General features: G+C 46.8%; 111 protein-coding genes (2 of these 111 cut by a window edge). 84 read left to right on the top strand and 27 right to left on the bottom strand.

The window, feature by feature from the left end:
- The 5 genes in view from A28LD_RS08935 to A28LD_RS08920 are tightly spaced (at most 58 nt apart) and all read left to right on the top strand, a layout consistent with a single transcriptional unit that may run on beyond the window.
- Nucleotides 1-266: the final stretch of an HlyD family secretion protein gene (locus A28LD_RS08935; RefSeq protein ID WP_007420758.1), read on the top strand. 985 nt of this gene lie to the left of the window's left edge; only the last 266 of its 1,251 coding nucleotides appear in the window; the start codon falls outside the window, past its left edge; the stop codon is at nucleotides 264-266.
- Nucleotides 267-313: 47 nt separating this feature from the next.
- Entirely contained in the window at nucleotides 314-490 is a 177-nt protein-coding gene (locus A28LD_RS12290) for a hypothetical protein (RefSeq protein ID WP_007420757.1), read from the top strand.
- 58 nt (nucleotides 491-548) lie between these two features.
- Complete coding sequence (locus tag A28LD_RS08930; RefSeq protein WP_007420756.1) at nucleotides 549-1,055, top strand: hypothetical protein; 507 nt, start codon at nucleotides 549-551, stop codon at nucleotides 1,053-1,055.
- Complete coding sequence (locus A28LD_RS08925) at nucleotides 1,052-3,130, top strand: peptidase domain-containing ABC transporter (protein WP_007420755.1); 2,079 nt, start codon at nucleotides 1,052-1,054, stop codon at nucleotides 3,128-3,130. The genes A28LD_RS08930 and A28LD_RS08925 overlap by 4 nt, the downstream gene beginning before the upstream one ends.
- 42 nt (nucleotides 3,131-3,172) lie before the next feature.
- Entirely contained in the window at nucleotides 3,173-3,637 is a 465-nt protein-coding gene (locus tag A28LD_RS08920; protein WP_007420754.1) for a hypothetical protein, read from the top strand.
- 210 nt (nucleotides 3,638-3,847) lie between these two features.
- On the opposite strand, the gene ispB is transcribed toward A28LD_RS08920, so the two are convergent.
- Nucleotides 3,848-4,819, bottom strand: coding sequence for an octaprenyl diphosphate synthase (gene ispB / locus A28LD_RS08915; protein WP_007420753.1), 972 nt, complete (start codon nucleotides 4,817-4,819; stop codon nucleotides 3,848-3,850).
- A 173-nt stretch (nucleotides 4,820-4,992) separates the two neighbouring features.
- Between ispB and rplU the strand changes: the two genes are divergently transcribed.
- The 8 genes from rplU (at nucleotide 4,993) to A28LD_RS08875 (ending at nucleotide 12,313) form a co-directional block, all read left to right on the top strand.
- Nucleotides 4,993-5,304 (top strand): 50S ribosomal protein L21, encoded by a 312-nt coding sequence (gene rplU, locus A28LD_RS08910; protein ID WP_007420752.1) that lies wholly within the window; start codon nucleotides 4,993-4,995, stop codon nucleotides 5,302-5,304.
- A 15-nt stretch (nucleotides 5,305-5,319) separates the two neighbouring features.
- Entirely contained in the window at nucleotides 5,320-5,577 is a 258-nt protein-coding gene (gene rpmA, locus A28LD_RS08905) for a 50S ribosomal protein L27 (RefSeq protein WP_007420751.1), read from the top strand.
- A gap of 122 nt (nucleotides 5,578-5,699) precedes the next feature.
- On the top strand, nucleotides 5,700-6,890 hold the full coding sequence (gene cgtA, locus A28LD_RS08900; RefSeq protein WP_007420750.1) for an Obg family GTPase CgtA: 1,191 nt from the start codon (nucleotides 5,700-5,702) through the stop codon (nucleotides 6,888-6,890).
- A gap of 42 nt (nucleotides 6,891-6,932) precedes the next feature.
- Nucleotides 6,933-7,442 carry a type 3 dihydrofolate reductase gene (gene folA, locus A28LD_RS08895; RefSeq protein ID WP_007420749.1) on the top strand — a complete coding sequence of 170 codons (510 nt, stop codon included), beginning with the start codon at nucleotides 6,933-6,935 and terminating at the stop codon, nucleotides 7,440-7,442.
- Nucleotides 7,443-7,607: 165 nt separating this feature from the next.
- The gene (locus A28LD_RS08890; protein WP_007420748.1) at nucleotides 7,608-9,104 is read left to right on the top strand and encodes an alpha/beta hydrolase; all 1,497 of its coding nucleotides are present in this window, start codon (nucleotides 7,608-7,610) and stop codon (nucleotides 9,102-9,104) included.
- Between the two features lie 3 nt (nucleotides 9,105-9,107).
- Complete coding sequence (locus A28LD_RS08885) at nucleotides 9,108-9,842, top strand: ABC transporter ATP-binding protein (protein WP_007420747.1); 735 nt, start codon at nucleotides 9,108-9,110, stop codon at nucleotides 9,840-9,842.
- On the top strand, nucleotides 9,839-10,981 hold the full coding sequence (locus A28LD_RS08880; protein ID WP_007420746.1) for an ABC transporter permease: 1,143 nt from the start codon (nucleotides 9,839-9,841) through the stop codon (nucleotides 10,979-10,981). The genes A28LD_RS08885 and A28LD_RS08880 overlap by 4 nt, the downstream gene beginning before the upstream one ends.
- Before the next feature lie 9 nt (nucleotides 10,982-10,990).
- Complete coding sequence (locus A28LD_RS08875; RefSeq protein ID WP_007420745.1) at nucleotides 10,991-12,313, top strand: NAD(P)/FAD-dependent oxidoreductase; 1,323 nt, start codon at nucleotides 10,991-10,993, stop codon at nucleotides 12,311-12,313.
- 18 nt (nucleotides 12,314-12,331) lie between these two features.
- Here A28LD_RS08875 and A28LD_RS08870 read toward each other — a convergent pair whose 3' ends face one another.
- The 4 genes from A28LD_RS08870 to folE2 all read right to left on the bottom strand — a co-directional run bounded on the left by A28LD_RS08870 (nucleotide 12,332) and on the right by folE2 (nucleotide 16,431).
- Complete coding sequence (locus A28LD_RS08870; protein WP_007420744.1) at nucleotides 12,332-12,910, bottom strand: GNAT family N-acetyltransferase; 579 nt, start codon at nucleotides 12,908-12,910, stop codon at nucleotides 12,332-12,334.
- Nucleotides 12,911-13,032: 122 nt separating this feature from the next.
- A complete protein-coding gene (gene ahcY, locus A28LD_RS08865; protein WP_007420743.1) occupies nucleotides 13,033-14,406 on the bottom strand; it encodes an adenosylhomocysteinase in 1,374 nt (457 codons plus the stop codon).
- 29 nt (nucleotides 14,407-14,435) lie between these two features.
- On the bottom strand, nucleotides 14,436-15,461 hold the full coding sequence (locus A28LD_RS08860; RefSeq protein ID WP_237704258.1) for an adenosine kinase: 1,026 nt from the start codon (nucleotides 15,459-15,461) through the stop codon (nucleotides 14,436-14,438).
- 46 nt (nucleotides 15,462-15,507) lie between these two features.
- Nucleotides 15,508-16,431: a GTP cyclohydrolase FolE2 gene (folE2, locus tag A28LD_RS08855; RefSeq protein WP_007420741.1), complete on the bottom strand. Its 924-nt coding sequence runs from the start codon at nucleotides 16,429-16,431 to the stop codon at nucleotides 15,508-15,510.
- Nucleotides 16,432-16,702: 271 nt separating this feature from the next.
- Here folE2 and A28LD_RS08850 point away from each other — a divergent pair, with 271 nt between their 5' ends.
- Nucleotides 16,703-17,059 (top strand): Hpt domain-containing protein, encoded by a 357-nt coding sequence (locus A28LD_RS08850; RefSeq protein ID WP_007420740.1) that lies wholly within the window; start codon nucleotides 16,703-16,705, stop codon nucleotides 17,057-17,059.
- 13 nt (nucleotides 17,060-17,072) lie between these two features.
- Here the strand turns inward: A28LD_RS08850 and arcA are convergent, their stop codons facing one another.
- The 7 genes from arcA to mutH all read right to left on the bottom strand — a co-directional run bounded on the left by arcA (nucleotide 17,073) and on the right by mutH (nucleotide 23,992).
- Entirely contained in the window at nucleotides 17,073-17,813 is a 741-nt protein-coding gene (gene arcA / locus A28LD_RS08845; RefSeq protein WP_007420739.1) for a two-component system response regulator ArcA, read from the bottom strand.
- Nucleotides 17,814-17,955: 142 nt separating this feature from the next.
- Nucleotides 17,956-19,611 (bottom strand): sensor histidine kinase, encoded by a 1,656-nt coding sequence (locus A28LD_RS08840; RefSeq protein ID WP_007420738.1) that lies wholly within the window; start codon nucleotides 19,609-19,611, stop codon nucleotides 17,956-17,958.
- Between the two features lie 35 nt (nucleotides 19,612-19,646).
- Nucleotides 19,647-20,723, bottom strand: a complete 1,077-nt coding sequence (locus A28LD_RS08835; protein WP_007420737.1) for a methyltransferase — start codon at nucleotides 20,721-20,723, stop codon at nucleotides 19,647-19,649.
- Between the two features lie 78 nt (nucleotides 20,724-20,801).
- Nucleotides 20,802-21,833 carry a succinylglutamate desuccinylase/aspartoacylase family protein gene (locus tag A28LD_RS08830; protein ID WP_007420736.1) on the bottom strand — a complete coding sequence of 344 codons (1,032 nt, stop codon included), beginning with the start codon at nucleotides 21,831-21,833 and terminating at the stop codon, nucleotides 20,802-20,804.
- Between the two features lie 30 nt (nucleotides 21,834-21,863).
- Complete coding sequence (gene rimK, locus A28LD_RS08825) at nucleotides 21,864-22,769, bottom strand: 30S ribosomal protein S6--L-glutamate ligase (RefSeq protein WP_007420735.1); 906 nt, start codon at nucleotides 22,767-22,769, stop codon at nucleotides 21,864-21,866.
- Nucleotides 22,766-23,218, bottom strand: a complete 453-nt coding sequence (locus A28LD_RS08820; RefSeq protein WP_007420734.1) for an ATP-dependent zinc protease family protein — start codon at nucleotides 23,216-23,218, stop codon at nucleotides 22,766-22,768. The genes rimK and A28LD_RS08820 overlap by 4 nt, the downstream gene beginning before the upstream one ends.
- Before the next feature lie 111 nt (nucleotides 23,219-23,329).
- Entirely contained in the window at nucleotides 23,330-23,992 is a 663-nt protein-coding gene (gene mutH / locus A28LD_RS08815; protein WP_040487267.1) for a DNA mismatch repair endonuclease MutH, read from the bottom strand.
- Between the two features lie 176 nt (nucleotides 23,993-24,168).
- On the opposite strand from mutH, the gene rppH reads away from it, so the two are divergent.
- The 6 genes from rppH to tcdA are packed head-to-tail and all read left to right on the top strand — an operon-like array spanning nucleotide 24,169 to nucleotide 30,434.
- The gene (rppH, locus tag A28LD_RS08810) at nucleotides 24,169-24,684 is read left to right on the top strand and encodes an RNA pyrophosphohydrolase (protein ID WP_007420732.1); all 516 of its coding nucleotides are present in this window, start codon (nucleotides 24,169-24,171) and stop codon (nucleotides 24,682-24,684) included.
- Nucleotides 24,685-24,687: 3 nt separating this feature from the next.
- Nucleotides 24,688-26,961: a phosphoenolpyruvate--protein phosphotransferase gene (ptsP, locus tag A28LD_RS08805; RefSeq protein ID WP_007420731.1), complete on the top strand. Its 2,274-nt coding sequence runs from the start codon at nucleotides 24,688-24,690 to the stop codon at nucleotides 26,959-26,961.
- Entirely contained in the window at nucleotides 26,961-27,758 is a 798-nt protein-coding gene (locus A28LD_RS08800) for a sulfite exporter TauE/SafE family protein (RefSeq protein WP_007420730.1), read from the top strand. The genes ptsP and A28LD_RS08800 overlap by 1 nt, the downstream gene beginning before the upstream one ends.
- A gap of 55 nt (nucleotides 27,759-27,813) precedes the next feature.
- Nucleotides 27,814-28,710, top strand: coding sequence for a prolipoprotein diacylglyceryl transferase (gene lgt / locus A28LD_RS08795; protein ID WP_007420729.1), 897 nt, complete (start codon nucleotides 27,814-27,816; stop codon nucleotides 28,708-28,710).
- 60 nt (nucleotides 28,711-28,770) lie between these two features.
- Nucleotides 28,771-29,604: a thymidylate synthase gene (locus tag A28LD_RS08790; RefSeq protein ID WP_007420728.1), complete on the top strand. Its 834-nt coding sequence runs from the start codon at nucleotides 28,771-28,773 to the stop codon at nucleotides 29,602-29,604.
- Nucleotides 29,605-29,645: 41 nt separating this feature from the next.
- Nucleotides 29,646-30,434 (top strand): tRNA cyclic N6-threonylcarbamoyladenosine(37) synthase TcdA, encoded by a 789-nt coding sequence (tcdA, locus tag A28LD_RS08785; RefSeq protein ID WP_040487265.1) that lies wholly within the window; start codon nucleotides 29,646-29,648, stop codon nucleotides 30,432-30,434.
- Nucleotides 30,435-30,491: 57 nt separating this feature from the next.
- Here tcdA and A28LD_RS08780 read toward each other — a convergent pair whose 3' ends face one another.
- Entirely contained in the window at nucleotides 30,492-30,980 is a 489-nt protein-coding gene (locus tag A28LD_RS08780; RefSeq protein WP_007420726.1) for a SufE family protein, read from the bottom strand.
- Nucleotides 30,981-31,226: 246 nt separating this feature from the next.
- On the opposite strand from A28LD_RS08780, the gene A28LD_RS08775 reads away from it, so the two are divergent.
- The 5 genes from A28LD_RS08775 to A28LD_RS12170 all read left to right on the top strand — a co-directional run bounded on the left by A28LD_RS08775 (nucleotide 31,227) and on the right by A28LD_RS12170 (nucleotide 36,004).
- Entirely contained in the window at nucleotides 31,227-31,976 is a 750-nt protein-coding gene (locus tag A28LD_RS08775; RefSeq protein WP_007420725.1) for an electron transfer flavoprotein subunit beta/FixA family protein, read from the top strand.
- Complete coding sequence (locus A28LD_RS08770; protein ID WP_007420724.1) at nucleotides 31,973-32,905, top strand: electron transfer flavoprotein subunit alpha/FixB family protein; 933 nt, start codon at nucleotides 31,973-31,975, stop codon at nucleotides 32,903-32,905. The genes A28LD_RS08775 and A28LD_RS08770 overlap by 4 nt, the downstream gene beginning before the upstream one ends.
- A gap of 192 nt (nucleotides 32,906-33,097) precedes the next feature.
- Nucleotides 33,098-34,900, top strand: a complete 1,803-nt coding sequence (locus A28LD_RS08765; protein WP_040487206.1) for a DUF1302 domain-containing protein — start codon at nucleotides 33,098-33,100, stop codon at nucleotides 34,898-34,900.
- Nucleotides 34,901-35,044: 144 nt separating this feature from the next.
- A complete protein-coding gene (ung, locus tag A28LD_RS08760; RefSeq protein WP_007420722.1) occupies nucleotides 35,045-35,752 on the top strand; it encodes a uracil-DNA glycosylase in 708 nt (235 codons plus the stop codon).
- A gap of 90 nt (nucleotides 35,753-35,842) precedes the next feature.
- A complete protein-coding gene (locus tag A28LD_RS12170) occupies nucleotides 35,843-36,004 on the top strand; it encodes a DUF3545 family protein (RefSeq protein WP_007420721.1) in 162 nt (53 codons plus the stop codon).
- Nucleotides 36,005-36,081: 77 nt separating this feature from the next.
- Here A28LD_RS12170 and suhB read toward each other — a convergent pair whose 3' ends face one another.
- Nucleotides 36,082-36,882 (bottom strand): inositol-1-monophosphatase, encoded by an 801-nt coding sequence (gene suhB, locus A28LD_RS08755; protein ID WP_007420720.1) that lies wholly within the window; start codon nucleotides 36,880-36,882, stop codon nucleotides 36,082-36,084.
- 187 nt (nucleotides 36,883-37,069) lie between these two features.
- On the opposite strand from suhB, the gene trmJ reads away from it, so the two are divergent.
- The 3 genes from trmJ (at nucleotide 37,070) to A28LD_RS08740 (ending at nucleotide 39,666) form a co-directional block, all read left to right on the top strand.
- Nucleotides 37,070-37,795, top strand: coding sequence for a tRNA (cytosine(32)/uridine(32)-2'-O)-methyltransferase TrmJ (gene trmJ / locus A28LD_RS08750; protein WP_007420719.1), 726 nt, complete (start codon nucleotides 37,070-37,072; stop codon nucleotides 37,793-37,795).
- A gap of 188 nt (nucleotides 37,796-37,983) precedes the next feature.
- Nucleotides 37,984-38,466: a Fe-S cluster assembly transcriptional regulator IscR gene (iscR, locus tag A28LD_RS08745; RefSeq protein WP_007420718.1), complete on the top strand. Its 483-nt coding sequence runs from the start codon at nucleotides 37,984-37,986 to the stop codon at nucleotides 38,464-38,466.
- Nucleotides 38,467-38,511: 45 nt separating this feature from the next.
- Nucleotides 38,512-39,666 carry an IscS subfamily cysteine desulfurase gene (locus A28LD_RS08740; protein ID WP_007420717.1) on the top strand — a complete coding sequence of 385 codons (1,155 nt, stop codon included), beginning with the start codon at nucleotides 38,512-38,514 and terminating at the stop codon, nucleotides 39,664-39,666.
- Between the two features lie 42 nt (nucleotides 39,667-39,708).
- Here A28LD_RS08740 and msrA read toward each other — a convergent pair whose 3' ends face one another.
- Nucleotides 39,709-40,272 carry a peptide-methionine (S)-S-oxide reductase MsrA gene (gene msrA / locus A28LD_RS08735; protein WP_007420716.1) on the bottom strand — a complete coding sequence of 188 codons (564 nt, stop codon included), beginning with the start codon at nucleotides 40,270-40,272 and terminating at the stop codon, nucleotides 39,709-39,711.
- A 247-nt stretch (nucleotides 40,273-40,519) separates the two neighbouring features.
- On the opposite strand from msrA, the gene ndk reads away from it, so the two are divergent.
- From ndk to der, 8 genes are all read left to right on the top strand, one after another.
- Nucleotides 40,520-40,951 carry a nucleoside-diphosphate kinase gene (ndk, locus tag A28LD_RS08730; protein WP_007420715.1) on the top strand — a complete coding sequence of 144 codons (432 nt, stop codon included), beginning with the start codon at nucleotides 40,520-40,522 and terminating at the stop codon, nucleotides 40,949-40,951.
- A gap of 85 nt (nucleotides 40,952-41,036) precedes the next feature.
- Complete coding sequence (locus A28LD_RS08725) at nucleotides 41,037-42,173, top strand: bifunctional tRNA (adenosine(37)-C2)-methyltransferase TrmG/ribosomal RNA large subunit methyltransferase RlmN (protein ID WP_007420714.1); 1,137 nt, start codon at nucleotides 41,037-41,039, stop codon at nucleotides 42,171-42,173.
- A gap of 56 nt (nucleotides 42,174-42,229) precedes the next feature.
- On the top strand, nucleotides 42,230-43,369 hold the full coding sequence (locus A28LD_RS08720) for a RodZ domain-containing protein (RefSeq protein WP_007420713.1): 1,140 nt from the start codon (nucleotides 42,230-42,232) through the stop codon (nucleotides 43,367-43,369).
- A gap of 111 nt (nucleotides 43,370-43,480) precedes the next feature.
- The gene (gene ispG / locus A28LD_RS08715) at nucleotides 43,481-44,596 is read left to right on the top strand and encodes a flavodoxin-dependent (E)-4-hydroxy-3-methylbut-2-enyl-diphosphate synthase (RefSeq protein WP_007420712.1); all 1,116 of its coding nucleotides are present in this window, start codon (nucleotides 43,481-43,483) and stop codon (nucleotides 44,594-44,596) included.
- Nucleotides 44,597-44,733: 137 nt separating this feature from the next.
- The gene (hisS, locus tag A28LD_RS08710) at nucleotides 44,734-46,011 is read left to right on the top strand and encodes a histidine--tRNA ligase (protein ID WP_007420711.1); all 1,278 of its coding nucleotides are present in this window, start codon (nucleotides 44,734-44,736) and stop codon (nucleotides 46,009-46,011) included.
- Between the two features lie 12 nt (nucleotides 46,012-46,023).
- Nucleotides 46,024-46,644, top strand: coding sequence for a YfgM family protein (locus A28LD_RS08705; protein ID WP_007420710.1), 621 nt, complete (start codon nucleotides 46,024-46,026; stop codon nucleotides 46,642-46,644).
- Nucleotides 46,641-47,828 (top strand): outer membrane protein assembly factor BamB, encoded by a 1,188-nt coding sequence (gene bamB, locus A28LD_RS08700; protein WP_007420709.1) that lies wholly within the window; start codon nucleotides 46,641-46,643, stop codon nucleotides 47,826-47,828. The genes A28LD_RS08705 and bamB overlap by 4 nt, the downstream gene beginning before the upstream one ends.
- A gap of 130 nt (nucleotides 47,829-47,958) precedes the next feature.
- The gene (gene der, locus A28LD_RS08695; protein ID WP_007420708.1) at nucleotides 47,959-49,410 is read left to right on the top strand and encodes a ribosome biogenesis GTPase Der; all 1,452 of its coding nucleotides are present in this window, start codon (nucleotides 47,959-47,961) and stop codon (nucleotides 49,408-49,410) included.
- A gap of 81 nt (nucleotides 49,411-49,491) precedes the next feature.
- Here der and hslO read toward each other — a convergent pair whose 3' ends face one another.
- Together hslO and hslR are read right to left on the bottom strand one after the other, a co-directional pair.
- Nucleotides 49,492-50,361: an Hsp33 family molecular chaperone HslO gene (gene hslO / locus A28LD_RS08690; protein WP_007420707.1), complete on the bottom strand. Its 870-nt coding sequence runs from the start codon at nucleotides 50,359-50,361 to the stop codon at nucleotides 49,492-49,494.
- Between the two features lie 20 nt (nucleotides 50,362-50,381).
- On the bottom strand, nucleotides 50,382-50,768 hold the full coding sequence (hslR, locus tag A28LD_RS08685; protein WP_007420706.1) for a ribosome-associated heat shock protein Hsp15: 387 nt from the start codon (nucleotides 50,766-50,768) through the stop codon (nucleotides 50,382-50,384).
- A 157-nt stretch (nucleotides 50,769-50,925) separates the two neighbouring features.
- On the opposite strand from hslR, the gene gspC reads away from it, so the two are divergent.
- From gspC to A28LD_RS08620, 13 genes are all read left to right on the top strand, one after another.
- On the top strand, nucleotides 50,926-51,792 hold the full coding sequence (gene gspC, locus A28LD_RS08680) for a type II secretion system protein GspC (protein WP_007420705.1): 867 nt from the start codon (nucleotides 50,926-50,928) through the stop codon (nucleotides 51,790-51,792).
- Nucleotides 51,793-51,802: 10 nt separating this feature from the next.
- A complete protein-coding gene (gene gspD, locus A28LD_RS08675) occupies nucleotides 51,803-53,893 on the top strand; it encodes a type II secretion system secretin GspD (protein ID WP_007420704.1) in 2,091 nt (696 codons plus the stop codon).
- Nucleotides 53,890-55,470 carry a type II secretion system ATPase GspE gene (gene gspE / locus A28LD_RS08670; RefSeq protein ID WP_007420703.1) on the top strand — a complete coding sequence of 527 codons (1,581 nt, stop codon included), beginning with the start codon at nucleotides 53,890-53,892 and terminating at the stop codon, nucleotides 55,468-55,470. Before gspD ends, gspE begins: the two co-directional genes overlap by 4 nt.
- A 3-nt stretch (nucleotides 55,471-55,473) precedes the next feature.
- Nucleotides 55,474-56,694, top strand: coding sequence for a type II secretion system inner membrane protein GspF (gene gspF, locus A28LD_RS08665; RefSeq protein ID WP_007420702.1), 1,221 nt, complete (start codon nucleotides 55,474-55,476; stop codon nucleotides 56,692-56,694).
- 2 nt (nucleotides 56,695-56,696) lie between these two features.
- Nucleotides 56,697-57,134 carry a type II secretion system major pseudopilin GspG gene (gene gspG / locus A28LD_RS08660; protein WP_007420701.1) on the top strand — a complete coding sequence of 146 codons (438 nt, stop codon included), beginning with the start codon at nucleotides 56,697-56,699 and terminating at the stop codon, nucleotides 57,132-57,134.
- A gap of 8 nt (nucleotides 57,135-57,142) precedes the next feature.
- Nucleotides 57,143-57,700, top strand: a complete 558-nt coding sequence (locus A28LD_RS08655) for a type II secretion system protein (RefSeq protein ID WP_007420700.1) — start codon at nucleotides 57,143-57,145, stop codon at nucleotides 57,698-57,700.
- On the top strand, nucleotides 57,694-58,068 hold the full coding sequence (gspI, locus tag A28LD_RS08650) for a type II secretion system minor pseudopilin GspI (protein ID WP_007420699.1): 375 nt from the start codon (nucleotides 57,694-57,696) through the stop codon (nucleotides 58,066-58,068). Before A28LD_RS08655 ends, gspI begins: the two co-directional genes overlap by 7 nt.
- Complete coding sequence (gspJ, locus tag A28LD_RS08645) at nucleotides 58,068-58,682, top strand: type II secretion system minor pseudopilin GspJ (protein WP_007420698.1); 615 nt, start codon at nucleotides 58,068-58,070, stop codon at nucleotides 58,680-58,682. The genes gspI and gspJ overlap by 1 nt, the downstream gene beginning before the upstream one ends.
- The gene (gspK, locus tag A28LD_RS08640; protein ID WP_007420697.1) at nucleotides 58,679-59,683 is read left to right on the top strand and encodes a type II secretion system minor pseudopilin GspK; all 1,005 of its coding nucleotides are present in this window, start codon (nucleotides 58,679-58,681) and stop codon (nucleotides 59,681-59,683) included. Before gspJ ends, gspK begins: the two co-directional genes overlap by 4 nt.
- A complete protein-coding gene (gene gspL, locus A28LD_RS08635; RefSeq protein ID WP_007420696.1) occupies nucleotides 59,676-60,878 on the top strand; it encodes a type II secretion system protein GspL in 1,203 nt (400 codons plus the stop codon). The genes gspK and gspL overlap by 8 nt, the downstream gene beginning before the upstream one ends.
- A complete protein-coding gene (gene gspM / locus A28LD_RS08630) occupies nucleotides 60,875-61,435 on the top strand; it encodes a type II secretion system protein GspM (RefSeq protein ID WP_007420695.1) in 561 nt (186 codons plus the stop codon). The genes gspL and gspM overlap by 4 nt, the downstream gene beginning before the upstream one ends.
- A 75-nt stretch (nucleotides 61,436-61,510) precedes the next feature.
- Nucleotides 61,511-62,257 (top strand): type II secretion system protein N, encoded by a 747-nt coding sequence (locus A28LD_RS08625; protein ID WP_007420694.1) that lies wholly within the window; start codon nucleotides 61,511-61,513, stop codon nucleotides 62,255-62,257.
- 34 nt (nucleotides 62,258-62,291) lie between these two features.
- Complete coding sequence (locus tag A28LD_RS08620; RefSeq protein WP_007420693.1) at nucleotides 62,292-63,161, top strand: mechanosensitive ion channel domain-containing protein; 870 nt, start codon at nucleotides 62,292-62,294, stop codon at nucleotides 63,159-63,161.
- A 326-nt stretch (nucleotides 63,162-63,487) separates the two neighbouring features.
- Here the strand turns inward: A28LD_RS08620 and xseA are convergent, their stop codons facing one another.
- Complete coding sequence (gene xseA / locus A28LD_RS08615) at nucleotides 63,488-64,849, bottom strand: exodeoxyribonuclease VII large subunit (RefSeq protein WP_007420692.1); 1,362 nt, start codon at nucleotides 64,847-64,849, stop codon at nucleotides 63,488-63,490.
- A 321-nt stretch (nucleotides 64,850-65,170) separates the two neighbouring features.
- Here xseA and guaB point away from each other — a divergent pair, with 321 nt between their 5' ends.
- The 4 genes from guaB to tadA all read left to right on the top strand — a co-directional run bounded on the left by guaB (nucleotide 65,171) and on the right by tadA (nucleotide 70,713).
- A complete protein-coding gene (gene guaB, locus A28LD_RS08610; protein ID WP_007420691.1) occupies nucleotides 65,171-66,637 on the top strand; it encodes an IMP dehydrogenase in 1,467 nt (488 codons plus the stop codon).
- 520 nt (nucleotides 66,638-67,157) lie between these two features.
- On the top strand, nucleotides 67,158-68,735 hold the full coding sequence (gene guaA, locus A28LD_RS08600) for a glutamine-hydrolyzing GMP synthase (protein WP_007420690.1): 1,578 nt from the start codon (nucleotides 67,158-67,160) through the stop codon (nucleotides 68,733-68,735).
- 37 nt (nucleotides 68,736-68,772) lie between these two features.
- A complete protein-coding gene (locus A28LD_RS08595; RefSeq protein WP_007420689.1) occupies nucleotides 68,773-70,167 on the top strand; it encodes a Na+/H+ antiporter NhaC family protein in 1,395 nt (464 codons plus the stop codon).
- A 24-nt stretch (nucleotides 70,168-70,191) separates the two neighbouring features.
- Nucleotides 70,192-70,713 (top strand): tRNA adenosine(34) deaminase TadA, encoded by a 522-nt coding sequence (tadA, locus tag A28LD_RS08590; RefSeq protein ID WP_007420688.1) that lies wholly within the window; start codon nucleotides 70,192-70,194, stop codon nucleotides 70,711-70,713.
- Here the strand turns inward: tadA and A28LD_RS08585 are convergent.
- The gene (locus tag A28LD_RS08585) at nucleotides 70,703-70,885 is read right to left on the bottom strand and encodes a hypothetical protein (RefSeq protein ID WP_007420687.1); all 183 of its coding nucleotides are present in this window, start codon (nucleotides 70,883-70,885) and stop codon (nucleotides 70,703-70,705) included. The genes tadA and A28LD_RS08585 overlap by 11 nt on opposite strands.
- On the bottom strand, nucleotides 70,882-72,330 hold the full coding sequence (mltF, locus tag A28LD_RS08580) for a membrane-bound lytic murein transglycosylase MltF (protein WP_007420686.1): 1,449 nt from the start codon (nucleotides 72,328-72,330) through the stop codon (nucleotides 70,882-70,884). Before mltF ends, A28LD_RS08585 begins: the two co-directional genes overlap by 4 nt.
- 151 nt (nucleotides 72,331-72,481) lie before the next feature.
- On the opposite strand from mltF, the gene purL reads away from it, so the two are divergent.
- The 3 genes from purL to A28LD_RS08565 all read left to right on the top strand — a co-directional run bounded on the left by purL (nucleotide 72,482) and on the right by A28LD_RS08565 (nucleotide 77,604).
- On the top strand, nucleotides 72,482-76,417 hold the full coding sequence (gene purL, locus A28LD_RS08575) for a phosphoribosylformylglycinamidine synthase (protein WP_007420685.1): 3,936 nt from the start codon (nucleotides 72,482-72,484) through the stop codon (nucleotides 76,415-76,417).
- A gap of 453 nt (nucleotides 76,418-76,870) precedes the next feature.
- Entirely contained in the window at nucleotides 76,871-77,173 is a 303-nt protein-coding gene (locus tag A28LD_RS08570; protein WP_007420684.1) for a type II toxin-antitoxin system HigB family toxin, read from the top strand.
- Nucleotides 77,174-77,184: 11 nt separating this feature from the next.
- Nucleotides 77,185-77,604, top strand: coding sequence for a helix-turn-helix domain-containing protein (locus A28LD_RS08565; RefSeq protein WP_007420683.1), 420 nt, complete (start codon nucleotides 77,185-77,187; stop codon nucleotides 77,602-77,604).
- A gap of 448 nt (nucleotides 77,605-78,052) precedes the next feature.
- Here the strand turns inward: A28LD_RS08565 and A28LD_RS08560 are convergent, their stop codons facing one another.
- From A28LD_RS08560 to A28LD_RS08550, 3 genes are all read right to left on the bottom strand, one after another.
- The gene (locus tag A28LD_RS08560) at nucleotides 78,053-79,423 is read right to left on the bottom strand and encodes an alkaline phosphatase (RefSeq protein ID WP_007420682.1); all 1,371 of its coding nucleotides are present in this window, start codon (nucleotides 79,421-79,423) and stop codon (nucleotides 78,053-78,055) included.
- A 26-nt stretch (nucleotides 79,424-79,449) separates the two neighbouring features.
- Nucleotides 79,450-80,046 (bottom strand): DNA endonuclease SmrA, encoded by a 597-nt coding sequence (gene smrA / locus A28LD_RS08555; protein WP_007420681.1) that lies wholly within the window; start codon nucleotides 80,044-80,046, stop codon nucleotides 79,450-79,452.
- A gap of 120 nt (nucleotides 80,047-80,166) precedes the next feature.
- Nucleotides 80,167-81,321, bottom strand: coding sequence for a DcaP family trimeric outer membrane transporter (locus tag A28LD_RS08550; RefSeq protein WP_007420680.1), 1,155 nt, complete (start codon nucleotides 81,319-81,321; stop codon nucleotides 80,167-80,169).
- Nucleotides 81,322-81,508: 187 nt separating this feature from the next.
- Between A28LD_RS08550 and acs the strand changes: the two genes are divergently transcribed.
- Both acs and A28LD_RS08540 read left to right on the top strand, forming a co-directional pair.
- Nucleotides 81,509-83,452: an acetate--CoA ligase gene (gene acs, locus A28LD_RS08545; RefSeq protein WP_007420679.1), complete on the top strand. Its 1,944-nt coding sequence runs from the start codon at nucleotides 81,509-81,511 to the stop codon at nucleotides 83,450-83,452.
- A 40-nt stretch (nucleotides 83,453-83,492) separates the two neighbouring features.
- Nucleotides 83,493-84,158, top strand: coding sequence for a response regulator transcription factor (locus A28LD_RS08540; RefSeq protein WP_007420678.1), 666 nt, complete (start codon nucleotides 83,493-83,495; stop codon nucleotides 84,156-84,158).
- Between the two features lie 53 nt (nucleotides 84,159-84,211).
- Here the strand turns inward: A28LD_RS08540 and A28LD_RS08535 are convergent, their stop codons facing one another.
- Together A28LD_RS08535 and A28LD_RS08530 are read right to left on the bottom strand one after the other, a co-directional pair.
- Complete coding sequence (locus A28LD_RS08535) at nucleotides 84,212-85,768, bottom strand: protein adenylyltransferase SelO (RefSeq protein ID WP_007420677.1); 1,557 nt, start codon at nucleotides 85,766-85,768, stop codon at nucleotides 84,212-84,214.
- Nucleotides 85,768-89,232 (bottom strand): PAS domain-containing hybrid sensor histidine kinase/response regulator, encoded by a 3,465-nt coding sequence (locus A28LD_RS08530; protein WP_007420676.1) that lies wholly within the window; start codon nucleotides 89,230-89,232, stop codon nucleotides 85,768-85,770. The genes A28LD_RS08535 and A28LD_RS08530 overlap by 1 nt, the downstream gene beginning before the upstream one ends.
- Nucleotides 89,233-89,489: 257 nt before the next feature.
- On the opposite strand from A28LD_RS08530, the gene A28LD_RS08525 reads away from it, so the two are divergent.
- The 5 genes from A28LD_RS08525 (at nucleotide 89,490) to A28LD_RS08505 (ending at nucleotide 94,901) form a co-directional block, all read left to right on the top strand.
- Entirely contained in the window at nucleotides 89,490-89,756 is a 267-nt protein-coding gene (locus A28LD_RS08525; protein ID WP_007420675.1) for a DUF4212 domain-containing protein, read from the top strand.
- Nucleotides 89,757-89,759: 3 nt separating this feature from the next.
- Entirely contained in the window at nucleotides 89,760-91,466 is a 1,707-nt protein-coding gene (locus A28LD_RS08520; protein ID WP_007420674.1) for a sodium:solute symporter family protein, read from the top strand.
- Between the two features lie 191 nt (nucleotides 91,467-91,657).
- The gene (locus A28LD_RS08515; protein WP_007420673.1) at nucleotides 91,658-93,499 is read left to right on the top strand and encodes a DUF294 nucleotidyltransferase-like domain-containing protein; all 1,842 of its coding nucleotides are present in this window, start codon (nucleotides 91,658-91,660) and stop codon (nucleotides 93,497-93,499) included.
- Nucleotides 93,499-94,119 carry a 3'-5' exonuclease gene (locus A28LD_RS08510; protein ID WP_007420672.1) on the top strand — a complete coding sequence of 207 codons (621 nt, stop codon included), beginning with the start codon at nucleotides 93,499-93,501 and terminating at the stop codon, nucleotides 94,117-94,119. The genes A28LD_RS08515 and A28LD_RS08510 overlap by 1 nt, the downstream gene beginning before the upstream one ends.
- Before the next feature lie 521 nt (nucleotides 94,120-94,640).
- Nucleotides 94,641-94,901: a phosphopantetheine-binding protein gene (locus tag A28LD_RS08505; RefSeq protein ID WP_007420671.1), complete on the top strand. Its 261-nt coding sequence runs from the start codon at nucleotides 94,641-94,643 to the stop codon at nucleotides 94,899-94,901.
- 87 nt (nucleotides 94,902-94,988) lie between these two features.
- Here A28LD_RS08505 and rpsT read toward each other — a convergent pair whose 3' ends face one another.
- Complete coding sequence (gene rpsT, locus A28LD_RS08500; RefSeq protein WP_007420670.1) at nucleotides 94,989-95,255, bottom strand: 30S ribosomal protein S20; 267 nt, start codon at nucleotides 95,253-95,255, stop codon at nucleotides 94,989-94,991.
- A gap of 344 nt (nucleotides 95,256-95,599) precedes the next feature.
- Between rpsT and murJ the strand changes: the two genes are divergently transcribed.
- From murJ to A28LD_RS08395, 21 genes are all read left to right on the top strand, one after another.
- Nucleotides 95,600-97,165, top strand: coding sequence for a murein biosynthesis integral membrane protein MurJ (gene murJ, locus A28LD_RS08495; RefSeq protein WP_272941160.1), 1,566 nt, complete (start codon nucleotides 95,600-95,602; stop codon nucleotides 97,163-97,165).
- 78 nt (nucleotides 97,166-97,243) lie between these two features.
- Complete coding sequence (ribF, locus tag A28LD_RS08490) at nucleotides 97,244-98,227, top strand: bifunctional riboflavin kinase/FAD synthetase (RefSeq protein WP_007420668.1); 984 nt, start codon at nucleotides 97,244-97,246, stop codon at nucleotides 98,225-98,227.
- A 4-nt stretch (nucleotides 98,228-98,231) separates the two neighbouring features.
- Complete coding sequence (ileS, locus tag A28LD_RS08485; RefSeq protein WP_007420667.1) at nucleotides 98,232-101,063, top strand: isoleucine--tRNA ligase; 2,832 nt, start codon at nucleotides 98,232-98,234, stop codon at nucleotides 101,061-101,063.
- Between the two features lie 26 nt (nucleotides 101,064-101,089).
- Complete coding sequence (lspA, locus tag A28LD_RS08480) at nucleotides 101,090-101,581, top strand: signal peptidase II (protein ID WP_040487250.1); 492 nt, start codon at nucleotides 101,090-101,092, stop codon at nucleotides 101,579-101,581.
- A 64-nt stretch (nucleotides 101,582-101,645) separates the two neighbouring features.
- Complete coding sequence (fkpB, locus tag A28LD_RS08475; protein ID WP_007420665.1) at nucleotides 101,646-102,095, top strand: FKBP-type peptidyl-prolyl cis-trans isomerase; 450 nt, start codon at nucleotides 101,646-101,648, stop codon at nucleotides 102,093-102,095.
- A complete protein-coding gene (ispH, locus tag A28LD_RS08470; RefSeq protein WP_007420664.1) occupies nucleotides 102,092-103,048 on the top strand; it encodes a 4-hydroxy-3-methylbut-2-enyl diphosphate reductase in 957 nt (318 codons plus the stop codon). The genes fkpB and ispH overlap by 4 nt, the downstream gene beginning before the upstream one ends.
- A gap of 146 nt (nucleotides 103,049-103,194) precedes the next feature.
- The gene (locus A28LD_RS08465) at nucleotides 103,195-103,737 is read left to right on the top strand and encodes a GspH/FimT family pseudopilin (protein ID WP_007420663.1); all 543 of its coding nucleotides are present in this window, start codon (nucleotides 103,195-103,197) and stop codon (nucleotides 103,735-103,737) included.
- Between the two features lie 11 nt (nucleotides 103,738-103,748).
- Nucleotides 103,749-104,351, top strand: coding sequence for a prepilin-type N-terminal cleavage/methylation domain-containing protein (locus A28LD_RS08460; RefSeq protein ID WP_158091791.1), 603 nt, complete (start codon nucleotides 103,749-103,751; stop codon nucleotides 104,349-104,351).
- Nucleotides 104,351-104,812, top strand: a complete 462-nt coding sequence (locus A28LD_RS08455; RefSeq protein WP_007420661.1) for a hypothetical protein — start codon at nucleotides 104,351-104,353, stop codon at nucleotides 104,810-104,812. Before A28LD_RS08460 ends, A28LD_RS08455 begins: the two co-directional genes overlap by 1 nt.
- Nucleotides 104,813-104,868: 56 nt before the next feature.
- Nucleotides 104,869-105,201, top strand: a complete 333-nt coding sequence (locus A28LD_RS08450; RefSeq protein WP_040487201.1) for a prepilin-type N-terminal cleavage/methylation domain-containing protein — start codon at nucleotides 104,869-104,871, stop codon at nucleotides 105,199-105,201.
- Nucleotides 105,202-105,318: 117 nt separating this feature from the next.
- A complete protein-coding gene (ccmA, locus tag A28LD_RS08445) occupies nucleotides 105,319-105,966 on the top strand; it encodes a cytochrome c biogenesis heme-transporting ATPase CcmA (RefSeq protein ID WP_007420659.1) in 648 nt (215 codons plus the stop codon).
- Nucleotides 105,966-106,658, top strand: coding sequence for a heme exporter protein CcmB (gene ccmB / locus A28LD_RS08440; protein ID WP_007420658.1), 693 nt, complete (start codon nucleotides 105,966-105,968; stop codon nucleotides 106,656-106,658). Before ccmA ends, ccmB begins: the two co-directional genes overlap by 1 nt.
- A gap of 1 nt (nucleotide 106,659) precedes the next feature.
- Nucleotides 106,660-107,484, top strand: a complete 825-nt coding sequence (locus A28LD_RS08435) for a heme ABC transporter permease (RefSeq protein ID WP_007420657.1) — start codon at nucleotides 106,660-106,662, stop codon at nucleotides 107,482-107,484.
- Nucleotides 107,474-107,692, top strand: coding sequence for a heme exporter protein CcmD (gene ccmD / locus A28LD_RS08430; protein ID WP_007420656.1), 219 nt, complete (start codon nucleotides 107,474-107,476; stop codon nucleotides 107,690-107,692). The genes A28LD_RS08435 and ccmD overlap by 11 nt, the downstream gene beginning before the upstream one ends.
- 26 nt (nucleotides 107,693-107,718) lie before the next feature.
- Complete coding sequence (gene ccmE / locus A28LD_RS08425; RefSeq protein WP_007420655.1) at nucleotides 107,719-108,252, top strand: cytochrome c maturation protein CcmE; 534 nt, start codon at nucleotides 107,719-107,721, stop codon at nucleotides 108,250-108,252.
- Nucleotides 108,242-110,224 (top strand): heme lyase CcmF/NrfE family subunit, encoded by a 1,983-nt coding sequence (locus A28LD_RS08420; RefSeq protein ID WP_007420654.1) that lies wholly within the window; start codon nucleotides 108,242-108,244, stop codon nucleotides 110,222-110,224. Before ccmE ends, A28LD_RS08420 begins: the two co-directional genes overlap by 11 nt.
- On the top strand, nucleotides 110,221-110,811 hold the full coding sequence (locus A28LD_RS08415) for a DsbE family thiol:disulfide interchange protein (RefSeq protein WP_007420653.1): 591 nt from the start codon (nucleotides 110,221-110,223) through the stop codon (nucleotides 110,809-110,811). Before A28LD_RS08420 ends, A28LD_RS08415 begins: the two co-directional genes overlap by 4 nt.
- Nucleotides 110,808-111,299, top strand: coding sequence for a cytochrome c-type biogenesis protein (locus tag A28LD_RS08410; RefSeq protein ID WP_007420652.1), 492 nt, complete (start codon nucleotides 110,808-110,810; stop codon nucleotides 111,297-111,299). The genes A28LD_RS08415 and A28LD_RS08410 overlap by 4 nt, the downstream gene beginning before the upstream one ends.
- Complete coding sequence (ccmI, locus tag A28LD_RS08405; protein ID WP_007420651.1) at nucleotides 111,299-112,501, top strand: c-type cytochrome biogenesis protein CcmI; 1,203 nt, start codon at nucleotides 111,299-111,301, stop codon at nucleotides 112,499-112,501. Before A28LD_RS08410 ends, ccmI begins: the two co-directional genes overlap by 1 nt.
- Nucleotides 112,498-113,349, top strand: coding sequence for an MlaA family lipoprotein (locus tag A28LD_RS08400; protein WP_007420650.1), 852 nt, complete (start codon nucleotides 112,498-112,500; stop codon nucleotides 113,347-113,349). The genes ccmI and A28LD_RS08400 overlap by 4 nt, the downstream gene beginning before the upstream one ends.
- 64 nt (nucleotides 113,350-113,413) lie before the next feature.
- Nucleotides 113,414-114,391 carry a response regulator gene (locus A28LD_RS08395; protein ID WP_007420649.1) on the top strand — a complete coding sequence of 326 codons (978 nt, stop codon included), beginning with the start codon at nucleotides 113,414-113,416 and terminating at the stop codon, nucleotides 114,389-114,391.
- 379 nt (nucleotides 114,392-114,770) lie between these two features.
- Here A28LD_RS08395 and galU read toward each other — a convergent pair whose 3' ends face one another.
- A protein-coding gene (gene galU, locus A28LD_RS08390) for a UTP--glucose-1-phosphate uridylyltransferase GalU (RefSeq protein ID WP_007420648.1) crosses the window boundary here: on the bottom strand, nucleotides 114,771-115,343 show its 3' portion. Its footprint extends 333 nt past the window's final position; 573 of the gene's 906 nt are visible here — the last part of the coding sequence; the start codon falls outside the window, past its right edge; its stop codon occupies nucleotides 114,771-114,773.

Here is a 115,343-nt window from a genome sequence, read left to right as displayed (position 1 = left end):
CATATCAGCGCTTTGGGCTATATGAAGGGGAAGTAATTCGCGCCGCACAGGCAATCGTGCTTCCAGGAGAAGTAGATATGCCCGTGGCAATACAGGAGCCCGTATATCGGGTAGAGGTAGCACTAGCGGCGCAAGACATCCGCGCTTACGGCAACAACGTCCCGCTGCAATCGGGAATGCTGTTAAGCGCAGATATCGTGCTTGAACAACGTAGTTTAATAAACTGGTTGTTTGAGCCGATTTTAAGCCTGCGAGGACAGTTATGACCCCGCAGGCCTTACTCAAAACTTAAATCGTCTCGAGGAGAGATACTATGCAGGAATTAACATTTGATCAAGCGAAAGAAGTAAGTGGTGGTTTGCCTATAATACCTGTAGCTATGGGTGCGTATAAATTAGTAAAGTGGGGATCTGCAGCTTATGCTGCCGGATATTTGGCTCAGAAAGGGGCTAATCGAGCGAATGCTGAAGACAGCGCAAGCGAAGAATAATATTTCCTATTTTCAATCCTAAAGGGCTGCTTGCAGCCCTTTTATTAAGGCTTTCATTATGAGTATTCGTATACTTATGTGGTTAATAATGGCATTTGTAGTTTTTCGTTTGCTTGATTCCATCACGACAGTCTATGGAATTAGCATTGGTTCGGATGTTTTTGAGCTAAATCCATTTATAGAAGCAAATTCCATTACCCATGTTTTATTATCCCCAGTTCACTTTTGGGCTAGTATCATCGGAATTCTTGCGATTATTCTTTTTTATATGATAAGGAATAATTATATTTTGGCCGAAAGACCAAATAAAGGTTGGAAAAATAGGTTGCTATATGTCCTTATCGATATCTTTTTTACTCTAATGATATTAACTTTAATTGCGGTGGTGAATAACCTAGTAATATTGTTTTTAGGCTGGGACAACGTGCTAGCATTTAGAAATCTTTTTCAGATTCATTGGTTACTCCCGCTGGGAAGCTTGTTTTTATTCGCGATGGTAATATATGAATGCTTTCTAAAGAAAAGATTGCAAATATTTTGTGGCTTAGATGAAATAAGAAAATGATCTACCAATCCGAAGCCGCTGAATGCGGCCTCGCCTGCATGGCAATCGTTGCTAACCATTATGGCCATAAAATAGATCTAACTACTTTACGTAATCGCTACAGCGTTTCTTTTAAAGGCGCTAATTTACAGCAACTAATGTTACTTGCTAATCAATTAGAGTTGGTTGGCCGAGCTCTTAAGCTAGATTTAAGGGATTTAAAAAAGCTAAAAACGCCCTGTATTCTGCACTGGGAAATGAACCATTTTGTGGTTCTAAAGAAAATACATCGTAATAGCATTACAATTCTCGATCCTGCGGTGGGTGAACGCCGAGTTCACATGCGTGACGTTGATAAAGCTTTTACTGGTATAGCGTTGGAGCTTAGCCCTACTCAAGAGTTTAAGAAAATCGATGAGCGAGTACAGCTCGGATTTACCGCTTTTTGGACTAAAGTTGAAGGCTTGATGCCCTCGCTGGGTAAATTATTCCTTTTATCTCTGTTACTCCAACTGTTTTTGCTCGCGAGCCCTTATTACACACAATTAGTGGTGGATGAAGTGCTCATTAGCCACGATAAGCCTCTATTGCTTGTGCTCGCTCTAGGTTTTGGTTTGCTGGTTTTGTTTCAGGTGGTTACGCAAACCCTACGCGGTTGGGTGGTATTGCACTTAGGCTCGGTTATGAGCGTGCAAATGGCTACTAACTTAATGCGCCACTTATTGCATTTACCGCTGAGTTACTTTGATAAACGCCATATGGGCGATGTGGTATCGCGCTTCGGGTCATTAAACGCTGTGCGTGAGTTACTTACGAATAGCTTAGTAGAGGGCATTATTGATGGTCTAATGGCGGTTACTGTATTGGTAATGATGTTTTTGTATAGCCCTAAATTGGCAGTGGTCGTTTTATTAACGGTGCTTCTATACGCTGCGATTCGCTTTATTTTATACCGCCCTCTACATCAACTAACTGAAGCTAGCATCATGGCGGGCGCTAAAGAGCAAAGCAATTTTATGGAATCGGTACGCGGCATGCAAAGCATTAAACTGTTTGGACAACAAACAGAACGCTTAAGCCAATGGCAAAACCGCTATGCTGATGCCATTAACCAGCAATACCGATTAGGTAAATGGCAAATTTCGTACCAAACCATTAATCAGTTACTTTTTGGTTTAGAAAACGTTTTAGTGGTGTATTTAGCTGCCCTTGCGGTAATGAGTGGCGATATTACCGTGGGTATGTTGTTCGCCTTCATGGCATACAAAACGCAATTTACTAATCGTATGGCAGCACTTATTGAAAAGCTCATAGAAATAAAAATGACAAGGCTGCACCTTGACCGCCTTGCCGATATAGCCCTCACCGATAAGGAAGATGAAGGTTTAAGCGCTCCCGATAGAGAAATAAGCGGTCAGCTTAGTCTAAACAATATAAGCTTTCGTTACGCTGATACTGAACCGATGTTGTTTAATGAGCTTTCAATAGATATTCCAAAAGGGGCTAAGATAGCGATTATTGGGCCCTCTGGCATGGGTAAAACAACGTTAATGAAGATTATGTTGGGGCTATTGTTGCCGGAGCAAGGGAAGGTGCTAGTCGATGGTATTGATGTAAAGCACGTGGGTTTACGCAATTACCGCAGGCAAGTTGCAGCGGTAATGCAAGATGATCAGTTAATGTCGGGCACGTTGGCAGAAAATATTAGCTTTTTTGATCCGGATTTTAATATGGAACGGGTTTTGTCAGTGGCTAACTTAGCGGGCATTCATCAGGATATAAGCGCAATGCCAATGGGTTACAATTCTCTGGTGGGGGATATGGGCAGTGCGCTATCGGGCGGCCAGAAACAACGTCTATTGCTTGCGCGAGCCCTTTACCGAAAGCCAAAAATATTGTTGATGGATGAAGCAACTAGCCATTTAGATGTGAGCTTAGAGCAATACGTAAACCAGGCAATACAAAAGTTGAGCATGACACAAATTGTAATTGCTCACCGACCTGAAACGATTATGAATGCCGAGCGTATATATGAACTCAACGCAGGACAGCTGCGAGAGGTGACAAACGCTTATAGAGAAAACTTCAAAAAATGAAACGTGAACTGGGATTGAAAACACAGTAATCAAGGAATGATAATGAATTTTCTGCAAAAAGAGACTAGGGTTTCGATTTACATAATAAAGGCATCGGCTTTTGTTATCTTAACCTCTTTCAGCCTTATCTTTTTATATAGTTTCTTTTTTGAGTTACCCGATGAAGGCCCGAGCATCAGTTTAACCGGAACCGATTTCTTTGGAGTGGTTGTTTTTGCACCCTTTGTTGAAACTGTATTAATGATATTGTCGCTTCGAGTGTTCCTTTTCATCTCTCGCCGTTCCACACCGGCATGCATATTGAATGCTTTTCTGTGGTCGGCTATGCACTCTATGATTTTCCTTTTATGGGGATTTTTCACACTTATTCCATTTTTCGTTTTCAGCATGGCCTATCTAACATGGCGAACTAAATCGAAGAAAATGGCCTTCTTTGTTGCTTTTGCTATTCATGCACTGCTGAACCTATCGCCCTTTGTAGTTATGTGGGTAGATGAACTTAATTAAAGTCCAGTTTGCAACTGGAGCGAGTGAGAGTGTTGAGCATAGTGTGGGGTGAGGCAGCCTCGTGGCGGGTGTCCGAGGCATGGATGCCGAGGCCAAGCCCCCATGGATGGGTTCACGGCGTCCCGCCACGGGGCAGCCTCACCCCGCACTAAAAGCTCAACCCCTCACCCCACACTTGAACACTCAGCGCCCTCACTTGAGAGCTGTGATTTAGGTAACGCGCTCTACTGCGAGGTTGGCGAGTGCCTCTAGTGCTTCTTTGTGGTCGTTTTCGGGGAAAGGAGCGAGTGCTGCGATGGCTAAATCGCGTTGCTCTAGGGCTTTGTTGCGGGTGTATTCTAAGGCTCCGGTGCTGTGCATCACGTTTAGAATTGTTTCTAGCGAATCACGTTTGCCACCTTCTTCAATAGCGCTGCGAATTAGAGCCGCGTGTTCTTCATCGCAGTTCCACATGGCATAAAGTAATGGCAGTGTGGGTTTGCCTTCGGCTAAATCATCGCCGGCATCTTTGCCCATGGTTGCGGCATCAGAGGTGTAATCGAGTAAATCATCTACTAATTGAAAAGCGTTGCCCAAATAGCGGCCATAATCAGCGGCGGCCTGTTCGAGTTCGGCGCTTTCACCTGCGAGCACGGCACCGAGTTGGGTTGCCGCTTCAAAAAGTTTTGCGGTTTTACTGTAGATAACTTGAAAGTAAGATTCTTCGGTAGTGGTGGGATCGTTGCAGTTCATCAGCTGCAACACTTCGCCTTCAGCAATAATGTTCGTGGCATCGGCGAGCACTTCGAGAACGCGCATACTTTCGGTTTTTACCATTAACTGGAATGCACGGGTGTAAAGAAAATCACCTACTAATACGCTCGCTTCGTTACCAAATAGGGCATTTGCTGTTTCTTGGCCGCGGCGGGTGAGTGATTCATCTACAACGTCATCGTGCAACAAAGTAGCGGTATGAATAAATTCAACAATAGCTGCTAGCAGGTGATGTTTATCGCCTTTGTACCCCAAGGCCCGGGCTGCAATAACGGCCAGCTGGGGGCGTAAGCGCTTACCACCGCTGTTGATAATGTAGAAAGCTAATTGATTAATCAACGCGACATCTGAACGTAATTGTGCTGTAATAATCTCATTCACAGCATGCATATCGTTTTCGCTAAGCGTGCGTACGGCAGATAAATCCATGGTAAAGCAGCTCTTTGTTTGCATAAAATTTGCGGTTGATTTTACCTGAATTACAAATTTCTGCCAGTTTGATGATTTTTATATTTTTCGCTTGCGCTGCGGGATGTTTTTACGTAAAATCCGCGGCCTGAATTAAAGTTTGTAGCGCCTGAAAAAGGCAATTGGAGAAGAATATGTACGCGGTTTTTCAAAGTGGCGGTAAACAACACCGTGTCACCGAGGGCCAGACCGTTCGCCTGGAAAAGCTCGAAGCAGCTACCGGTGATACCGTTGAGTTTGAGCAAGTGCTCATGCTCTCCGATGGTGAAAACGTGACAATTGGTGCACCTTTCGTCGAAGGTGGCAAGATTAAAGCAGAAGTAGTGACCCATGGTCGTGGCGATAAAATTACTATCGTTAAATTCCGTCGTCGGAAGCACTCACGCAAGCAACAGGGTCATCGTCAGTGGTTCACGGAAGTGAAAATCACTGGTATTGGCGCTTAAGAGGAGTAGAGACACATGGCACACAAAAAAGCAGGTGGTTCAACACGTAACGGTCGCGATTCAGAGAGCAAACGTCTCGGTGTTAAGCGTTACGGCGGTGAAACTGTACTAGCCGGAAATATTCTGGTTCGTCAACGGGGAACCAAGTTCCATGCAGGCAGTAACGTAGGTGTAGGTCGTGACCACACGTTATTCGCTAAAGTAGATGGTAAAGTTACCTTCGAACAGCGTGGACCGCAAAATCGGAAGTTCATCAGCGTAAACGCTGATTAATACGAACTCCGAATCCGGAAAACCCCGCCTTAGTGCGGGGTTTTTTGTATCTTTACCTTACCCTCGGGTGAGTATATTCTTGAAATATTGACGTGTGAGCGTCGGGCAAAACAGGCAAAACCATGAAATTCGTTGATGAAATTGATATTCGCGTAGAAGCAGGCGATGGCGGCAATGGCTGCATCGGCTTTCGGCGCGAGAAATACATACCGAAAGGCGGCCCTGATGGCGGCGACGGCGGCGATGGTGGTGATGTTTGGTTGGAAGCCGATGAGAACCTCAATACCCTTATCGATTATCGTTTTGAACGCACCCATCGTGCGCAACGTGGCGAAAACGGTAAGAGTAGTAACTGTACCGGCCGCCGGGGTGAAGATAAAACTCTGAAGGTTCCTGTAGGTACGCGCGTTAAGGATATGGATACAGGCGAGATCATTGGCGATTTAACCCGCCATGGCCAGCGCCAACTTGTGGCTAAAGGCGGTTTCCACGGTTTAGGAAATACTCGCTTTAAAAGCAGCACCAACCGTGCGCCTCGGCAAAAAACCGATGGCACCAAAGGTGAGCACCGTATTTTATTACTCGAATTATTGTTGTTAGCTGATGTTGGCCTACTTGGTATGCCAAACGCCGGTAAATCAACATTGATTCGTTCAGTTTCCGCAGCGAAGCCAAAAGTGGCTGATTATCCGTTTACTACCATTACGCCGAATTTAGGTGTAGTGCGTTTGAACGCGAGCCAAAGCTTTGTTATAGCCGATATCCCCGGTTTGATTGAAGGTGCAGCTGATGGCGCTGGCTTGGGAATTCAGTTTCTGAAGCACCTTGAGCGTTGTGGCTTGTTGTTGCATTTGGTAGATATTGCTCCATTCGATGAGAGCAGCCCAGCGGAAACAGCGGAAACAATTATTCAAGAACTTGCGCAATATAGCCCGGCACTTGCGGCTAAACCGCGTTGGCTAGTGTTGAACAAAACAGATTTAGTAGATGAAGAAACACTGGCTGAACGCCGTGCTGAAATCGTTGAACGTTTGGATTGGCAAGGCCCAGTATTTGAGCTCTCGGCGATAACGGGTAAAGCTTGTAACGAACTGATGCGCGAAATCATGCAATATCTGGAAGCGTTACCAAAAGCCGATCCAGAAGCTGAAGGCAATGATGAGCCGGTTGAATTTAAATGGACAAGCTACCACGATGAACAGATGCAAAAAGCTGAAGAAGAGTGGGGCGATGATCTAGAAGATGATTTAGATGACGAAGACGATGATTGGGAAGAAGAACCTGATGATGGTCATGTGATCTACAAACCATAATTTAGAAACCATAATGATTAAATAAAAAAGGTATTTAGCCCTATGGAAATCTCCCTTATTGCCGCAATGGCTGATAACCGTGTTATTGGTAATGAAGGAGATATGCCGTGGCATTTACCCGGTGAGTTGCAGTATTTCAAAGAGCTCACTATGGGTAAGCCGATTATCATGGGCCGCAATACTTTTGCTTCGATTGGCCGGCCACTCCCAGGCCGGCACAATATTGTAATCACCAGCAAACCTGAACTACTCCCCGAAGGTGTAACTACCGCAAATAACCCAGAACAAGCGATTGCTGCTGCCGAGGCTATGGCCGCGGCGAACGGCACTGAATTGCACGAAATAATGATTATCGGTGGTGGCCAGGTTTATGAGGCATTTCTACCTCGCGCTACGCGGTTATACCTCACCCATATCGACCTGAACGTTGAAGGCGATACCTACTTCCCAGAATTTCATGCCGATGAATGGCAGCAAACCTTACTGCGCGAACATAAAGCAGATGAGAAAAACCCACTTTCGTTTCGTGGCTATATGTACGAAAGAGATTAATGTTTACATCCATTATCTAAATCCCCCTCAGAGTAAACAGCCCGCTTCTTGAATCTGTTTGAAAATTTTCAGTTTTTTGTTACCGAATGTAAACAGCTATTGCAGTAGTTCTGCAAAATCGGTAAAACACCTTGTAGCGCTAGCGCATAAAAAGAGAGAATAAAAATGAAAACGCTTACCCCGGTAAAACTGGTGTTTGCTTTTGCTGCGTGCCTTACTTTAAGTGCACATCCGGTAAATGCGCAAACAACCGAAACACAATCTTCAGAAACACGCACTACGAGCAATAACTCATTGCAACTTGAAGCCTGCCACATACGTGGGTTATCGGAGCAAGTTGAATGTGGTGTTCTTTCTGTTCCAGAAAATCATGATGCGCCAAATGGCAAACAAATCGAACTTAATATCGTTCGGCTGCCAGCTGTAAGCTCTGGTGCGGCTAACGACCCGTTGTTTTTTCTTGCCGGTGGCCCTGGGCAAGCGGCAACAGAACTTTCAGGTTTGATCGACCGAATATTCCAAGATGTACGCCAACGCCGCGATGTAGTGTTAGTTGATCAACGTGGAACCGGCAAATCAGGCCCACTGCAATGCGAAATTTCTGCTCTGGAAGAATTGTTGTTGCCCGATGACCAAATTGATTTAGTGGCGAACATGGCGAAATGTGCTGAAGAATTTGATGTTGATTTTCAGCAATACAGTACCGTAAATGCGATTCGTGATTTTGAAATGGTGCGCAAAGCGCTAGGTTATCAGCAAATTAATCTATATGGCGGCTCTTATGGTACTCGTGCCGCGCTAGTGTGGATGCGTGAAGCGCCTGCCGCACTGCGCAGTGTAGTGCTTGATGGTGTGGCACCTACGCAAGTGGTGGTAGGCCCGTTTGGTTCCTATAGCCAGCGCGCTTTCGATTTAATGGTAAGCGATTGCAACAACGATAGCGCTTGTGTTGAGCGTTTCGGTGCTATTGATGAAAAATATTATGCGTTGCGTGAGCGTTTGCTAGCTGAGCCAGAGTTTATGACGATGCAAGATGCCCGCAGCGATGAAACTCGCGAAGTATTGATGACAGCGAAACGATTAGCTGGGATTTTAAGAACCGCTCTATATTCGCCGCGCACTCGCCAGTTAATTCCGATTGTGATTAGTGAAGCCAATGATGGTAATTGGCGTCCGCTTGCGGGGCTTATTGGTGCTTTTGATGCGGATTCGCCACTGTACACCGGTTTGTTAGTGTCGGTATTGTGCCAGGAAGATATGCCACGAGTTGATGCCGAGCTACTCGCACGTGATGGTGATAACCGCTTCATTGGCGGCAGTACAGGCGAAGATTTTGTAAGTATGTGTGCCGGCTGGCCAGTGCAGCCATTGCCTGATAACCGCCATGCAGAACCGGTAGTAAGTGATATTCCTGCTTTACTACTTTCGGGTGAACAAGATCCGGTAACGCCACCTGAATGGGCAGAAATTGCCGCGGAAACCTTATCTAACTCGCAACACCTTGTTGCTGAATTCGGTGGCCACACTATTATGAGCCACACCTGCGCTAACCGTTTGATTGCTCAGTTTTTAGAAGACCCGAGTAAAGCGGTTGATGCTTCTTGTTTGGCACGCACGCGTATGTTGCCATTCTTACGTAACGTTAATGCGGCGGGGATGTAAGCCATGATAGTAACGAGCGGATTAGAAAAAGCATATAAAGATGTAAAGGCGCTGAAAGGGCTTTCATTTCAAGCCAATGATGGCGAGATAACTGGTTTACTTGGGCCTAATGGTGCCGGTAAAACTACTTGTTTACGCAGCATTTATGGCTTAATTCACCCCGATGTTGGCAGTGCTCAAGTAGATAATATTGATGCATCGAAAGCGCCGATTGCTGTGCGCAAACGCATTGGTATCTTCCCGGATAAATTCGGCTTGCAAGAACGTTTAAGTGCCCGTGAACATATCGCTTATTTTGCTGGCTTACACGGTTTGCATGGTGAAGAGCGCAAAGTAGCGGTGCAGCGAGTAATTGATGATTTGGATATGAACGATATTGCCGATCGCCGCACCGGTGGTTTTTCTCAGGGGCAACGAATGAAGGTTGCGCTTGGGCAAGCGATTGTTCATCAGCCGCAAAACTTAATTTTAGATGAGCCAAGCCGCGGCTTAGATGTAATGAGCACGCGTATTTTGCGTGAGTTATTATTCCGGCTTAAGGCACAAGGGCGCTGTATTTTATTTTCTAGCCATGTAATGCAAGAAGTAGCCGCACTTTGTGATCGGGTAGTGATTATGGTGGCAGGGCAAGTGGTGGCTGAAGGTAGCCCAGCTGAACTATGTGCAAGAACAGGGCAAGAGAGCTTTGAAGAAGCCTTCGTGCAGTTAATCGGAACTGAAGAGGGCATTATGCTATGAAATCAGTATTTATGACGGTTTGGCTAAAAGAAATGACGGACGCCTTGCGTGATAAGCGTTCACTAATGGCAGCAATGAGCTATGCGCTCTTTGGACCTATTATGATGGCTGTAGCCTTCATGATGGTAATTAAAGATGCCGTTTCTGAGCGTGATGTGTATGTGCATATTGATGGCGCGCAATATGCTCCGGCGTTGGTGGATTTTCTTGGTGATCGAAGAATTTTTGCGGGTGATGAAGAAAATACTGCTCGTGAAATTTACTTAGAGATCCCAGAGAATTACGAAGAAAACATCGCCAGTGCAAAACCTATTTATATCACGGTGCGTTCAGATTATTCAGAACGTAGCGATGGCAGCCATCGCAGCCGCTTAGAGAGTGCGTTACGCGAATACAACAATACTATTGCTAGCCATAGATTAACCTTGCGCGGGATTAGCGCGGATGTAATTTCGCCTATCCGCATTGATAAGCAAGATACCGCTACAAAAGAAGCGCGTGCCGCGATGATTTTAGGCACGGTGATGGTGTTTGTGTTGATGGCTATTTTCTTTTCGGGAATGAATGTGGCTATTGATGGCAGCGCCGGCGAACGCGAGAGAAACTCGCTTGAGTTTCTATTAGCGCAACCCGTAGCCACGCATTGGTTAGTGATGGCGAAGGCGGCAGCGGCAGGAACCTTTGCTCTGTTCGGGGGAGTATTAAGTATCTTGTTAATTCCGCTAGTGTTTGTGTTTGTGCCGCTAGAAAAGCTCGGTATAGATTTCGGTATGAGTTGGTTGGATCAAGCAGGCATGATATTGGTGCTTATTCCGCTTGCAGCGTTTGCGAGTATCTTGCAGTTGTTTGTAAGTTTTCGCGCAAAATCATTCAAAGAAGCCCAAACTTATATCTCGTTGGTGATGTTTATTCCAGTAGCGGTAATATTCGCCGTTGAATTTACCCGCTTTGAGCACCCTGCGTTGGCAATGTTGCCGGTAACTTCGCAACATCAGGTTTTGCTTGCTACCATTGGTGGACAAGACATTAACTGGCTAATGGTACTTGGCGGCGCCGGCGTTACCTTGGCAGTAACCGCAGTGTTGGTAGCGGTGGTAACAAAAATGCTGCGCAGCGAAAAAGTGGTTTTTGGCCTCTAGGAGGCAGTTGTGTATGATCCGTTAAAAAGCCGGGATATCCCGGCTTTTCACGAATTTGGTATTGCTTCATATTGGGCTGCAGTAACGCCTTTCCCAGATACGAATGCGGTGGCGTTACCAAGCGATGCCGACGTTGTAGTTATCGGCGCTGGGTACACAGGGCTTAATGCTGCGATTGAAATTGCACAGCAACAGCAACGCAGTGTTGTGTTGCTTGATGCCGGTGGCGTGGGTGCTGGAGCGAGCAGCCGCAATGCCGGCTTTTTGTTGCCTGGTACTGGCAGGTTGGGGTACAGCGACTATGCAAGTAAATATGGCGATGAGGTTGCCCGCGCGGTGCAAAACGAATTTGCTGCAAGCATTGAGCATGTGAAGGCTTCGGTAGCCGATTCAGATTGGCCTTGCGAATTAATCGATGCGCGATACTTACGCCTCGGCCATAACGCCAAAGCAGCCGCAATGCTTCAGCGCCAACAACCCGCGTATGCCAATACACTATTAAACGCTGAATGGTTAAGCCCAGAACAGCAACATGAACAACTACCAGGCCTTAAATGGAAACATGGTGGGTTGGCCCTTACCCCAGCCGCTGCGGTTAACCCACGAGCGTTAACGGGTGCTTATTTGCGCCTAGCACAGCGAGCAGGCGTAACGATTGTTACGGGCCACCCTGTAACGAAGTGGATACCCAGCATGGGTAAACACAGGCTTATTGCTGGCGGCCATGAAATCAAATGTGATCAGGTATTAGTGTGCAGCAACGGCTACTTACCTCAGCAGCCTTTTCCTGATTTGAGTAGGCGTCAATTCCCTGTCCTGTCTAGCATTTTGGTATCGCGGCCACTAAATGCTGCCGAGCAGCAATATTGTGGCTTAAAAGTTAATGATTTGGTGATGGATACGCGCACACTAAAATACTATTACCGGTTGCTACCGGATGGCCGAATTCTTTTCGGTGGCCGCGGCGCAGTAGAAGGTAGGCATGCCGACGATGCTGGACAAAAGCTACGTATGGAAAAAGCGTTGGCCGCTACTTTTCCGGAACTTACCGATTTACATGCAGATTATTTTTGGAGTGGTTGGATAAGTGTGGCGCTTGATTCTATGCCGCGCGTATTTTCTCCGGCGATAGGCGTTTACACCAGCGCCGGATATTGTGGCGCTGGCGTTGCTTTTGCGAGTTTGGCGGGAAAACGCCTAGCGCAATATTGCAATGGCGAGGGGGTGCCTGATTTACCGTTCTACCAATCAGGATTACCTCGCTATCCGTTCGCGTCAGCCCGGCGTTTAGCACTGCGCGCGATGTACAGCTTTGATAAGTTTAAGAAGTAAACTGGGGCGGAAATGCTACTAAAAGCGCAATAGCATTTCTGCTGCTGTGCAGTAGCAATCACCATCACACACAGGGCAGTAATAGCCCTCTTCGAGAGATGATTGCAGCCACCGCTTGCCATGATCGGCTATTAATTCGCCGCCGCAGCGTGAGAAATATTCGAACGCGCTATTGTTTGGGCTTTGTCGCCAAATATGGGCAAGCCCACCTTTGCAGCCCGCACCTTGCGCTTCTACAATTGAATGCATGAGCAACGATTTGCCGATGCCACCACCTTGTACTTCATGATCAACCGCTGAACATTTAAAGTAGCAGAGCTCTTCTGCCGCGAATGGCCATGCGCTAGGTGTGCAATATTTATCAATATCCCATTTCCCGGGTGCAAACGTGAGCCGAATACCGGCCAACTTGTCATCGCTAAACGCTAACCAATGCAGGTTACGGCCATTTTCAGTTTGCCCACGTAGAAAATAATCTTCCAAATTCTCAGGGGTTAGGTAATTGTCGCCGTGCACTTTATTGCCAAGCTCAATAACATCAGCAAAATCAGCTTCGGTGAGCGGACGAAAAGAAAGGCGAGGGGAATCGGTTGTCATAGCAAACTTCCTTGAAAATGGGCGAGCATTATACCGCGCATAAAAAAAGGTGAGCAACCAAGTGCTCACCTTTTCGTACAATAGTTTACTTTCGTTCTCGAAGCTAAACCTTGCGCTAAATTTTAGTAGCGGTATTCATCAGGCTTGAACGGGCCTTCAACCGGCACGCCGATATATTCTGATTGTTGTGACGTCATTTTAGTAATCACACCACCAAAACCTTCAACCATGTAACGCGCTACTTCTTCATCAAGCTGCTTCGGCAATACTTCTACCGTTAAGTTTTGCTTCTTATCAGCAGCCGACATGGCAGCATACTTCTTCTCAAATAAATGAATTTGCGCTAATACTTGGTTAGCAAAAGAGCCATCCATGATGCGGCTTGGGTGGCCAGTAGCATTACCCAAGTTCACCAAACGGCCTTCTGATAGCAGAATTAAATAATCATCTGTTGAATCAGAACGGAACACGGTGTGTACCTGTGCTTTCACTTCTTCCCAGCGCCAGTTTTTACGCATGAACGCGGTATCGATTTCGTTATCGAAGTGGCCAATGTTGGAAACTACAGCACCGTTTTTCAGTGCCGCAAGAATATATTGATCACACACGTTCACGTTACCTGTGGTGGTAACGATTAAATCGGTGTTACCCAACAATTCTTTATTAATAGTTGAGCCATCGCCAGCGTTTACGCCATTGATGTATGGAGAAACTACTTCGTAGCCATCCATACATGCTTGCATTGCGCAAATTGGGTCGATTTCAGTTACTTTAACAATCATGCCTTCTTGGCGTAGTGATGCAGCAGAACCCTTACCAACATCGCCATAGCCGATTACTAAAGCTTTCTTACCTGATAATAAGTGATCGGTAGCGCGCTTAATCGCATCGTTTAGCGAGTGGCGGCAACCGTATTTATTATCATTTTTTGATTTCGTTACAGAATCATTCACGTTAATGGCAGGAACTTTCAAAGTGCCTTTCTTCAACATTTCTAATAAACGGTGAACACCTGTAGTGGTTTCTTCGGTAATACCATGAATGTTATTGAGCATTTCTGGGAACTGTTCGTGGATGAGTAGGGTTAAATCACCGCCATCATCAAGAATCATGTTGGCATTCCAAAGCTCGCCATCTTTCTTACAGGTTTGCTCTAGGCACCATTCGTATTCTTCTTCAGTTTCGCCTTTCCAAGCAAAAACTGGAACACCAGCTGCGGCCATAGCTGCGGCGGCATGATCTTGTGTTGAGAAGATATTACACGAAGACCAACGAACTTCCGCGCCCAACTCAATAAGAGTTTCAATGAGCACTGCCGTTTGGATCGTCATGTGGATGCAGCCGATTATGCGTGCATCTTTTAATGGCTTGGCTGCTGAATATTTACGGCGAATAGCCATTAATGCTGGCATTTCTGATTCTGCAATTCGAATCTCTTTGCGGCCATAATCCGCAAGGTTAATATCAGCTACTTTATAATCTTGAAAAGAAGTCATTATACTCTCTCGTATCTACAAATTTGAATTTATGCTGAAACTTGTTCAGCAAGATTTAATTCTTCCAGAATTTGTTGCTGCGTGTCGGTACTCAAACGAGGCCCGTAGTTACTCACAACTTCTGCTGCCGAGCGGCTAGCAAGTGTGCCAGCTTGTGCAGGTGTTAACCCCTGCGTAATGCCAAATAAATATGCGCCTGCGAACATATCGCCGGCACCATTGGTATCAATGGCTTTCACTTTAAAACCAGGTACTTGAATACGATGCTCGTGGGTGCCAATAATAGCGCCTTCTTTACCGCGCGTGATAACAACCTGCTTCGCTACGTCAAGTAACGCACTCATAGCTGGCTCTAACCCTTCAACGCCAGTGTAGATTTCGGCTTCTTCTTGATTACAAAAAAGGATATCAACACCTTGCGTAAGGAATTCATCTAAGCCTTCTTTGAAATACTTCACCATGGAGGAATCAGAGAAGGTAAGCGCTATTTTGGTACCATTCTTTTCAGCTACTTCACGAGCCTCACGAACTGCGCTGCGAGCGATCTCTGAGGTAGCCAAATAACCTTCAATGTACAGATACTGAGAATCGGCAACTACCGCAGGCTCAAGCTCTTCGTTAGAGAAATCAATGGTAATACCCAAAAAAGTGCACATGGTGCGTTCCGCATCTGGGGTAACCATCACTACACATTTTCCTGTGTGGCCATCGTTGTCTTGTTTCACCAAATGCGTGTTTACGCCAGCACGCTCAAGGTCGGCCTGATAAAAGTTACCATCGTCGTCATTTGCTACTTTGCAGCAATAGAAGGCCTTGCCACCAAACTGGCTAAAGGCTACTAGGCTATTTGCTGCAGAACCACCGCCAACCCGTTTTTCAAGTTTGAACTCTTTGTGTAGTTCACTCAGAAGCAACTGTTGTTGTGGTTCGTCAAGCAACGTCATGATGCTTTTTTCAATTTTATGGCGCGCCAAAAATTCATCAGTTACTTTAAATTCTTGGTCTACCAAGGCGTTCCCGACGCCAATTACATCGTAAGATTTCATTACGCTCATTTCACGCTAGCTTAGTTAAAAAATAGACGCCGAATTATACAGGAAATTACGCGCGATATCCGCCAGTAATTCCTTTTGTTGTAATACTTACTGCGTCGTGTGCGTGCAAGGATTCGTAATGATTCACTCGAATCCAAAAATCTAAAATTGTCGAGTTTTTATTCAGCTCGTATTGTAACAGGCGTGCCGAATCTTCGCAGAACATTAAGTTCTGGCCGTTTAGGCGCGCAAATTCTTGCTCATCTTCACGTTTCACAGCAGCTTGCACTGGGGTTTTCAGCGCGGCTTCAACGCGATCGATCATCGCTACGATAGGGAAGATATCAGTACTCTCACTGAGCTTCACTTTTATATCGGCTAACGAGCGTTGGCTGTGTGGAGTAGCCACGATACCATCGGTAGTACCGAGCCATGCCACTACATCATCAAGATTTAAATCATCGTGGCCGAACTGTTTTTTAAACGCTTGTTGAATAAGTTGCCTTGCTAAGGCCGCCGAACATGGGCAAGTAGAGGAATAGGTAATACCTACCTGCATTTCAAGTTCAGTTTTATCGCCGTTGCGAACCGCGCTTATCGTTACTGGGTAGCCTTTCCAGCCTTGCTTGCCACTCACCAACGATTTGCGGCGCAGCAGGTATTCGAATGAAAAGGAAACGCGTGCTTGCTTGCTAATATCATTATGGCTTTCGATAAAATAATCGAGTAGCTTACGAATGCTGCTACCACTGAGTACATCATCATTGGCAAGCTCATCGACAGCTAAGTATAGCCGCGACATATGGATACCTTTTGCTTTGGCATCGTCGAGGCTTACGAATGCTTCTACGCGCGCTCCCACTTGTTGTGGTAACCCGCTTTCGCTCGCAACCATGAATGGCATTTCAATATTACTCATACCTACCCAATCGAGGGTTCCTTCGATATGAGCTTGTGCTTGATTTGCGATATCTGGCATCGATGTTGGCATTCAAACTACTCCGCTTAATAATAACCTTCGAGCCAAAACTTACAGCCAAGGTTATGCGAGTCAATTGTAAAATCAAAAAAGTGACCGCGAATTATACAACAAGGCACCTAAAAACGGCACCCCAGAAATAAAAACAGTTGCGCTCTCACGGAGGCACTGAGGATAGGCAACAAAAGCTGCCTGTAGTAAAGTGAGATATACCATGTATCAGTATGGTACTTGGCTTTACTAATTGTTGCTTAATACGTAACGGCATGAGGATTTGGATTGCATGAGTACAGGAAATTCCAACGATATTGATTGGGCGCTGTTAAAGCAGTATCAAGGCATTTTGGGAATGCAGGGTATAGCCGATAGTTTTCAGATGTTTCTTGAGGTGCTGCCTGATTATGAAGCTGAGCTTATGAAGCTATTGGCTAGCAAAAACGAGGCAGGCCTTCGTTCGCAAGCGCACAAGATAAAAGGCAGTTGCCGTTCACTCGGTTTTCAACGTTTGGGTGAAGTAATGCAATTTATCGAAAAAGAAAGTTGGCAATGGCCAGAAGTGGAAGCGCAGATAGCAAAATGGCCGCTCTACTATGCAGAAGATACGGCCATTGTTGCAGAATGGTTGGCCGCTAATCGCTAGCGGCAATCTGCAATTACGAAGCTACTTTAATTTCTACATCACCCACGAAGCGATAACCTTCACCATGTATGGTGGTAATTAGGTTTGGTGTTTCTGGGTGTGCTTCAAAATGCCGGCGAATACGGCGAATTGCTACATCAACCGTACGATCATTTGGGCGCAACTCACGATCAAGCATTTTCCGCACCAAAGTATCGCGATCGTGAATTTTACCTGGCTGGGTTAAAAATAACTCAAGCGCGCGGTATTCACTTTTCGGTAAGCGAAACATTTTATTATCAGGTGCGAACAAACACCGGCTATCACAATCTAAAATCCAATTGCTAAAGTGGTATTGCTTACTACCTTCAACTTGGTTTTCCCGTGGCTCATTAATTTGCTCGATGCGGCGTGCAAGATTGCGCACACGAACCGTAAGCTCACGAGGGTTGTAAGGTTTGATTAGGTAATCATCAGCACCCAGCTCGAGTGCCAATAGGCGATCTTCATCGCTATCACGGCCAGTAAGGAATACTAACCCAATATTATTTTGTTCACGTAATGATTCGGCCAGCTCTAATCCACTTTGGCCCGGCAAATTAACATCCATAATAATGATATCAATTTGTTGTTGCGCCATGATGTGTTCCATCTGGCGGCCATCTGCAGCATCAAATACTTCATAGCCTTCTTGCTGAAATAAGCGCGTTAGTGTTTGGCGGGTAACCACCTCATCTTCCACAATCAGAAGTTTCACGTTCGTTGTTTGTTCCATGTTGTTTTCTGATCTCCGCGTTCAATTGCTAATGAAATAGAACTGCTGATGAATTATATTGCAGCCTATAAGAATAAGTTTTCTTAGCGAATAAATGCAAGCAAGTTCGTATGTTTTTAACAAATCTTATACTAATTGTATATTATTTATTCAATATAGGGATTTTAATTGAAAAAGTAGTGCCGTGTGGGCTTTCTTCTTCACCGCGAACGTAGGGAATACTTTCGCATTCAATCTCGCCATTCAATAGTTGTGTTACCCAGTTAAACACTTGATATAGCCCAAGCCCGGTATCACCTTGTGCCCGCCGTGTAGTGATGAATGGTTGGAATATTTTTTGTTTCAACTCAGGTGCAATGCCGGAGCCATTATCTTTTATTTCGATATTTAGAAACGCTTTATCAAGGTGAACAGAAACCAAAATAAGCAAAGGCTGAGCAATATTGGCTTCATTCTTTATACTCGCATGCACGGCTGCGTTATCAATAATTTCCAACAGCACCTGTTCTAAAATGAGTACTCGCAAATTCACCACGTTTTGCCCACATGAGCAATCGAACTTTATATCAATGTGGGCTGGTAATCCGCGTTCATTTATAACTGAACGTTGTAACCGCTGTAAAAACACAGAAAGCGCAATTTGCTTTGGGGTATCGGTGCGATTCATCATAGCCATTTCTTGGAAATGCCGAATCAAATCAGAACAGCGGCGTAGGTTGCGCATAACAACTTCGAGGCTTTGTTCCGATTGTTCAAGGTAATCGGCTAATTGCGCTTCTGTTATTTGTTTTTTATTAAGGGCTCGCAGTATTTGCTGTTGTTGCTCTTGAGCAAAACTGGTTGCGGTAATGCTCGACCCTATTGGAGTATTTAGTTCATGGGAAAGCCCGGCAATTAAATCGCCGAGCGATGCCATTTTATCTTGCTCTAAATGTTTACGTTGATGGCTATGTAGCGTTTCTAGTGCATTGGTAAGCTTTCTATTTACTTCAGATAAGCTTTGCGTGCGTTCAGCTACTTCAGCTTCTAATTCTTCGTTAGCACGTTGAGCCTGCAACGCGCTATGTTCGGCATAGCGTTTTTCATGTCGATATTTTTCTACCAGCCGCTTAATTTGCAAACGAACATCGAAGAGTTCTTCTGGTATTTCACGTTCGCTTTCAATATCGAAACTATGGTCTTGGCTTGCGTTGGCAATAGTTCTGCTGAATCGCAAAAGCGTAGATTCGAGTGTGCGTACAAAAAACCGCACGCTTAAAGAAACACTAAGTAAAACGATAAGAAACGCTGCAATACTGATTAACATGTGCCGGCGATGTGCACTCTGAATCTGGGCGAGCGAAGCTCTTACATAGATATAGCCGGAAAGCTCATTTTCATTAAATATTGGCTGCGCAATTTCTAAGAAATCGAGGGCGAATTGATATGAGGGTAAGTTTTCAATGCGTTCAGATTGCGGCGCCAAAACAGAGCGGCCAGCAGCCATATAACTTTTTGCGAGCACTGGGTAGCGCTCTTCTTCGTGAACGGTATAGAGATGCACATACTCAAGAGAATCATACGCTGAAAGGCCACTGAACAAGAGTTCAGTGTACTGATTAGTTAACGGGTGATTGCTCGCCTGTATGGCTAGCTGTTGCGCTAATGCTTCGGTTTTATTAACGAGCGAACGGCGTTCAGAATCAGAAACTAACAAGGTGGAAAGCGCAGTAAATAGCAACATTGCCAAAGCCACAATACCGGCAATGATAATGTTGAGGCGGCTGCTTAGCGACCAATTCTGCGTGCTTTCCGCCATGTTAATTTGCTCTTTTCGCTGATTTAAAGTGCATGCTAATTATGTTCTGCCTGCGTTATTTTTTTTGGGTGCGTAGCTAACCATACTGTGAATTTTGGTGTTTCCGCCAAAATGTTTACCTGCTTAAAATTGCTACTCAGTGTTTCGCGGTAAGGCAAAAAAGTATTCGCAACAATCAGCAGTGAACCATTCGCTTGTAGCTTTTGGCTACTTTCATGAATGAAATTCTGAGTAATTTGATAATCAGTTTGTTTGCCGGAATGGAACGGTGGGTTACTGATAATCCATTCATACTTCCCGGATACTTTAGCTAAACCATCGCTGGCAAATACGTTAGCTTCAACACCTGCGTTTGCTAATGTGGCTTTAGTAGCTTCAAGGGCTAGCACGCTAATATCTACCGCACTGAGCTTAATATTTGGGTTCTGGAGGGCTACCCAAGCGCTGATAATGCCAGCGCCACAACCAAAATCGAGCACGCTGCCACTAATTTTGCTGGGTAAGTTTTCCAACAACAATTGAGTGCCGGTATCTATGTGGCCGCTACTAAATACCCCTGGCAAATTGGCAACCTTAAGTGTTATTGGCTCTTTATTATTGGCTAGTTCAACATTATATTCGCTAATGAAAGCTTCTTTTTGGAACGCTTCTTGCGCTTGCAAACTTCCACTTAGTAATTGGCAGTGGTTACCACTGGCGAGCTTGTTAAACGTTTGCCACCCAGCATGTTCTTGCTTCAAATATGAACGAATACCGGTATCGTTATGCCCCACTAACCAAATGGGTGTTGCTGCCGCAACTACAGCACGCAAGTTTGCTAGAAGCATGCGAGTAAGTTGCTTTTCCTTGGGTATATTCAAAATTATTCCGGCAACCTTAAGTGGTTCACTTAGGTGTGCTTGAAACAATTCTAAATCATTTGCTTGAGCAGAAAGCGCCTGCGCATTCAAAACCCAACTGATACAAGAAAAGCCAGCGTGGCCAAGCTCTTGTGCCATGCCTGCACTCGGGTTCACCAGCAGCACCAAACGCTCACCCGTATCGGTTTGCGAGAGGTGGGCTTGTATAAGGTTCGCTTGGCGAACGAGTAACTTAGTTGCTGCTACAGACATTGGGAGCCTTTTGCTGATTTTTGCTACGGTGTTGCTATGCTGATGCTTACCTTGGGTATTGCTAACTAGATCGGGCTATTAGCTTGGCCGATCTGGATAAGCTTCTACAAACATATCAACCATTTCTGTGGCATTCGGAATTTCATTGGCATCGAAACAGGCAATGTGAAACAGAGCCTCGCCCTCGTTGCTTACTGGAATATTGCTTATACCAATAACAATGCCGCTTACTATTGAATAAATCGATGTATGTTCGCCACCATGTGGAGGTGCAACGTGGGCTAATAGTTGGCCACGATGAACAGTTTGGCCAAGTTCAACTTTAGCAAGCACTAAGCCATCGCCCTCACTGCGCACCCAAACTGAGCGCTGTGCGAATACCGGGGTTACTTTTTTACGAGTTCGCCGGCCTTTCATCATTTTCAGCATTTTCATAACGTTGGTAACGCCGTTAACACCCGCGCGTATTGCTGAATAATCGAAGCGCAACGCTTCACCGGCTTCATATAAAATCAATGGAATATTAAGTTCTGATGCTTGTGAGCGTAACGAACCGTCGCGATCTTTGGAGTTCATAATAACTGGGCTGTTAAAGGCTTCGGCCATTTCAACCGCTGTTTCATTATCCATGTTTACGCGAATTTGCGGCAGGTTACTGCGATGAATAGCTCCGGTGTGCAAATCGATAATATAATTTGCCCGTTCCACCAACTGGGTGCGGAACAAATAGGCTAAGCGGCTGCCAAGAGCGCCGCGTTCAGAGCCAGGAAAACACCGATTGAGATCACGGCGATCCGGTAAATAGCGGGTTTGCTGAATAAACCCAAACATATTTACTACCGGCACTAACAATAGGGTACCCGTAAGGTTCACTGGATCGATATCTTGAATCAAACGCCGGCATATTTCGATTCCATTCAGCTCATCGCCATGGATTGCTGCACACACTAGCAGCACAGGGCCGGGCTTACTGCCATGCAATACTTCAACGTGTAAATCGAGTGGTGTATCAGAATATAGGCGTGCTGCGGGAAGAAGAACCCGTTCTTGAGTTCCAGGGGCAACCGATATTTCGCCCAACAAAAACGGCTTACTAAGTTTACGTGCCATGAAGGTTAGACCTTAAAAGAAGATCGCGGGTTAGCCGCGACCTTTAGTTCGAGTTTTATGAAGCTGTGCGGTTTTTTCAATAAAGCTAATAATTTGCGCGGCAACATCTTTTTCAGTTGCGGTTTCAATACCTTCAAGCCCTGGTGACGAATTCACTTCCATTACTAATGGGCCGTGGTTTGAGCGCAGTAAATCAACACCGGCTACGTTTAAGCCCATTGTTTTTGCCGCTTTAACTGCGGTAGAACGCTCTGCAGGGCTCAATTTTACCAAGGTAGCGCTACCGCCACGGTGTAAATTTGAACGGAATTCGCCGGGTTTAGCTTGGCGTTTCATCGCAGCAATCACTTTATCGCCGATTACGAAGCAACGAAGATCAGCGCCACCAGCTTCTTTGATATATTCCTGCACCATAAAGTGTGCGTTCAAGCCCATGAAAGCTTCGATAACGCTCTCGGCAGCTTTGCGCGTTTCAGCAAGCACTACACCTATACCTTGGGTGCCTTCCAATAGTTTAATAACTAAAGGCGCACCGCCAACCATATCAATTAAATCTGGAATATCGTTTGGCTTACTGGCAAAACCGGTTACTGGCAAGCCAATACCTTTACGCGATAGTAGTTGCAGCGAACGTAATTTATCGCGGCTGCGGCTGATGGCTACCGATTCGTTGAGTGGGTAGGTGCCCATCATTTCGAATTGGCGTAATACAGCTGCACCATAAAACGTAATTGAAGCGCCGATACGTGGAATAACAGCATCGAACTGTGGTAATTCTTTGCCACGCATATGAATTTCTGGCTCTTTGGCGTTGATATTCATATAGCAGCGTAGTGGATCGAGCACATGCATTTCATGCCCTTTAGCTTCACCAGCTTCAATCAATCGACGAGTTGAGTACAAATTCTTGTTCCGCGATATAATAGCGATTCTCATGCTGGTTTCCCTTGTAAGTAAGAAGCTTCGGGGTTCACTAAATAGCGGCCATTCAAAGCTTGGCGGCCAAGTAGCATTCTGAACTTCATTGTATCACGATTCGTTAAGGTAAATTCAGCATAAAATTCTTCGGCCCGAGGCCCAAAGCCAACGCGTACTCGCGTGCGAATTACATAACGAATCTCGGTGTGGCCGCCAGAATCGGTAACTGCACGTTGTTCCAGTATTGGCGCCTCGACAACTTGTTCAGTTAAATCATCTTGAATGGGGTGAACCCAAATGCGTAACCACTCTTCGCCGTTCTTATCAAAAGGCTCAATACGGAAAGCATGCAGGCAAGAGGTGCGAGCACCAGTATCTACTTTGGCTTTAATGGCTGAAATGCCTAAATCAGGTAGCGATAACCACTCTCGCCATCCAGTTACTTTCTGTTGCTGTTCGTTTATCACCGATTAATTATTCCCGAAAATGTAAGTACTGTTGAATTTAGCGCAATTTCCCGCGGAGTTAAACTAGTGAAGTGAAACAAAATGCGGCTTTGGCGTTTAGTTAGCATCAGTTTAAGAAAGCTGTAAACCAAGGCCTTCGGCTAGAACTTGTTGAGTAAATTGCTTTTTTAGGTAATAACCTCGGGGAAGCGTTTGTATGGGCTGGCCATGGCGGCCAACAGCGCCGGTTAATGCTTTACTATTCGCTGCTTTAGGGCGCAGTTGCAGAGCGGTCCCTGTTCTTGCGGTAATGCTTTCTACTTGGCCCAACATAATGGCCTCGGTGATTTCCTCCCAATCCGTTCGTAACAAACGCTCTTGTGCCGCTGTAGGTTGCCACAGTAGAGGCAAGCCCACTGTGCGTTCAGCAACAGGGATTTCGCGGCGGCCATCAATAGGAACCCAAAGCACTTTACTAAGTTTGTTGCGAACATTGCTTTGTTCCCAAGTTACCCCAGTTAATCCCAGTAGTGGCGCAATGCATACGTAGGTTGTTTCTAGTGGCATGGCATTTAGATTCACTGGAATAGTTTTTAATTCAATACCAAGAGCGGGGAAATCTTGCTCCGCTCGCGAACCAGCGCTAGCACCCAAAAACAGTTCAAGTAATTGGCCTGTCCAGCCTTTTGCATTGCGAAGGCTATTCGGCACGGCAACGCCGGCAATATCGGCGAGCTCTTGAAATGAGCGTCCAATTAACTGCTCAGCACGCGCCATAAGCTCTTGTTGATTCATTGGAGGGGCATTAGCGGGTATAATGCCATGGTTTTCGAATTGATTTGGCAACCTGAATTTGCTCCTTAGATGCAAACGTTTTTTAAATATAGTGGATATAGTAAAAGCGTAAGATATTTGCTGCAAGCGAGGGTTTGTGGAAGAATCAAGAAAAGCTTTATTAAGAGGATGCTCGCGTGATTGATGCCGAGGGATATAGATCGAATGTCGGCATAGTGATATGTAACGAGCAGGGACAAGTATTTTGGGCACGGCGCTTTGGTCAGCAAAGCTGGCAATTTCCTCAGGGTGGTATTGACGATGGTGAAACCCCTGAACAAGCAATGTTCCGTGAGTTATATGAAGAAGTGGGCTTAACGCCTGATCAAGTCGAGATCGTGTATACCAGTAGAACTTGGTATCGCTATCGGCTCCCAAAACGTCTCGTGCGTAAAGGTTCAAAGCCGGTGTGCATAGGCCAAAAGCAAAAATGGTTTTTGTTGAAGCTTACTTGTGCGGAATCGGAAGTGGATGTGTTGCAATCAGGCCACCCGGAGTTCGATGGTTGGCGCTGGGTTTCATATTGGTACCCAGTGCGCCAAGTTGTTGCTTTTAAACGGGATGTATATCGGCGTGTAATGAAAGAATTTTCTTCTGTGGTGATGCCATTTCGCCATAAAGCGCGCCCTAAACGATTCAAACGTAAGCGGTAACCCATGCTAACCGTATTGCAACGCATAGTAGAGGCAGTAAACCAAGCGCCCGATTTAGATTCGGCGCTGGCGCTTATTGTGCAAAAAGCTCGGGCGGCACTAGGCAGTGATGTGTGTAGTGTTTACCTAGCTGATCACGATGCTCAGCAATTTATTTTGATGGCCACCGAGGGCCTTAATTTAGATGAAAATGACCGCGTAACCTTAGCCTTTGGCGAGGGCTTGATCAGCTTAGCGGCGCAGCGTGAAGAGCCGCTGAATATCGCGAATGCCAGCGAACACCCGAATTTTAAATTAATTGAATCGGTGGGGGAAGAAGCCTACCGAGCTATGCTCGTTGCACCCATTATTCATCAACGCAAAGTGCTTGGTGTGTTGGCAGCGCAACAGCGCAACGCACGGGCTTTTTCTGCCGAAGAGGAAGCCTTTGTAGTTACCTTAGCGGCTCAGTTAGCCACCGTAATTGCGCATGCAGAAGCACGTGGGTTAGTAAGTGGCCACTACTCGCCTTGGCTTCGTAACTTAACAGGTTTGCCGGGTGCGCCGGGTGTGGCTATTGGTGAAGCTTTTATTGGTAAACCTGCCGCCACATTGAGTTCAGTGGTGCCGAGGCGCACTGAATTTCCGTGGCGAGAAATTCACAAATTCCGTAAAGCGGTGTTGCAAACTCGCATGGAGTTACGCACTTTAGCCGACCAAGTGGCTGAGCATGTTGCTGAGGATACCCTAGCGATATTTGATGTTTATCAAAGCTTGCTTGATGCCTCAAGCTTGGGCGATGCCGTTGAGAACAAAATAAAAGACGGCTGGATGGCACAAACAGCAGTTAAAATGGCTGTTGAAGATTTCGTTTCTAAATTTGAAGACCTTGATGATTCCTACCTGCGCGAACGCGCGGTAGATGTTCGCGATTTAGGCCAACGCATTTTATCCTTTTTGCAGGATAAAAATGGCAATAAACCAAACTTTCCCGATTCTTGTATTTTAATTGCTGAAGAAGTTACCGCGAGCATGCTTGCTGGCGTGCCTAGAAATAAACTGCAAGGCCTAGTATCTCTGCAGGGGTCTGCAAACTCCCATGCTGCGATCATGGCAAGGAGTATGGGTATTCCTGCTGTATTTGGTGTTAGCCAAGTGCCGCTCGGTTATTTGGCTGATCAGCATTTAATTGTTGATGGCTACAGCGGTGAAATATTCGTAAACCCACCACAGCAATTGATGCATGAATATGAAATTCTTCGCAGTGAGGAATTTGAACTTGCGGAAATGGTTGCTGATCACCGTGAAGATGAAGCCTGTACTCTCGATGGTATAGCGGTTTCGTTGCAAATTAACGCGGGTATGAACGTTGAACATGATCAGCAGCGGCTTGGGCATTATGAGGGCATAGGCCTTTATCGCACCGAAATACCCTTTATGATGCGCGAGCGCTTTCCTACCGAAGCAGAGCAATACGATCTTTATCGGCCGGTATTAGAAAGCACTGGGCAGCTGCCGGTAGTTATGCGTACATTGGATGTGGGCGGTGATAAACCGTTACCGTACTTTCCAATTCATGAAGATAATCCGTTTTTAGGCTGGCGCGGCATTCGTATGACACTCGATCACCCAGAAATCTTTCTGGTGCAAGTGCGAGCGATGCTGCGGGCAAATATTGGCCTCGATAATCTACAAATTTTACTACCGATGATTACTACGCTAGATGAGGTAGATGAATCGATACGTTTAATTAACCAAGCCTATTTTGAAGTGCGCAATGAATTGTTACAAAGCCAACCAGGTGCGGTAGTAAGCCGGCCAAAAATTGGAGTAATGATTGAGGTGCCCGCATTACTTTATCAGCTTGAAGCCGTTGCAAAAAAAGTTGATTTCTTTTCAGTAGGAACGAACGATCTTACTCAATATTTGTTAGCGGTAGATCGCAATAATTCTCGGGTTGCGGGCTTGTATGATTCATTTCATCCAGCGATGTTACATGCGCTGCAATTTATTGTTGATCGCTGCCGAGAATTAAATAAGCCGGTGAGTATTTGCGGTGAAATGGCGGGTGATCCGGGTGGTGCTTTGATCCTTGTGGCTATGGGCTACAGGAGCCTATCCATGAGCACTCACAACCTCGATAAAACCCGGTGGATTTTGCGCCATTTAGATAGTGAAATTATGCAAACTTTGCTGAGCAAGGTGATGCAGTGTACGCACCCAGATCAAGTGCGCCGAATTGTGCGGTTGAAACTGGAAGCGTTGGGCCTTGGTGGTTTTGTTCGGGCGGGTAAATAGTGTTACTCAGTTTACTTATTTGCTTAGCAGGCGGTGTTGCTGCGGGCTTGCTCTCAGGTATGTTAGGCATTGGTGGCGGCATCTTAATTGTGCCGCTGCTAATTTATTTGTTGCCAATAATGGGGCTGCCCCCTGAAATAATTGTACCTACGGCTATCGGTACAAGCTTGGCAACGATCATGCTCACCACTTTATCAAGCGCTCGTGCGCATGCTAAGCGCGGCTATGTGTTGTGGCATTGGGTAAAACTTATTTCGCCCACGTTGATCGCTGGTGGCCTAATTGGAGCTTTTTTAGGCACACGGCTGCCGCCGGAATTATTGCAGCGCATATTTGCAATTATGCTGATGTTTTTAGCCGTTCATATGGTTTGGAAGCATCGGCCAAGATCTGAAGATCGGCGAATAAACCCACTAGGCGTGCAATCGTTTGGTGGCGCTATAGGTATTATTTCTGCGTTGGTAGGTATCGGTGGTGGTGCGCTAATCGTGCCCTTACTACATTTCTACCAAGTAGCAATGCGCAATGCGGTAGCTGTGGCGGCTGTGTGTAGCGTGCTGTTATCGGGTTTTGGCATGTTAACTTATATGTTTGCCGGGCCTCCAATTGGGGTAACCGCAATTTCTGGTTTAATTGGTTACGTGTATCTTCCAGCTTGGCTGGCAATTTCGGCTACATCAATGATTTTTGCACGAGTGGGCGCTGCTGTGGCACATAAATTGCCGGTACGATATTTGCAACGTGGTTTCGCGGTATTACTAATAAGCGTGGCACTTCATTTGTTTTTTGGTGGTTAATTTGAAGGCTTAAGAGCCTTGCATTGGCTGCGTTTGAATTAATTTAAGGATTTTCATGAACGGTGATTTTCTGCAATTTCCAAACTGGGACCCAGTAGCGGTTTCAATCGGCCCATTAGCGGTGCATTGGTATGGATTAATGTACCTCGTAGGTGCGGCATTTGCGTATTGGTGGGGTAACAAACGCGCTGAAGGAACGCCTGGCTGGCGGGCAGAAGAGTGGCAAGATATTTTATTTTGGGGCTTTTTGGCGCTAATTCTCGGTGGCCGTTTAGGCTATTTCTTGTTCTACCAGACATCTAGCTTTTTTGGCGATCCGCTCATGTTTTTCCGCTTTAGCCAAGGAGGAATGTCTTTTCACGGCGGGCTTCTTGGCGTAATCAGCGCGATGCTTATCTACGCAATAAAGAAAAATCGAGCTTTTTTACGGGTTAGTGATTTTGTTGCACCTTTGGTGCCTGTGGGTTTGGGTGCTGGGCGAATTGGTAATTTTATAAACGGTGAGCTTTGGGGCCGGGTAACCGATGTACCTTGGGCTATGGTATTTCCAAATCCAGCTGCTGGTTTGTTGCCGCGCCATCCTTCGCAGCTCTATCAGGCAGCCACTGAAGGGCTGTTATTGTTTTTGTTACTTTGGGCCTTTAGCCGAAAGCCACGGCCAGTAGGCGCTGTTTCGGGGCTATTTTTAGTGGGTTATGGTAGTGCACGAATAACAACTGAGTTTTTCCGTGAGCCTGATGCCCATTTGGGTATTTTGGGCATCATGAGCATGGGCCAGTGGCTTTCACTGCCGATGATTATTGGCGGCATTATCTTAATGGTGCTGGCGTACCAAGGTAAGTTTGGTGGCATGAAGCCGCTCGCTGAACATAGTGCAGAAGTAGCGGGTAAAAACGTTTCTAAGGCTAAAGCGGCGAACAAGAAAGCCGGTGTAGCGAAGAGAAAGAAATAACGTAAGCTGATCAGTAAACGAATTGATAACCAGTTAAATGAATTAATGAGGCCGTGATTTATGCGTCAGTATTTAGATTTAATGCGCCATGTAATGGAAAATGGAACCTTTAAAGAAGATCGCACCGGCACTGGCACACGAAGTGTTTTCGGTTATCAAATGCGTTTCGATTTAAGTGCTGGTTTTCCTCTGGTAACTACTAAAAAGTGCCATTTGCGCTCCATTATTCACGAGCTGTTATGGTTTTTGCAGGGCGATACCAATATTGCTTATTTAAAAGAAAATGGCGTGAGTATTTGGGATGAATGGGCAACCGCAAGTGGAGAGCTAGGCCCAGTTTACGGAGCAATGTGGCGAAATTGGCCAGCCGCTAATGGCGAAAGTATTGATCAAATAAGCGATTTAATTGCGCAAATTAAAAACAACCCAGATTCACGGCGGTTGTTAGTGAGTGCGTGGAACCCGGCATTGTTGCCTGATACAAAAAATTCACCGAAAGAAAATGCGGCAGCTGGCCTTCAAGCTTTACCGCCATGCCATACCTTATTTCAGTTTTACGTAGCTGATGGCAAACTCAGCTGCCAACTTTATCAACGCAGTGCCGATATTTTTCTGGGTGTGCCTTTCAACATTGCGAGTTATGCTTTGTTTACGCTTATGGTGGCGCAAGTGTGTGGTTTAGAACCAGGTGATTTTATTCATACCCTAGGTGATGCGCACTTATATTCAAACCACATGGAGCAAGCGGAGTTGCAATTGAGCCGAGAGCCTCGGCCGCTGCCGAAAATGACATTGAATCCAGAAGTTAACGATATTTTTGCCTTCAGCTTTGATGATTTTGAATTAAGCGGGTACGAGCCACACGCCCACATTAAAGCGCCTGTTGCGATATAATACGTGCACGTTTTTTGTAGATAGGAACATAAATGAGCTCGATGACAGAGTGGCAGCGGCGTTTTAGTGGTATTGAGCGGCTTTACGGTGCTACCCAAGCAGGGCAAATTGCGAAGCTGCATATTGCGGTTATTGGCCTTGGTGGTGTTGGCTCGTGGGCTGCTGAAGCGCTTGCGCGCAGCGGTGTTGGTAACATTACTTTAATTGATCTCGATGAAGTATGCCTGAGTAATACCAACCGGCAATCACACGCACTAACGCATACTGTGGGGCAGTTGAAAACGGAAGTATTGGCCGAGCGAATTCGCGCGATTAATCCCGATATCAAGCTGCATATCGTTGATGATTTTATTACCAAAGATAATATTTCTGAGTGCTTAACGCCGATGCCTGATGGTGTACTCGATGCCATTGATAGTTTGCAAGCGAAAGTAGCCTTATTGGCTTGGTGTAAGCGGCAAAAATTGCCGGTGATAACCACCGGTGGAGCTGGTGGGCAAATAGATCCAACAAAAATTGCTATCGCTGATATTGCCAAAGTAACGCAAGATCCGCTGATGGCGAAAGTGCGCAATCAGTTGCGCCGAGATTATGGTTTTAGCCGCAATCCTAAACGTAAATTTGCCATAGATTGTGTGTATTCTACCGAGCAGCTGCGCTACCCAGATGCAGAAGGTTGTGTTTCTTATGCAAAACCAGGGGAAAATAACCAACGAATTGATTGTAGTACTGGTTTTGGTGCCAGCATGATGGTTACTGCTAGTTTTGGTTTGTTTGCTGCTGCGCGCTTATTAGAGAAGGTATTACCGAAAGTAACACCAAGCTCTTAATAGTATCCTAAGCGCTATAGCGCCGATAGAGCTTTTTTGGCGGTAGTAAAGCCTTAGTTAAATAAAAGTTTTTGCAACAGCTTTTGCATGTTGGCAAATATGAAATAACCCATTACTGCGCGAAGGCGTAAGTTGTTGCTGTAAACCACAGCACTGCAGCCAATCATTAAAAGAAAATGATAAGATATAAGCTGCGGGTTGGTTTTGAACAGGCGCTAAGAGAATCACCAGTAGGCCGCGAATTAAACGTGAACTACTATCGGCATGAAAACGTAGTGTATTATCAGCCGTTTGTTCGATTTTCAGCCATACCGGCGCTTCGCAGCCACTTACAGCAAATGCTTGGGTATGCTCAACAGAGCCCGATGGCAAGCCTTTGGCGAGTTCCAATACATAACGGTAACGTTGTTCCCAATGCGGGCTTTGCTGTAGCTTTTTAAGTATTTCGGCCGCCGCTGGGTTAATTTCAACGGCTAGGCCAGTAGCTGAACCATTAGCTGAACCATTCGTGATGGCATTCATGTTTTGCGTGTTCGAGTTCGGCATTTTAGGGCTTCACGGTTTAAGTTTATGTTCTTGCTCAGGAATGGCGTTTGCATCAGTACTTGCGTGCATAGTGCCATTTTTTACAGGTTTATTGTGCTGTTTTGAACAGGGTGCCAGTTTCAGTTGACACCTCAACGCCAGCAAATTTTTATCATTATAGCGAGAACACTTGTTTCATGCAGGCTGCTTTTACATAATGCAGCCTGAAATCGGTTTCGATACAGAAATTATCAGAAGGAAGATGTTATGAAAATCTTGGTCGCGGTTAAGCGCGTGATTGACTACAACGTCAAAGTACGTGTGAAAGCTGATCAATCGGATGTTGATTTGAGCAACGTTAAAATGGCGTTGAACCCATTCTGTGAAATCGCGGTAGAAGAAGCCGTGCGTTTGAAAGAAAAGGGCGTAGCGGAAGAAGTTGTGGTGGTATCTATTGGCCCGAAAGCTTGCCAAGAACAGATTCGCACGGCTTTGGCATTAGGTGCTGATCGTGGCATTCACGTTGAATCAGAGGTTGCCCCAGATTCTTTAGCCGTTGCTAAAATCTTGAACAAAATCGTAGCTGAAGAAGCACCACAGTTGGTGATTCTAGGTAAGCAATCAATTGATTCTGATAACAACCAAACTGGGCAGATGCTTGCAGCTCTGGCTGATATGCCGCAAGGCACATTTGCATCAGAAGTTGTGGTTGACGGTGATAAGGTTCAGGTTACTCGTGAAGTTGATGGCGGCTTACAAACTGTTGAACTTACATTACCTGCCATTGTAACCACCGATTTACGCCTGAACGAACCGCGTTATGCATCGTTACCTAATATTATGAAAGCGAAACGCAAGCCACTCGATGTGAAAACTCCAGAAGAGTTAGGTGTAAGTATCGAAAGTAAGGTTTCTGTGTTGAAAGTTGAAGCACCTGCAGAGCGCAGTGCCGGTGTGAAGGTAGCCGATATCGCAGAATTAGTAGAGAAATTGAAAAACGAGGCAAAAGTATTATGAGCATTTTAGTTGTCGCCGAACACGATAATAAAGCCCTTAACCCAGCCACGTTAAAAACGCTTACTGCTGCACAGGCAATGGGCGATGATATTCACGTTTTAGTTGCCGGTGAAGGCAGTGCAGATGTTGCGGCAGAGGCAGCAAAAGTAGCTGGCGTAGCGAAAGTATTGCATGCTGATAATGCCGCGTATGGCCATCAGTTAGCTGAAAACGTGAGCGCTCTGGTAGTTAGCATTGCAAAAAACTACAGCCATATCGTAGCGCCTGCTACTACTACCGGTAAGAACTTCATGCCTCGCGTGGCTGTGCTTCTCGATGTTGCACAAATTTCCGATATTATTGGTGTTGAATCGGCAGATACATTCCGCCGCCCAATTTATGCCGGTAATGCTATTGCCACCGTGCAATGCGCCGAAGAAATAAAAGTAGTAACCGTTCGTGCTACCGCATTTGATGCAGTTGCAGCGGAAGGCGGCAGTGCTTCAGTTGAAACGTTAGATGAAGTGTTTTCTTCTAATAAAGTAAGCTTTATCGGTGAGCAAGTTGCAGCTTCTGAGCGGCCTGATTTATCAGCCGCTCGGGTAGTGATATCTGGCGGCCGTGGTATGCAAAATGGTGAGAATTTTGTATTGCTCGAAAAAGTTGCAGATAAACTTGGTGCTGCCATTGGTGCTTCACGTGCTGCTGTAGATGCGGGTTTTGTGCCTAACGATATGCAAGTAGGCCAAACCGGTAAAATTGTAGCGCCAGATTTATATATTGCTGTAGGTATTAGCGGTGCTATTCAACACCTAGCTGGCATGAAAGATTCGAAAGTAATTGTTGCGATTAACAAAGATGAAGAAGCCCCTATTTTCCAAGTGGCGGATTATGGTTTAGTGGCTGATTTATTTGATGCATTACCAGAACTTGAAAGCGCATTATCTTAACTGCGTGACAAGCAGGTTAGAGGTCTGCTAACCTGCTTGTTAAGAATATATTATAAAAAAGTTGGAAAAATGATATGAAACACTTGCTTAAATGCGAGTAATCATACATGATTTTTCCAAAGTCATTAGCCAGGGACTCCCGATTCGGGGTACGCAGGATAGGTGGCAACAACAATGAAAAGAAGAACAACTATGTTTAAAAAACTTCCATTAGCTTCTGCAGTAGCAGTAGCGATCGCAGCCGTACCAGTACAAGCCGCAGATTTCGATTTGGGGCCTTTCGCCGTTCAATTTGATTCAACATTCTCGGTAGGTGCCGTTTGGCGTACCGGTTCTCGTGATGCGCGCGTTTTACACCCGGGTAACTACGAAGGTGGACGTGGGCAATCGGGTGTGGCTGATGATGGTAACTTGAACTTTGATCGTGGCGATATGACGTCATTAGTATTTAAGGGTATTCACGACCTTGATATTAATGCTGGTCGTTACGGTGGCTTCTTTACGCGCTTCAATTACTGGCATGATGCGGTAATAGAAAGCGAAGGCGTGGCTCATGGTCATACCGGTAATAATTACACCCCAAATTCGCGCCTTGAAGGCGACGCCTTTGATGATTACTCACAAGGCCAAGGTTTTAACGTACTTGATGCGTTTTACTACACGCAGTTCGATGTTGGTACTACGCCGGTAGATTTACGTATCGGCCGTCAAGTTTTAAGTTGGGGTGAGAGCACGCTGGTATTCAACGGTATTAACTCTATCAACCCATTAGATGTTAACGCGGCACGTCGGCCAGGCGCTGAAGTTCGCGAAGCACTTCTACCAGTGGGTATGGTGAGCTTATCAGTTGGTGTTGCTCCGAATACTACTGTTGATACGTTTGTTGGTTTTGAGTGGGATAACACTAAGCTAGATGGTTGTGGCACGTTCTTTTCTACAGTTGATATTTTAGGCGGCCAAGGTTGTAACAAAGTTACCTTGAACCCTGAAGTAGCACCAGGCCGTTTCTTAAGCGACCAAGAATCAGTTGAAGCTGGTTTATATGTATCCCGTGCAGCAGATAGAGATGCTAGCGATGGTGGCCAGTGGGGTGTAGGTGTGCGCCACTACTCACTAGATTTAGATACTGAATTTGGTTTGTATTACATTAACGTACATAACCACGCGCCAATAGTTTCTGCATACGACTGGGATACGCCAAATATGAGCAACAACATTGTTGCTTCAAATGGCCCGATGTATTTCCTAGAATGGCCTGAAGATAACCAAATTTTTGGTGCTAGCTTCAGTACTACATTAGCCGGTTGGTCTTGGGCAGGTGAAGTAAGCTATCGCCCGAATCAGGCAGTGCAAATTAATACTACTGAAATCCTTACTGCAGGCTTGCGACCAAACGTGCCAAGTACATTCACTGGCCGTATTCAACAAGCGCGGCCAGATGGTATTCCAGTAGGTAACTACGCGGCTGGTTTTGAAGAGCTGAAAGTTTATCAAGCGCAAATGACGTTCATTAACTTCTTCGAACAGTTCTGGATTTCAGATCGAATGACATTACTTGCTGAAGTTGCTACGAACCACATTGATAACTTGCCTGATTTGGATACGCAGCGTTTTGGCCGTAACCCAGTGTACGGTAAGTGCTTAACAGTGCGTGATCAGCGTCAGCTAGGTAACCCAGCTGCAGCTTCAGATATTAACTGTGATGGTTTCGTAACTACTACTTCATTTGGTTATCGTTTACGCGCAGTATTTGATTTCAATAACGTGTATCGCGGTTGGAATTTATCGCCTACGTTAGTGGTGAACCATGATATTAAAGGTTATTCACCAAACGCAAACTTCATTGAAGGCCGTTTGAACCTAGGTGTTGTGTTAAATGCCACATATATGAGCAAATATAACGTAACTGTAGGTTACAACAACTACAGCGGTGCAGATTACGACCCAATGCAGGATCGTGACCATGTATCAGCAAGCTTCTCAGTAGCGTTTTAATATTGAGTATGTTTGATAAAAACCGCCTTCGGGCGGTTTTTTGTTGGCTATATTTACCTATTTGTAGAAAGTTACTGAGCGCATAGGTTCGGTAATTGAATACTAAATCATTGCCGTTTAAACAAAATCGCTGAAGGAAAGAGCATGGTGAGTTGGCAGGCCTTTATGGCTCAGGAACAGCAGCAATCATACTTCCAAAAGCTGCAACAAAAATTAAGCGAAGAACGCGCAAGTGGTGTGGTGGTATACCCACCAGAGCACGATATTTTTAAAGCGTTTGAGCTCACGCCTATTGAGCAGGTTAAAATCGTTATCTTAGGGCAAGATCCCTATCACCAGCCGAATCAAGCGCATGGCTTAGCTTTTTCGGTACCTAAAGGAGTAAAGCCACCGCCTTCTCTGAAAAACATCTACAAAGCAATCATAAATGATTATCCAAGCGCTCAAATTCCAATGCACGGTGATCTGCAAGCATGGGCTGAGCAAGGTGTTTTACTTCTAAATACATCACTAACGGTACGCGAAAGCGTAGCAGGCTCGCATGCTAAATTGGGTTGGCAACAATTCACTCAAAATGCGCTTCGCTATCTTGCCCAGTATCAAGCTTGTGCCTACCTTTTGTGGGGCAAGCATGCTCAGAATGTTGCAGAACCTATTGTTGCAAACTCCATCCATAGAAAAAGCTCTTTAGTGCTTAATTCGGTTCATCCTTCGCCACTTTCTGCGCATCGAGGGTTTCTTACTTGCGGACATTTTCGCGCCGCTAATAAGTGGTTGCAGGAACAGGGTAAATCTCCTATTCGATGGCTCAATACTGAAACTCCAGAATCCGAACAGTACACATTTTTGTAACATACTTCTTTTATAATTTCGCTGCTTGTGGTACAAAGTAACTGCGCTTTAACAAAAATATAACAGTGATATTTTTAAAAGGGGAATCCCATGAACGACGAACTCAACAATACTGAGAAATCAAGTAAGGGTCGGGCAGCAAAGCGGAAATGGCGAGAAATTGAAGCAATTCAAGAACGCCAACGCCTCGAAAAGGAATTAACAGATATCGACTACTGTTATGATTTAGAAACAGATGATTTAGAGTTTTAAATCATCTTGAATTCTAAACAAAAAACGCCGCATTAATTGCGGCGTTTGTGTTTCTAAGAACCGAGCTAGAAGTAGCTTTATTTGCGCATTGATGCCGATAATAAAGGCCGCATTTGCGAAACCATAGTTTGTAACACTCGCGGTGTAGCGGCAACGATGTTTCCAGAATTGTTGTGGTTGGTGCCACCGCCAAAATCAGTAACAACACCACCAGCTTCACGCACTAACAGTTCACCTGCTGCGGTATCCCAGTATTTTAGGCCCGCTTCAAAGAAACCATCATAACGGCCAGCGGCAACATAAGCCAAATCTAACGCTGCTGCGCCTGCGCGGCGAATATCGGCTGTTTGTTCAAAGAATTTGTTAAACACAGCTTGGTATTCTGGAAGTAAATGTTTCATCCGGCATGGGAAGCCAGTAGCAAGTAGGGCACCATCAAGATCTTTACCGCCGCCAACACGAATGCGGTAACCATTAAGTTGCGCGCCTGCACCGCGGCTAGCGGTGAACATTTCTTCGCGCACCGGATCATACACAACAGCGTGTTGTGTTATACCCTTGTGGGTAAGTGCAATAGAGATACAGAAGTGTGGAATGCCACGAATATAATTGGTAGTGCCATCGATTGGATCGATTACCCACAGGTAATCCCCTTTAGCACCGTGTTCACCTGATTCTTCCGCTAGAAAGGCGTGATCTGGATACGATTTTTTAATCGTGCTGATAATCACTTCTTCACAAGCTTTATCAATGTTTGAAACATAATCATGTAAGCCTTTTGAGCTTACCTCAACTTGATCAGGCTGAGCGAATGATTTCATAGCTACACGGCCGGCTGCACGAGCAGCACGCACCGCAATGTTTAAAATTGCATGCATGGGAATTTCCTGTACTGGCAAAGAGCGGGTGAAAAATTCGTCGGTATTATAGGCATGTTCGTACTCAGATGCAATCAAACTCCTGCTGTGCTAGTATCTGAGCGCTTTTTTGTTCGCCGGTATAACGGTATTATGCACTGAACGGCCACGCACTATATGGCTTCAATATAACGATGGAAGTTGCGGAATGTTAAGCGAAATTCGAATTGTGTTAGTAGGTACCACCGATCAACGGAACATAGGTTCGGCAGCTCGGGCAATGAAAACTATGGGGCTACAAGAACTTGTGCTTGTCGATCCCCAAGAAATACCGCAGGGCAAAGCACAAGCGTTAGCTGCTGGTGCAACCGATGTTCTAGCGAATGCTCGAACGGTTGATACATTGGCTGAAGCGCTTGCAGATTGCACCTTGGTGCTCGCTACTAGTGCTCGAAATCGCACCCTAGATTGGCCGCAATTAACGCCGCGTGAAGCTGGTGAGAAGGCAATTCATGAAGGCTTGGGTGGAGCGAAAGTTGCGATTGTATTCGGGCGTGAAGCTAGTGGTTTAACTAACGAAGAACTGCAACAGAGTAATTTCCATATTCATATTCCAGCAAACCCGGAATACAGCTCATTGAATTTGGCAATGGCAGTACAAACGGTTAGTTATGAGATGCGTATGGCTTTTCTTGCGGTTCAATCTGAGCCGGTTGCGCCTGAGCAAGAGTATCCATATCACCGTGAAGTTGAAAGTTTCTATGATCATCTGGAGCGAGTACTCACTCACTCGGGCTTCATTATCCCACAGCATCCAGGCACCGTTATGACAAAGTTGCGCCGGTTGTTTACTCGGACTCGGTTGGAAGAAAATGAATTGAAAATTTTGCGCGGTGTTTTGTCGTCTTTGGAGAAGCATGTTCCGAAAACGTAAACTTGAGTGTTTTACTAGGTTAAATACTTGATAGGAATAGTCGGGAATGATAAAGTTTCATGCATAAACTCCCTCTGCGTACGTTCCTGTGAGCCTTTACTTTCTTTTCTATAAATAGATTGAGAGGCAAAAATTAGCGGTACGCATGAGCTTTCAAACTCGAAAGCAATAGTTAAATGAGGTAATGCATGCGATTAACATCAAAAGGCCGATACGCAGTTACAGCGATGCTTGATGTAGCTTTGCACAAAGATAAAGGGCCTGTACCTCTGGCCGATATTTCCGAACGCCAAGGTATATCACTTTCCTACTTGGAGCAGCTTTTTGCTCGTTTACGCCGCAGTGGGATTGTGAGCAGCGTGCGTGGCCCGGGCGGTGGTTACCAGCTAGGTAGATCAGCAAGTGATATTTCAGTAGCCGCAGTTATTCATGCGGTAGATGAAAGCATTGATGCCACCCGCTGCCAAGGTAAATCTGATTGCCACGGTGGTACACGTTGCTTAACGCATTCGCTTTGGGCGGGTTTAAGTGAGCGTATTGATGAGTTTCTTTCTGCAATTACCCTGGCTGAATTGGTAGCGCAGCAAGATGTGCAATCACTTTCTGAGCAACAAAAAAAGCGCTACGGTGAGAATCACGAACACAAAATTGAATTAAATTTGCACATTTAAAGCTCTGCGGCATTTACTAACTCAGCCGCAACGAGGAATAACCTGATGAAATTCCCCATCTATCTTGATTATGCCGCCACTACTCCGGTGGATTCACGGGTGGCAGAAAAGATGATGCAATACCTAACTATCGACGGCATATTTGGCAACCCAGCTTCTCGCTCGCACCGGTTCGGTTGGCAGGCTGAAGAAGCAGTTGATGAAGCACGCGAACGGGTAGCCGAATTGTTGAATGCGGATCCTCGTGAAATCGTATTTACATCGGGCGCTACTGAAGCCACAAACCTGGCTATTAAAGGCGCCGCAGAATTTAATCAAGGCAAGGGAAAGCACCTTATTACGGTAAAAACCGAGCATAAAGCAACGCTCGATACCTGTAAGGAATTAGCGCGCCGCGGGTTTGAAATTACCTACCTAGATGTACAAAGTAACGGCGTTCTGGATTTACAAGCGCTGCGTTCAACAATACGGCCTGATACCGTGTTAATCAGCGTGATGCAGGTTAATAACGAAATCGGTGTTATTCAAGATATTGCGGCGATCGCGAAGATCTGCCAAGAACAGGATATTATTTTTCATGTTGATGCGGCACAAAGTGTCGGCAAAATGCCGATTGATGTGCGTGATTTAGATATTGACATGCTTTCTCTTTCGGCACACAAAATGTATGGGCCGAAAGGAATTGGCGCGCTATATGTTCGCCGCAAGCCGCGCACCCAGTTGGTTGCACAAATGCATGGTGGGGGCCATGAGCGCGGTATGCGTTCAGGCACACTGGCAACTCATCAAATTGCTGGCTTGGGAGAAGCGGCGCTGATTGCAAAGCAAGAACTAGAGACGAATTCTCAACGCATTCAAGCTTTACGCAGTGATTTTACCAATGAAGTGCTTTCAATTGCTGGCACAAAAATTAACGGCGAGCCTGCACAGAGTGTTCCCGGGATAGTGAATGTTGCTTTTACCGACGTAGATGGTGAAAAGCTATTGTTAGCTCTGCAAGAGCTTGCGGTTTCCTCTGGGTCGGCTTGCACATCGGCAAGTTTAGAGCCTTCATATGTGCTTCGCGCGATTGGGCTCAGTGATGAATTAGCGCATAGCTCCATTCGCTTTAGTATCGGTAATTATACTACCGCTGAAGAGCTTGATTACACCGTTGGTTTGTTACGCGATGTAGTGCCACGCTTGCGGCAGCTAGATTAAACCGCAAGCGATGTTTCTGGTTGTTCGGCTAACTTGCGAAAGTTAGCTCGCTTGGGCGGAGATAACAGGTTTAAGCTTGGCTGCAAAAGTGCGGCGAAATTTAGCTAACTTCGGCGAAACCACTGCTTGGCAGTATTGATTTTCTGGGTTCCGTTCAAAGTAGTTTTCATGATAATCCTCGGCTGGATAATAGCTTTGGATTGGCTCTACTTGAGTAACCACTTTGCCTGGCCAGATTTGCTCTGCTTCGATTTCCGCAATAATTGCTTCTGCAGTTAGCCGTTGCTCATCGTTATGATAGAACACGCCTGAGCGATATTGGGTTCCAATATCATGGCCTTGGCGGTTTAGCTGCGTTGGGTCATGCAAGGCAAAGAACACCTCCAAGATTTCCCGAAAGCTTATCTCACTTGGGTTGTAAATTAAGCGAATAACTTCAGCGTGGCCGCTATCACCATTGCAAACTTGCTTGTAGGTTGGGTTGGCGATATCACCATTGGCATAACCTGAACTGGCTTTCTCTACGCCTTGGAGTTGGTTAAAAGCTGATTCCAGACACCAGAAGCAGCCACCAGCAAGGGTTGCTTCCTGAAATAAACCGGCCATAAATACCTCAATTAAATAGAATCAAATAACCATCTGGACGTCTAAACTACACCAGAATAGTAGGTTTGCCAATAGGCGAATACACAAAAGCGAAATATAAACGTGTAAATATATTTTCAAGATTATTCGAATGACTAGCGGAAACTGAAATTTACTGGGAAACTTGCTCTAAATCACGTATAATCCGTGCGTCTTTTTTAACCACTTTGAATGGCTCTGCGGAGCCAACTTTTACCAGGAGTATACAATGGCTTTGGAACGCACACTTTCCATCATCAAGCCTGACGCGGTTGCTAAAAACGTGATCGGCGCAATCGTTAATCGTTTTGAAACTTCAGGCTTACGTATCGTAGGTCAGAAAATGATGCATTTAAGCAAAGAACAGGCTGAGGGCTTCTATGCTGAACACAGCGAACGTCCTTTCTTTGGTGCATTGGTTGAATTCATGACTTCAGGCCCTATCGTTGTAATGGCGTTGGAAGGCGAAGATGCAGTTCGTAAGAACCGCGAAATCATGGGTGCTACTAACCCGCAAGAAGCCGCTGCCGGTACTTTGCGCGCTGATTTTGCAGAAACTATCGATGAAAACGCAGTTCACGGTTCAGATGCAGTTGAATCTGCAGCTCGTGAAATCGCTTATTTCTTCTCTGATGAAGAAGTTTGTTCACGCACTCGCTAAACTGTAAGCGAAGCGCGTGATTAAAAAGGGGCTTTAAGCCCCTTTTTTGACTATGTTTGTAGTCATATGAAGAGAGGTCAATGCAATGGAAACCACAATGAAGAAAGTTAACTTACTTGATTTGAACCGAGAAGGTATTCGCCAGTTCTTTGCTGAACTTGGGGAGAAGCCATTTCGTGCCGATCAGGTAATGAAGTGGATATACCACTATTGCATTGACGATTTCGACAACATGACAAATTTGAATAAGCCTTTACGTGAAAAACTTAAGCAAATCGCTGAAATTAAGGCACCTGAAATCAAGGTTCAAAAAGAATCGATCGACGGTACCATTAAGTTTGCGATGGAATTAAGTGATGGCCAAGAAGTAGAATCAGTATGGATTCCAGAAGCCGACCGTGCCACGCTTTGCGTATCTTCGCAGGTAGGTTGCGCATTGGAATGTACTTTTTGCTCAACCGGCCAGCAAGGCTTTAACCGTAATTTGAAAGTTTCGGAAATCATTGGCCAAGTATGGCGAGTGAATAAGTTGCTTGGTTCCTACGGCGATACTGGCGTTAAGCCGGTAACTAATGTTGTAATGATGGGGATGGGCGAACCGTTGCTGAACATGAAAAATTTGGTGCCAGCACTGCAATTAATGCTCGAGGATTTCGGCTACGGCTTATCCAAACGCCGCATTACCGTAAGTACATCGGGCGTGGTACCAGCGCTTGATCAACTTCGTGAGCAAGTAGATGTAGCATTAGCGATTTCATTGCATGCACCAAACAATAAATTGCGTGATGAAATAGTACCGATTAACAAGAAATATCCGATAGCTGAATTTTTGGCAGCATCACGCCGCTATGTGGAAGCTTCGAAGGCGCAAACTAAGGTAACGGTAGAGTATGTGATGATTGACCATATCAACGATTCTACTGAGCACGCGCATGAGCTCGCCGAAGTGTTGAAAGATACACCGAGCAAGATAAATTTAATTCCATTTAATCCTTTCCCAGGCTCGGAGTACGGGCGCTCAAGTAATTCTCGTATCGACAGATTCTCTAAAGTGTTGATGGATTACGGATATACCGTTATTGTAAGGAAAACCCGTGGCGATGATATCGATGCGGCATGCGGGCAACTTGTAGGTGATGTTGTGGACCGCACAAAACGATTATTAAAACGACAAGAAAAACAAAAATCTGGGGAACCGATCCAAGTAAATGTGGTCGGTTAAGAACGTGCGCGAATAATAGCTATGGATAGCAATAACGTGGTGAATCTCAATCTATCATGACAAATAAAAATGAATCAGACGAAGATCTGCAACCAGAAGTTGTAGAAGAGCTCATCGGGGAGCGGCCAACGCCAGGTGAATTATTACGCTTAGGGCGTGAAAATATGGGCCTTTCGGTGGGGCAGGTTGCCGATAGGCTGCGCTTACGCCAGCAACAAATTCAAGAACTCGAAGACAATATATTTACGGCTCACGTTAGTGGAACCTATATCCGTGGCTATCTTCGTTCTTATGCAAAGTTACTTCATATAGATGATGTTGAGATTCTTTTGGCGTATGAGCATCTTACTGGTGATGAAAAGCCCAAAGGACAGATGCAAAGCTTTTCCAAAAAAACTAGTATTGAAACCCAAGACAGCCGATTAATGTTTTTTACTTGGATCATCATACTGATTCTTATTGGTTCGGTAGCTGTATTTGTTTGGCAGCAATTCGTTGAAGATCGGGAACAGGCGAATTCAAGCAGTATTGAATCGTCTTTTGAAGTAGCCGATTACTCTGCTGAAACACCTACTGATTACGATAGTGTTGAAGCAGAAGGGTTGCAACCGACCGACGAACAACTCGGTGGTGTTGATAGCGGTGTAAACACAAGTAACCTAGGGGAATTGTCAGCAACAACACTAGCTGCTGGTTCTGAACCAGCAGCGGGGCAAGTTCCCGGGCCTAGCAACCAAACAACTGATAGCCAAGCAATTAATGCTGCTGGTAGCAGTACACCTGCGCAACCGCCGAGAGAGAATAACCGAAATGCTAACGAATTGGTTGATAATACCAATACAAATCCGATTGTTGGCGATGTAGGTTCTACAACTGGTACAGAGATTGCGGATACAGAAAGCGCGGATACTGAGAGTGCTAATTCTAATCGAGCTACTAATAACCCGGCGGACCAAGGTGAACTCGTTTTAGTATTTTCGGGCGATAGTTGGATTCGTATTGAAGATAATTCAGGTGAGGCAATTGCTTACGGTGTAAAAGAAAGCGGTTACGTGATGCCCTTGAATGGTGCTGCGCCATATGAGCTAACCTTAGGTGCACCAAGCGTTGTGGCTGTTTATTTTCGTGGTGAGCAGATAGATTTAAGTGAGTTTCGCGGCGGCCGCATTGCGCGGTTCACGCTTCCGCGCAGCTAAAATACGGCACCACTAGATCAGCGAACGCGCCAGAGCGCGCAAGAATGAATCTGAATACTTCTAGAAGCACGTACTCATTATAACGATTTACAGCAAAGAGCAGTTCACACCATGATCCATCATTCTCCAATAACTCGCCGTAAGAGCCGCCGAATTTATGTAGGCGATGTGCCCATTGGTGATGGCGCGCCAATTGCCGTGCAATCAATGACGAACACACTTACCGATGATGTTGCTGCCACCGTGGCGCAGATTGAACGAATTGTTGCGGCGGGTGCTGATATCGTTCGAGTATCTGTGCCAACTATGGATGCAGCCGAGGCATTTAAAAAAATTCGCGAGCAAGTAACTACTCCGCTCGTAGCTGATATTCATTTTGATTACCGCATAGCGCTCAAGGTTGCCGAATATGGTGTTGATTGCCTGCGAATTAATCCAGGCAACATTGGCCATGAAGATCGTATTCGTGCGGTAGTAGATGCAGCCAAAGATAAAAACATTCCCATTCGTATTGGCGTAAATGCCGGTTCGTTAGAAAAAGATATCCAAGAAAAATATGGCGAGCCCACGGGTGCTGCATTAGTAGAATCGGCTATGCGCCATGTGGATATTCTCGATCGCTTCGATTTTCAGAATTTTAAAGTGAGTGTGAAAGCTTCCGATGTATTCCTAGCGGTTGATGCCTATCGGCTGTTGGCGAAACAAATTGAGCAACCATTGCACCTTGGCATTACCGAGGCGGGTGGCATGCGCGCTGGCGCGGTGAAATCTGCAATCGGTTTAGGTATGCTTTTGAACGAAGGCATTGGCGATACCATTCGGGTTTCGTTAGCGGCCGACCCGGTTGAGGAAATTAAAGTAGGCTTCGATATCTTGAAATCGCTGCGTATTCGTAGCCGTGGTATTAATTTTATTGCCTGCCCCAGCTGTTCCCGGCAAGAATTCGATGTTATCTCCACAGTGAACGCTCTTGAGCAACGCTTAGAAGATATCACTACTGCGCTCGATGTATCGATTATAGGGTGTGTGGTGAATGGCCCAGGCGAAGCCCTAGTGGCGCAAATTGGTCTGGCCGGTGCTAAGAATAAGAGCGGTTTTTACATGGATGGGCAGCGGCAAAAGTTGCGTATCGATAACCATTCCATTGTTGACGATTTAGAAGCGCAGATTCGTGATTATGTGGCGCGGAAAGAAAAAGAAGAGCCAATCAAGGTTACCAATATTTGATTCATTAGGTGATTATTAAGGCTTAGCGCGAGTATTCTTTCGCCCAGCTTTTTAAACACGTATAATAAACATATTATTTTGCAGAAAGTGGCGGGTGTCATTGGCAACCGCCTTTTTAATATAGGAAAACAGCAACTGTGGCAAAGCAGATTCAAGCCATTCGCGGAATGAATGATATTCTTCCGGAGCAGAGTGGGCGCTGGCAACAGCTGGAGCAGGTGATTCGTTCATTGCTCGCTGGTTACGGCTACAGCGAAATTCGGATGCCGATTGTAGAACAAACCGATTTGTTCAAGCGCTCGATAGGTGAAGTAACCGATATTGTTGAAAAAGAAATGTACACCTTCGATGATCGCAATGGCGATAGCCTTACTTTGCGGCCTGAAGGCACAGCAAGCTGCGTGCGTGCGGGCAATGAACATGGTTTGCTGTATAACCAAACTCGCCGTCTTTGGTATATGGGCCCGATGTTTCGGCATGAGCGTCCGCAGAAAGGCCGTTACCGCCAGTTTCATCAAGTAGGTGTTGAAGTATTTGGGCTAGATGGCCCCGATATCGACGCGGAATTAATTTTGATGACAGCTCGGCTGTGGAAGCAGCTTGGTATCGAACAGCACCTGCAACTTGAGCTTAATTCGCTAGCCTCAAATCAAGCGCGTGCAAATTACCGTGATGCACTTACTGCTTATTTGCGTGAACATAGCGCAGTGCTTGATGAAGATAGCATTCGCCGGTTGGAATCGAATCCATTGCGTGTACTCGATTCGAAGAATCCAGCTATGGCAGAAATGTTGGCTGCTGCGCCAAAATTAAGCGAATACTGGGATGAAGAATCAAAAGCCCATTTCGAAGGGTTATGTGCTCGGCTCGATGCCGCTGGTGTAGCCTACGTTCACAATGAGCGGTTAGTGCGCGGCCTAGATTATTACAATCGCACTGTGTTTGAATGGGTAACCGATAGTTTAGGCGCGCAAGGCACAGTTTGTGCTGGTGGCCGCTACGATGGTTTAGTTGAACAGCTTGGTGGTAAAGCAACGCCTGCAGTAGGCTTTGCTATGGGCTTAGAACGTTTGGTGCTAATGCTTGAGCAGGTGGAAAGCTTCACTATTCCGCGTGAGGTTGATGTATATCTTGCCGCAGTTGGCGATGATGCGGAACTTCCTGCCATGGCGCTTGCCGAACAAATTCGTGATGCTCTGCCGGGGCTGCGTATTATGATGCATTGCGGTGGCGGTAAATTTGCAAAACAATTAAAACGCGCCGATCAAAGCGGTGCCGAAATTGCGTTGATTTTAGGGGCTGATGAGGTTGCTGAACAACGTGTTACGTTAAAATACTTGCGGCATGATAAGCCACAAGAAACATTAGCCTTTGCTGAACTTGTCCAGGTACTAGATACCTTGGTAGTAGAATAAGAGGAAAAATCAGTGGAAAACGAAGATCAACAAGTTGAACAGATAAAAGCCTTCATAAAAGAATACGGCCCATGGGTTGTGGCAGGTTTAGTGATTGGCCTAGGCTCATTATTTGGTTGGCGCTACTACCAAGATAATCAGTTGGCTGCGGCGCAAGAACGCACTGATAGCTACCAAGCCATGATGGATTCCTTACAGTTTGCTGAAGGTGCAGAAGCCATTGCGCAATCGGAATCAGTAGCAGCGCAACTTGCCGGCTCTGAGCAAGGAGCTTTAGCGTTTATGCAATTAGCCCAAGTGGCGATTAACAACGGTGATTTAGACGGTGCCAAGGGTTTCCTTAATAATGCATTAGGATCAACTAAAGTAACTGAGCTGCAAGCACTGATTAACGTTCGCTTAGCTCGAATTGCGATGTCGGCAAACGATTTCACCGCAGCTGAAAGCCATTTAAATGCAGTAACTAGCTCAGCGTTTGAAGGTTTAGTGAGCGAATTGCGTGGTGATTTACAATTTGCGCAAGGTAATTTTTCAGCGGCGCGTAATGCTTATGAAATTGCCGCCACGAATCAAGGTGAAAGTGCATCACCCTATCTGCAAATGAAAATTGATAATTTGGCGGGTCAAGAATGATGGTATTCAAACGTTGGATAGGTGCATTCGCGGCGGTAGCATTTTTGGCAGCGTGTTCATCTACCGAAGGCCCTAGCTATGCTGAACTCACAAACATAGCGCCAGAAGTAAGCGCTTCAATAGTTTGGGAAACCAAAGTGGGTAGCGGCACTGAAGGGCATTATTCGCGGTTGCGCCCAGCAATTCAAGACGACGTAATTTATGCGGCTGACCGCCACGGGCTGGTTGTGGCAATTAATGCTGCAAATGGCAACCGTGTTTGGACACAGCGTTTAGGTGGCCGAACTGGCATTATGAACCGCTGGTTCCGCGGAGAAAGTGCGCGTATTAGCGGCATTACGGCTGCGGGTTCGATGTTATTTATCGGATCAGAAAACGGCAAAGTGATTGCGTTGAACGCTGATGATGGTGAAGTAATTTGGGAACAAACGGTACCTGGTGAAGTTTTAGCTGCGCCAACCGTAGGTGAAGGCCGAGTTGTATCGCATTTGGGCAGCGGTTACGTTGTATCACTGGCAGCACGCACCGGCGAGCACCAATGGACCCACGAAGAGGAAGTATCGTTATTATCACTTCGGGGCACCTCGCAACCGGCGATTAGTAGTGGCGGTGTGATTTTTGGTACGGCTACTGGTAAAGCGGTGGTTTTGCTGAGTGAAACTGGGCAAATTGCATGGGAAGAGCGGCTAGCAACTCCTTCAGGCTCAACCGAATTAGAGCGTTTAGTAGATATTGATGGCGCCCCGCTAGTATTGGGTGGCACGTTCTACATGAGTGCATTTAATGGTGAGTTGGTTGGCCTTGATTTGCGTTCGGGTGAGGCTGTTTGGAAGCAAAACCATGGCGCATGGCGCGCTCCAGTGCAAGCCGGAAACCGTATTGCTTTGGTAAACCAAGATAGCCATATGCTGAGCATTGATCGCAATAACGGCATTGAATTGTGGCGTAATACAGATTTATTTAACCGAAGCTTAACTGAGCCTGCCGTGCTCAGTTCTTACCTGATTTCAGGTGATAGGTTTGGTTATTTGCATTGGTTTAATCGCACTAATGGCCGCTTAGTTGGGCGCTTAGAGTTAGATGAAGATGTTGCGATTCAAGGTGCAGTGCAAGTAGCGGGCGATAACCTTATTGTGCAAGATGCCCGTGGTAAAATTTACGCAATTAGCCAACAAGCTCGTTAATTAGGTGCCCGTAAGCTCTAGCCGCCCAGGGTGGCGTGAGCTTCGAGTAAATATTCAACAGCAGTTGCCGATGAACGCCTGAGGTGCTTTTTCGCCCTCAGGCGTATTTTAGTTTAATGAGGACACATAAATGTTACCAGTGGTTGCATTAGTTGGACGCCCGAATGTGGGCAAATCAACATTATTTAACCGGCTTACACAAAGCCGAGATGCACTGGTTGCAGATTTTCCAGGCTTAACCCGCGATCGTCAGTATGGCCAAGGCCATTATGAAGAATATAAGTTCGTTGTGGTGGATACCGGTGGTATTCATGGCAAGGAAGAAGGGCTCGATTTAATGATGGCTCGGCAATCGCTGCAAGCGGTAGATGAAGCAGATGTAGTTTTATTTTTAGTGGATGCTCGCGATGGTATTACTGCTGCAGATGAATTCATTGCTGATTATTTACGTAAGCAAAATAAGAAAATTCATTTAGTAGTAAACAAAGTTGATGGTATTGATGGTAATGCCGCCTCTGCTGATTTTTTCAGTTTAGGTTTAGGCGAGATTTGGCAGATCGCCGCTGCTCACGGCCGGGGTGTTACTCAGCTATTGCAAGCTACGTTAGATCCGCTCGCTAATGAATTTCCGGATATGCTGGCCAACGAAGAACAAACAGAAGCCACAGAACTTACCGAGGCCGATGCTGAAGCTGAAATTGCAAGATTGCAGGCGCAGCCTATTAAGTTAGCCATTATTGGCCGGCCAAATGTTGGTAAATCAACACTTACCAACCGAATTTTAGGTGAGGAACGTGTGGTGGTATTCGATATGCCAGGCACCACCCGAGATAGCGTTTATATCCCTATGGAACGCGAAGGCCGAGAGTATGTGTTAATCGATACGGCAGGTGTTCGGCGCCGCGGCCGCATTGATATGGCGATTGAAAAATACTCAGTGGTAAAAACTCTGCAGGCGATTGAAAGTGCGAACGTAGTTATTCTTGTTATCGATGCGCGTGAAACCATTAGTGACCAAGATTTGAATCTGCTGGGCTTTGTATTGAATGCTGGCCGCTCGGTTGTAATCGCGGTGAATAAGTGGGATGGCCTTGATAACGATGCACGGGAATGGATAAAAACCGAGCTAGATCGGCGCTTGGGTTTTGTTGATTTTGCCCGCTTACATTTTATTTCGGCATTGCATGGTACCAACGTGGGCCATTTGTTTGAATCGGTGCAAGAAGCTTATGCCAGTGCAACACAGCGTGTAAGTACGGCCCAGTTAACGCGCATTATGGAATCGGCTCAGGATGAGCATCAGCCGCCATTAGTGCGCGGGCGCCGGGTGAAACTTAAGTTTGCTCACGCGGGTGGTTATAACCCGCCATTGATAGTTGTGCATGGTAATCAGGTTACCGATTTACCTAATAGTTATAAGCGTTATTTAATTAATTATTTCCGCCGTTCTCTGAAGCTAATGGGCACCCCAATTAAAGTAGAGTTCAGGGAAGGTAAAAACCCATTTGCGGGTAAAAAGAATAATCTCACCTTATCGCAACAGCGTAAACGCAAACGGATGATGCGGTTTGTGAAGAAATAAGCATAAAAAATGCAATAAAAAAGGCGTTGCTTCGATAGCAGCGCCTTTTTTTATTGCTCGAACTGTTATTCAGAACAAGGGCTATTGCGTTTGTTCTGGGGCCGTGTGAGCGTTAAGAGCATCAATATCGAAGCGGGTATATACGTAATCGGTAAGGCAGTAATCGCAACTCAGCCGCAATTCGCCATCTTCTTCGAGTATCTTGTGCAACTCTTCAGCCGCCACATGACGAAGCGCATCTGCGGTATGTTCGCGTGAACATCCACAGAAAAATCTAACCGCTTCTTCAGGGTAAAGCTCAATAGTTTCTTCGTGGTATAAGCGATGTAACACTTCTTCTGTTGACAATGAGTAGAGCTCATCTGCAGTTATAGTGGCTGCAAGTGCAGTTACGTGCTCAAAACTTGATTCAGTATTGTTACCCGCGGGCAATACTTGCAAAAATAGCCCCGCAGCTTGTTCATTTTCAACATCAGCAAACAACCAAACTTTAGTAGGCAGTTGTTCTGATTGTAAAAAATAGCTCTCAATCGCGCCGGATAAGGAATCGCTTTCTATAGCAACTAAGCCTTGGTATTTTTCGCCATTCTCGGGTGTAAGGGTAATCACTAAAAATGCGCCTTCGCCCACCAGATCGCGGAAGAGCTCAGATTCAGGTTCGCGAGTTAAACGCGCAACGCCTCGCAATGCTTGGCCGTGGCTTCCGTTAACTGTGGCGTAATTAAGTGGGCCGTTACCTTGAATTTGTACGTTAATGTGCCCCTCAAATTTTAGCGTAGCGGTAAGTAAGCTAGTAACCGCCATGAGTTCGCCAAGAAGCTGCTGCACAACTTTAGGGTAGCTGTGGCCGGCAAGTAAACTTTTATAGCTTGCCTGCAAGCGCACTATTTCGCCTCTCACATCATGGTTAGTGAAGGAAAAACGAGCAATGGAATCAGTGATTAGGCTCATGCGAGCTCCTATAAAGTGGTCTATTGATTTTTGAACTTAATGAGTTCGCGCCGTTCTTTTTTATCGGGGCGGTGATCTGGGTGCGGATTATATAATTGATTCAATTTTCGCGCTTCGGCAAGTGTTGCTCTCTTTTCAACACTTTCCGCAGTTTCCTCGTAGAGTTTTTGTGCCTCAGTTGCGTTGCTCCGGTGTTCACTAATCCCACGCACAATAACCTCCATGCGTTCATTGCCACGTGGAATAACGAGCTGGGCGTTGAGTTCTACCGGCTTTGCTGGCTTGCTGCGTTGGCCGTTGTAACTTACTTTGCCAGCTTGCACGGCTGCTCGTGCTAAGCCTCGCGTTTTAAAAAAGCGGGCTGCCCAAAGCCATTTATCAAGGCGAACAGGTGTTGAATCAGACATTGCACAGCCTCACAAAAAAGAGTTTAAAAATAACATCTATATCGTAGCATTTTTCGAAACATTTTTTTACAGATACCGGCATTGTTGTTCGTGGCTTAGCAGGCTAGAATGCAATTTCTTATAACAAAAATTTAATAGCCGATTAGGCAGCGAAATAATGAGAAGCACTTTTCCTACAACGCTTTCTTTAAAAGTTAGCAATGGATTATTAACCAAATTGCTCACTGTGCTAGGTGTTTTGCTACTGCTCATTTCTGCGTGGTATGCCGCCGCTATCACATGGCGAGTTGTAACTCCGGCAAATACCGGCAGTGCGGTATTTACGCCGCAAGCAAATACCAACCAGCAAACCAGAAGCCGCATTCGGCCGGAGCAAATTAGCCAACTAAATCTATTTGGTGAACGGGGGGCCGTGCAGGCTAATGTACAAGCACGAGAAGATGTTCCGCAAACTACATTAAACATCCGTTTAGTGGGTGTAAGTGCGGCAACCGAGCCTTCACGCTCCGCAGCAATCATTGAGCAAGGTAGTAATCAAAATACCTACGTAATCGATGAAACGGTGGCGTCAAGCCGCGCAATTATCAAAGAGATTTATGCAGACCGAATTATACTCGAAAATAACGGCCGCTTAGAAACCTTGTTACTCGATGGCCGCGAAGGCTCTGATGGCGGTATATCGCTAGTAACTTCTGCGCCAACTCGGCCGGCAACAGAATCAGCACCAACTCGTTTAGATGAAGTAACCTATGCCAATATCGGCGAGCTGATTAATATCAGCCCAGCTCAACAAGATGGTGAATTAATTGGTTATCGCTTAGCACCAAAAGGAAATCCTGCGCTTTTCAATGCTGCTGGTTTTCGAAGTGGTGATATTGCGGTGAGTTTGAATGGTTATGATTTAACCAATGCAGCAGAAGCAATGGTTATTATGAATGAAATACAAACGCTTACTAGTGCCACGGTAGTGGTTTTACGAGATGGAGATCTCGTTGAGCTAGAATTTAGCATTCCTAATCAATAGGTAATTTTACATGCGCATTTTATCTCGGTTTTTTGGATTAACGTTTGCGGCCAGTATCGCTTTGGTTCCGGCCAGTGCTATATCGCAAGAAGAGTACTCGGCAAGCTTTAAAAACACTGATATTAACGAATTTATTCAGGCGGTAAGCCGAAACCTAGAAGAAACCATTATTATCGACCCAGAAGTAAGGGGCCGAATTAATGTGCGTAGTTATTATTCAATGGATCGAGAGCAATATTACAGCTTCTTTTTAAATGTTTTAGAAGTTTACGGTTATGCAGTTGTGCGGATGGATAACAATGTTTTGAAAGTTATTCGCGACCGAGATGCAAAAACCGCGCCGGTTCCAATTGTTGATGATGATTCTTATGATGGCGATGAGTGGGTAATTCGCGTAATACCGCTACAAAATGTAACCGTACGTGACCTAGGGCCATTACTACGCCAGCTCAATGATGCAACCGGTGGTGGTGCTGTTCTTACTTACGACCCTTCCAACGTAGTAATGCTTTCGGGGCGTGCTTCTTTCTTGAACCGCTTGGCCGAAATTGTGCAACGAGTAGATCGGGCCGGCAACGCAGATGTTGAAGTAGTGCAACTAGAGCATGCTTCAGCTGCAGAAATGGTACGTATTGCCCAAAGTGTATTTCAACAACAAGGTTCTAGCGCACCAGAAATGCGAATTCCACGTTTATCCGCTGATGAACGTACAAACCGAGTATTAGTGAGTGGTCAGCCAGAAGCTCGGGAGCGAGTAATTCGGCTCATTCGCCAGCTCGATACTGAAATGCAAACCAGCGGTAATACTCGCGTATTCTATTTGAAGTATGCAAAAGCGGAAGAGATGGTTTCGTTATTACGCGGTATGACCGATACCATTATTGCCGAAGAGCGCGCCGCAGCAACGGGTGGTGCTAGTAGTGGTGGCGCCAGAACGCAAGGCCGAGCTGGGAATGTGAGCATTGAAGCGCATAACGCTACTAATGCTTTGGTGGTAACGGGTCAGCCAGATGTTATTCGTTCTATTGAAGGTGTGGTGAATCAGCTTGATATTCGCCGTGCGCAAGTACTCGTAGAAGCAATTATTGTGGAAGTATTTGAAGGTGATGGCACTAATTTCGGTATTCAATGGGCCAGTGAAGATATTGGCTTGATGCAGCATAGTAACGGCCAAATGGTTCCAATCGGGCAACTTGGTGTAGCGGTAGAAGCAGCGCGTACCCAACGAGGCTCAGAAACAACGCGGGTTGATAACGCGGGTAATGAATTTACTACGCGTGAACCTGATCGCCGAGGCGATTTCTCATTGTTAGCGAACTTGCTTGGTAATGCTAATGGTTTGTTGTTTGGTACGGTGCAAGATGGTTGGGCCGCCGTAATTCAAGCGGTAGCAACAACTACGAACTCGAACATTCTCTCAGCACCAAGTATTACTACGTTAGATAACCAAGAGGCAAATATCTTGGTGGGTCAAGAGGTACCAACGCTTACTGGCGCAACTGCGGGTGCTAATAACGATAACCCCTTCCAAACCATTGATCGCCGTGAAGTAGGTGTGCGTTTGCGAGTAACGCCGCAAATTAACGAAGGTGATGCGGTACAACTGATTATCGAGCAAGAAGTTTCTAGTATTGCCGGCTCTACCGCAGTAGATGTTACTTTTAATAAACGCGAGTTAAGCACAACAGTTCTTGCGCGTGATGGTGAAACCATCGTTTTAGGTGGTTTGATTGATGAAGATGTGCAGGAAAGTTTATCTAAGGTTCCCCTGCTTGGTGACATTCCGTTATTAGGCCATTTGTTTAAATCAACGAGTGTTACTACTCGTAAACGAAACTTAATGATTTTTATTCGGCCTACTATTATTCGCGACGACAGCACTATGGGGCAGTTGAGCCAACGCAAATATAGCTACATGCGTGCACAACAAATTGAGCAGCGTGAACGTGGTATTTCTCTGCGCAGTAACGATACCGTTCCAGTATTGCCAGAGTGGGATGACGATGCAGATTTACCACCGGAATATCAACGCTTCTTAGATGAATGGCGCCGTGAGATTGAGGATATGCGCCGTGAAGCGGAGGCTGGAGGCCAGCGATGAGCGAACAGCGAGCAACAATGGTAGCTGGAGTTTCAAAAGCAACTAGCGATGCTATTCAACAGTTGCCTGATGAGCAGCTTGTGCAAGAAGCGGCTGCTGAGGCTTTAGATGGGCACAAACGTGTGCCTTATGCCTTTGCGAAACGCTACGGGGTGGTGCTCACCTATCAGAATGAGCAACCCGTTTTAAATAGCCGCAGCCAGCCAAGTCCGCAAACGTTACATGAAGTTCGGCGTTTGTTAGGCAAGCCGTTTAAAGTTCAAGCGCATACAAATCATGATTTTGAGGTATTGTTAAGCCAGGCGTATCAACGTGATTCGTCTGAAGCGAAACAGCTGATGGAAGATATCGGTAATGAAGTGAACCTATTTTCGTTAGCGGAAGAATTGCCACAAACCGAAGATTTGCTCGATAGTGAAGATGATGCGCCTATTATCAAATTGATAAACGCGATGTTGAGCGAAGCAATCAAAGAAGGTGCTTCCGATATACATATCGAAACCTTCGAAAAAGATTTGGTTATTCGCTTTCGAATCGATGGTGTTCTGCGGGAAATACTGCGGCCACATCGCAAGCTCGCCAGCTTGTTAGTGTCACGTATTAAAGTAATGGCGCAGTTAGATATCGCCGAGAAACGTTTGCCACAAGATGGCCGTATCTCGTTGTTAATTGCGGGTAGAGCGGTAGATGTGCGTGTGTCTACTATGCCATCAAGCCATGGCGAACGAGCGGTTTTGCGCTTATTAGATAAGAATAACGCGCAACTTGATTTAACCGAGCTCGGCATGACCGATGCAAACCGCACTATTTTCTCGAGTTTAATCAACAAGCCGCACGGCATTATTTTGGTTACGGGGCCAACCGGTTCGGGTAAAAGTACCACGCTCTATGCCGGGCTTTCCGAAATTAACACCAAAGATCGAAACATCCTTACTGTTGAAGATCCAATTGAATACTCCCTTGAAGGCGTAGGCCAAACGCAAGTGAACCCGCGGGTTGATATGACTTTTGCGCGGGGGTTACGGGCGATTTTGCGGCAAGATCCCGATGTGGTGATGGTAGGTGAGATTCGTGATGGTGAAACCGCCCAAATAGCCGTACAAGCATCGTTAACCGGGCACTTGGTGTTATCTACCTTGCACACAAATACGGCAGCTGGCGCCATTACCCGTTTGGAAGATATGGGCATTGAACCCTTCCTGCTCTCGTCTAGTTTATTGGCGGTGTTGTCGCAACGTTTAGTGCGTACTTTGTGCAAAGATTGCCGGCAGTTACACGTGGCTAGCGCTGAAGAGTGTGGCTTACTCGGGATAAGTGCGGAAAACCCACCAGAAATCTATAGCCCCCGTGGCTGTGAAAAATGTAACCAAACCGGCTATCGTGGCCGCACCGGTATTCATGAAATGCTTGTGGTTGATGATAAAGTTCGCGAGCTGGTACATAACGGTAAGGGCGAACAAGCTATTGAACGATATATTCGTACTAGTACCCCCGGAATTCGCCAAGATGGCCGCGATAAAATTATTGCCGGCAAAACCACGCTTGAGGAAGTCCTCCGCGTTACGCGCGAGGAATAACCCATGCCAGCTTTTTCCTACGAAGCACTCGATAAGCTAGGTGCAAAAAAAACGGGTGTATTAGAAGCGGATACCGAGCGGCAAATTCGAGCTCAGTTACGTGAACAAGGCTTATTTCCGCTAAGCGTTGAGGCCGCAAGTGCAGAAGAGAAAGGCACTTCGCGTAAGCGTTCAATTTTCCAGCGGAAAATAAAAACGCACGATTTAGCGCTGATTACACGCCAGCTAGCTACGTTAGTTGAAGCGGCTCTGCCTATTGAACAGGCGTTATTAGCAGTTGCTGAACAAACCGATAAACCGCGCTTACAAAAAATGTTGATGTCGGTGCGCAGCCGTGTGGTGGAAGGGTATAGCCTTGCCGATGGTATGCGTGATTTCCCCGGTGTTTTCGATGATTTGTTTTGTGCCATGGTGGGTGCAGGTGAAAAATCGGGCCACTTAGATGAAGTGTTAAATCGCCTTGCTGATTACACCGAACAACGGCAAGCGATGAATAGCCAAATTACGCAAGCTGCGGTATATCCGATTGTGCTTTCTATTGTGGCTTTTGGCGTAGTGGCGTTCTTGTTGGCGGTAGTAGTGCCACAAATTGTGGAGCAATTCGACGACCTCGGGCAAGAATTACCCATGGTTACGCAGATTCTTATTATAATTAGCGATGCCTTAAGGGATTATGGTGTTTACTTGTTACTTGCAATCATAATTGCAGTTATTGCAGTGAAGCGTTTGCTAAAGGTAGAAAAGTACCGCTATATGTTACATAAGCGCCTATTGTTTTTGCCGTTTGTGGGCAACTTGGTGCGCACGATAAATACATCGCGATTTGCTCGTACGTTAAGCATTCTCTCTGCTTCCGCAGTTCCATTGCTAGAAGGTTTGCGAATTTCGGGCTCGGTACTGGGTAATTTACGTATGCGCGAAGTAGTTGAAATTGCAGCGGATCGGGTACGAGAAGGCACTAGCTTACGAGCGGCTCTAGCTGATAGTAAGCTGTTTCCACCGATGATGCTGCATATGATTGCATCGGGTGAAAAAAGCGGTGAGCTTGAACAAATGTTGCGCCGCTGTGCAGATAACCAAGATAACGAATTTTCGGCAGTGGTAAATATCTCTCTGAAAGTGTTTGAGCCATTGCTCATTGTAACAATGGCGTTTGTGGTTCTATTTATCGTGTTGGCGGTTATGCTGCCAATTCTTGCTCTCAATACAATAGCAGGTGGTTAGTGATGAAAATTAAACAACAAAGCGGTTTCACCATGCTGGAAATGATGGTGGTAATTGTAATTCTAGGCATTATGGCAACGCTAGTTGTGCCGCAGATATTCGGTCAGCGTGAGCAAGCCGATATGCAAAAAGCGATTTCGGATATCACAGCATTAGAAAATGCGATGGAAATGTATCGCGTTCAAAATGGGATATATCCAACCACAGAACAAGGTTTGGAAGCATTAGTTTCGGCGCCGCAAACTGATCCGCGTCCTCGGAATTACCAATCAGATGGTTATATTCGCCGCTTGCCAGCAGATCCATGGGGTAATGAGTATCGTTTGTTGAGCCCAGGCCAAAACGGCCGCTACGATATATTTAGTGTGGGGCCAGATGGCCAGCCCGGCACTGAAGACGATATCGGAAATTGGAACATGCATGATCGAGCAGAGAATTAATCGGCTGTATGGCTAAAACCCAGCGTGGCTTTACCTTAATTGAAGTATTGATGACCATTTTAATTATTGGTGTAGCCGCTATGGTGGTGGTGTTAAATCTACCGAGCCAGCGTTTTGGAGATAGCCCAGAAGATTCGGCACAACGTTTTTTGCAGCAAATGCACCATGCCCGCGAGCAGGCACTGTTGCGCAATTATGTGTTTGGCATTGAAGTATCTGAAAACAGTTACAAATTTTACCGCTGGCATGAGCAAGTGTGGCAACTGCAAACCGAACCGCCATTAGCGCCAGTTACGGTTCCTGAATTTGTATTGCTCGAGTTACAAATGGGGGATTTCCGTTTGTTAGATAATATGGAAGAGGGGCGCGATGCGGTATTTGGGCGCGATCGCCGCCGTGAGAATCCTGATGAGGAATTGCCGCGGCCAACCATATTAATCTTTGAAAGCACTGAATTTGTGCCATTTTCGCTTGAGTTTAGCGGTAGTGCGATAAACTCGGCCACTTACACAGTTGATGGCCGCAGTGGCATTCAACTAAAGCTTGAGGAAGGCGAAGCGTGGTAACAGCGAACCGAGGTTTTACATTAGTAGAAACGATGTTTGCGCTAGTTATTTTTTCGCTTGCAGCCCTTGCGGCGTTGAATGTAGCCACCGAACAATTGCGCAGCACGGGGATTTTAGAAACCCGCTATTTTGCCCAACAAGTTGCGAGTAACCGTTTAGCGCAATTACATGCAAATACCGACCAGGCTGATTGGCCACCAGCAAACGAGAAGAGCGGCAGTGCGCAAATGGCTGGCTCAGAGTGGTTTTGGGAACAGCGGGTATTAGAAACCGTAACTGATGATTTAATTGAAGTAACCGTAATGGTTCGTGAGCGTGAAAATGGCCCCGTTATCGTAGAGCTTAGCTCTTATATAGGGCGGCGTTAATGCAGAATCAGCGCGGGTTTACGTTAATCGAAGTGCTTGTAGCAATGTCTATTCTGGCCATTATCGGCTTGGTGAGCGCTATGGTGCTTACGCAAATGTTAGATTCTGAGGAAATGAGTAAAGAGCGCCACGAACAGTTGAGTGAATTACAATTTGCCATGGTTACCCTTGATCGTGATATTCGGCAAATGGTAGTGCGGCAAGTGCGATCGATACCCGAGGAGGCGCGGCGATATTATGTAACTAATGATGCCGCGTTGATTGATAGCGATAGCGGTGGCATAGCTTTCGTTCGTGCAGGTTGGAGTAACCCCGATATGATACTCCCGCGCAGTGAATTACAGCCGGTAGTTTACCGTGTGCGCGAGAATGTATTACAGCGTGTGTATCGGCCATTTGTTGATGATGTAAGTGGTGATGAGGGCGTGCAAGATCTGCTTAGCGGAGTAGAATCATTGGAAGTTACGTTTCAGCATGCTGGCGAAGATTACGAGCGCTGGGAAGTGCCGAACAGCTTTCCAGATCTCGTTATCATAAAATTAGAATTAGAGAATTTTGGTGTGATTGAACGCTGGTTGCTTACTTCAGGTGAAAAGCCGGTGGCGTTACCATGAGCTTGCGTGCATATAGGCGTTCGCGGGGCTTTGCAATTATTACAGTGTTGCTGGTAGTAGCATTGATTGCTGTGCTGGCAATGCAAATGAGTGGCCGCTTACGCATGCAGGTAGCCCGAATCGCCAGTAGTGATTATGCTGAGCAAGCTTATTGGCACTGGATGAGTGCGGAAGCTCTGGTGCGGCAGGTATTGTTAGTGGAGTTGGCGGAAGATGAAGGGCACACCAATTTATCGCAAAACTGGGCTATACAGCAGGGCCCTTTTCCTGTGCGTGGTGGTTTGATTGCAGGCAGAATTCGTGATTTACATAGTTGTTTCAATCTAAATAGCTTGTATACCGACGACCCAGCCAATGCGCAATTTTTGCTTGCAGAGGCACAGTATCGCGCTCTTCTATCAGCGCTTGAGGTTGATGAGTTTGCCGCCGAACGCTTAACGAGTACATTGATTGATTGGCTCGATAAAAATAGAGAGCTACATAGCACGCTAGGCGCTGAAGACCCAGATTATGAATCACTGCCACAGCCCTATCAAGCCGCTAATAATTTGCTTTCTCACGTTTCCGAATTGCGCCAAATTTTGGGGTATAACCGTGATGTTTATCAGTTATTAAAGCCCTATGTTTGCGTGATTCCAGGCGTAACCGAGTGGAAGTTAAACTTGAATACTGTGAGTGAAACACAGCCCGAAATCGTAATGGCGTTTTTTCGAGGGCAATTAGATATGAATGCTGCAGAAGGGCTAATAGCGAACCGGCCTGAAGAAGGTTATGTTGATGTTGATGCCATTCGCCAGCAAGGTGAAATTCAAAACTTAGTGAGTGGCGGCACAGCATTGAATGAATTAAATCAACTCACGGTAGCAAGTGAATATTTTGAATTGCAGGCTCAAGTGCAATATGGTGATCTTGAATATTATGGGTTCAGCCAATTGCGCATTATGAATGGTTCTGCCCACGTATTGCATCGGTCCCGTGGAGGATACGAACAAGATGAATGAACAATTAATTATACGCCTACCCGCTGGGCAAAAAGGCCCAGTGAGCTGGTTAATTTGGCACACTGATGAGGCGAGCGTGGTAGCGAGTGGTGAGCTAAATGATATTGCAGAGCTGAGTGAATTGAGCGATAAAGCTCAGAATCGTTCGCTGCGGGTTTATGCAAGTTCGGCGGCCATTGGTTTTCACCAAGTAGAGTTACCAGCGAAATCGCGGCGCCACCTTGAGCGTGTAATTCCATTCGCGTTAGAAGATGAAATTGCCGAAGATATCGAGCAATTGCATTTTTTCTGGCCAGAAACCTTACCGAAAGATAACGCGGTACCGGTTTTTGTGGTTCGCCGTGATCAAGTAGAGCTCTGGCTAAGCCAGCTTGCGGCTGCAGGTTTACATACTACTGCTATTTACCCCGATATATTCTTGTTGCCGCTAGAAAAAAATGTGTGGAGCATGGCCGCGTTTCCTGGCTCGTTCGGCAAAGAGTGGGTGATTCGGCAAGATGCTTGGCGCGGTATAGTACTTGAGCCTGAATTAGCATTTGGTATGCAACCCGAGGAAGGTGAAGTGCTCACTGAAATCTCTGCCTTCGGTGATATTGAATGGCCACAGCCACCGGCACCATTAGTGGCGAAGAATCCGTCGTTGCCTTTGCAACTAGGTGTAGCTCAAAAAGCAGTGGGTGTGAATATATTACAAGGCGATTATAAGTTGAGTTCGGGCAGCTCAGCCGATTATAGCCAGTGGAAATTCCCCGGTATTGCTGCGGCTATTTTCCTCGCCGTTCTATTTGTTAATCAGTGGATGGGTGTGGTTGAACTTGAACGTGAAGCTGCTCTGGTGCAAGTGCAATATGAGCGTTTGTATCAGCAAACCTTTCCAAGTGATACGCGAATTGTAGATATTCGTGCCCAGCTTGCACAACATTCTGAGGTTGCAGGTGCTGGTGATCCGGGGCAGGTGTTGCGCATTCTTGAACAGCTCCAGCCTGCGTTTAGTGGAGTGCCCATACAGCTAACTATGTTTCAGTATGATCACAGCCGAGGTGAGCTAAGAATGCAAGCGAATGGCGAAAACTTCCAATCGTTCGAGCGGTTCACGCAAATAGCTCGGGAACAAAATTTAGTAGTGGAGCAGGGCCAACTTACCAGCCGTGGTGGCCAAATTAACGGCACTATTATTGTCAGGATGGGTGTATGAGTAAGATTAATCGAATCCTTACGCCGCTAAGTCAGAGGCTTGGTCAAAAAATGGGTCCGCAGTACTCGAAAGTTAGAGCGCAAGCGCTCCAGCGTTGGCAGCGGTTACAACCCCGCGAACAAAAAATGTTGCGAGCAATGGCGGTAGTTATCGCGATAGCTATTCTCTGGTTCGGCATTTGGCAACCCTTGCAAGAGCGCGAAATGCGCGCGGAAGCGGCACTAGCAGGCCAATACAGCACGCAACGCTATGTAGAAACGCAAATATCACAAGTATTACAAGCTCGGGCCAATCGCCAACAAGGAACCGCCGCGGTTAACTCAGCCCAGTTGAACGGTTTATTGAGTACACTGAGCAATGAACTTGAACTTGAAGTAGCCCGTATGCAACCGCAGAACGAATCTTTGTTAGTGGTGTTTAATGAGGTTGATTTTAACCGTTTAATTCAGCTTCTTGTGCGTTTAACTGAGCGGCAAGTGGTAATTGAAGCAATTGATATTTCAGAAACTAATGAGCCGGGCGTAGTTCGTGTTAGGCGCCTGTTAATCCGAGCATAAACATTCTTTTAAAGAAAATTTTTTAGCTCAGATATCGAAACCGAGTTACGCATTCATTACCGTTGGAGTATCTCCATGATTAAAAATTGGCAGCTGATTAGCCTTGTTGTTGTTGTGTATTTGTTTGGGCTTATTGTGCTGTTTCCAGCGAAAGTAGCCGTAGCATTAGCACCCGTCCCTGAAAATGTCGAAATAGGGCGAGTGGATGGCAGTATTTGGAACGGCTCCATTGAGCGAGTGAATAGCCAAGGGCTTTCTTTTTATAATGTAAGCTGGCGTTTAAACCCTCTTGCGCTGCTGCGTTTGCGCGCACAGGCAGATATTACTATACCAAGCCATCCCAGCAATATAGTGCAAGGTGCGGCCCAAATTCAGGCAAGCTCCGATGCGCTTATCGTGAGCAATGCAAACTTTGCCGCAGATCTAGAAGATATGTTGGTGTTAAGCCCGGTTTCCTCACCCATTCCGCTACGGGGCGGGGTGAGTATGAATATTGCAAGTTTTGAGTTGGGTAGCCCGATATGCAATGCGCTTGTAGGGCAAATCTTTGCTATGCAGGTACAAGCTCGTTTTGGTGCTCAGTGGGAAAACTTGGGTGATTATGAAACAAATTTAGGCTGTAGCGAAGGCCGTATTTCTATTGAAATGCCAGACAATAATTTACTGGGCTTGAGCGTGAACGGAAATGTTGCACCTACAGGAATTGATTTACGCATTGGAATTGCACCAAAAGAGGGTGCTCCGCAAGGTATACGCGATTTAATGCAATGGTTAGGGCAGGCGGATAGCCAAGGTCGAAGATATTTTAATTTCCGGCTATAATGGGCCAAATTTTGTTAATCTTTAAGGATTTAGTATGAACGATGCAATGACTTGGTTCGCTGAAAACCAAGAAGCAATTTTGCTATTTGCGGGTAAATTCGTTGTTGCGCTGGCCATTGTTATCGGTGGTTTTGTGATATCACGCATACTTACCGGCGGTATGAAAAAGCGCTTACACAAAAGCAAAATTGATAATGCTGTAGTTTCTTTCATGGCCGGAATTATTCGAACCATCATTATTATTGCCTCTATTCTAATGGCTCTTTCTCATGTTGGTGTGCAAACCACTTCGTTCATTGCCATTTTGGGTGCTGCTGGTTTGGCCGTTGGTTTGGCGCTGCAAGGCTCGCTTTCAAACTTTGCTTCTGGGGTGATGATTATGATTTATCGCCCATTTAAATCAGGCGATTATGTGGATGCGGGTGGAATTGCTGGCACAGTTGAACGCATTGAACTGTTTATTACTATATTGAAAACGCCAGACAATAAAATTGTGATGGTGCCAAACTCCAAAATTACTAGTAGTGAGATCACTAACTTTTCACAAGAACCAATTCGCCGTGTTGATATGCTAATTGGGGTTTCTTACAACGCGGATTTAAAGAAAACGAAAGAAGTATTGATGGAAGTTATCAGTTCAGATGAACGCATGCTTACTGATCCAGCACCGCGCGTTTCGGTAACGGCACTCAACGATTCTTCCGTAGATTTCATTGTTCGCCCGTGGGTGAAAAGCGAAGATTACTGGCCAATGTACTGGGATAGCATGGAGCGCATTAAGAATGCTCTAGATGCCAACGGTATCGGTATTCCGTATCCACAAATGGATGTGCACTTGCATCATCCAGAAGGCGAAGTAAGCGAACTCCGCATCGCCAACCCTGAGAAACTCGAACAGAAATAGCTTGGAGTGGGCGGTTGCTGCGAGTGGCTTCTCCGGGGTGGGGGAGTGTATTCGCAGGGACGCCTAAACGCTTAAGTTCGGGGAGGCTAATTGCTAATCTCGGAACGCCGTAAATACATCCATGTAGGCTTGGCTGCCGCATCCCTGCGGCAGACACCCGATATCAGCAATCAGCCTCCCCGAACCGCGTTTAGTCATCCTCCGCAAACGCATATTTCTCATCCGAAACACCACTCGAAGCAACTTAGCTGAAACATGTAGCGGCTTGTGGCCGTAACAGCATTTGTGCTTACAGCGCAATGAAGCTGTTATGGCCACGAGCCAGTTTAACGGGGTTTGATGGATTCGATGCGGCTGAGGATTTCGCCGTTGGCGAAGCGGGTGCGCATTTGATCGCCGGTTTGGAATTGTTCGGCATTGCGAATAATGTTGCCAGCTTCATCGAAGCTGATGGTGTAGCCGCGTTCTAGAGTTTGTAGTGGGCTTACTAGGCCTAATGCCTGCTGGTTAGATTGCATGCGCGTGTTGGCGCGGTTCAAGTGTAACGTGATAGCTTTGATTGAACGTTGCTGCAATTGGGCGCGCAGAAGGCTCTCTTTTTCGATGCGAAACGCCGGGCTTACCCGCAATAAGCGTTGCTTTAATTGAGTTTGTTGCTGCATTGAGTTTTGTAAGTTGCGGCGCAGAGAGCGTTGTAAACGAGCGTTAAACTCATCCAGTTGTTGTGCTTTAGTTTGTAAACGCTGCTGCGGATTTAAGGGCACTAAACGGCGTTGAATATGCTGTAAATGTAGCGCTTGTTGTTGTCTATATTGTTGCCAGCTGCGCTGCAGGCGCAATTTCATTTGTTCTAATAAACGTAAGTATTCACTTCGGTCCTGGCTCACTAATTCAGCCGCCGCCGAAGGAGTGGCCGCGCGAACATCGGCAACAAAATCAGCGATACAAAAATCTACTTCGTGGCCAACCGCACTAATGGTGGGAATGTGAGCCGCGGCAATATCACGCGCGAGCGTTTCATCATTAAAACACCACATATCCTCCAACGAACCACCGCCGCGAGTAAGTAAAAGCGCATCAATCTCATTGCGGTTGAGCGCGGTAGCCAGTGCTTGCCGTATTTGCTCAGCAGCGGTTGCGCCTTGTACTTGTGTAGGGTAAATGATCACCCTGAGCTCAGGATCTCGGCGTTTAAGTACACTTAAAACATCGCGAATGGCCGCGCCCGTGGGCGAAGTAATAATGCCTAAGGTGCGTATTGGGCTGGGTAGAGGCTTTTTATTTTCGGCAGTAAATAGGCCTTCGGCATTGAGCTGACGTTTCAAGGCTTCATATTGTTGCTGCAACAAGCCTTCACCGGCAGGCTCGAGCTGGTCGATAATAAGTTGATAATCACCGCGCGGTTCATACAAACTCAAGCGGCCTCGCACCAATACTTGCATGCCATTGGCTGGGCGTAGCTTTACGCGTGAATTACTGCCCCGAAACATGGCTGCGCGAATCTGCGCATCTTTGTCTTTTAAGCTGAAATACCAATGCCCAGAACCCGGTGCCGAAAAATTAGAAATTTCGCCGAGCAGCCACACCGCTCCCCACTGCGATTCCAAAAGCCGCCGAACTTCGCTATTCAAGCGAGCAACCGTAAAAATTTGCCGTTGATTGCCGCTATGTTGCTCATCTGGCTGCATGAAATACACCTTTTGTTCGGGGTTTTATTCAACGCTCGCTTAAGTTAACGAAGGGCGCCGATGATTATTGAGTAGATGTTCATCAAGTAAATGTTCATCAAGTAAATGTTCATCAAGTAATGGCAATCATGATAGCGGAATAAAGCGAGAATGGAATGGTGAATTTATTGTTGCGATCGCTTATTTTCTGTTGAAATTGAGCTGCGCGAGGAGCAATTAAACAGCAGTAAGCGAATATTTTAGTTTACTGAAGCCCTCATTGTGAGTAAAATACCGCCGCAACATTGATCCAGTCATTCACCTCTAGCGAGAGATGTTGCCATGCTACGATTAGCTCAAGAAGCTTTAACCTTTGATGACGTTCTATTACTGCCTGCGCATTCCACTGTGTTGCCGCATACAGCCGATCTGAACACACGTTTAACTCGTTCAATTTCGCTCAATATTCCAATGGTCTCCGCGGCCATGGATACAGTAACGGAAGCTGATCTTGCCATCGCACTCGCCCAAGAAGGCGGCATCGGATTTATTCACAAGAACATGAGTATTAGTGAACAAGCTGCTCACGTTCGTAAAGTGAAAAAATACGAAAGTGGTATTGTTTCAGATCCGGTAACCGTTAGTTCCAAAACCACTATTAAACAAGTAAAAGCACTTGCTGCAGAGCATGGCTTTCAAGGTTTCCCAGTGGTAGATAACAATCGTTTGGTAGGTATTGTTACCGGCCGTGATACGCGTTTTGAAGAAGCCAATAACAAAACCGTTGCCGATGTAATGACCCCAGAAGACCGCCTCATTACCGTAAAAGAAAACACCAAAAGCAAAGATATTCTGAATTTGATGCATAAACATCGTATTGAGAAAATTCTTGTGGTGAACGATGCCCACGAATTACGGGGCATGATTACGCTAAAGGATTTCGAAAAAGCTGCTAATAAACCGAACGCTTGTAAAGATGATCAAGGCCGTTTGCGTGTTGGTGCTGCGGTAGGCGTTGGTGCTGGCACTGAAGAGCGTATCGCCGCACTCGTTGATGCGGGTGTTGATGTTGTTCTTATCGATACCTCTCACGGCCATTCTGAAGGCGTTCTCGAGCGGGTACGTACCACTCGTAAAGAATATCCTGATTTAAACATTATTGGTGGTAACGTGGCCACAGCTGAAGGTGCACAAGCGCTTGCAGATGCGGGTGTTGATGCTGTGAAAGTGGGCATTGGCCCAGGCTCAATTTGTACTACACGTATCGTAACCGGCTGCGGTGTACCGCAGATAACTGCGATTTCAAATGCAGTAGCCGGCCTTGAGGGCCGTGATATTCCAGTAATTGCCGATGGTGGCATTCGCTTCTCTGGCGATATTGCAAAAGCACTGGTTGCTGGCGCAAGCTGCGTGATGGTGGGTAGCATGTTGGCGGGCACGGAAGAATCTCCGGGCGAAGTTGAGCTTTACCAAGGCCGTTACTACAAATCGTATCGCGGTATGGGCTCTTTGGGTGCCATGAATCAGAGCCACGGTTCGTCGGATCGTTATTTCCAATCTTCTAATCAGGTTGAGAAGTTGGTTCCTGAAGGAATTGAAGGGCGCGTAGCGTACAAAGGCCCAATTGCGAACATTATCCATCAACAAATGGGTGGCTTACGCTCTGCCATGGGGCTTACGGGCTCGGCAGATATCGAAACGCTGCGTACCAAGCCACAGTTCATAAAAGTAACCGCTGCGGGCATGGGCGAATCGCACGTGCACGATGTACAAATTACCAAAGAAGCACCGAACTACCGCATGGGCTAAATGAACCACTGGTTCGGCTCGTGTAGCTAGTTTGTATCTGGTTGCCATCGCAAAATACTTCCGCGTTGGTAAAAGCTGATTGTGAGAAACGCTCAAGTACATCCATGTAGCGCTATGATCCGCGCCATCCATGGAGCGGACATTTCTCTCAACCAGCTTTTACCACCGCTCGCGTATTTCGCAAGCAACCAGGTACAAACTAGCGGTAAGCCTATTGATAAGGTTCATTTAGTCCGAACGTACGTGTTCGGGCTATTGTGCAAGCGCGGCTACTTTCAGAGGCAAGGTTTACTGGATAACGCTATGCTTTTAAATTTCGAAGACCGGATGTTGTAGCTGCTCGCGTGAGCGGTAAGATACAAGACGTTGCTGGAATGTCCGCGCCAAGGATGGCGCGGATCATAGCGCTACATGGATGTACTTGAGCGTTCCAGCAATGTCTGTATCTTACCGTGGAAGCGAGCAGCCAAGCCGCAGCTATTAATTTGATTTACGCATTTAATTAGATATTGGGAACCTCATGACACACGATATTCACCAGCACCGAATTTTGATACTTGATTTTGGATCGCAGTACACACAGCTTATTGCGCGCCGAATTCGTGAAATTGGCGTGTATTGCGAGCTTTGGGCTTGGGATGTGGATGCGGAAGATATTAAAGGCTTTAAGCCCGATGGTATTATTCTTTCTGGTGGCCCAGAGAGCGTGCCAGAAGCTAATTCGCCGCGTGCGCCCGAGTATGTTTTCGAAGCTGGTGTGCCAGTTTTTGGTGTTTGTTATGGGATGCAAACCATGGCGGCGCAACTTGGTGGCGCTGTGCAAGGTTCTAACTTGCGTGAATTTGGCTATGCACGAGTAGAACAGATTGCGGATTGTAAACTGTTTGCCAATATCGAAGATGGTGTGAGTGCCGAAGGGTTGCCGTTGCTCGATGTGTGGATGAGCCACGGTGATAAAGTAAGTGCGATTCCTGAAGGTTTTAAAACCGTTGCGCGCACTGATACGTGCCCGTATGCGGCAATGGTGAATGAAGAGAAGCAATTCTATGGGGTGCAGTTCCACCCAGAAGTAACCCATACCCGCCAAGGCCAGCGCATGCTCGAGCACTTCGTGTTGGATATCTGTAAGTGTGAAAAGCTTTGGACCCCAGGCGCGATCATTGAAGATGCTATTACGCGTATTCGTGAGCAGGTAGGTACCGAGAAAGTGATGTTGGGGCTTTCGGGTGGCGTTGATTCATCAGTAACTGCAATGTTACTGCACCGTGCGATTGGCGATCAGCTTACCTGTGTGTTTGTGGATAACGGGTTGCTGCGGTTGCACGAAGGTGATCAAGTAATGGAAATGTTCGGTGACCATTTTGGCTTGAATATCATTCGTGTTGATGCGGAAGACCGTTTTCTTGATGCCCTTGCTGGTATCGATGAACCGGAAGCGAAACGCAAAGCGATTGGCCGTTCGTTTATTGAAGTATTTGATGAAAAAGCGCATGAGCTTACCGAGGTTGATTGGTTAGCGCAGGGTACGATCTATCCAGATGTAATTGAATCGGCGGGTTCAAAAACCGGTAAAGCGCATGTGATTAAATCGCACCATAACGTAGGTGGATTGCCGCCAGAGATGCGGATGAAGTTGGTTGAACCATTGCGTGAACTATTTAAAGATGAAGTGCGCAAAATCGGCCTTGAACTCGGTTTGCCTTACGATATGTTGTTCCGTCACCCGTTCCCTGGCCCGGGTTTGGGCGTTCGGGTTTTGGGTGAAGTGAAAAAAGAATATTGTGATTTGCTTCGCCGTGCTGATGCCATTTTTATTGAAGAGCTACATAAAGCTGAGCTTTACCACAAAGTTAGCCAGGCCTTTGCGGTGTTCTTGCCGGTGCGTTCGGTTGGTGTAATGGGTGATGCGCGTAAATATGATTGGGTAATTTCACTGCGTGCAGTAGAAACCATTGATTTCATGACCGCGCATTGGGCACACTTGCCGTATGAACTACTAGGCCGTGTATCGAACCGCATTATCAATGAAATTGATGGTATTTCCCGAGTGGTATACGATGTATCAGGTAAGCCGCCAGCTACCATCGAATGGGAATAACGCGGCTCAATAAAATAATAAGAAAGGATGCCGCAAAATGAACACAGAACTGGGTTGGTTAAGCTTACTTCCTTCGCTACTTGCGATTGTATTTGCCATTCTAACCCGCCGAGTTGTGTGGGCATTGTTGGGCGGCGTTCTGCTCGCCCACATCCTGTTGTTTATGCCCAGCGTTGGCACCGGAGTTATTTCCGGTGTTACTAGCCTTGGCGAAGTTCTTATCGATCCTTCCAATCAACTAATTTGGGGCTTCACGCTCGCTATTGGTGCGCTTTTTGGTGTTCTCGAACGTGGTGGTACCTTCAAGCATTTTGTAGCAGCGCTGCAGCAAAAACAGTTGGTGCCGAATAAACGCCGCGCTCGCATGTTTACCTGGATTTTAGGTGTTTTGGTGTTTATCGAATCGAATGTGTCGATTATGACATCGGGCACTACCTCGCGGCCGGTATACGATCAGCTTGGTATTTCTCGGCAAAAATTGGCTTACTTAGTTGATTCTACCTGCGCACCTATTTGTATTCTAATTCCGCTCAATGCGTGGGGTGCTTTCAATATTGGTTTAATTGGCAATCAGGGTATTAGTGAGCCGATTGGTACCTTTGTGGCCTCTATTGGTTTGAACTTCTACGCCATTATTGCGTTATTTCTGGCGCTCTTTGTCGCTTGGACGGGCTGGGCGTTTGGCCCGATGAAAGGATTTGAGAAAACGGCGCAATTAAACCTAAACAATAAACCCGAAGCTGCGGCAACTAGCCAAGTTGTGAACAAAGGCGCGCTCTATACGGTAATCATTAGTTTAGTCACTATGGTGCTGATGGTTCCCGTAATGCTTTGGTTCACAGGTGAGGGCCGTATTGTGGCTGGCGATGGTATGCTCAGCGTATTCACTGCCATTGTAGTGGCCTTAGCTATCGCCATCATCGGTACGGTATTGAGTCTAGGTGCGTCGGCTCAGCTCATTGTATCTTCGGTGCTCCGTGGTGCTTGGAAAATATTGCCATTGGCGATTATTTTGTGGGTGGCGATAGCGTTGGGCGATGCAACCCGCACACTCGGTTCGGGAGAGTACTTAGCGGGCATATTAAACGCAAGCTTGCCGAATTGGCTGTTGCCAGCGTTAATTTTTCTCCTTTCAGCGCTTACTGCTTTTGCCATTGGTTCAAGTTGGGGTACTTTCGCTATTATGCTACCGCTTGCTATTCCGTTGGCCGTGGGCTTAGATTTACCCGTTGCATTGTTTGTTGGTGCTGCGCTTGCGGGTGGTATTTTTGGCGATCATTCATCGCCCATTAGCGATACCACGATTATCGCCTCGCTCGCTTCTGGCTCGGAGCACATCGATCACGTGCGAACCCAGCTACCCTACGCGCTGTTAGCCGCGGCTTTGGCTACAGGTTGTTATATCGTTGCCGGTATATTGGTATCTTCTTAGGCTTTGCTTAGGGCGCGTTAGGTGATGAATGATATGGAAACTAAATTAACCCAATTCGAGAAAGATACAAGCTACATGCATAAAGCCATTGAGTTAGCGGCGCAAGCTGAGGCCGATGGCGAGGTTCCCGTTGGCGCCGTGTTGGTGTATCGAGATGAAATTATTGGCGTGGGCCGTAATCGTGTGATCGGCAGTTGCGACCCATCATTGCACGCTGAATTTGAAGCGATTCGCCAAGGTGCTGCGGAAATTGGCAACTACCGCCTTCTCGAAAGCACCCTATATGTAACTCTGGAGCCATGCCCCATGTGTGCTGGTTTATTGGTTCACAGCCGAATTTCCCGCCTAGTTTATGGCACACCCGATTTGAAAACCGGCGCTGCCGGAAGTTTAATGAATCTACTTCAGTATCCAGAATTGAATCACAAGGTTGAAATTACCAGTGGTGTATTGCAAGAAGAGTGCGCTGCGCAGCTATCAGGTTTTTTTAGTGCCCAAAGAGAGAGGAAGAAGGCACTGAAACAACGCCTTCGAACTAATCTTTAAACGCTTTGAAATCAAGATCTTCTGGATCTGGAGCGTTCGGGCTAGTTACTGGGCGTAAGCAGGTTTCAGTTAAATAAAACCATTTATTCCGGCGATCCACAATGTTACGGCTGTGGCGTTTCCACAACTGCCGGCGCCGCTCGTTTTTAACTAATCTCGATTTCAATTTCATTCTTCTTCTGCCCTATTCGCAGTTTGTGTGAGGCTGGAATAATCTATGCCTGAAGCTGGTAATCTTCCCTGATCATCAAGCCATACTAGCGTATCAAAGTAGCGCCGGATATTCTCTACATAATTTACCGGCTCTTCACCGCGAGCGAAGCCAAACCGCGTAGTGCGATAAAATTGCTTTTGCCGCAGCAACGGTAATCGATCTCGAACATCTATCCAATAATCCGGATTACCACCTTGGCGCTGAGTAATAATACGGGCATCTTCTAAGTGCCCCAAGCCAACGTTATAAGCTGCTAGCGCCATCCAAGTGCGATCAGGTTCGTTTATTCTATCGGGTAAACGCTGATGTAGCCGGCGCAGATATTCAGCACCACCACGAATGGCTTGCTCAGGATCAAGGCGGCTATTTACGCCCATATCTTGAGCTGTTGGCAATGTCAGCATCATCAACCCACGCACGCCGGTAACTGAACGCGCCCATGGATCCCAAAGTGATTCCTGATAGCTAACAGCAGCCAACAAACGCCAATCTAGTTCGCCGGAGTATTCCTTAAATAAATTCAGGTAGTCGGGCAATACGTTTTCGGTAGCAGCAATGAAAGCTCGAGTATCAACAAAATTAAATTCGGAAACATGGCCAAAGTAACGATCAACAAGTTGCGCAATTTCACCGTTTTCATGTTGGCCACCAATATATTCTACCGCGGCTGCATAGAGCGAATCATCATGCCCACCATGAAATGCCCAAGCAATCGGAACGGTGTTTCGTGTAGTAAACGCCACACTTAAATTTGGGTAAGCCCGGCGTTTGATATCTAAGTGATGGGAATCAACAATGGTAAAATCTATTTTTTCTTGAATAACATGCTCTAACAGTTCATCCGCATCGTATAAGTGAGTGCTGGTCCATTGCAGGTTTGGGTAGGTTTTGCTGAGCTCAATCAAATGCTCTTCGTGGCTACTGCCAGCAACCACACGAATCGTTCCATTTACTTCCGACCACTCACGAGGGCGATTTCGAGTTCCCTGGCGAAACACTAATTTTTGCTCAATATTGTGGTAAGCAGGGGTAAATTTAAGCCAATCTAATCGCAGCTCGGTAACATCAATACCAGCGGCTACAAAATCAATTTCGCCGCTTTCAAGTTTGCTCCACAAATCGCGCAGCTCGTAGCTTGTGCTCATTTCAAGCTCAACACCAAGTTGTTGCGCCAAGTTTGCTGCTAGTTCATATTCAAAACCAGTTTCGAGATTATCGGAGCCCAAATAGTAGTTTACCGGGCTCATCATCGTGCCAACGTGCAACACGCCGCGCTCTTGTATACGCTCAAGCTGATGTTGATCCACGCGCTCATTACCGCAGCCGGTAAGGCTGATGGTAAGTAATGCGAATAGCCACAACGAACGGGTTCGCAGGGCGCAACCGATTCTTGTTAAGCTCATAGCTCATATCGCTTTTGGTAAATAATATTCATAAGCGTAGTTATAACAGAACATCGCAATTTCTGCATTGTCATTTATGTCGCAACTTCACATCATTTTCTCTATAATATGAGCCCATCTTCATTCCTCAAAGTAATCTGGAGCTAAACCCGTGGATATCCTTCGTGGTTCACCTGCATTGTCTGATTTTCGTGCTGAAAAACTAGTTCAACGTCTTCATGGTGCGGGCTTACCTATCACCTCGGTTTACGCTGAGTATGTGCACTTTGTTCATTGCTCGGAAACTACGCAAGAGCAAAGCCCAAACATCAGTGCTGCGGGGGTTTTGGCACCAACAGAGAAACGGGTTTTAGAGAAGTTACTGCACTATGGGCCGCAGCGTGAGCTGCATGCACCAAGCGGGACACTAATTTTAGTAACGCCGCGAATTGGAACTATTTCACCGTGGGCATCGAAAGCTACAGATATCGCACATAATTGTGGGTTACAAAAAATAGAGCGCATAGAGCGGGGCATTGCCTATTATCTAGAAGGCTCCCTCAGCGCTGAGCAAAGCAAACAAGCTAGCGTGCTACTGCACGATCGCATGACCGAGAGCACTTTTTTCGATTTAGCCGCGGCTTCAGCGCTATTTAGCGAACAATCACCAGCCCCTTATACCACGGTAGATATTCTCGGCGCCGGCCGCCAAGCATTAGTAGATGCGAACCAAAGCCTAGGTTTAGCACTCGCTGACGATGAAATTGATTACCTAACAGAGAACTTTGAAAAGCTTGGCCGAAACCCGGTAGATGCAGAGCTGTATATGTTTGCCCAAGCCAACTCAGAGCATTGCCGGCACAAAATATTTAACGCTTCATGGACAATTGATGGTGTAGAACAAGAAAAATCATTGTTTAAAATGATTAAACGCACTTATGAAGTTACTCCTGAATACGTGCTTTCCGCTTACAAAGATAATGCTGCAGTAATGACGGGCTCAGAAGCGGGGCGCTTCTTCCCACAAGCTGGTAACGGTGAATACCATTATCATGGTGAGCCGATTCATATTCTAATGAAGGTTGAAACCCATAACCACCCTACGGCTATTTCGCCATACCCTGGCGCAGCAACGGGATCAGGTGGCGAGATTCGTGATGAGGGCGCAACAGGTATTGGTGCGAAGCCAAAAGCTGGCCTAGTAGGTTTCTCGGTGTCTAATTTACGCATTCCAGGGTTTGAACAACCGTGGGAAGAAGATTTTGGCCGCCCTTCGCGCATTGTTAGCGCACTCGATATCATGCTTGAAGGGCCACTTGGTGGTGCTGCGTTTAATAACGAATTCGGCCGCCCCAATATTTTGGGTTATTTCCGCACCTACGAAGAAAAAGTAAATAGCTTCAATGGAATCGAAGTACGCGGTTATCACAAACCAATTATGATCGCCGGTGGCTTAGGTAATATTCGTGAAGAGCATGTAGAAAAGCACGAAATTCCAGTGGGCGCGCCTTTAGTTGTGCTTGGTGGGCCAGCTATGAATATCGGCTTAGGCGGTGGCGCGGCATCATCGATGGCTTCAGGTGATTCTTCTGAAGCGCTTGATTTTGCCTCTGTACAACGAGAAAACCCCGAAATGGAGCGCCGTTGCCAAGAAGTAATCGATCGTTGTTGGCAGCTTGGCGATAAAAATCCAATCGTATTTATTCACGATGTGGGCGCGGGTGGTTTATCCAATGCATTACCAGAACTGGTAAACGATGGCGGCCGTGGTGGTGAATTTAAACTTCGCGCAATTCCAAATGATGAGCCGGGCATGGCGCCAATGGCTGTTTGGAGTAACGAATCGCAAGAGCGCTATGTTATTGCTATTGCACCAGAGCGATTAGCTGCGTTCGAGCAAATTTGCAAACGTGAACGCGCACCGTTTGCAGTAGTGGGGGAAGCCACTGAAGCACAAACTTTGCGTTTGTATGATGAAATTTTTGATAACTACCCGGTTGATATGCCGCTGAATGTATTGTTGGGTAAAACGCCAAAAATGCATCGGGAAGCGGTATCCACTCAGGTGAATAACCCAGCTTTAAAAACGAAGAAAATTGATGTGGCTGACGCGGTAAACCGTTTGTTGCGCCTCCCGGCAATCGCTGAAAAAACCTTCTTAATTACTATTGGCGACCGCAGCGTTACCGGTTTGGTTGCGCGTGATCAAATGGTTGGGCCATGGCAAATTCCGGTAGCTGATTGTGGTGTTACCGCTGCTTCTTACGATAGCTATGCTGGCGAAGCGATGTCGATGGGTGAGCGTACCCCTGTAGCGTTGTTGAATCATGGTGCTTCTGCGCGTTTGGCAGTGGCCGAAGCTATTACGAATATTGCGGGCACTGCTATTGGTGATTTCAAACACATTAAACTTTCAGCGAACTGGATGGCACCTGCTGGCCACCCAGGCGAAGATGCTGGCCTTTATGAAGCTGTAAAAGCTATTGGCGAAGAACTTTGCCCCGAGCTTGGTATAACTATTCCGGTAGGTAAAGATTCCATGTCGATGCAAACGCGTTGGCAAGAGAATGGCGAAGATAGGGCGGTAACTTCGCCGCTTTCATTGGTAATTACTGCATTTGGCCGGGTTACTGATGTGCGCAAAACAGTAACACCAATGCTGCGTAGTGAGCGCGATGATGCTCGCTTGCTATTGCTCGATTTAGGCCGTGGCAAAAACCGCCTTGGTGGTTCTGCCTTAGCCCAAGTTTACCGTGAGTTAGGTGATATTCCAGCTGATCTAGAAGCAGCGGCTGATCTGCGCTTTTTCTTCGAATTAGTGCAAGAACTGGTGGCTAACGATGAACTTTTGGCTTACCACGATCGCTCTGATGGCGGTGTGTTCGTTACTGCTGCCGAAATGGCTTTTGCTGGAAACTGTGGTGTAGAGCTTCAACTCCCCGAGGGTGTTGATGCAGTGGCTGCATTGTTCAGTGAAGAGCTGGGTGCGGTATTGCAGGTAAGCAATGAAGTGGCCAAGCGTATTCAAGCAGAATGTGCGGCTGCAGGTTATGCCGATATGTGTGTTGATATCGGCCAAGTGAGCAGCGAAGATCATGTGCGTGTTAAGCAAGGCGATGCGCTCATCTATCAAGCGCCACGCTCGCAACTTCGTGCCATTTGGGCGGAAACAACCCATCAAATGCAGCGCTTACGCGATAACCCCGCATGTGCGGATGAGGAATTTGCGGCGAAACAAGATACAACAAACCCAGGCTTGAATGCACAGCTGAGCTTTGATCCGGCAAAAGATATTGCGGCCCCTTATATTTTAAAGGGGAATTCGCCGCGTATCGCGATTTTACGTGAGCAGGGCGTTAACTCTCATTATGAGATGGCGGCGGCATTTGATCGTGCGGGGTTCACGGCGGTTGATGTGCATATGAGCGATATTCTCAGTGGCCGCATCAAGTTAGATGATTTCCAGGCCTTAGCGGCTTGTGGTGGTTTTTCATACGGCGATGTTTTGGGTGCCGGTGAAGGTTGGGCAAAATCAATTCTATTTAATGAAAATGCTCGCGAACAATTTGCGAACTTTTTTGCGCGCGAAGATACCCTAGCATTGGGTGTGTGTAACGGTTGCCAAATGCTTTCAAATTTACACGAGCTGATTCCGGGCACGGAGCATTGGCCACACTTCGTTACGAACCGTTCTGAACGTTTTGAAGCGCGGGTGGCGATGGTTGAGATTCAAGAGAACAACTCGCCGTGGTTCAGTGGTATGGCGGGTTCGCTTATGCCTATCGCGGTTTCCCATGGTGAGGGCCGAGTTGAATTTAGCCGTAACGATGCTGATGCGGCACTTGCTGGTTTGGCGAAAGGTAAGCAGGTTGCCCTGCGTTACGTGGATAACTACGGTGAAGTAACCGAAGTTTATCCGGCGAACCCTAATGGCTCGGTGCAAGGCATTACTGGCTTAACGAGTGCCGATGGCCGTGTTGCTATTATGATGCCACACCCGGAACGGGTGTTCCGTGCCATCAGCAATTCGTGGTATCCAGAATCGTGGGGCGAAGATGGCGCCTGGCTACGCATCTTCCGCAACGCCCGCCGCTATTTCGGCTCTTAGCGCACGAAACTGTGCGGCTTCCGCCGTGGGCTTAATCGCCATCCAGAACCGCTCAAGTACATCCATGTAACGCTGTGATCCACGCCATCCTTGGCGTGGACACTTCTGGATGGCGAATAAGCCCTCGGCTCGCGCCGCTCAGTTTCGTGGAAAAGAGCTGATTTGTGAAGGATAAGTTCAATCCCGGGCTCGAACCTATCCTTCCTCAAACGCTCTTTTTTCCAAGCTTCTCAGTAGCGGCTTCCGCCGTGGGCTTAATCGCCATCCAGAACCGCTCAAGTACATCCATGTAACGCTGTGATCCACGCTATCCTTGGCGTGGACACTTCTGGATGGCGAATAAGCCCTCGGCTCGCGCCGCTCAGTTTCGTGGAAGCTCATTCTTTTGATAGTTTACTAGTTGTAAACCTCCAAGAAGTGTCATATAGTTTACAGATAGTAAACGGAGTGACTATGCATGTAATTTCCAGAAAGCCATTTGTTGATGCGATTAAGCGGTTCCCGAATGATGCAGCGGCGATTGAGGCCGTGTATCGTGTTCTAAAGGTAGGGCACTTTTCTAGCCCTCAAGAGTTAAGAGCTGTGTTTCGTTCATTGGATAATTTTAAATACAAAGATAAATGGTGGGTGATCGATATTGGTGGAAATAACTTGCGGTTGTTGGCCTTTATTGAATTTAGGCATTCGCGGCTATTCGTAAAGCATATCGTTTCACATGCTGAATATGATGAGCTTTGTAAGAAATACCGGAATTAGCGAGGTAGTAAATGATAGTTGAGCCTGATATTACCAGTATGGCTGCTCAAATTCTGGAGCGCTATCCGGTGCTGCGTGAAATTAATTCATCTACCGAACATACTCAAGCGCTTGAGCTGATGGAAAATTTGATCGAGCACTATGATGCGAATGTGGTGTTGATTGAAGCGTTAGCAAACTCTATTGAGCGCTATGAAGAGGGCGCGGAAGAGTTTGCGAGTTTTAATAAAGAAATTTCTGGTGCAGATTCGGGTGTGGTGATGTTGCGTGTACTGATGGACCAACATGGTTTAAAAACAGCTGATTTTGAACAAGAAATTGGTAAAAAAAGCATGGTGTCGCAAGTGCTTACTGGCAAACGGAACCTAACGAAAGAACACATCATTAAACTAGCCAACCGCTTCAAAATAAGCCCCTCATCATTTTTCTGAAGCCTCCAGCTCGGATTGAGCGGCTTCCGCCGAGGGCTTAATCGCCATCCAGAACCGCTCAAGTACATCCATGTAACGCTGTGATCCACGCCATCCTTGGCGTGGACACTTCTGGATGGCGAATAAGCCCTCGGCTCGCGCCGCTCAATCCGAGATTATCAGTTGGGGATTGAGTTAAGGGCGTTCGTGGGGGGAGTATCCGTGATGCCGGGTGTCTGCCGCATGGATGCGGCAGCCAAGCCTACATGGATGTATTCACGGCGTCCCGGAATTACGGGTACTCCCCTCACGAATTCAGCCCTGAACTTGAGAGGCTGAACTCAAGAGCGCGAGCTGGGGGGTGTTTGGGTATGCAGAAACGTCCGCGCCAAGGATGGCGCGGATCGTAGCGTTACATGGATGTACTTGAGCGGTTCTGCAAAGCCCAACACCCCCCAGCGGAAGCTCTTTAGTTCTGCACCCAATCGAAGAGTTGCTTGCCGATGTCTGTTTGATCTTGTGAGCCGCGGAAGCTATCTGACCAAGGGCCGATGGCGATAACGGGTACATCTTCGCCGGTGTGTCCGCCCGTTGTCCAGCCAGCACCGGTGTGGAAGCGCACAATGTTCACTAGTATATCTTGAATATCGGCACGGCGACGCTCACTAGTGCTTGCAGCAACTTCACTTAAGGCCGCTTGATGTTCGCTAGATAATGGGAACGGCAAGTATTTTTCAATGTACGCATCCCAATCAATTGCGGGCATATCATTTAAATCAACTGCCATTGTGCGTAAACCTCGGCCAATGCGGTGTAAATCACCTGCGCGGAATTTGTAGTTACCATCCGCACCGAGTGAAAGACCACCAGTGCTGTGGTCGGCAGTAAGAATGATTTGCGTATCATTACGGCCATCAGCGTATTCTTCTAAGAACTCCATTAATTCTTCCAGCTCAGCCATTTCGTGCATAGCACAGGCTACATCGTTTGCATGGCCACACCAATCAATCATTGAAGCTTCAATCATTAAAACGAAAGGCTTTTCGCTATTGCCGAGTAGGCGCAAACCTTCGCGCGTCATCATTTCTAAGCGCTTTTCGTCATCAATAACGTATGGGAAGGAATCGTCGAAAAATAATCCAAGCAGTGGTAAACGTTGTTGTGTTTGTAATTGCTCGTAGCTTTCGATCACACGAACACCGCGGTTATTCAGCGTACGTAAATGGCTAACGCGGTTGCCTTCGGCATCTTCACGTACAAAGTGTTTGCGGCCGCTGCCTAATAATAAATCAAATATAGGTTGGCCGTTGTCGTCAACTACGGCGAACTGGTCGGCGATTTCATCTTCCATGCGGCGAGAAGGTGAATGCGTAAAGAACGATGCTGGTGTTGCGTGGGTAACTTTAGTGGTGGCAATAGCGGCTGTTTGCCATCCCTTTTCACGAGCAAGCTGCATAATAGTAGGAATCGGGTTGCCCTCGCTATCCATTGCGATCGCACCGTTGTAGGTTTTAACGCCGGTGGCTAACGCAGTAGCGCTTGCTGCTGAATCCGTAACCAACGTGTCGTCGGCTGGGTAAGTGCTGGCGCTACCAAGCAAGTATTGGTCAAAAATGGTTTGCTCAATATCAGCGGCCACGGATGAGTTACGGCCATCTTTAAAATAGCGATAAGCGGATAAAAAAGGAAAGCCCATACCATCGGCAATAACCAAAATAATCTGTTTTGGTTCTTCAGGCGCCGGCTCGCTTGCTGTTGCAGCGATAGGTAGAGTTAGCCCGAGCATCGCGGCACCAATAATTAAGGTGCGTTTTACTTGCTTACGTGGCTGTATCAACATGATTTTATTCCTATGTTAAAGCAAAATTAGCGTTTTCGATTTTGTTCTTTCGTAGCCAGTTTAACAGCTGAATTTTTCCGTATTATGACATAGCTCGCACCGGAGCCGCCGTGGAACTTTTGCGCACTGTGAATAGCGAGTACATGTTCAAGTTCCGGTAGCCATTGATAGCACAAGCTTTTCAGTAGCGCAGGGCGCGGTTGGCTTTTCAGCCCTTGGCCGTGAATAATTAATGCGGTGCGTACACCAGTGCGGTAGCATTCTTTAATAAAGCCCGCTACTTCGCGGCGCGCTTCACTTACGCGTAATTGATGTAAATTCAGAGTTGCCTGCGGTTCGTAGTTGCCGCGCTTGAGTTGGCGAAAAACACCATCTTGAACGCCATCGTTTTTCCAGCCAATAATATCGGTGGGTGCTACCCACTCGCGAACTTCTTCGCTTAAGGCGGCAGCAGCATCATCTTCTACTTTAGCTTCAGCTGCCCGGCGGCGTTCTTCTAAACTTTCAGCCGAGGCTTTTGGTGTTTTAACTGTGGTAATTTCTTCTTGCGGTAAGGGCTTTACATCCTGCATCAATTCACGAAACAGGTCGATGTCGTTAATGGCTTGGTTGTTCTTCGACATAAAAAACCTCCGACACTCGAAAACATAACTGAGTGACGGAGTTTACCAAAGATTTTGGGGGGTAACTAAGAAAAGTGGAGCGTAAGCGTTCACTTGCTGAACACTCACGCCGAACGGTGCTTAGAATGAATACATAACACTAAATTGTAGGCGATCTAGGTTGCCATCATCGCCACTTAACAACTCTCGATTTGCTCGGCTAATTTCGGCCCCCACAACCAGCTTCTCGTTTACTTGGTACATCAAGTTAGCAGCAATGCGTTGGGTGTGATCGTTTGCATTTATGCCGGTGTATTCGCGTTTATCATCAAACATACCGCGTGTAATAATAAAATTGGTGCGGTATTTCTCACTCCAAACATGGCGGTATGCCAAGGTAAAGCCGGTATAACCTAAGGTATCGAGGTTCAGTATATCGTCTACCACAGCATCGTTTACCGAGTTGAGCCCCACATAACGGCCAATACCCTCACCATGAACAAATCCAGCGCGAATATCATGCTCACCGATATCGATTTTGGTTGAAAGGTTAATGCCGTAACCATTCACCGTATCGCTCACACCATCTTGACGATATTCAAGGCGGCGAACAAGCGCGGCCACACTGTAATGCACGTTGTTCACTTTGGTTTGGTAACGAGCCGTTAGATCAGGCATTGCGGTATCACCTGTAGTCACTCGGCCGGTGCCACCCATGTTGGGTGTTATAGTTGTTTCTGGTGCTTCAACTGAAAAGCTCCAACCGTTTGCCATAGTGTAACGAACTTGTGGTTGGCGATTAAATACAATGCCATCGGGGGCGCCAACAAAATCAGGTGCTTCTGGAATAATGGTTACGTCTTGGAAGTTACTCCAATATTGGCCTACCATCCAGTTGCGATATTGAATGAAAGCATGGCGTACGCGTGGTGAATAGGAGTTGGTAATACGTTTATCACCGCCGGGCGTGCCGAGAGAATCTAACTCAATATAGCCGGTAATTTGCTCACCGTTTTCTAAGGTTTGCACTGCTCGGAAGAAAAACCGGGTTTCGCGAGCATGAAAATCAGTATAGGTATTGCTGGCGCCATCGCCAACTGGCGTTAGCCCAGGAATATAGAAATCTCGGCCAATGCTGCCAGAAGGTAAAGATCCGCTATCGGTGCGGCTAATCATAGCATCTACCTTGATGTAGCCGCCGTAGCTGTATTCGGTTTCTGCAGATGCGTTTGCCATGCTTGCTAAGCCGCCAGCAACTAAAGTGCTCGCCAGTAAAGCCGTGGTTAAACGTTGCATATTGAGTTCCTCGTTGTGATTATTCAACAGATGGATTAGTTTTTATGAAGCGCATTTAGATGCGTTTTTAGTGTGGTGTAAGCATTCGATAATATGTAGTTTTGGTCAATCTAGACTATGGTCTAATAGGTTTCAGGGCCCGAAATCAGTACAACTACAGACAAGAGAAATTCAGGAGGAAAGCTAAATGTCAGCACACGTGTACCCAATGCCTGACGCAGTAAAAGCAGATGCGCGTCTGAATCCAGAAACTTATTTAAGTAAATACAAAGAATCAGTGAATAACCCAGAAGCATTTTGGGCCAAAGAGGGCGAGCGTATTACTTGGTTCAGCCCTTACAGCAAAGTAAAGCAAACAAGTTTTGCACCCGGTAATATTGATATTCAGTGGTATGCCGATGGCACATTAAACGCCTGCTACAACTGTGTGGATCGGCATCTGGCCGAGCGCGCTGATAAAACCGCTATTATTTGGGAAGGCGATGAAGTTGACGTACAAAAATCAATTTCTTATCGCGAATTGCATGAGCAAGTTGCTAAGTTTGCCAATGGTTTGAAAAAGCTGGGTGTGAAGAAAGGCGACCGGGTGGCTATTTATATGCCAATGGTTCCCGAAGCGGCTTACGCAATGCTGGCTTGTGCTCGTTTAGGTGCGGTGCATTCTGTTATTTTTGCTGGCTTTTCACCCAACGCGATTGCCGATCGGGTAAACGATTGCGGTGCTAAAGTGGTGATTACCTCTAATGAAGGGCGGCGCGGCGGCAAAGGTGTTGCGCTGAAACCCAACGTAGATGAAGCATTGGCGAATGGCGCTTGCCCAACCGTTGAAAACGTAGTGATTTTGAAGCATACGGATGTGGCCTACGATATGCAGCAAGGCCGCGATGTTTGGTGGCACGATCTCATTGGTGATTGCGATAGTGATTGCCCGGCCGAGGTGATGAATGCCGAAGATCCATTATTCATTTTGTATACTTCCGGTTCTACCGGACAACCTAAAGGTGTGGTTCATACCACTGGTGGATACTTAGTTTATGCAGCTATGACCCACGAGTACACCTTCGATTTGAAAGAAGATGATGTGTATTGGTGTGCGGCCGATGTTGGTTGGGTTACCGGCCATAGTTATATCGTTTATGGGCCTTTGGCCAATGGCACTACCACGTTAATGTTTGAGGGCGTACCAACATACCCAGATGTATCGCGAATTGGTAAAATAGTAGATAAACATAAAGTAAGCATTCTCTATACCGCGCCTACCGCAATTCGTGCGCTCATGGCGAAAGGCGATGCGGCTGCCAGAGGCAGTAAACGTGATACCTTGCGTATTCTCGGCTCAGTAGGAGAGCCGATTAACCCAGAGGCATGGGAGTGGTACTACAAAACTATTGGTAACAGTAATTGCCCAATTGTGGATACTTGGTGGCAAACTGAAACCGGTGGTATTTTAATTGCACCATTCCCAGCGGCTACGGATATGAAGCCAGGCTCAGCCATGCTGCCATTCTTTGGTATTAAGCCGAAGTTAGTTGATAACGAAGGGCAGGCGTTAGAGGGGGCTACCGAAGGCAATTTAATTATTGAAGATTCCTGGCCAGGGCAAGCACGCACGCTTTGGGGCGATCACGAACGTTTCGAGCAAACCTATTTTAGCACCTACAAAAATGTGTATTTTACTGGTGATGGCGCACGCAGAGATGAAGATGGTGATTTCTGGATTACTGGCCGGGTTGATGATGTATTGAACGTTTCTGGTCACCGTTTAGGCACGGCTGAAATTGAAAGTGCGTTAGTTGCACACGAATCAGTTGCTGAAGCGGCAGTAGTGGGTTATCCGCATGATTTGAAAGGCCAGGGAATATACGTTTATGTAACCGTGGTTGATGGTGTGGATGCGAGCGATGAACTGAAGAAAGCGCTGGTGCAATGGGTGCGTAAAGAACTTAGCCCTATTGCTACGCCAGATTTCATTCAGTGGTCGCCGGGATTACCAAAAACCCGCTCGGGCAAAATCATGCGGCGAATACTTCGAAAAATTGCAGGGAACGATTACAGCAATTTAGGGGATACTTCTACGCTAGCAGATCCGAGTGTGGTAGATTCACTTATCGAGAACCGATTAAACCGTTAAGGATAGGAAGCGATGAACTAGCGCTTCCGCTAAAAGTGCTATGACCCGATTACTAATCGCTGATGATCACCCGCTATTTCGCGAGGCCCTGCAAGGGGCTCTCGCGAAATACTTTTCAGATCTTGATATTCGTGAAGCCGATAGCCTCGATTCCACTTTAGAAGCACTAAATCTCGATGATGAAGTGGATCTACTGTTGCTCGATTTACATATGCCCGGTGCTGGCGATTTATATGGTTTGATTCGAATTCGCAAAGATTATCCAATGCTTCCGGTGGCTGTTATATCGGGTGCTGAGGATCCGCAAATTATCGGCCGGTGCATGGGGTTCGGTGCACTTGGATTTATTCCTAAATCACTATCTTCAGCGGAAATCGCCAATGCCATTGCGAGCATTCTCGATGGTGATGAATGGTTACCTGAAGGTGTGGCAGAGCAAATTGGTGATGTTAGCCAAGAAGATAAAGAATTGGCCGAAAAAGTAGCTGATTTAACCCCGCAACAATACCGTGTGCTTTATTACGTACATGAAGGCCTATTGAATAAGCAGATTGCCTATCAATTGGGCATTACCGAAGCTACAGTAAAGGCCCACATGACCGCCATTTTCCGCAAGTTAAACGTGTATAGCCGCACGCAGGCTGTGTTGCTAGCCGAGCGCCTGCAGCTTTCGCCGCCAGAGCAAGATAAAAGTGGCCATGCCTAAATCTGCCGCAGCCATTTGAGCCAAAAAGAGCCATTTGAGCTGAAAACAAAGCACTAAGTACCACAAAAGGTGCGGGTAACTTCTTCATCCACTTTTGGTGCCTGATAAAGCTCAATTTCCAACTCTGAATTCGGCATTTTATAAGGTTCCTGCCAGGCTTCGAGTAGCTCATGAAAACGTGTTAAATCGCCATCTTCTTCGGCAGCCTGAATTGCTTCTGCTACTCGGTGATTTCGAGGAATGAGCGCAGGGTTTACTTTGCGCATACTCGCTTGCACTTGTTCCGCATTATTCTCATTTTCAATCAGCCGTTCTAACCAGCGCTGGCGCCATTCGGAAAACGCTTGGCGATCATGAAATAATGAAGAAGCAGGGCTTTGTGGCCCAATGTTTGCTGTTTGTGTGCAATTTAGCTCATTCGCAAGTTGCCAAAAAGCTTGGGTGAAATCTACATTCTGTTGGTGCAAGAGATCTAAAAATTCTTGCATTAATGCTTTGTCATTTTTGGTGGCGTGCTGAATCCCCAGTTTTGCGCCCATATTGGCTAACCATAGTTGCTCACAATATTCGCTGTATTCATCGAGTACTCTTGTGGCGAGCTCAATGGCTTCCTCTTTTTGCGTTGCCTTAGGTGTTTCGTGGTGTGAAGCATCGGCCGCCAACAACGGCAGTAGCGTTTCGGCTAGCCTTGCAAGGTTCCATTTGGCAATTTCGGGTTGCTGGCTAAACGCATAACGGCCTCGGCGATCAATGGAGCTAAACACCTTGTTGGGGTTATAGGTATCGATAAAAGCAGCTGGGCCATAATCAATGGTTTCACCACAAATTGAGGTGTTATCGGTATTCATTACCCCATGAATAAAACCTACTCGTAGCCAGCAATTCACTAATTCGGCTTGGTGTTCCGCTACCGTATTCAATAAAGCTAGGTATGGGTTACCCGCGTTACTGCTTTTTTTAATGTGTGGGAAGTGGCGCGAAATGGTGTAATCGGCAAGCGCTTTTACTTTTTCATGGCCGCCATGCAAAAGAGCGTATTGAAAACTACCAACCCGCAGATGGCTGCTCGCTACACGAGTAAAGACAGCCCCTGGAATGCCGCCATCGCGATAAACCATTTCGCCGCTTGCCACTGCCGCGAGTGCACGAGTAGTGGGAATACCGAGAGCATGCATGCTTTCACTCAATAGATATTCACGCAACACTGGACCAATCGCAGAACGGCCATCGCCACCGCGGCTGAAGGGGGTTGGCCCTGCGCCTTTTAATTGAATATCCCAGCGTTTATCGTGGTGATCAACAGCCTCAGCCATTAGCAAAGCGCGGCCATCACCCAATTGTGGTACTAAATTAGCAAATTGGTGGCCAGCATACGCAAGCGCTGCAGGCTTCGCCCATTCAGGCACTTGGTTGCCGGCCCAAATTGCTAAACCTTCATCAGTATCTTGCTCAGCGGCAGAAATATTGAGTTGTTCGGCTAGGCTTTGGTTAAAGGCTATCCACTGTGGATTCTTCACTGCAGTTGGTAGTGCATCGCGATAAAAAAAATCGCCAAGCGCTCGCAGGCTATGCGTAGTTTGGAATTCTGAGGTATGTTTAGATCTATGCATTATCGCGTTTCCTTATGCCGTTGCATGTGTTGCATCAGCGCTTTCAACTGCGCTGGCTTTACTGGCTTCGCTAAAAACTGCAGGCCAAGCTTTCGCGCTTCTGCTTTTACGTCTGGGTCGCGAACCGCAGTTACTAAAGCACCAGGAACTGGGGTTGCCCATATTTCCAATAGTGCTTTCCACAAACTAATGCCATCACCATACTCCGCAAGTTGATAATCGAGCAATGCGCCATCGGGTGCTGGGTTACTTTGTGCCCATTCAATTGCCTCGTGTGGCGTGGTGAATTGAATAGCTTGGCAACTCCATTTACTTAATAGTGCTTGCAGTGCCGCTAGGTTCTCAGGGTCATCGTCTACGCACAGAACTTGTAATCCATCATAGGCTTGGCTCGAACGCTCTGGCCTAGTGCGCGGAATTACTTTTGCTGCGGAACCTAAAGGCACTAAAACTGAGAAACGCGATCCCTTACCAAGTGCCGATTTGATAGCTAACGGACAATCTAACTGTTCTGCCATACGTTTGGCTACGCTTAACCCCAAACCAACGCCGCTAATAGAACCTTGATGTAAACGAATAAAGGCTTCAAATACCTCAGTATGCTTTTGCTCGGGAATTCCTGGGCCAGTATCCCATACCGCTAGCTCAGCAAATTCACCTTTTTGGCGCACCGAAAGCAACACCTTGCCGCTTTCGGTGTACTTAATCGCATTCGATAGGAAATTTTGGATGATGCGGCGTAAGTAAGTTGGGTCGGTGTACACTGTTAGGTTACGAAGGCGTGCCTTAAACTGCAAATCTTGTTGTTCGGCCAATACCGAATATTCTGGCACCAATGGCCCTAGAATAGTATTTAAATCAATGTGCTTGAGCTGAGGCTGCATAGCGCCTTGCTCCATTTTTGCAATTGAAAGCAATGCAGAAAGTAAGTGCTCAGTGGAATCTAACGCGTTGTCTACCTTGTGCAAAAGCCCCTGATTCTTTGGCCCCAAAGGTTGTTGGTCTACCGCTGAAAGATACAAACGCGCGGCATTTAAGGGCTGTAATATATCGTGGCTGGCTAGGGCTAAAAAGCGCGTTTTACTGGCGTTGGCAAATTCAGCTTCGCCTTTCGCAGCCTGCAATGCTACTTCAATCTCCCGGCGGCGCTCTATCTCTTCAGTAAGTTCGCGGTTAATTTCACGAACTTCATCGGTGCGGCTGCGAATGCGCGCTTCCAAATCTATATTGGCATCTTCTAAAGCCTGTTGGGTTTCAATGTGTTCAGTAACATCGGTAAAACTCGTAACAAAGCCACCATTGGGCAGTGGCTTGCCAATCATTTCTATTACTCGGCCATCGGAACGGCGGCGAATAAACCTATGCGCGGAACCTTGCTGCATGTAACGCAAGCGCTTAGCTACTAGTTCATCAGTATCACCCACACCGCACTCGCCGCGCTCGGCGTTATAGCGAATTAAATCGGCAATTGGCCTGCCGGGTTGCACCATGCCATCGGGGTATTCGAAAAGCTCAAGATAACGGCGGTTCCACACCACCAAGCGCAAATGTTTATCAACTACTGAAATACCTTGTGCAAGGTTTTCTAATGAGCTGAACATTATCGATTGCTGGTCTTGCAATGCTTGCGTGGTGTCGTCGAAAAAGTGCACCACCTCTTCAAGGTTAAGTTGCCGGTTTTCTAATGCCGCGTTTACTAATGAACGTGCCGTGGCTGCACCTAATACACCGCTTATTGCTCGCTCGGCGTAATCAGTGAATTGCATATCGGCAACACCTTGGCGGTTTAGTGGCTGGTGGCGTTCGTAGGCTTTCACCAATTCTTCACAGCGTTCGTTACCTAGAAAAGTTTCCATTAGCAATACTAAATCGGCCACACGGGTTTCTTGTAGATTGTTATTTTCAGTAATCGGCTCGCCGTTTTTTCTTGGTTTTACGAATGCGGTAGCTTGAATTTTATCAACTAACGCGGGCACCGCGAGGTAGCTAAATAGCACATAGGCAGCCACATTTAACGCCACACTGATAACAGTACCGTGAGTGATAATTTGTTCCGCAAGGGCAACTTCTGATCGTGAAAGTGGCAGTAAAATGGCGAAGAGCCAACCTAGTAGGCCAGCAATTAATCCCATATAAACCCCTTGCGCATGGCCTTTGCGCCAATACATGCCGCCAATAATGGCCGGCAATAGCTGCAGCACTAACGAAAATGCCAGTAAGCCTATACTTACTAGATTTAATTGTGCCACCCATAAGTGATAACAAGCCCAACCGAGCATCAGAACCGCAACAATTGCTTGCCGCCGCACTCGAATTAAGCGCCGGGAAAACCGATGAGGTTGTGGTATCTTTCGGCCTTCGCGGGTAAGCCATAGAGGCATTACCACATCGTTACTAATCATTGTGCTTAGGGTAAGCGTGGCGATAATAACCATGGCTGTTGCCGCTGATATACCGCCGATATACACCAAAATAGCTAACCAAGTTTGGCCATACAAAAATGGAATTAAAAGCGGATAAACCGAGCCATCACCAGCTGAACCTGCGTTATTGCCAAGTAGTGCTACGCCGCTTATAGCAATGGCTGCAATCGCAAGCGATGTAAGTAATAAATACAGGGGGAAAAGCCAACGCGCTGTTTTTAAATGCTGAATATCAACGTTATCAACCACGCTCACGTGGAATTGCCGCGGTAAACATAAAATTGCACCCGCTGCCATGGCCAGCTGAATGAAGAATTCAGGCGTTAGGGCACCGCGGAAGCTCCAACCGGAATCGAGATTTAGGCTTTGTATGTGATTAGCAAAGTTGGCATCGGAGCCGCTACGAAATAATATCCACGCAAAAATAGCAGTACCGCAGAGCGCTACTAGTTTCACGGTAGATTCAAAGGCAATAGCGAGCATCATGCCGCTGCGATATTCGGTTACTTCTAACCTGCGAGTACCAAATACAATAGCAAACGCAGCCATAAGAATAGCCACACCGAGCTCCTTGTATGAATTGCTACTCGCTTCTGGGCTTAGTTGGCTGAGAACGTTAAAGCTTATACCGACAGCTTTTAGTTGCAGGGCTATGTAAGGAATAACTGCTGCGGCGGCAATAATGGTAACCACTAGCGCCATTTTGTGGCTTTTGCCATAACGGGAAGCAATAAAATCGGCAATCGAAGTGATATTTTGTTGCTTGCTAACGGCCACCAGTTTGCGCACTACTGGCATCCCGAACATATACAGAAGAATAGGGCCAAGAAGAATGGGTAGGAAGCTCCAACCGCTATCAATTGCGTTGCCAACAGCGCCGTAATAGGTCCAAGTAGTGCAGTAGATAGCTAACGATAGGCCATACACCCATGGGTGTAAGCTGATTTTGTAACCTAAACTATTTTTTTTCTCGCCCCACAAAGCTATCAGAAACAGCAGTGCAATGTAGCTAACGGCGGAAATGATTAAGATCCAAGTCATGTTTTATTCTTCTTCACAAATCGATGTGCTCAGAGTACTTGTTTCTGGGTGTTTAGTTAAGCCTTCTGTTGTTCCGGCTCTTGTTGAACTAAATATTAAAGCAAGTAAAACACAGCGGCTAATTTCCGGTATTAGACTAACGTCCAATTTCGCAAAACCTCAACTTCTACGATGCTAGTCCTCGTACATTGGAAAGAACCACCCGTAGATTAAAAATAATTGGGTGGCACCCATAATAACAACTGGAGGACACGCGCATGGCATTTGAATCGCAAGATCATGCCAAGGCCTATTGGAAAGAGAATCTTTCGTTAATGCTTAAGTTATTAACTGTTTGGTTCGTGGTTTCTTTTGGGTTCGGTATCATATTGGTTGATGTGCTTAATCACATTACCTTCTTCGGCTTTAAGTTGGGCTTTTGGTATGCACAACAGGGCGCAATTTACACCTTTATCGTGTTGATTTTCATCTACATCAAGCAGATGAACAAACTCGATAAAAAATACAAGGTTGAAGAGGAATAAACCATGGATATTAAAACACTTACATTTATCGTGGTTGGTGCAACTTTTGCCTTGTATATCGGTATTGCGATTTGGGCACGTGCAGGTTCTACCAACGATTTCTACGTAGCAGGCGGTGGTGTTCCACCCGTTGCAAACGGTATGGCAACAGCAGCCGATTGGATGTCTGCGGCATCGTTTATTTCAATGGCAGGCTTAATCTCTATTCTTGGCTATGATGGTAGTGTTTACCTCATGGGTTGGACGGGTGGTTACGTGCTGCTAGCGCTATGCTTGGCGCCTTATTTGCGCAAGTTTGGTAAGTTTACCGTTCCTGATTTTATCGGTGATCGGTATTACTCACAAACCGCTCGAACGGTAGCCGTTATTTGTGCAATCTTGGTTTCGTTCACCTATATCGCTGGCCAAATGCGCGGTGTAGGCGTGGTATTCAGCCGTTTCTTAGAGGTAGATATCACCACCGGCGTGCTGATTGGCATGGCAATGGTTTATTTCTACACGCTCTTGGGCGGTATGAAAGGTATTACATACACCCAGGTAGCGCAGTATTGTATCTTGGCCTTTGCATACACAGTGCCAGCGGTATTCATCACTATGCAAATGACCGGGCATTTCTTACCACAAACAGGTTTTGGTGCCACGTTAGCAGATGGTTCCGGGCTCTACTTGTTAGAACGGCTCGATGGCCTCTCTACCCAACTCGGCTTTGCTGAGTATACTGAGGGTACGAAATCTGGCATTGATGTGTTTGCTATTACCATGGCATTAATGGTGGGTACTGCAGGTTTACCACACGTTATTATTCGTTTCTTCACGGTGCCAAAAGTTAGTGATGCACGCCGGTCAGGTGGTTGGGCTCTGGTATTTATAGCGGTTGTTTACACTACTGCGCCTGCTATTGCGTCGATTACCAAGGTGAACATTCTAAATACGTTGAACGGGCCTGATCAGCAAGGGGTTCTCTATGAGAATGCACCTAGTTGGGTGAATACCTGGGAGAAAACGGGCCTTATTCAGTGGGAAGATAACAACGAAGATGGCCGTATGTTCTTTTCGAATGACGAACGCAATGAGATGAGCGTTGATGCGGATATCATCGTTTTGGCGAGCCCGGAAATTGCAAACTTACCAAACTGGGTTGTTGCATTAATTGCTGCCGGTGGTGTTGCTGCGGCTTTATCAACCTCAGCTGGCTTGCTCCTTGTTATTTCAAGTTCCGTTTCCCACGATTTACTGAAACGAACCTTGATGCCAAATATTACCGATAGGCAAGAATTGCTCTACGCAAGAATTGCAGCCGGTGTTGCGGTATTAATTGGTGCGTACTTTGGTATTAATCCACCAGGTTTTGTGGCGCAGGTGGTCGCCTTCGCGTTCGGTCTGGCTGCGGCCTCGTTCTTCCCGGCAATTATTATGGGTATCTTCCATAAACGCATGAACAGTGCGGGTGCAATTGCCGGTATGGTAGTTGGTATTGTGTTCACCTTGAGCTACATTATCTACTTCCGTTTCGTGAACCCAGCGGCCGATACGCCTGAAAACTGGTTGTTTGGAATCTCACCAGAGGGTATTGGTACCGTAGGTATGGTTCTAAATTTCGTGGTAGCACTGGTAGTGTTGAAGTTCACTAAAGATGCACCAGAAGAAATACAGGAAATGGTGGAATCAATCCGTTATCCGAAAGGATCCGGTGCGGCAACTAGCCATTAAGCCGAAGCTTTAAAACATTTAATATGTTTTGCAGTAACCAAGCCCCGGCATTGCCCGGGGCTTTTTTCAGTTAAACAGCAGGAAAAGCACCATAGAAAGTGGTGTCTGACACCACTTTCTATGGTGCTTAAATAAGGGTGGCGAGAAGATGGTGTCAGGCACCATCTTCTATGGCACCCGAGGGGGTTGGTATGGCCAGTGTAAGTGCAGATACGCGCGATTTTTTGGCGAACACACCGCCGTTCGATAGCTTGAACGCTGAGCTGCTTCAATATGCGGCTGAGCAGATGCAAGCGATGTACGTATGCCAAGATAACCGGCAAGATATTATGCAGCCAGATTCTCATCAGCTCTATTTAGTGCGCTCGGGAGCATATGATCTGGTGGATAAAGAAAATCAACACCTTGATCGATTAGAACCGGGTGATTTATTCGGTTTTCCCTCATTGCTAACCGGTCGAAAAATCACTAATAAATTGCAAGTAATTGCCGATGGCATAATTTGGATTTGGCCAGAAGCCGCATTCAACGAACTTCGCCGGCAGAGCCAAGGCTTTGAACGTTATTTTGTAAATGCCCATGGGCAGCGATTGTTAGCCGAACAAGGAAAAACTCAAGGGCCCGATTGGAGCGAGAAAACGATTGCTTCAGTGATTACTCGTAAGCCCATTCAAATAAGCAGCACCGCTTCCATCCAAAGTGCCGCAAAGCTTATGTCGGCAGAGCGAGTTTCTTGCTTGTTGGTGGTTGATGATCAGCAGTTGCGCGGAATTCTAACCGACCGCGATCTACGCAACCGGGTTGTGGCTGTGGGCGTTAACTTCGATGTTTCGGTAGCTGCGGTTATGACTCCCATGCCGGCTATTATTTATGCCCGTGATAGCCTCTTCGATGCGTTAACGATGATGGGGCAAGCTAATATTCACCATTTACCGGTTCTAGATGATAACGAAATACCCATTGGCGTGTTAACGAACACTGATTTAATGCAGCAGCAGCGTAGTGAACCGGTGCTATTGATTAACGCGTTATTTAAAGCCCCTAACCGTGAAGCATTAGTAATTGAGGCTGCAAAAATTCCAGATTATTTGCGCAGTTTTGCCAGCCGGGTAAAAGATATTGGCATTGTTGGAAGGTTGCTCACATCGCTCACCGATGGCATTACCCGCAAACTTATCCGCCTTTATGAACAAGAGCACGGGAGTGCGCCTTGCACCTATGTTTGGCTCGCATTTGGTTCACAAGCACGCGGCGATCAAACCTTGGGTTCTGATCAAGATAATGCGCTACTGTTGCCAGATGAAATAACCGATGGGCAACGGCAATGGTTCGCTGAAATGTCGGTGTATGTTTGTGAAGGCTTGGCTGATTGCGGCATTCGTTTGTGCCCAGGCAATATTATGGCGATGAACCCAGATTTACAGAAAAATCGCCTTGAGTGGCGGGAAAAGTTTCTCAAGTGGATTCGCTCGCCTACGCCAAAAGCGATTATGCACTGCATGATTTTCTTTGATAGCCGGGCGGTTGCGGGAAGCCATCTGCTTTACCGGCAGCACCGCGAAGAAATAGCTAAATTAGCGAAACAAGATATGTTCCTAGCAAATATTGCGCGCCACATTGGTGAACTAAGTGTGCCATTGGGATTATTTAATCGCTTCCGCACCAAAAGTGAAGGCGATTTCGAATACATTGATATCAAGAAGCAGGCGGTAGCGATTCTGAACGATATAGTGCGTTTGTATAGCTTGGCTGCGGGTTTAACGGTGCCTTCAACCCCAGCTCGCTTAGAACAATTAAAAAGTGCCAGCTCGTTGAGCGATAAAGATAACCAGAATCTGCTCGAAGCTTGGCAGTTTCTCACTGGGTTACGCTTAACCGCGCAGATGTACCGTAACGAGGAGTCAAAAATACCGTCTAATTCGGTAGACCCTGAATCTTTGAGTACGATGCAGCGGCGGCAGCTAAAGGCGGCTTTTAAAGTAATTAAAGATGCCCAGCAAGGTGTATCGTTTAAATTTGGGCGGAACATGTAATGTTTGAAAAAATGGCGAGCTGGCACCATTTAAGGGCACCGTGGCAAGAGGCTAAATGGCTGGCGATTGATATTGAAACCAATGGTTTAGATGCGAAAGGCGATGCCATGCTGGCGCTGGCTTGGGTGCGCATCGCGCCGCCACGCATACTGCAGAATCAAGCAGAATACCGGGTAGTGAACACCAATTTAGAACTAACTCAAAGCGCTGTCATTCACCAGTTGTCATTGCGTGATATTGCTGCGGGTATGCCATTGGAAGAGGTGTTGGCCGAATTTATCAAAGCTGCGGAAGGTGCAATTATCGTAGCTCATAACGCACAATTCGATACCGCGGTGCTTCAACAAGCTCTAAAGCAAGCGAATATGAAATGGCAACCCGATGGTGTTTATTGCACACTGCGCGCCGAACGCCGCCGATTAGAGCGCCAATCACAAATCCTAAAACTCGATTCTCTAACGCTTGCAGCTTGCCGTAAACGCTACGGCCTCGATGCATTCAGCGGCCATCACGCTCTAAACGATGCTATCGCCTGCGCCGAGCTCTTTCTCGCGCAGGCCTTCCGTTCTAGTTCCGGGCATCACCCCAACGCTCGCGCGCTCTTAAAAGAAGGGCGTTAAACCCAAAAACGAATTTCTCCGGGGCTAACGGGGTATACATCTGAGAAGCCCTGAGCGCCGCCCCAACCCGCCCGGGGGCCAAGCGTGGAAGCCGCAAAACCGCATACTCGACTACCCCAGCGCGAGCCGACGCCATCTTGCCAATGCAGAAATGTCCGCGCCAAGGATGGCGCGGAACATAGCGCACATGGATGTGCTCGCAGCGGTTCTGCATTGGCAAGATGGGATCGGCGGAAGCAGGGGTAAGCGCCGATGTTGATTTGCGGCTTCCACGCTTGGCCCCCGGGCGGGTTGGGGTGACGCTAAGGGCTTGTCAGGTAAATGCTCATTGCGATTAGTTTTTGGGTGCTCGATTAATAGTTTATTTCGCAGAAAATCAGGTTGTTCTGGTGATTCGTTCTTAAAAGCGCGGCTTTTTTCCGGAAAATTGCTGCAAATACATACAGAATCAGTATACTCGGCTGCATAAATTAAACATAACTATAACAAATTCGTTACTAGGTGAGCCGAAAGAGGGCGTTGTGACCATTCGTGACTATCAATTAGAAGCACTTATCCGTGATGTAATGGATGAAGTTGCAGCCGAAACCAGCTGTGAAGAGCTGGGTGTTATTGAACACAATACGGTGCTGAGTGAAAGTGGTTTAGATTCGCTAAGTTTCGCAATGGTTATAGCTCGTTTAGAAGAACGCCTTGGTTATGATCCGTTCTCGCGATTACCCAAAGACCAGTTTCCACATACATTCTCGGAGTTGGTTGCCACTTATCGGCGCGAATTGTAGTAAAACATGAATTTCAGACACAAAAAAACCGCCATCGGCGGTTTTTTTCGTTTCAACTCAACAAAAAGTTGCTTGCTAAAGCGAAGCTTATGCAGCTAACGATTTGATTTGAGCAGATAAACGGCTCTTATGGCGAGCAGCTTTATTCTTATGAATTAAGCCTTTGGCCGCGTAGCGGTCCATAACAGGAACAAGGGCAGCGAAAGTTTGCTGTGCCTGAGCCTGGTCACCTGCAGCGATAGCCGCTTGAACTTTTTTAAGATAAGTGCGCATCATTGAGCGACGGCTGGCATTGTGGCGACGATTGTTTTCTGATGTAACCGCGCGCTTTTTCGCAGACTTGATGTTAGCCAAGGTTAAACTCCTGATAATTCGTAAACTGTGCCGGACTTTTTAAGGCCGAGGATTTTCCCTCTTTTGCGTTTAAAAGTCAACGGATTCGATAAAAGATTGTGCGCGCATACTACGGATCTAGGCGCCATTACGCAACCACTATTTCGTATATTTTCGCTAATCTACTGACTTTGCGATTCCTTTGCTTCCGCGTAAGGTTCTGCTCGTGCTAATCTTTGTTTAAATACAGTTGATAAAAGCTGCCAACAAGGATTTCCAGCACTGTGAACAACGAACCTTCCGGTGGGGCACCGAAAAAATCACCTGCGCGCGAGCCTTTACCAGAAGTAAAAGGTGGGCTAGGTGTGCCGCAGGCGCCACGATTATTGCGTTCGGGCATGATTGTAAGCGTAATGACGTTCCTATCTCGAATTATGGGATTGGTGCGTGATATTGCGATTGCTGCGCTTATGGGTGCGGGTGCTGCTGCCGATGTGTTCCTGTTTGCGAATAAAATTCCTAACTTTCTCCGCCGCCTATTTGCCGAAGGTGCCTTTGCGCAAGCCTTTGTTCCGGTGCTTACCGAATATCACCGTGGTAAATCATTAGATGAAACTCGGCTGTTACTAGCGCGAGTTTCGGGAACGCTGGGCACCCTAGTTGGGGTTATCACCTTGCTTGCGGTAATTTTTTCACCGGTTGTAGCCGCACTCTTCGGTATGGGCTGGTTTAAAGAATGGTTACAAGGCGGGCCCGACGGCGAAAAGTTTGAAACGGCCAGTTTGTTGCTGCGCATCACCTTTCCTTATTTGTTTTTTATTACCCTAACGGCTTTATCTGGCGCTGCGTTGAACGTAATGGGGCGTTTTGGTGTGGCGGCCTTTACCCCAGTGCTACTGAATGTTTCGATTATTGCGGCGGCTATTTGGTTAGCACCACAGCTTGAACAACCAGAAATCGGCTTGGCTATCGGCGTGTTCGTTGGCGGCATAGTGCAGTTCTTGTTTCAAATTCCATTTTTGAAGCAAGCTGGGTTATTAGTTATGCCTAAGTGGGGTTGGCGAGATCCGGGGGTGGTAAAAATTCGCACCCTAATGATACCGGCTTTGTTTGGGGTATCGGTAAGCCAAATCAACTTGTTGCTCGATACGGTTATTGCCAGCTTCCTAGGCACCGGCCCTATTAGTTGGTTGTATTACGCTGATCGCATGCTGGAATTCCCCCTCGGCTTATTTGGCATTGCTATTGCTACGGTTATTTTACCGGCGTTATCAGCGCGCCATGTAGATAAATCACTAGAGCACTTTCGTACCACGCTAGATTGGGGCGTGCGCATGGTTGTGATGCTCGGGCTGCCCGCCATGGCGGGGCTTTTCGTATTGGCTGAGCCCCTTATATTAGTGTTATTTCAGCGTGGCTCGTTTACTCCTGATGCTGCGCTGCAATCATCCTTCGCGCTAATGGCTTACGCCACTGGCCTGCTCAGCTTCATGTTGGTAAAGGTGTTAGCAGCCGGTTTCTTCTCGCGCCAAGATACCAAACGCCCAGTGAAGTACGGCATTATCGCTATGGCAGCGAACATGGTTTTAAACCTTATTCTGGTAATCCCATTTGGCTTCGTAGGCTTGGCGTTGGCTACCGCACTTTCAGGAACGATAAATGCTTTACTGCTGGGTGTTGTGCTTTACCGCGAGGGCGTATTGGTATTATCGCCGGAAACGCGGCGTTTTTTGTTGCAAGTAACCTTAGCTACCGGGGTAATGATTGCGCTGCTGTTATGGTTAGACCCGAGCCGTAGCGCTTGGGTGGCTTCAGGCCTGGGTGAACGCGTACTCTGGTTATCAGGCCTTATTGCCGCTGGTGGTGGCGCATTTATCGTGAGTTGGTTAGTGTTTGGCGGCCGGCCACGGCAGCTGCGAGTTGCTAGCTGAAACAGGTTGCTGATCGGCAACTAAAATCTTCATTCAAGCGATGCAGCTTGCTTCGCTTTAGCGTATAATCGCGCGTCTATGGAATTAATTCGTGGTTTACATAATATAGCAGCGCGGCATCGTGGCTGTGTGCTTACAATCGGCAACTTTGATGGCGTACATTTGGGCCATCAAGCGGTGTTGGCGCGTGTGCGTGAGCAAGCGGAACGTTTGCATGTGCCCGCAGCTGTGATGATCTTTGAACCGCAGCCGTTGGAATTGTTTGCTCCGCACCGTGCTCCCGCGCGCTTGAGCCGGTGGCAAGATAAATGGCAAATGTTCCGCCAATGTGGCATGGATAGAATGCTAATCACCCAGTTTAATCAACGTTTTGCGAGTTTAACTGCCGAAGCGTTTATTGAGCAGGTGTTAGTTGCACAGCTTGGTGTTAAGTTATTGGTGGTGGGCGATGATTTTCGCTTTGGTAAAGGCCGCAGCGGCGATTTCGCATTGCTGCAAGAGGCGGGCAAACGCTTAGGTTTTAGCGTAATTGATACCAAGAGTTATCGCACAGAAAACATTCGCGTATCCAGCACGGCTATTCGTAGTGCGTTGGAAACCGCTGATTTTGCCGCGGCCGAACATATGTTGGGGCGGCCATTTTCGTTTACCGGCCGTGTTCGCCACGGCGAGAAACGCGGGCGCACCATTGGTTTTCCAACCGCTAATATTGCATTACAGCGGCAGCAGTCGCCTTTAAAAGGGGTGTTTGCGGTAACCGCTGAAGTAAGCGGCAAAGTTTATGGTGGCGTGGCCAATATTGGCCGCAAGCCAACCGTTAATGGCGAGCGAGAATTACTGGAAGTACATTTGTTCGGTTTTCAGCCAACACCTGAGCTACCCGATCTTTACGGCAAGGCTCTTACCGTGACACCATTAGTGTGGTTGCGAGATGAGCACAAATTTAACTCGTTTCCCGAGTTGCAGAACCAAATACAGCAAGATGCAGAAGCGGCGCGTGCTTATTTAGCAGCGAACGCAACCAATTTAACGAAGAATGATGTAACCGAAGAGTGGACCTGACTGCATGAGTGATTATAAGCATACCTTAAACCTCCCGGACACGGCCTTTCCAATGCGTGGCAACCTAGCCCAACGCGAGCCGGAAATGCTGAAGAATTGGTATCAAGATAACCTTTACGGAAAAATTCGTGAAGCGCGCGCAGGCCGAGAAAAATTTATTCTGCACGATGGCCCTCCATATGCAAACGGTTCGATTCACATTGGCCATGCAGTAAACAAAATTATTAAAGATATGGTGGTTAAATCAAAAACCTTAAGCGGTTTTGATTCGCCGTATGTTCCTGGTTGGGATTGCCACGGCCTTCCAATTGAGCTTGTAGTGGAAAAGAAATATGGCAAACCGGGCAAGAAATTAAACGATGCTGAGTTTCGGCAAAAATGCCGCGAATACGCGCTTACCCAAGTAGATGGCCAGCGTGAAGATTTCAAACGCCTAGGTGTATTTGGTGATTGGGATAACCCGTATTTAACGATGAATTTCGCCCAAGAAGCGAACATCATTCGTGCGCTGGGCGCTATCATTGAACGTGGCCATTTGCAGCAAGGCTTTAAGCCGGTGCATTGGTGTACTGATTGTGGCTCTGCGTTGGCTGAAGCGGAAGTTGAATATAAAGATAAAGCTTCGCCTGCCATTGATGTGCGTTTCCCGGTAATCGATACCGATAAAGTAGCCGATTTATTTGCTCATCCGGAAGGGCATGCAGGTAAAGGCCCTATCAGTATGCTGATTTGGACCACTACGCCATGGACAATCCCGGCCAGCCAAGCGGTAACGCTGGAACCTACCATTGAATATGCATTAGTGCAGGTGGAAGGCGATAAACCAGAGCGGCTTATTTTGGCTACTGAGCTGGTTACTGAAGCCATGGAGCGCTATGGCATTAACAAATACCATAAACTGGGTTTCTGTACCGGAAAAGCGTTAGAGTTGGTTGCTTTAAAGCACCCATTGTATGAGCGCCAAGTGCCAGTGATTTTAGGCGAGCACGTTACTACTGAATCGGGTACCGGTTGTGTGCACACAGCTCCGGGCCACGGTGTTGACGATTTCAACGTTGGCCTTGTATATAACTTGGAAGTGTATAACCCGGTAAATGATCACGGTGTATATAAAGAAGATACGCCGATGTTTGCAGGCCAACACGTGTTCAAAGCGAACCCGGTTATTGTTGATGCGCTGCGTGATGCGGGCACATTGATTCACCATGAAAGCTTTGATCACAGCTATCCGCATTGCTGGCGCCACAAAACACCTATTATTTTCCGTGCTACCCCGCAGTGGTTTATTAGCATGGAAAAACAAGGGTTGCGTGCGCAAGCATTGAGCGAGATTAAGCAAGTGCGTTGGGTTCCAGAATGGGGCGAAAACCGCATTGCTGGCATGATCGATGGCCGCCCAGATTGGTGTATTTCACGCCAACGTACTTGGGGTGTGCCGTTAACCTTATTTATTCACACAGAAACCGCCGAGCCGCACCCGAATTCGCTTGAGTTACTTGAGCGAGTAGCAAAAAAAGTGGAAGTGGAAGGTATTCAGGCTTGGTTTGATTTAGAGGCAAGTGAATTACTCGGCGAAGAAGCTAAGCATTATCGTAAGCTCACCGATACCTTAGATGTGTGGTTCGATTCTGGCGTAACCCATCATTGTGTTTTAGCGCAAGATGAAAACTTACAGTGGCCAGCAGATTTGTATTTAGAAGGTTCAGATCAGCACCGTGGTTGGTTCCAATCATCATTGCTTACCGGTGTAGCTATTCGTGGGCAAGCGCCTTATAAGCAAGTACTCACTCACGGTTTCACCGTTGATCAGCATGGGCGTAAGATGTCGAAATCGCTGGGCAATGTGGTATCACCGCAAGATGTTATGAATAAACTCGGTGGCGATATTCTGCGTTTGTGGGTGGCCAGTAACGATTACACCGCAGAAATGACAGTATCGGACGAAATTTTGAAACGTTCAGCTGATTCATATCGCCGTATTCGTAACACTGCTCGGTTCTTGTTAGCCAATATCAATGGCTTCAACCCAGCAGAGCACCAAGTGCCAGTAGCTGAAATGGTTGAGCTCGATCGCTGGATTGTGGCGCGAGCAGAAGCGTTACAAAACGAAATTCGGGAAGCTTTCGATAACTATCAGTTCCTTGCTGTTGTGCAAAAACTAATGCATTTCTGCTCGATTGAACTGGGTAGTTTCTATCTTGATATTATTAAAGATCGCCAATACACCGCGAAAGCAAATAGTGTAGCTCAGCGGTCGTGCCAAACTGCGCTGTGGCATATTTCTGAAGCGCTTGTGCGTTGGATTGCGCCAATTTGTAGCTTTACCGCACAAGAACTCTGGGAATTAATGCCGGCGCCAGTGAGCGGCACACGGGAAAAATACGTGTTTACCGCAGAATGGTATGCAGATTGGCCCACACGCACTGAAGGTAAAGTAAGTGATAGCCAATGGCAGCAACTTTTAGAAGTTCGAGATGCGGTGAACGGTGCTCTAGAGCAAGCTCGCCGCGATGAAATTATTGGTGGTGCGCTACAAGCGGAAGTAACACTATTTGTTGATGAAGCATTACAAAGCACTTTGAACGTACTGGGTAATGAATTGCGCTTTGTGTTGTTAACTTCTGGTGTGCGTTTAGCACCGTTAAGCGAAGCCGGTGATGCGCGCGCAACGGAACTTGCCAGCCTGAAAGTTGCCGTAGAGCGTACCAGCCACAGTAAATGTGGCCGTTGTTGGCATCACACTGCCGATGTGGGTAAAGATACTACACATCCGGAATTATGTGGCCGCTGCGTTACTAACGTGGATGGTGCGGGCGAAAGCAGGGAATTTGCATAATGTCGGCAGCAAACGAGAAAACACCAGTGCCAAGCCAGTGGCGCCAAAGTGGTTGGCACTGGTGGTGGCTGGTTGTGATTTTGGTTATAGCTGATCAAGCCACAAAGTGGCTAGTGGTAGCAAATATGCCGCTATTTAGCCGCATTAACTTGTTGCCCTTTTTTGATTTAGTACATGTTCGTAACTATGGTGCGGCGTTCAGCTTTTTAAGCGATCAAGGTGGTTGGCAGCGTTGGTTCTTTAGCGTGATTGCGGTGGTGATTAGCTTGGTACTGATTGTAATGCTGCGCCGGCAACCGAAATCGATGAAAGCCGCTAATTTAGGCTTTGGTTTGATTATATCGGGTGCTATTGGCAACGTAATTGATCGGATTAATTATGGTTATGTAGTTGATTTTCTCGACGTTTACGTTGGTAGTTATCATTGGCCGGCATTTAACGTAGCCGATAGCTGTATTGTTATTGGCGCGGGCTTGATTATCTTTGATGGTTTTTTCAGTAATCGCCAGCAAAGTTAACCTTGAGCGGTTGCGTGAAGCAACACCTTGAGCCAGAAATGTATTTTAAAAAGAGTAGTAGTGTATGAGCGAGCAAGTGGTAGCAATAGGCCTAGGTAGCCATGTGGTATTGCATTTTTCAATAAAGTTGGAAGATGGTTCGGCTGCGGATAGCACAAAAGTTCATGGCAAACCGGCTCGCCTTACTATTGGCGATGGTAATTTAACTAAGAGTTTTGAAGATTGTTTGCTCGGGCTTAAAGCCGGTGATAACGAAGAATTTACCTTAGAGCCAGAAGATGCTTTTGGTAAACCTCTACCTGAGAATATTTATCATATTGAGCGAGTGCGCTTTTCTGGTGAAACACCAGCTGAGGTGGGCGCAATTATTTCGTTCAGCCAGCCGAATGGCAGCGAAATTCCGGGTATTGTTCGGGAAGTAACTGCTGATGTTGTTACTGTAGATTTTAATCACCCATTAGCTGGGCAGCGGGTAACCTTTGCCGTAGAAGTGCTCAGCGTGGAGGCACCATGAAAATCATTCTTGCCAACCCACGTGGCTTTTGTGCCGGTGTAGATCGCGCTATTACTATTGTTGAACAAGCGCTCGCTATGTTTTCGCCGCCGATTTATGTTCGCCATGAAGTAGTGCATAACAAGCACGTGGTTGATGGTTTGCGTGAACGTGGTGCGGTGTTTGTGGAAGAGCTCGATCAAGTACCTGATGATAGCATTGTGATTTTTAGTGCTCACGGCGTATCGCGTGCCGTGCGGGATACGGCAACCGCGCGTGGCTTGAAAGTGTTCGATGCAACATGCCCGCTGGTTACTAAAGTTCATATGGAAGTAACCCGCGCTAGCCGCCGTAACCATGAATGTGTGTTGATTGGTCATGCGGGGCATCCAGAAGTAGAAGGCACCATGGGCCAATATAGCAGTGCCGAGGGTGGTATCTACTTGGTGGAATCAGTAGCGGATGTAGCCACGCTGAAAGTAAAGAACTCTGATGAATTGCATTACATGAGCCAAACCACGTTATCGGTCGATGATACTGCCGATATCATTGATGCCTTGCGTGTTCGCTTTCCAAATATTAACGGCCCGCGCAAAGATGATATTTGTTACGCTACGCAAAATCGCCAAGATGCGGTGCGTGATCTTGCCCATGAGGTTGATGTGCTGCTAGTAGTGGGTGCACGCAATAGCTCGAATTCTAATCGGTTAGCTGAGTTAGCTGAAAAAATGGGTACTCGAGCCTATCTTATTGATGATGCCAGTTGTATTGATACGCAATGGCTTGCGGGTGCGGCTACAGTTGGTGTTACTGCAGGTGCCTCAGCACCAGAAGTATTAGTGAAAAACGTGGTTGATTGGTTGCGCGCACACTCTGGTGCCGAGGGCAGTGAGCCCGATGTAGAAGAGCGTTCTGGCCGCGAAGAGAACATTACGTTTTCGATTCCTCCTGAGTTGCGGGTGGTTGAGGTATAATTTTTCAGTTTACCGAACCAAGCAGAAATCATTTAAAGCCGAAGCTAAGCCTTCGGCTTTTTTGTGGGTGCCTGTTCAATCGTAGCTGATAGCGAGGAAGCAAAAGCGTGCGCAATTGCGGAAGATACTGGTAAAGCTCATGTTCAATGCCACACTTCAGTGGTGTTTTTCTATTGCATGGGCACGTTATGCGGGGCTTTTCGCTGGTTGAAATAATGCTGGTTACGTTACTGATTACTGTGCTTGGGGCTATGGGTTGGCCAGCGCTGCAGCGCAACTTATGGCAACAGCAGCTCTACAGCAGCGGTGAGCAACTTTATGCCGCGATTCGCAATGCGCGTTTGCGGGCTATTACTTCTGGTACAGACCAATGGTTTGGGTTTACCGTAAGCGGCGAATTGTGCTTTTGGCAAACCGAGCAGCGGCCGCAAGTATGTGTTCATGAAACATCCACAAGTGAACGTGTTGTGCCTACTGATTCCTCAGCAATCATGATTTCTACCAACCTAGCACCCATACCCGCAGCACGTTTTAGCGCTTTCAACGGTATGGCGGGCTTCAATGCGGGGCGCTTTCAAATAAGCCATAAAGAATTGCCAAATCAAAGTATTCATGTGGTGATTTCTACCCTAGGGCGTATACGTATCTGCATTACCGGGGCAAATAACTCGAGGTTTGCGAAATGCTAGGTGTTTGCAAAATGGTATACGGTGATGAAATTTCACCCACAAAAGTTCACAACTGTGAACTAAATCCAATTAGCGGTCGAAAACAGCATGGATTTAGCCTACTCGAACTATTATTGGTTATTGCGCTGAGTGGCCCAATTATTTATGCAGGGCTGAGTACGCATAGCTATTTTTGGGCGAAAGCATGGCAGGCCCAGTTAAAAACTCGAGAAACGCAAAACTTCTATGCTCTGGGGCATTGGCTGGTTCGCGATCTTCGCTACGAATTACAAAACTACAGTAGCGATTTCCAGTGGCGAGAACAGAACCAGTGTCTTTTGTTCGCGAATAAAGGCGTGCGGTTACGCAACCAACAATTGCAATGGAAACCAAATGAAGGTGATTGTACTAGCAATGGCTGGCTGGGCTTGCACGATGCCTCGGGCTTCAAAGTTACCAGTTTTGATTTTTTCGAGCTAAACCAAGGCTATTTTCAAGTTTGCATTAGTGGTGAAGTAAACGGTGAATTAGATGTGGATACGCCCCCTTTACAGTGGTGTTATTCCTGGCATAGGGGTTTACCGCAAGGCTCGCTATCTTCAATTTATACCATGAGCAGAAGGGCTCCAGCCTGATGATCGCCGTTGTATTAGTGCTGATTAACCTCACCACAGTAATTTTACTGAGCAGTATTGAAGATGGCTTGCAAACTTGGCGCTTAAGCCAGCATGATTTGCAGCTCGCTCGCGCTTGGCGAGCGGCTGATAGTGCGCGTTTTTATGCGTTATCACAGTTTCAACAAGGGTTGCCGATTCCAATAACGGTGAATCTACCTAGCGGATGGCAGGTGTTACTAGAACGGCGCTCGGTGAATTGCTCCGAAGCGCCAATAGATAAGGTTTCCGCTAGAACTTCAGGTGGCACCACGAAAACGGCAAATAACGCAGTAAAAAATGCAGATGAAGAACCACTCGAGTATCAATGCTGGCATATGAGTATCGATGTTCAACAGCCTTCCTATCAAATACGCGTGGTGCAAAACCTTTGGCTTATAGAAGATCAGTATGGAGTGCGCGCATGGCTGCGAGGCATTTAATGCGAGGGCGAACTAATTGGAGGTATATCCCAAGCAAACCTCTGTCGCGGAAACGTGTGTTTCAAAAACCCATACCGCCTAAAAAAGGCGGCTTTACCTTACCAGAGGTAATGCTGTGTTTGGTCATTATTACCCTCAGCTTGCCAGCCGCTGTTAATTTACTGGCGCATTCCACTAGTTTTTGGCAGCGTGCAAATAGTGCCTATAGCGAAGATAGCGAGTTGCAAGAATGGCTTACCCTGTGGCAACAAAGTGCACCTAGCGGAACCCGCACTGGCCAATTTAGTGATGGCCGGAATTGGCGCATTGAAAGTATTGGTGAGTTGCACTCTTGGTGGGTAGAAGCTTCAGATGTAAGCCCTGAAGAACGTGGATGGTACTTGCCGTAATTATTTATTGATCGAGTGCAAAGCCACGGTAAAGGGCAAGCAGGCAGCGCTGCCGATTCATGCCTGAAAGTATCGCTTGCACACCTATTTTCGTGTTAGCATAAGTGCAATTTATCTATGAGTGATAAGGTAGCTGTGCCGGTGCTTTTAGAAGCGAACGAACTGATGTCGATACGCGGCGAGCGAACGCTATTTAGCGATTTGCAACTTCGTGTGCAGGCAGGCGAAATTTGGCAAATAGAAGGGCCTAACGGTGCTGGGAAATCTAGCCTGTTACGCATTCTTGCCGGGCTATTGCCAGCGCAAGCCGGTTCCGTTAGTTTTCAGCAACAGCTAATCAGCGAAGATCGCGAAGCCTATTACCAGAATTTATTGTTTATTGGTCATAAAGCGGGTGTTAAGCCCGAGCTTACGGCTATTGAAAACCTCGAGTTTTACGCCGCAGTTCAGGGTGTAGAGCTAAAAGAAACACCTTACGAACTGTTGGCAAAAGTGGGCCTTGTAGGCCTTGAAGATATTCCGGCGCAGGGCCTATCGGCCGGCCAGCAGCGGCGCATTGCACTCGCTCGGTTATGGCTTACGCAAGCTTCACTATGGATTCTCGATGAACCATTTACAGCGCTCGATGTTGAAGGCATTGCCCTCCTGCATGCCCGCTTCGCTGAACATCTAAAGGCCGGTGGCGCCATAATCCTTACCTCTCACCAAGAGCTGATCACTGAATTCTACCAAGTGCAGGCATTACGTTTGAGGTATCAGCACTGATGTTGCAAGCAAACCCAGTATCCGCATGGAAAGTATTTAAACAAATAATACAGCGTGATATTCGCGTGGCTTCGCGGCAACGCAGCGATTTGTTAAACCCACTGATATTTTTACTTATCGTGGTTACCCTTTTCCCTTTGGGAGTAGGGCCGGGCCCGGATATTCTAGGCCGCATAGCACCGGGCGTAATTTGGGTTTCAGCATTGCTATCGAGCATGCTTGGGCTTGAACGTTTGTTCCGAGATGATTTCCGCGATGGTGCGCTGGAACAAATGCTGCTGTTGCCAGTACCGGTAGAAATCAGTGTTTTTGCCAAAATTGTTGTGCACTGGCTGCTAACCGCCGTGCCTGTGTTGGTGATTACGCCCTTGTTGGCATTATTAATGAATTTACCTATTCAGGCTTGGGGCGTGTTATGGCTGACCCTTTTGTTAGGAACGCCCGTATTAAGTGCTGCAGGCGCAATTGGTGTAGCGCTAACGGTAAGCCTGAATAAAGGTGGCGCATTATTGAGTTTGTTATTATTACCCCTGCTAATTCCGCTGCTGATTTTTGCCACAGCAGCTGTCGAAGCCGCGGTTGTTGGTGTTTCACCAGCTGGCCCGCTGGCATTAATTGGAGCTTTCATGGTGCTGAGCATCACTTTAGCCCCGTTCGCGGTGAAAGCCGGATTACGAGTGAGTGTAAATTAATATGTGGCGTTGGTTACACCCGTATGCAAAACCTGAAGCAACTTTTGCCTTAAACCAAAAGTTAATCCCTTGGTTCGCAATACCAGGCTTAGTTCTCGTTATCGTGAGTTTTGTGTGGGGCTTAGCCTTTGCGCCGCCAGATTATCAGCAGGGCGAAAGTTACCGGATTATTTTTGTGCATGTGCCCTCAGCTATGTGGGCTATGGGTTTTTATGTGGGAATGGCCATTGCTGGTGTAATCGCGTTAGTTTGGCAAATACGCACCGCTGAGCTAGCTATTTTAGCGATTGCCCCGGTAGGTGCAGTGCTAACCTTTATTTCCTTATTTACTGGTGCCATTTGGGGCCAGCCAATGTGGGGAACTTGGTGGGTGTGGGATGCACGATTAACCGCGCAGTTAATTCTATTGTTTTTGTATTTGGGCGTAATGGCGCTTTACGTAGCCTTTGAAGATGAGCGAGCTGGCGCAAAAGCTGCCAGCATCTTGGCTATTGTTGGGGTTATTAATATCCCCATTATTCATTACTCGGTTTATTGGTGGAATACATTACACCAAAAATCTACGGTTACCCGAGCCATTACGCGCCTTGAAGCACCGAGTATTGCGCCCGAAATGTTGTGGCCGTTGTTGGTGAGTATTTTAGCTATGTTGTTGGTATGTGCCGCGTTAGTGCTTATGCGCTTGAACAACGAAATTCTTCGCCGTGAAATACATCGGCCGTGGGCGCTGCAGCATTTAGGCATTAGTTTTGCCACCACTGATGGCGAACAAAGCGGCAAGCAAGAGAACAAGAAAGATCAGAAAGGGGGCGCAGATGCAGTTTGATAGTTGGCAAGCGTTTATCAATATGGGCGGCTATGGCATTTATGTGTGGTCGTCTTTCGCCGGAACCTTTCTTTGCCTTGGTTTATTAGCATTGGAAGCCACTTGGCGGCGCTCAATATTAGTGCGTGAAGCCACCAAGCAAGCTGCCCGGGCCGAGCGCATTTTGCGTGCTAGAGCGGCTAAAAAACAAGCCGCCAGAAAGAACTGAATTAAAGAAACTGAGAGATAGAAATAATGAATCCAAGACGTAAAAAGCGATTAATAATGACCAGCAGTATCCTGGTTGGCGCAGCATTCGCCACTGGGTTGGTACTCTATGCACTCTCGCAGAATATTGATTTATTTTATACGCCTACCGAGATTGTTCAGGGTAAAGGTTCAGAAGCGGTGAAACCAGAAGTAGGCCAGCGTTTACGCGTTGGTGGCTTGGTGGTTCCCGGGTCGGTTCGCCGTGAGGGCTCGGGCTTAACCGTAGCCTTTAATCTTATTGATGTAGGCCCTGCTGAAATCACTGTGGAATACGAAGGAATCTTGCCTGATTTATTTCGTGAGGGCCAAGGTATCGTGGCGCAGGGTATTTTAGTTGCGCCAAACCGCTTACAAGCCAGCGAAGTGTTGGCACGGCACGATGAGGAATATATGCCGCCAGGGCTTGCTGAAGCGCTGAAAGGTATTGAGCACGTGCCGCCCTCACAGCAGAACTACAACCAGAACTACAACAACGAAGAAGCCGCAGAAAAAGGCTCAGGCGGTGGTTATGATCGGTGAAGTAGGCCATTTTGCTCTCGCATTAGCATTCGCGTTTTCTGCACTACTCGCAGTTATCCCGCTCATAGGTGTTGCTCGTGGCCATGGTGGCCAAATGGCGATAGCCCGGCAACTTACCTATGGCATGTTTATTTTCACCTTAATTTCATTCATAGCCCTAGTGTGGGGCTTTTTGGCGAATGATTTTAGTATTGCCTATGTGGCTAATAACTCGAATACAGCGCTGCCTGCTATCTATCGCTTTACCGCGGTTTGGGGCTCTCACGAAGGTTCGTTTTTATTATGGATGCTTGTTCAGGCCTCTTGGGCTGCGGCGTTAGCGATATTCTCAAAACGTTTACCGCTGGTATTTGCGGCGCGTGTTTTAGCGGTGATGGGTATGATTGGAGTAGGCTTTTACCTCTTCATGTTGATCACTTCAAATCCGTTTGAACGCACAATTCCACTGATTCCGGTTGATGGTCGCGATTTGAACCCACTGCTACAAGATCCAGGCATGATTATTCACCCACCATTACTGTACATGGGCTATGTGGGAATGTCGGTGGCCTTTGCGTTTGCTATTGCAGCTTTGCTAGGCGGCCGCTTGGATTCGGCATGGGCACGTTGGTCGCGCCCATGGACAATAGCGGCTTGGGTATTTCTAACACTCGGCATCATGGTGGGCAGTTGGTGGGCCTATTATGAGCTTGGCTGGGGCGGTTGGTGGTTCTGGGATCCAGTAGAAAACGCTAGTTTCTTACCATGGCTTGCCGGCACGGCGTTAATGCATTCGTTGGCGGTTACTGAAAAACGTGGCACGTTTAAATCATGGACAGTGTTGCTGGCGATTTCAGCTTTCAGCTTGAGTTTACTCGGAACCTTTCTGGTGCGTTCTGGTGTATTGGTATCGGTGCATGCGTTTGCTTCAGATCCAACCCGCGGCATGTTCTTGTTGAGCTTCTTGGGTGTGGTCATTGCCGGCTCTTTACTACTGTATGCAATTCGTGCGGCAAAAGTAAAAAGCCACAGCCGTTACGATCTATTCTCCCGCGAAGTGTTGTTGTTAGGGAATAACCTGCTGCTCGTTACCGCTACTATGGTGGTGTTGGTAGGTACTTTGCTACCTCTTGTTCATCAACAGTTAGGCCTTGGTAACATTTCAATCGGTGAACCTTTCTTTGATGAAGTGTTTATGTGGCTTACCATCCCGTTCGCGATTTTGCTTGGCTTTGGCCCGCTAACGCGCTGGAAACGGCAGAAATTTGCAGAACTGCGCAATAGCTTATTACTAGCAATGGCATTGGCGATAGGCATTGGTTTCGCTTTGCCCTGGATTTTCGCCGATGTTGTAAGTGGTTTAGCTGTGCTTGGCCTCATTTTGGCGCTTTGGATTGTATTCACCACAGTGGCAGAATTACGCCTGCGAGTGGCCAGCCGCGAGCATAAATGGCCGGCCCTGGTGAAATTGGGCCGCAGCCATTGGGGTATGGTGCTTGGGCACCTAGGCTTTGCGGTAATGATTATCGGTATTGCAGTAGTGCAAAACTATGAAATTGAGCGCACTGTGCGCATGGGTGCGGGTGATACCGCAAACGTGGGTGGTTATGAATTCCATTTCCGCGATATGCAAGAGCGCCAAGGGCCTAACTTTATTAGTGATAGCGCTACTTTTGTTATTAGCCGAGAAAATGGTAATCACGTTGCCAATGTTGTAGCGGAGAAGCGTTTCTATACGGTAACGCGACAAATTCAAACGCAAACTGCATTGCAGGTGAACCCATTCCGCGATTTATACATCGCTTTGGGTGAGGAACTTGATGATGGCAGCTGGGCTGTGCGAATTCATGTGAAACCATTTGTTCGTTGGATATGGGCGGGCGCGATTTTGATGTCTATTGGTGGTGTGTTCTCACTTACTGACAAGCGTTATCGTTTGCGCCGAAGAGAAGAAAAGAAAGCCCGCAAGCAAGCGGCAGCGGAGGCATTATGAGTGTAAAAATACGCACCTTAGTGTTGCTTACACCGCTGGTGTTGTTTCTATTATTAGCGGTGTTCTTGTTTAAAGGGTTGTTTTCCGATCCAACAAAACTCGATTCCGCTTTAATAGGGCGTGAAGTGCCGAGCTTTGAGTTGCCAGATTTGTATCAGCCGGATGTTACCCACAATCAGAGTATTGTGGGTGGGCGGCCAATGCTGATAAATGTGTGGGCAACCTGGTGCCCAACTTGCTACGCCGAGCATACATTTTTAAACCAGCTTTTAGCCGAAGAAGATGTGTATATTATCGGTTTGAATTACAAAGATGATTCTCGTGGTGCTGCGGTACGTTGGTTGCAAGATCTCGGCGACCCGTATGCAATCAACTTATTCGATTTCACTGGGCTTTTGGCCTTAGATCTCGGTGTCTATGGTGCGCCAGAAACTTTTGTAGTTGATGCCCAGGGCGTTATTCGTTATCGCCATGTTGGTGATTTAAACGAACGGGTTTGGCGCACAGAAGTAGGGCCGGTTTATTATCGAGCTATGCAAGAATCGGGGTTAGAAATTCCAGAACATCGTATGGAGTTACTTGAATGAGCAGCCGATTATTAGCAACTTTATTAGCGTTGAGCATATTCAGCTTTATGTTGGCTAGCAGTGCTTCGGCGGAAAACGAATTCTACGAATTCGAAACAGCCGCACAAGAGCGCCAGTTCAATACGTTGGCAGGGGAGCTTCGCTGCCCAAAATGCCAGAACCAAACCATTGCTGATTCCGATGCACCCTTGGCGCAAGATATGCGCGAGCGAGTGTATCAAATGATCATGGAAGGTAAGAGCAACGCCGAAATCATTGATTTTATGAAAGTGCGGTATGGTGATTTTGTGCACTACCGTCCGCCTATTAATAAAACTACGCTTATTCTTTGGATTGCCCCCTTAGCGGTGATTATTATTGGCGCACTTGCTGTGTGGTTTAATGTACGCCATCAGCGCAATGCCTCGGCAGAACTTACGCCAGAAGAAGAAGCGCGCATGAATGTGATGTTTGCAAAATCAGATAGAGCAGAGGAGCGAGACAAATAATGTGGTATGTAATGATCGCCCTTTTACTAGTGCTGGCTATTTTAATGCTTTGGTTTGCGCGACGCCAAATCTGGGAAAGCTGGACACTAGAACAAGCGAATAAAGAAATTTATGAGAGCCGTTTGCTCGAATTAGAGGAAGATTTAGGCCAAGGCCTAATTTCTGAAAAAGAGCTCATATTAGCGAAGAAAGAGCTGAAGAAAGCCTTTGTAACCGATGTGCATGATCCCGATGCTGCGGTTTCGATTAAGCCAGTTGGGTTTATTGTACCCTCAGTGCTTATTGCCGTATTGGCCGTTGGTATTTACGTTTACGATGGCTCATGGATGCAGCAACAACGTTCCGACCAAGCACAGGAAATATTGCCGAAGCTTAGCGAATGGCTGTTAGGGGATATGGATGCAGCACCGCAAACGCGTGATGAAATGTGGACATATGCACTGGGCTTACGCCAGCGCTTGATGGATAACCCAGATGCAAATGCATGGAGCCTATATGGCCGTATGATGATGCAACTGGAACAACTTGAACAAGCGCTTGATGCATTTTCCAAATCATATGAAATGGACCCGAATAATTACAGCAATTTGATGTCGTACAGCCAAGCGCTGATTGTTTCCGGTACTGATCAAGAGTTGAATCGAGCGGCACGGTTTTTGGGTAATGTATTACAAGAAAACCCACAAAATCCTGAAGCGCTAGGTTTACTGGGTATTGTAAATTTCGAACGCGCTGATTTTGAACGAGCAGTACAGGCGTGGGAAATGGCATTAATGTTGATGGATGAAAGCGATCCGCGCTATGCATCGATTCAAAGCTCATTAGAGCAGGCGCGTGAACGTGCTGATGGTAGTGTAATGACATTAGTAGTAACTATTGATATCAGCGAAACCATGAGAAATGAATTGGCGCCGGTAAACAACGTGTTTTTGTTTGTGCGTGACCCGGATGGAGGCTCTGCACCAATAGCAGTAACCCGCCAGCGGGTAACTGATTTTCCAATAACCATCACGCTTACTGATGCAGATGCTATGCTTGATAATGTAAATTTATCATCTGCACCAAGTTGGTTAGTGCAGGCAAGGGTAACCACTGGCGATACAATGGATCGCCGCAGTGGTGATATGGAAGCTCGCCCAGTGTTAGTTGAGAGAGAATCTGGGCGGCAAATGCGGATTGTAATTACTGAGATGATACCGTGAAAGATGGATTCTTATACGTTGTAAAATTGAGTTTAGTTGCCGGTACAATTCTGTTTCTGGTGGGTTGCTCACAAACGCCAGATAGCAGTGCAACAACGCCAGCAAATGAAACGGCACCGGTACAAGAAGAGGAATTTGATTTTTCTGATCCGCGAGACCCGCTGGAAGATTTTAACCGGCCATCGTGGCAGTTAACCCGTGATGTGCTCGATCCATATATCATTTGGCCTGCAGCCTCGGCCTATGGAGTAGCACCAAAGCCACTGCGCCGCGGCTTGTATAACATGACTGAGAATATTACCGAGCCAGCCTCGATAGTAAATAACTTGCTACAACGTAAACCGAAAGCGGCTGCTATTAGTGCGGGACGTTTTGTAATGAATAGCACTTTTGGTGTTTTTGGGATTTTCGATGTAGCAACAAAAATGGGTGTTATGCAGGAAAAAGAGAGCTTTGGTGAAACCTTAGCGGTATACGGTGTGCCTGATGGCCCTTACATTATGTTGCCCGGCATTGGCCCTACCGTAATTATCGACCGCGGGGGAGATACCGTAGATGATCTCATTTGGGTTGCGCGGATATTTAGCTTACCGATGAGTATTGCCCAGCTTACGATTCGTGGGTTGGAGCACCGCCTAGAACTTCGTGAGCTGGAACCAATGCTGGAAAATAGCATCGATGAATATGCTTTTGTACGTGAGGCCTATTTTTCCTATTGGCTAGATAAGGTTTACGATGGCAACCCACCGCTTGATGGCCGTTACGATGATTTAGATGATTGGGAGAACGGTTGGGATGATGATTGGAGTGCAGAGCCGGAGCCCTCAGAAAGCGAAAGTATTGAGTAAAGGATTTGACGAATTGAGGATTGTGAACAATCCTCAAGGTTCGATGTAAGCTGGAGTAAAGCTCGTGAGTAGAAAAATACTCATCATTGAAGACGACCCTATTTATGCATCACTACTAACCAATTATCTTCTTGATCGGGGCTTCGACGTGTTCAATGCCACAACCGGAAAAGAAGCGATCGAAAGCTTAAGTAAAGTTAAGCCGAATGTTGTTTTGTGCGATTTAGAACTCCCCGATATTTCTGGATTAACCATTCTCGAAAATATTCTCAAATCGGTTGATGCGGTGCCGGTAATCGTTATTTCTGCTTCTGATGATTTACGTGATATTCGTGCTGCGGTGCGTTTAGGTGCTGTTGATTACCTAGTAAAGCCTGTTCAACAACTTGATGTACTTGAATACGCAATTGAAAATTGCCTTACTCGAAAAAACTTGGAAATTAGCTACGAGCAAGAGCGTTGGGAGCTGGATCATCACTTAGATGTTATCTTTAATGATCATTCTATGGTTTCACGTTTGGCTCAAGATTTGGCTCCTCACGAGCATTTGCGGGTGGGCCCGGTGCTGGTTGATCACGAGCTTGGCTTAAACGATTGCGAGAAAGTTTGGATCGATTATTATCGCTTACCGGATAACCAAATCATTATGCTGTTGGCACGAGCTCAGGCGATGACGGGGCAAGATGTTGTTGCGCTGCTCGTTCTGAAAACCTTATTTAACCCAATTCTCCGCAGTGGCCTCTCCGGTAATATGCAGCTGTTGCGTAACCCTAATTTATTGCTTTCGCGCTTGAACAACGAACTTTGCCATTCGCGCATTCGGGCGGCGTTCGATGTGGTTTGTGCTTCAATAAATCCCGAAACGAAGGAAATTCGTTGGAGCCAGGCTGGCGATAAAATTATGCTAAGCCACGAGGGCCACCCAGATCTCGCTATGGGCATCTGGGCCAAAGCCAGCTACCGCTGCCACACCACGGAACTAGATCGTTCCGGTTTCTACATCGCCTGCGATAACACCTGGCTGCGAGCCAGCCTAAACTGAGCGCTACCCCAGCTTCCGTTGGTGAGTGAGTGGCAATGAAGAACCGCTGCGAGCACATCCATGTGCGCTGTGTACCACGCCTTCCATGGCGTGGACACTTCTTCATTGCCACTCACTCACCAACTCGCGCCGTGATAGCGCTCAGTTAAGGCTGGCGCTTTTTTTAGTGGTTGAAACGACAGGTTGAAACGAGGCGTACTCGCTAGGGCTTGCGCACTAACCCTGCGCGAGCCGGTGCATATACGGCAATGGAGAGTTGTCCGCGCCATGGATGGCGCGGAACAAAGCGTCACATGGATGTGCTTGAGCGTCTCTCCGTTGCCGTATATGTACCGGCGGAAGTAGGGTTGCTGCGCAAGCCCCACGCCTCAGTGCCCAGCTATTTCAGGCTAGCTTGTAGCCAAGCGGAGAATTTCTCGCCGAGTTCTGGGTGGCGGCGGGCGTAGGTTACAAAGGTTTGTAGGTAGCCTAGTTTGTTGCCGCAATCGTGGCTTTGGCCTTGCATGTAGTAGGCGTCAACGGGTTCTTTCTCTAGCAGCATGGCAATGGCATCGGTAAGCTGAATTTCATTGCCCGCACCCACTGGGGTTCTTTCGAGTAATGGCCACAGGTTTTGGGAAAATACATAGCGGCCAACCACTGCTAAATCGGAAGGAGCATCACTTACCGGCGGCTTTTCTACCAGAGCTTTGATTGGCGCATGTTCACGCGGCGCTAAATCTACGCCGCCAATATCGGCAACACCATATTGATCAACCAAAGCTTTCGGTACTTTCTCCACCATTACTTGGCTGGTGCCAGTAGCGGCGAAGTTAGCAATCATTTCAGCCATGTTTTCGGTTTTACCGTTGTAAGTGGCTTCATCCATGATTACATCAGGAAGCACCACGGCAAAAGGCGAATTGCCAATCAACGATTTGGCACAAAGAACCGCGTGGCCTAAGCCTTTTGC

It is taken from the genome of Idiomarina sp. A28L, assembly GCF_000218785.1.
Lineage (GTDB): Bacteria > Pseudomonadota > Gammaproteobacteria > Enterobacterales > Alteromonadaceae > Aliidiomarina.
The sequence above is the reverse complement of the archived record's forward strand: the minus strand, read 5'-3'. Positions and strand labels throughout refer to the sequence as shown.

Bases quoted from the DNA above. Each gene is read 5' to 3' on its own strand.
- A28LD_RS12290 (WP_007420757.1), top strand. From the start codon at position 314: ATGCAGGAATTAACATTTGATCAAGCGAAAGAAGTAAGTGGTGGTTTG.
- A28LD_RS08930 (WP_007420756.1), top strand. From the start codon at position 549: ATGAGTATTCGTATACTTATGTGGTTAATAATGGCATTTGTAGTTTTT.
- A28LD_RS08925 (WP_007420755.1), top strand. From the start codon at position 1,052: ATGATCTACCAATCCGAAGCCGCTGAATGCGGCCTCGCCTGCATGGCA.
- A28LD_RS08920 (WP_007420754.1), top strand. From the start codon at position 3,173: ATGAATTTTCTGCAAAAAGAGACTAGGGTTTCGATTTACATAATAAAG.
- ispB (WP_007420753.1), bottom strand. From the start codon at position 4,819: ATGGATTTATCTGCCGTACGCACGCTTAGCGAAAACGATATGCATGCT.
- rplU (WP_007420752.1), top strand. From the start codon at position 4,993: ATGTACGCGGTTTTTCAAAGTGGCGGTAAACAACACCGTGTCACCGAG.
- rpmA (WP_007420751.1), top strand. From the start codon at position 5,320: ATGGCACACAAAAAAGCAGGTGGTTCAACACGTAACGGTCGCGATTCA.
- cgtA (WP_007420750.1), top strand. From the start codon at position 5,700: ATGAAATTCGTTGATGAAATTGATATTCGCGTAGAAGCAGGCGATGGC.
- folA (WP_007420749.1), top strand. From the start codon at position 6,933: ATGGAAATCTCCCTTATTGCCGCAATGGCTGATAACCGTGTTATTGGT.
- A28LD_RS08890 (WP_007420748.1), top strand. From the start codon at position 7,608: ATGAAAACGCTTACCCCGGTAAAACTGGTGTTTGCTTTTGCTGCGTGC.
- A28LD_RS08885 (WP_007420747.1), top strand. From the start codon at position 9,108: ATGATAGTAACGAGCGGATTAGAAAAAGCATATAAAGATGTAAAGGCG.
- A28LD_RS08880 (WP_007420746.1), top strand. From the start codon at position 9,839: ATGAAATCAGTATTTATGACGGTTTGGCTAAAAGAAATGACGGACGCC.
- A28LD_RS08870 (WP_007420744.1), bottom strand. From the start codon at position 12,910: ATGACAACCGATTCCCCTCGCCTTTCTTTTCGTCCGCTCACCGAAGCT.
- ahcY (WP_007420743.1), bottom strand. From the start codon at position 14,406: ATGACTTCTTTTCAAGATTATAAAGTAGCTGATATTAACCTTGCGGAT.
- A28LD_RS08860 (WP_237704258.1), bottom strand. From the start codon at position 15,461: ATGAGCGTAATGAAATCTTACGATGTAATTGGCGTCGGGAACGCCTTG.
- folE2 (WP_007420741.1), bottom strand. From the start codon at position 16,431: ATGCCAACATCGATGCCAGATATCGCAAATCAAGCACAAGCTCATATC.
- A28LD_RS08850 (WP_007420740.1), top strand. From the start codon at position 16,703: ATGAGTACAGGAAATTCCAACGATATTGATTGGGCGCTGTTAAAGCAG.
- arcA (WP_007420739.1), bottom strand. From the start codon at position 17,813: ATGGAACAAACAACGAACGTGAAACTTCTGATTGTGGAAGATGAGGTG.
- A28LD_RS08840 (WP_007420738.1), bottom strand. From the start codon at position 19,611: ATGGCGGAAAGCACGCAGAATTGGTCGCTAAGCAGCCGCCTCAACATT.
- A28LD_RS08835 (WP_007420737.1), bottom strand. From the start codon at position 20,723: ATGTCTGTAGCAGCAACTAAGTTACTCGTTCGCCAAGCGAACCTTATA.
- A28LD_RS08830 (WP_007420736.1), bottom strand. From the start codon at position 21,833: ATGGCACGTAAACTTAGTAAGCCGTTTTTGTTGGGCGAAATATCGGTT.
- rimK (WP_007420735.1), bottom strand. From the start codon at position 22,769: ATGAGAATCGCTATTATATCGCGGAACAAGAATTTGTACTCAACTCGT.
- mutH (WP_040487267.1), bottom strand. From the start codon at position 23,992: ATGAATCAACAAGAGCTTATGGCGCGTGCTGAGCAGTTAATTGGACGC.
- ptsP (WP_007420731.1), top strand. From the start codon at position 24,688: ATGCTAACCGTATTGCAACGCATAGTAGAGGCAGTAAACCAAGCGCCC.
- lgt (WP_007420729.1), top strand. From the start codon at position 27,814: ATGAACGGTGATTTTCTGCAATTTCCAAACTGGGACCCAGTAGCGGTT.
- A28LD_RS08790 (WP_007420728.1), top strand. From the start codon at position 28,771: ATGCGTCAGTATTTAGATTTAATGCGCCATGTAATGGAAAATGGAACC.
- tcdA (WP_040487265.1), top strand. From the start codon at position 29,646: ATGACAGAGTGGCAGCGGCGTTTTAGTGGTATTGAGCGGCTTTACGGT.
- A28LD_RS08780 (WP_007420726.1), bottom strand. From the start codon at position 30,980: ATGCCGAACTCGAACACGCAAAACATGAATGCCATCACGAATGGTTCA.
- A28LD_RS08775 (WP_007420725.1), top strand. From the start codon at position 31,227: ATGAAAATCTTGGTCGCGGTTAAGCGCGTGATTGACTACAACGTCAAA.
- A28LD_RS08770 (WP_007420724.1), top strand. From the start codon at position 31,973: ATGAGCATTTTAGTTGTCGCCGAACACGATAATAAAGCCCTTAACCCA.
- A28LD_RS08765 (WP_040487206.1), top strand. From the start codon at position 33,098: ATGTTTAAAAAACTTCCATTAGCTTCTGCAGTAGCAGTAGCGATCGCA.
- ung (WP_007420722.1), top strand. From the start codon at position 35,045: ATGGTGAGTTGGCAGGCCTTTATGGCTCAGGAACAGCAGCAATCATAC.
- A28LD_RS12170 (WP_007420721.1), top strand. From the start codon at position 35,843: ATGAACGACGAACTCAACAATACTGAGAAATCAAGTAAGGGTCGGGCA.
- suhB (WP_007420720.1), bottom strand. From the start codon at position 36,882: ATGCATGCAATTTTAAACATTGCGGTGCGTGCTGCTCGTGCAGCCGGC.
- trmJ (WP_007420719.1), top strand. From the start codon at position 37,070: ATGTTAAGCGAAATTCGAATTGTGTTAGTAGGTACCACCGATCAACGG.
- iscR (WP_007420718.1), top strand. From the start codon at position 37,984: ATGCGATTAACATCAAAAGGCCGATACGCAGTTACAGCGATGCTTGAT.
- A28LD_RS08740 (WP_007420717.1), top strand. From the start codon at position 38,512: ATGAAATTCCCCATCTATCTTGATTATGCCGCCACTACTCCGGTGGAT.
- msrA (WP_007420716.1), bottom strand. From the start codon at position 40,272: ATGGCCGGTTTATTTCAGGAAGCAACCCTTGCTGGTGGCTGCTTCTGG.
- ndk (WP_007420715.1), top strand. From the start codon at position 40,520: ATGGCTTTGGAACGCACACTTTCCATCATCAAGCCTGACGCGGTTGCT.
- A28LD_RS08725 (WP_007420714.1), top strand. From the start codon at position 41,037: ATGGAAACCACAATGAAGAAAGTTAACTTACTTGATTTGAACCGAGAA.
- A28LD_RS08720 (WP_007420713.1), top strand. From the start codon at position 42,230: ATGACAAATAAAAATGAATCAGACGAAGATCTGCAACCAGAAGTTGTA.
- ispG (WP_007420712.1), top strand. From the start codon at position 43,481: ATGATCCATCATTCTCCAATAACTCGCCGTAAGAGCCGCCGAATTTAT.
- bamB (WP_007420709.1), top strand. From the start codon at position 46,641: ATGATGGTATTCAAACGTTGGATAGGTGCATTCGCGGCGGTAGCATTT.
- der (WP_007420708.1), top strand. From the start codon at position 47,959: ATGTTACCAGTGGTTGCATTAGTTGGACGCCCGAATGTGGGCAAATCA.
- hslO (WP_007420707.1), bottom strand. From the start codon at position 50,361: ATGAGCCTAATCACTGATTCCATTGCTCGTTTTTCCTTCACTAACCAT.
- hslR (WP_007420706.1), bottom strand. From the start codon at position 50,768: ATGTCTGATTCAACACCTGTTCGCCTTGATAAATGGCTTTGGGCAGCC.
- gspC (WP_007420705.1), top strand. From the start codon at position 50,926: ATGAGAAGCACTTTTCCTACAACGCTTTCTTTAAAAGTTAGCAATGGA.
- gspD (WP_007420704.1), top strand. From the start codon at position 51,803: ATGCGCATTTTATCTCGGTTTTTTGGATTAACGTTTGCGGCCAGTATC.
- gspE (WP_007420703.1), top strand. From the start codon at position 53,890: ATGAGCGAACAGCGAGCAACAATGGTAGCTGGAGTTTCAAAAGCAACT.
- gspF (WP_007420702.1), top strand. From the start codon at position 55,474: ATGCCAGCTTTTTCCTACGAAGCACTCGATAAGCTAGGTGCAAAAAAA.
- gspG (WP_007420701.1), top strand. From the start codon at position 56,697: ATGAAAATTAAACAACAAAGCGGTTTCACCATGCTGGAAATGATGGTG.
- A28LD_RS08655 (WP_007420700.1), top strand. From the start codon at position 57,143: ATGGCTAAAACCCAGCGTGGCTTTACCTTAATTGAAGTATTGATGACC.
- gspJ (WP_007420698.1), top strand. From the start codon at position 58,068: ATGCAGAATCAGCGCGGGTTTACGTTAATCGAAGTGCTTGTAGCAATG.
- gspK (WP_007420697.1), top strand. From the start codon at position 58,679: ATGAGCTTGCGTGCATATAGGCGTTCGCGGGGCTTTGCAATTATTACA.
- gspL (WP_007420696.1), top strand. From the start codon at position 59,676: ATGAATGAACAATTAATTATACGCCTACCCGCTGGGCAAAAAGGCCCA.
- gspM (WP_007420695.1), top strand. From the start codon at position 60,875: ATGAGTAAGATTAATCGAATCCTTACGCCGCTAAGTCAGAGGCTTGGT.
- A28LD_RS08625 (WP_007420694.1), top strand. From the start codon at position 61,511: ATGATTAAAAATTGGCAGCTGATTAGCCTTGTTGTTGTTGTGTATTTG.
- A28LD_RS08620 (WP_007420693.1), top strand. From the start codon at position 62,292: ATGAACGATGCAATGACTTGGTTCGCTGAAAACCAAGAAGCAATTTTG.
- xseA (WP_007420692.1), bottom strand. From the start codon at position 64,849: ATGCAGCCAGATGAGCAACATAGCGGCAATCAACGGCAAATTTTTACG.
- guaB (WP_007420691.1), top strand. From the start codon at position 65,171: ATGCTACGATTAGCTCAAGAAGCTTTAACCTTTGATGACGTTCTATTA.
- guaA (WP_007420690.1), top strand. From the start codon at position 67,158: ATGACACACGATATTCACCAGCACCGAATTTTGATACTTGATTTTGGA.
- A28LD_RS08595 (WP_007420689.1), top strand. From the start codon at position 68,773: ATGAACACAGAACTGGGTTGGTTAAGCTTACTTCCTTCGCTACTTGCG.
- tadA (WP_007420688.1), top strand. From the start codon at position 70,192: ATGAATGATATGGAAACTAAATTAACCCAATTCGAGAAAGATACAAGC.
- A28LD_RS08585 (WP_007420687.1), bottom strand. From the start codon at position 70,885: ATGAAATTGAAATCGAGATTAGTTAAAAACGAGCGGCGCCGGCAGTTG.
- mltF (WP_007420686.1), bottom strand. From the start codon at position 72,330: ATGAGCTTAACAAGAATCGGTTGCGCCCTGCGAACCCGTTCGTTGTGG.
- A28LD_RS08570 (WP_007420684.1), top strand. From the start codon at position 76,871: ATGCATGTAATTTCCAGAAAGCCATTTGTTGATGCGATTAAGCGGTTC.
- A28LD_RS08565 (WP_007420683.1), top strand. From the start codon at position 77,185: ATGATAGTTGAGCCTGATATTACCAGTATGGCTGCTCAAATTCTGGAG.
- A28LD_RS08560 (WP_007420682.1), bottom strand. From the start codon at position 79,423: ATGTTGATACAGCCACGTAAGCAAGTAAAACGCACCTTAATTATTGGT.
- smrA (WP_007420681.1), bottom strand. From the start codon at position 80,046: ATGTCGAAGAACAACCAAGCCATTAACGACATCGACCTGTTTCGTGAA.
- A28LD_RS08550 (WP_007420680.1), bottom strand. From the start codon at position 81,321: ATGCAACGTTTAACCACGGCTTTACTGGCGAGCACTTTAGTTGCTGGC.
- acs (WP_007420679.1), top strand. From the start codon at position 81,509: ATGTCAGCACACGTGTACCCAATGCCTGACGCAGTAAAAGCAGATGCG.
- A28LD_RS08540 (WP_007420678.1), top strand. From the start codon at position 83,493: ATGACCCGATTACTAATCGCTGATGATCACCCGCTATTTCGCGAGGCC.
- A28LD_RS08535 (WP_007420677.1), bottom strand. From the start codon at position 85,768: ATGCATAGATCTAAACATACCTCAGAATTCCAAACTACGCATAGCCTG.
- A28LD_RS08530 (WP_007420676.1), bottom strand. From the start codon at position 89,232: ATGACTTGGATCTTAATCATTTCCGCCGTTAGCTACATTGCACTGCTG.
- A28LD_RS08525 (WP_007420675.1), top strand. From the start codon at position 89,490: ATGGCATTTGAATCGCAAGATCATGCCAAGGCCTATTGGAAAGAGAAT.
- A28LD_RS08520 (WP_007420674.1), top strand. From the start codon at position 89,760: ATGGATATTAAAACACTTACATTTATCGTGGTTGGTGCAACTTTTGCC.
- A28LD_RS08515 (WP_007420673.1), top strand. From the start codon at position 91,658: ATGGCCAGTGTAAGTGCAGATACGCGCGATTTTTTGGCGAACACACCG.
- A28LD_RS08510 (WP_007420672.1), top strand. From the start codon at position 93,499: ATGTTTGAAAAAATGGCGAGCTGGCACCATTTAAGGGCACCGTGGCAA.
- ribF (WP_007420668.1), top strand. From the start codon at position 97,244: ATGGAATTAATTCGTGGTTTACATAATATAGCAGCGCGGCATCGTGGC.
- ileS (WP_007420667.1), top strand. From the start codon at position 98,232: ATGAGTGATTATAAGCATACCTTAAACCTCCCGGACACGGCCTTTCCA.
- fkpB (WP_007420665.1), top strand. From the start codon at position 101,646: ATGAGCGAGCAAGTGGTAGCAATAGGCCTAGGTAGCCATGTGGTATTG.
- ispH (WP_007420664.1), top strand. From the start codon at position 102,092: ATGAAAATCATTCTTGCCAACCCACGTGGCTTTTGTGCCGGTGTAGAT.
- A28LD_RS08465 (WP_007420663.1), top strand. From the start codon at position 103,195: ATGCCACACTTCAGTGGTGTTTTTCTATTGCATGGGCACGTTATGCGG.
- A28LD_RS08460 (WP_158091791.1), top strand. From the start codon at position 103,749: ATGGTATACGGTGATGAAATTTCACCCACAAAAGTTCACAACTGTGAA.
- A28LD_RS08455 (WP_007420661.1), top strand. From the start codon at position 104,351: ATGATCGCCGTTGTATTAGTGCTGATTAACCTCACCACAGTAATTTTA.
- ccmA (WP_007420659.1), top strand. From the start codon at position 105,319: ATGAGTGATAAGGTAGCTGTGCCGGTGCTTTTAGAAGCGAACGAACTG.
- ccmB (WP_007420658.1), top strand. From the start codon at position 105,966: ATGTTGCAAGCAAACCCAGTATCCGCATGGAAAGTATTTAAACAAATA.
- A28LD_RS08435 (WP_007420657.1), top strand. From the start codon at position 106,660: ATGTGGCGTTGGTTACACCCGTATGCAAAACCTGAAGCAACTTTTGCC.
- ccmD (WP_007420656.1), top strand. From the start codon at position 107,474: ATGCAGTTTGATAGTTGGCAAGCGTTTATCAATATGGGCGGCTATGGC.
- ccmE (WP_007420655.1), top strand. From the start codon at position 107,719: ATGAATCCAAGACGTAAAAAGCGATTAATAATGACCAGCAGTATCCTG.
- A28LD_RS08420 (WP_007420654.1), top strand. From the start codon at position 108,242: ATGATCGGTGAAGTAGGCCATTTTGCTCTCGCATTAGCATTCGCGTTT.
- A28LD_RS08415 (WP_007420653.1), top strand. From the start codon at position 110,221: ATGAGTGTAAAAATACGCACCTTAGTGTTGCTTACACCGCTGGTGTTG.
- A28LD_RS08410 (WP_007420652.1), top strand. From the start codon at position 110,808: ATGAGCAGCCGATTATTAGCAACTTTATTAGCGTTGAGCATATTCAGC.
- ccmI (WP_007420651.1), top strand. From the start codon at position 111,299: ATGTGGTATGTAATGATCGCCCTTTTACTAGTGCTGGCTATTTTAATG.